Raw genomic sequence first — 105,630 nt, 5'->3', positions numbered from 1 at the left:
ATTAAAGGGTGTTGGTGTTAGGTTGTTAGAACATGTGGAAAAGGCATCCATAGTGCCGCTTGTATTTGCACCGGGCATACTCTCTAGCTCATTGAATGAATCGAATGCCGCAATATTGGTACTATACGACCAACGGCTCATAATATATTTATATCTCCGTTTCCAAAAATACATTACACCTTCATTGGTAGGGTCACTAACATTAGAAGAAATAAATAGCTCTTTACTATTATAAGGACCATCGAAGTAATCTATTCCATTAATATTTTGGTTAAAAGTTCCAGTAGGATACAAATATTTGCGGGCATAACAGTTATCACCCCAATGCATCATCTGATACGCTCCCCCATTATTAGCATATTCTAAAGTAAGGTGTAAGTAAATTTTGGTATCCTTTGCTTTGTCTAACATTTTGTCAAGTATCCAGGCACTATATTGCCTGTTTCCATTTCTATTGTGATCCCAACCAGCTGAGATACAATATGGCGCACACTCTGGTACTGTATTGATAAATTTATCATAGACTCCAAGATGTTCATACTCGGGCAAAAATAAGGACTTGAGAAATATCATTCGGAAGAAGTTGCCTCCTGCTGCAGCGGACTGGTTAAATGCTTGCAAAAAATTATTATAATCAACTTTTAAAAATCTATTCCAATGTAAGGCAGGATTATAATTATGTCGCTGATCACACAAATTGGCACCTATTCCAAAAAAACTTGTACCATCTTCAAATTGCAGATATCTGTTATTGTTTTGATTTACCGTTAAGTATCCGTGATTATCAGGTAAAGGAGGGTCGCAAATAAATGTTAAGCTATTGAATGTAAGTGGAGGGAAAGTGATTTGGCTACTCTTGGGTGCCGCTAATTCCATAATTGCGGTCCAGGGTATATTTGCATCATCTTTATCAGGAGCGAATCGTACTCTCCAAAAGTAATCATAAAAAACATGTGTTAAATCTTCTTCAGGTTCGCTGTTGAGATTTACACCCCATTTTGACTCACGCATAAAGAAACCATATTTAATAATGGAAGTACCATCAGGCCTTTTAAAAGTAGCCTTAAACAAAAGGCTATCATCCGCATAAGGATTTAAATCATCTGCGGGAACCGATTGCCCGTTGTAATAATGGAAAAAAAATGCATCAACCCCAGCTTTATAGGCATCAGGCAATTTAAATCCCAACTCAAGTTTCTCCCACTTATTCACATGTACCATACCATCATTTGGGTTAACAGCTTTGTGAGGGTAACAAATAATTGCTTCAGGGTTCCCCATAGGTTCTATATGTGCCCAAAAAAAATGTTCGGTGTTTTGATTAAGGGCACTTACTTCGAATCCAGGTAATAAAGTTATTTCCCCTTCAGCCTTGTACTCCACTTGAGCATTACCGGTAATTACAACTGGTTGGGATTCCAAATTCGTACAAATTAAATCATCAATTGCGGTAATCAACTTAGGTGAACTAAGCGTGATGTTACTAATTATAAGTGGCGCAGGCTGCTTAACTTGTGCATCAAGTTTATCCACTAGTGCTAAAATAAGCAACACAAAAATTATTTTTTTCATGGTAGCAAATTATTTTGTTTGTTGAATATTACTAACCTCAATTATTTTTTTTTCTAATAAATCAATCCTTTTGTTTTGTTCTATAAGGTACAAAGTCAACTCTTCAATTTTTTGCAAAAGCAATCTATTGGTTTCACCAAGTTCAATTCCCTCTTCCTCAACTGTATCAGCATTTGGTATCAAAGGCAAGTGTTTGTTTTCTTCAATAAATTTTTCTAAGCATTGCAAAGACATTAACTGGTAATTAGTGTCAAAAACAAAATCTGGCCAGGGACCAGTACGTACTTTAATTTCACGGGCGCCTATTTTGCCTTCTACTATAAGTTTATAATTATTATTAGCAGTTGGTATGGTACCAATACCAACATCTCCTGTGGTATTAATGGAAACTACAGGAAGAGTATTATTTATATTCGAATAGATGTGACTATTACTGTGTTATCAACCCCTAGACCAACTGAATATAAGCTATTTTTTGCCCAAATAGTTGACTTGTTATTTGTGGTATTCCAAAGGCAGATATCTGCATCCCCTGTATTTTCTTGAACAAACAGGTTACTAAGTGAATAATTAGCATTGCTGAACATATCCACACTTCCAATAGAAACTTTTCCATTATCATCGATATAGAAATTCTTCTTACCTTTTGATTCGTTCCAAACAAAAAAAATTGTTGTTGCCATCTGAGTTAGCATCGACTCCTATAGCCCATTTATCATTTCCCTGATGTTGAAATTTGATTTGACTTTTAAAAATGGAGTTATTATTTCTATTTAGTATCAATCCGCTATGATTTTGGTCATGTCTAATTTCGAGAGGCGCATTAGGCGCATTTGTTCCTATTCCAACATGCCCTTCCACAATAAGTCCATTGGATGGCGCACTATTATTTGATGCAAAGTTCATTCCTATACTTAAATTGCCTGCTATTCCGGTCAAACTTTGAGGAGTTGTCGTACCGATACCTACCTTAACAGGTAAGCAAGTAAAAAGCGTAAGTGGGTTTGTAAGATTTAGCCATATAGGACTTGGAAATCCGCATGGAGATAATTTGTTATCCACATTCGCAGAATTAATTTCACCATTATTGTCAACAAATAAGCCTCCGGGAATACCTGATAACGATGATAATTTTATACCTCCATTATTAATCAATCTAAGTCTTTCGGTACTGTTCGTTTTAAATACCAAATCAACATTATCAGTGGTGCCAATAAAATTTGCATTGGGACTCGAATTTACATTCCCGTACATAGTCCAATCGCTTCGCTCCGGTTGGCTAATATCAGTCCGAGCTATATTTATCTGACATCCATTTTGATCGGTAAGCTCAGCTTCAATAGCACCAGCACCAAGGCTTGTTCGGTTAATGTTAGTATTGCCATCATCCCATAAAGCTGTATAGGGAGCGGTGCCTCCGTATATGGTTACCGTTACACTACCGTTGTAACAATTGTAGCAACTAACATTATATCCATTCGGAAATTCATACACCTGCAATTCATAGTTAAGTTGTTCTGGTTCGATTAATGTAATTTCTTTAACAACAGAATTTAGTGCCGCATCTCGCACAGTAAGGCGATAATATCCTGCCGGAAGTTCAATTGCATTGGGACTAGTAAACCCATTACTCCAATTATACGTGTAAGGTGGAATACCTCCACTAACAGTTACATTAATACTTCCATCCTGTGCCCAAGCAACTGATGTTATTACCATTATAATTACTTGGGGTTAGCGTTACATTCATTTGTGCAAAAGTGCAGCGCGCGGTAATAATCAAGAATGCAATTAATAGTACTGATTTAGCAAGTCTTAGTTTGAACTTTGAACTTTGAAGTTTGAAGTTTGAAGTTTGAAGTTTGAAGTTTGAACTTTGAGTTGTGTGGCATGACTTTCTGTTTTTAAAATTTAAGGATACGTAAAGTTATTGAATAATCTTATTACATTTTGCAATAAGATAAAAATATTTTCTCAGTAAAAAAATTAGTATACTTAAGCTTCTCAATCAAAGTAATAAATGAAGAGATAAAAGTGATGAGTTGAAATGAAAAATTTGCTTTCCGATATAGCATCTCTCGATAATTAATACAAAACTCAATGCCCCCTGCTCAATCAACTTGACACAAGGGGCTTGCAGCGCATGGCTATGCTTAATTTAATTTTTAACAATAAAGAGGAAGTTAATGTTTTACTATTCGCACAAGCAGATAATGGAATTTCCGCATAAGACTTTTGTTGTTTTTTGCACAATTAATCATTTTCTATTTATACTATAAACAACACCTGATGAAACTTGTATAAAATGATTAATTGACTTGCCCTGGCAAGTGCCAATATTTTCACTTATCGCAAAATTAACCCCCAAATTTTTAAAAGCAAAGAATGTATATGTAAATTTTATTCCACCATAAATTTGAAACCTTGGTTTGTTTGTTACACTCAGATTGTATTCTTTATTGTCAGGAATGGTTTTAATAGTTTTTATTGAAGATAGCGATGTTATTCCTAAAATATTAATCCCTAAGGAGAATTGGCTATTTGGCCCATAATAAAAAACACGGTCAATTGAGCTCGAAAAATTAATCCATGTGAATTTATATTTATAGTAATATGACGATTCAGTGTTCGGAAGTAGGGGGTTAGAATGTAATTTATTTGCTGATCTATACCAGGAGTAATCAACTAAAAAGCTTAAAGATATTTTTTTTAAATTTTTTTCTATACCCAAAGAAATTCCTTTAGGTTTAAGTTGAGGTTTTGTATAGCATGTTTGCATGCCATATGTAAAAGCAATTTTGTAGGTATAATATTTGTCTTTCGCATTGCAAACAAAACAGAAAAAAACAAACAAAACAGTACAGTTTATTTTACTCATTCGTAATAATGATTTTTTTTGAATCAAAGAGCCCTGATCCGAATACTACTTTACAGATGTAATTCCCATTAGCTATGTTATTTTTATGAACAGCGACCTTATTTATACCTATACTAAATGAACAATTTTGCTCTAATAATTTTTTACCAGTACAGTCAAATATTTCAACTAACCCAGAACTAACCTTACTTGAAAAAATACTAATATTGATATGGTTGTCATATGAACTATTAACAAACAGAATACTATCAGTCGAATAAACTGAAGCAAAGTTATATTGCTTTTGAACAGTACTATTTGAATTTACTTTATGAGAAGATCCACAATAGCCAATCCAAGCTCTGAATAAAGCTCCTGATTGTACTTTGAATCCTGGCTCCAAATAAATATTATTTCCTGCTACAAAAGTAACATCAGACCCATTAGAAACAATTACGTCACCTTGAGGGCCAGTCGTAACATTTTCACCAGCCCATATATCATTTACTACATCTGTTCTATAAGTTACACCTCAGTTAAAAATATAGTCTTGATAATATTTATCATACTCACAACATGAAAAGCCAGAATTAAAGGGTATATCAGTTACAGGTGGTATATGAACAGGTTGCCCATTAAATCCATTACTATAAATGTGAAAATTAATCATTGTACCACCAGCATTACAATTCCACATTTCAAGTGTAGCTGCGTAAAGATCGCTTTGAACCCCATTGCCGTAATCATCTTCACCATTCCAATTAACAAACCATGGATATGGAAATCCGTTTGGGTTAAACTCGTAAAAATTATATAATGGCGCACCGAATGAATTATAAATAGTTAATCTGTATGCTATTGCATTATCAATCTGAATACTCATCGGATGAACATTTGGAATACATGCCATTGATTGAATTTGTTGATTAGGGTCTGGATCCAATACAATTGCTGGTAAGTTTATTTTACAAGAGTGTAAACAATAAGGCTCCTCGGTAATTGAAACATCATCAATATAGTAATATGCTTCAGGTAACCAAGTTGTATCACCTATAACTGGTACATGAACTTTCTGTCCATTTATTCGATCGAAAACACCAATGGTAAGATATTGCTCACCACCTTGCGCTATAAAAGTATTTTCTATTAAATCCCACCCGTTATCATTAGTAAAAAGATTATATGTACTACCAAACTTGCCACCAATTACTTGGGGAGTATAAGGCACATTTAAAATTCCCCAGTAATTAGCTTGAGAAGTTTGCAAGGGAAAATGTGTTAATATCGCAGAAATACAATTATTGTAGTATAGGCTATAATCTGCATGTGAAACATAAAATTTAATCCTATACTGCATCTATGCAATAGAGGTTTTTTAGCTGAACTTGTAAGTATTTTTGGGCGTAGGGCCATCTATTAAACTCAGGATGTCCAGGAATAGGCGGCTTAAAATGGAACAATTGCTACATATGCATCACTTGTGCGAGGAGATTGTCCAAATTCATTATTTGGTATATTCACATAAGTATTATTATTATTTGCATTTTTATGTAAATAATCCGTCAGATCCAATATGATTTTTCGGGATATACCAACTATATACACAAGGAATTGTTGAAGATGTGACATAGGTCTGCGTAGGAATACATGAACAATCTTCAAAACTTGGATTTGGAACAAGATTTTCAAAACACTTGGCTGATACATTTGACAAAAATACAATTTTTGAAATGCTCAGAAGAAATAGTGTTATAAACAATTTTACTCATTTTTAATAATTTTTTAGAATTAAATTGAAATCAGGTTATTTGAGTTTTTTTAATAAATCTATCTCCTTATTAAGAGCAATAATATATAAGGTTAATTCTTCGATCTTTTTTAATAGCTGAACATTGTTTGTGTGTAAATTATAACCTGAATTTGAATCAATGTCCTTTGCCGATGATATATCCGGTAAATGTCCATTTTTAGCTATAAATAATTCCAAATCATTCAATGACATTAATTTATAACTTGAATCAAAGACATAATCAGGCCATCCACTACCATTTGTTATGATAATTTCTCGAAACCCTCCTTTGCCATGAACTACTAGCTGATATCCTGCCCGGAGGGCATCCAATACCAACTTCGCCATCAAGACAAGTATCGCTATTTACATGAAGATTTACATTTAATCCACTGTTAGCATTAATATCTAATCTTTCTAATTGGGTATAGCCCGCAATAATTTATATGCGCCAATTCCTGTGACTCCAATGCTTACCTGCGCATTTAAATCAGCTTGTATAATATTTCCATTTTCGCGTCCAACCGTTTACATTACTTGAAAAAAAAAAAAACACCTTCCGCATTTAAAAAATTTATTTGGATCATTAGTAATTTGCGGACCTACATCCAAGGTGCCATCATACCTTGCAATAACGATTGCATCTTTTGATTATTTGACTTTAATTCTTCGGAACGTATAAACCATTTACAGATAACTTATGGTAACTATTTAGACTTGGTGAGCCTCCAATGCCAACATTTCCTTCGTTGTCGACAATAATGCCATCAAGCCAAACAATATTATTGTTATTTATGTTGCTCGAAGTTTTAATTTTTATTCCTCCGTTATCATCGAAATAAATTCCACTCGAAGGTAACGAATTGTTTATCCTTTTATCACCAGAATCCCAATGATAGTTATATCCAATTACTTTATTACCCCCATCATGAAATGTCCATAAATCACCAATTTGCATTTTTTCAAGTGGATTGGTTAATCCAACACCTATTTTTCCTGAATTAACTATCATGTTTCCATCAAAAAATTATGTCAGCATGACTTAAGGAATTTATACTAAGAGTTTTCGTTGAATTTAGTTGGGTAGTTGAAGAATTAACTTCAATATCGAATAGATTTTGCATATTAGCATCAATCACTCTTAATTCTGAGGCAACTTCAATTTTTTCGATGGAGTTGTTGTTCCAACTCCAATTTTATTTTGAGTAATATACATGTGAGTATTAGCATTTATGCCAATTGCAAGATCATGATTAGTACAAGTTCCAAAAAACAATGGATTAGAAACGCCTTGAGCAGGAAACCAATTTCCACCAACAAACCAAGTTTCAATTGATGAAGTTTGGCAAGGTTTTGAATAAGACCCAAGTGGAATAATATTTCCCAAATAATCAACTGACAATACTCTATTACCAATGCCTGCCAAGTTGTTAATGGCAATCATTCCATTAGATTTTATCCTTAGTGCTTCTAAATTATTTGTCTGGAAAAATCAAATCCTGATTATCTTTGGTTCCAATAAAATTATTAGTAGGATTGGAATTTGTGTTCCCATTCATCGTCCAGTCACTACGCTCTGGCTGGCTAATTTCAGTTCTTTCGATGAAGGCTTTACAGCCATTTAGGTCAATAATTTCAGCTGCAATAATCCCCGCACCAAGGCTTGTTCGGTTAATATTAGTATTGCCATCATCCCATAAAGGTGTATAGGGAGCGGTGCCTCCATATATGGTTACCGTTACGCTACCGTTGTAACAATTATAGCAGCTAACATTATATCCATTCGGAAATTCATACACCTGCAATTCATAGTTGTTGTTCTGGTTCGATTAATGTAATTTCTTTAACAACAGAATTTAGTGCCGCATCTCGCACAGTAAGGCGATAATATCCTGCCGGAAGTTCAATTGCATTGGGACTAGTAAACCCATTACTCCAATTATACGTGTAAGGTGGAATACCTCCACTAACAGTTACATTAATACTTCCATCCTGTGCACCAAAGCAACTGATGTTATTACCATTATAATTACTTGGGGTTAGCGTTACATTCATTTGTGCAAAAGTGCAGCGCGCGGTAATAATCAAGAATGCAATTAATAGTACTGATTTAGCAAGTCTTAGTTTGAACTTTGAACTTTGAAGTTTGAAGTTTGAACTTTGAACTTTGAGTTGTGTGGCATGACTTTCTGTTTTTTAAATTTAAGGATACGTAAAGTTATTGAATAATCTTATTACATTTTGCAATAAGATAAAAATATTTTCTCAGTAAAAAATTAGTATACTTAAGCTTCTCAATCAAAGTAATAAATGAAGAGATAAAAGTGATGAGTTGAAATGAAAAATTTACATTACGATACATCACTACGCTAATTAATACAAAACTAAATGCCCCCTGCTCAATCAACTTGACACAAGGGGCTTGCAGCGCATGGCTATGCTTAATTTAATTTTTGCTGTGACGCAGGAGATTTTTTTAAAGCATTTTTTGTAGACAATATTACTCTACTATTTGCAATCTAAATCCTTTACCAGGTATGTTGATGATATCAACTCCCGGATCATTTTTCAAATACTTACGTAGCTTAGTAATAAACACATCCATACTGCGTCCTGTGAAATAATTATCGTCTCCCCAAATCGCTTTCAGTGCTTTTTCGCGAGGCATTACATCATTCTTATGTATGCACAACATCTTCAACAAGTCTGCTTCCTTTGGCGATAACTGATGCTTTTCTTCCCCTAATTTTATTTCACGTGTTTTATAATCAAAATTATATTTCCCAATTGAAAAATCATTTTGATCATGCATGATAAAACTTTCGCTTGCACGCTTAAGCAATGCTTTTACTTTTAGCAAAAGCACATCTGAGTCAAATGGTTTGGTGATATAATCATCTGCACCATGCTGAAACCCATTAATCATATCTTCTTTCATGCTTTTGGCAGTAAGAAATACGATAGGTACATTGGCATTATGATGGCGAATTTCTTTCGCAAGTGTAAAACCATCTTTTTTTGGCATCATCACATCAAGCAGACATAACTCATATTTGTGTTTGTAAAATGCATCGAGACCCTCATTGCCATCACGCGCCAGGGTTACATTGTAGTCGTTTAGTTCCAGATAATTTTTTAGCACATTGCCAAAGTTGAAATCATCTTCTACCAATAAAATTTTTTGAGCTTTACTTCCCATGTTTTTATTTATTTTATGAAACTAGTGTTTCGTTAGTTATGTTTTTTTCTTCGGATACATTATTTGCACTTAGCGGCAATATTACTGTAAAGGTACTTCCTTTATCGGGTGCGCTTTCAACATTTATAAACCCCGACATATCATCCACAATGGCCTTTGCATAACTTAATCCCAAACCAAAACCTTTTACATCATGCAGGTTGCCGGTTGTGGCCCGGTAGAATTTATCGAATATTCTTTTTTGTATATCACTATTCATGCCCATACCATTGTCTTTAATGCTTATAAGAAGCGAGTCACCGGTGTTCCACATTTTAATCTTTATATCGGGCTTTACCGGAGCATATTTTATGGCATTATCAATTAAGTTATTTAGCGTATTGCCAAAGTGCGTAATATCTGCAGACAGAAAATAATTTTTAGCCTCATTGATGTATGTTATCTTGCCTTCTTTTTGTTCCACCTGCAATTGTACCGACTGTACAATGTGTTCAAGCAGGTCGTGCACATTTACCGTTTCGTAACTGTACTTAACTTCACCTTTGTCTATCTGAGCCATCTGCAATACTTTGCTTACCTGCTTATTCATACGTTCGTTTTCCTGTTTTATTATATCCGTGTAAAAGGACATTTTTTCGTGATCAGAATAAACACGTGGGTTTTTAAGTGTATCGGTAGCAATCCCTATGGTAGCAATCGGAGTTTTAAACTCGTGTGTCATGTTATTGATAAAGTCATTCTTTATATCAGCAAGTTTCTTTTGTCTGATAATGGTGTGTATGGTGTAAAATATGCCAAGTATTACAATCAAGGTAAGTACAAATGAGCATAGTACCAATGGCCACAATGTTGCAAAAATGTAATTTAGTTTACCATGAAAGTTTACCACCAGCATCTCAGGCGATGCAAAAAGTTTATTTGGAAAGAGATGAACGCGGTACTTTGAATTTTGCAACTCGGTAATTTCTTTTTTGCTTTTTGAATACGTAATCGTGTTGGAGTCTTCATTAACTACACCATAATTAAATTGCAGGTCAATGCCGTTTTCGATGAAGTCGGCAGCAAGTGTCTGTTGTAATTTATTAGTATCTATCCGCTGCCATATAGCTAACGTATCCTGACCAAACTTGCGATTCATTTCGATTAACACCTTACTAACTTTATCAATTTTATCGCGCATCTGGAACTTATATTCATCCTCAACAGAGCTTCATGATTTTACAGGTTCAGTGTGTGTAATGCTTTGTATACGCTTGTCATTTACCCGAAGCGATAAGGCCGGCCAAAACGTGGTGCTATCATACTCTTGTATGATTCGTTTAATTCGTTTGCCATCCTTTATTTCTTCCATTACCAGTTGCTTGCCTGTGCCTGAACTAAGTTTCGATTTACCATAATCCGTTCCTTGTTGTTCATAAAATTCGAGGTCATCATCTATGCCTATTTCGTTTACTATGGCCGTATCATGGAATAAATCAATCGTGTCTTCTTTTATTAATCCCACTTCTGACATCAGCTTATAGGTTTCGGCATAGTCAATTTTTTCTACCGTTTGGTTCATGGCTGAAGATACCATTTGGTCAAACTGCTGTTCTTTAAGTTGAAAATCGTGATTAATCCAATAAGCCTGCAATGCTATCAAACCAAGTAATGCCGAACACATAATGACAATAATGGCATTGAATACGGATTTGTTCATTAATGAGAAACTCTGGTTCATAGATTGATATTACAACGTAAAATTACATTCTTCATAATTGTTAAAATGTATATTAACCTAAGATTAACAGCACTTTGTAAGGAACTTAACACAGGGGTGTAACAATCAAAAATATTTTTGTGTCTAAGTTATTAAATTATCAAAACCTAAAGTTATGCGTAAATTTCTATTTTTAGTAGCGGGTGCAGTGTTGTCACTATCACCTTATATCAAGGCACAAGACGATGGCAATAAGCAAATTCATGTAAAAATTGAAAGAGAAGTAAACGGTAAGAAAACAAAGATTGACACTATCCTAAGCAGCGAGTCTGAATTTCAAAAGTTTATGAAGGAGCAGGAGCTTGAAAATGAGCATGCATCAAGTGTAGATGTAGATGTAAGCACCGAGGCGGTGCAAAGGAGATTAGAAGAAATGGAAGAGACCTTGCACGAATCATCTAAAGACCTAAAGAAATTTAGTCGCGAGCTGGAGGTTGAATTGAGCAAACTTAAAGATGGATTAGATATCGATATTAATGGTAGGCATTATGAGTTTGACTTCGATATTGATACCGAAAAAATGAAAAGGATAGAAGAGGAAGCTTTGCGGGCTTTTGATTTTAATATTGATACCACTGGCGAAGGCTTTAGAATAAATTTTGATTACAAAGGGTTGTCGCCTGAAGCGGAGCGAGACCTGAAAAGGAATATTGAGCAAGCTGAAAAGGAAATTGAAAAAGCGATGCGTGAGTTGGAACAAGGCAACATGCGTATACACATCGACATAAATGATAGTAAACCCAAGCAACATATTAAAGAGGAAAAAACCGTTGTTACAAAAAGCAACAAAAATTCAAAGTCAACAACAAGTAGCTTAATGATCAGCGTTTATCCCAATCCAAGCAAGGGAGATTTTACGATTGAAGCTACCTGTCAGAGTAAAAATGATTTGTCAATGGAAGTAGTAAATGCTCGTGGGCAAATGGTGTGGATGATACAACAGGACGGCTTTGAAGGAAAGATGAATCAAGACCTCAAGTTGGGAGCCATGGGCAAGGGAACATATACACTCACCGTTAAATTCGGTCGTAGCAAGCAAGTTCAAAAACTGGTAGTAGAATAATCTGCTACAAAGGTTTTGTTGCAAGAATGGCGTAAACTAAAGGCATTTTATCACCCACCGATGCAATTTGGTACCTGCCTTTTTCTGTTTCCATCATGTCGGGAAGTATATTGTAGGGCGAGTAATCGTATTCCTGCAACACCTCAATTTGAAGCCCGCATTTAATAAGGCTATTTATAACTTCGCTTAAGGGGTGATTCCAGGTAATACTTGTTGTTTCTATGGCAGCATTTTTATCAGCATAGGTACCGTGTTCGGTTTCAACAATCGCTTCTTTATTGAAGTAGCTGTATTGAATGTACTTGAAAGCATTATCGAAAATCCAAACCAGTGGATGAAATTCAACGAGTAGGAATTTGCCGCCTGGCAACAAGAAGTGGTTAATCACCTGCGCCCATTTAGTAAGATCGGGCAGCCATCCTATGGTGCCATAACTTGTAAATACAATATCGTATTGCTCATTGTGTTTAGCCGTAAGCGAGTAGATATCTGAAAGCAGAAACTGTGCATGGCTTTGAGTTTCAGCAGCCAATTTAGTTGCTTGCGAAATAGCAGCATCGCTGAGATCAACCCCGGTAACTTGCGCGCCAAGGCGCGCAAGCGAAATGGTATCCATACCAAAGTGGCATTGAAGGTGAAGTATTTTTTTATCTGCTATATTTCCTAATAACTCTAGCTCAATACTATTTAGCGAACTTTGTCCATTCTTAAATCCGGCAACATCATAAAATTTTGAATCGAAATGATGTGCCGTGCGCTCATTCCAAAGTTGTTTGTTTACAGTTAAATAGTTTTCTTTTTCTTCACTCATGTGTTCTTTTGCAGAAGCAAAATTTAATTGGTATCCATCATTTTAAATACCTCATCAAGTTTGGGAGTTAATATGACTTCTATCCTACGATTCTTTTTGCGGGCATCTGCACTTGAACCTATATCAATCGGATTATATTCCCCTTTGCCGGCAGGTGTAAGTCGCATAGCATCTACCTTACTATCCTTTAAAATGGCACGCACAACGGAGGTTGCACGAAGTACACTCAAGTCCCAGTTATCTTTAATAGCACCACCTTTAATAGGCACGTTATCGGTGTGCCCTTCTATCAATACATTAATGTCAGGATTTTCACCTAGCAATTTTGAAAGTTCTTTTAATGCAAGCAAGCCATTTTTATCTACCGTGGTGCTTCCAGATGCAAACAGCAGGCGTTCTTCCAGCGATACATATATTTTTCCATTTTTTTGATGAATGGTCAAGCCGTTATTATTATATCCGGCTAAGGCGGTGGTTACTTTGTTTTTTAGCGCTGCTACAGCACTATCTTTGCGTGCAAGTGCCGCTTGCAATTCATACACTTTTGCTTCTTTTTCTTTTAGTCGCGCGTCCGCTTCGTTAAGTGTTTTTTCGTTAGCATCCAACGATTTTTGTTTTACATTCAAATCACTTTCTAATTTTCGTAAAGCATCTTCTTTGCGCAGTAAATCCTCGCGCGTTAGGTCAAGAGCGGTTAATGCTTTGCGAGTTTCCTCGTCTTTACTGCGCGATAGTTTTTCTTCGTTTTGTACAAGCTTGTCATAGCTCTTAGTAAGTTCTGAGTACAGATTGTTTATGCGCGACATGGCTAGGGCCTGATCGCTCGTATCTTTTTTTAATCGTGTAATAGCCAAATCTTTTTCTGCCACCTGTTGCTTCAACTCCTTAGTTTGTGTTTCATATTCAGCATATTGGGCTTTGAGTCTCGAATTTTCTTCTTCGCAGCGGTCGCGCCTCGATTGTAAATCTTCAAATTGTCGCTGTGGTACGCAACCACAAAGTATTGCCAATAAGGCCACCAGCGTGAGTTGTTTTATCTTTTGCATTTGTTTGTTACCAATCATTTTTACTGATTTTTTGTTTTTTTATTTATTTCAAAGGTACCATTTGCTTTAGGTCGTGCATATACCGCTTGCCTTAATTTGTGAACATTCAACGTTTAAAAGAAATTTGACCAATACTTTTAGTATCCAATCATTCGTTTGATATATTTACAAAAAAGTTGAGTATGGAATCGCTTAGTTCAAACTGGATAACCGAAAAGCATATTGATTTTGAATATAAAAAATATATGTTGCTGGCTTACCTGCAATATGTTGGCGAGCGTTTTAACGATACCGAGTTATTCCCACACCTAAGTAGCCTCATAGAGCATTATCGAAATGTGCAAATGATAAAAAACAATAAATTGCAATTTCAAAAACAAACACCCGAACAATTAACTGGCTTCGATTTATCAACTTTTAAAGCGCTATATGAAAAAATTAGTTTCGATAATGAAGTTATGAATGAAATTGAATTGATAATTAATTTTTCAATACCACAGTTTGAGCAGTACATGGCCGAAGGCAAAAAAATATATGAAATCATAGAAAGCAAATTGCAAATAGGACCGGTGGGTGTACTGCCTATCAATACATTCGAAGGATATATGTTTTTGAGTAATGGTGACACACGCGAAACGCGTGTGTATTCGTATCAGGTTTCTATTTTTGAACATCATCAGGAAAAATATCGTGGTATACACACCACTTACGTATGCAGTTATGAACGAACCCTTACTAATTCGTTTGAAAATATAAAACTTGATTTGTTGCGGCAGTTTAAGCAACTTCCTAATCCAGCTACTTTTTTAGTTTCAAGTAAATTGTGCATTCCTATCGATGCAACTTTGTTGCCCATGGCCAAGCGAATGCTTATTCGTTGTGTATCATCAACCTAGGGTGTAAAAATTCATGATTTTTGAGGTTTTGTCTATGTTTTCTTCCTGAAAAAGTGATAATTATCATACACTAATGTAGTTTAATAAATTAGGTAAAACAGTTTTTTTTTTCTCTCTTTGCACCCTCATTTTAATTAAATTATTCTAATGTCGTTAGCGTTATTGATTTTCTTTTTTTCACATTGGTTTCTGTCCTTATTTTTCCATACTGCCTTTTTGCACCGTTATGGCTCGCATGGCATGTATAAAATGGGACCGCGCACCGAGAGGGTATTTTATTTTTTAACATGGTTTTTTCAGGGCTCTTCGTATTTGATTCCGCGTGCCTATGCAGTAATGCACCGCATGCATCACGAGTATAGCGATACCAAACAAGATCCCCATTCACCACATTTTTTTAAGGACGTTTTTGGTATGATGATTCATACCAAAAAGATTTATAATGATTTTGTAACAGGCAAGCGCTCACCCGATTCGCAATTTGCTGCCAACCTCCCGGTTTGGGCTAAGTTAGACGCCTTCGGAGACCACCGCTTCACAAGAGTTGCTTGGGGCGTGATATATAGTCTTGTTTACTTTTATTTTATCATTTATCATGGAGCATCGCCTTTCTGGTTATTATTACTTCCTATTCATTTTTTAATGGGCCCAATACAGGGAGCTACCGTTAATTGGTGTGGTCATAAGTATGGTTATAGTAATTACGAAAATCATGACCATAGCAAGAACTCAGAGCCATGGGGAATTATTCTGATGGGCGAGTTGCATCAAAACAATCATCACATGTATCCGCAAAGTTTAAACTTTGCGCAAAAATGGTGGGAGTTTGATATTACCTATCCGGTTTTAAAAGTTTTGTCCTGGTTAGGGATTATACAAATAGTGAAAGTAGAAAAGTAACAAGTCATTCAATATAAGGGTAGTCGCTTCAAACGAAGCGGCTTTTTCATATCATCGGTAGTCATTACCAAGTAAATTTTGTTTAAAAGGAAAATTGCAGAGAATTGAGGAAGGCCCTGAAAAAGGGCAGATTAATTTTAATTTTTAAAAGAAGGCGAATAATAACAAATACTTACTCCTTTGTTTGTATCCTTGAGATTGAAAAAGCTATAAAAGCTGTTGGTATTACATTTTTGGTTGAAAATAATTATTTGACCATAGTAAATTAAGTAAAAATTTATTCTATACTTTTACCATAACAGATTCTTAATTATAACATCTAATTAATTTATGAAATGAAAAAAATTAATCAACTTGCTGAATTTAATTTAGCACACAGCACACAGCACCAGTAAACTAAAATCACACAAGTACTACAAATATTATATTGTTTTGGTAATTATGTGTTTAACTAAAATAGGTATTGGGCAAACATGGACGCAGTTGGGGCTTGGTGCAGGTGGGCAATGCCGATCTGCATATGCCGAGTATTTTGCAGCAACGGCACACTACGAAGTTTACCTTGGTAGCGATGTTGCAGGGGTTTGGAAGGCCGACAATATAGCTGCAGCCGGGATTCATGATGTAAATAATTACCAGTATAATTATATCAGCAATCATGAAATAATGAGACACACTAACAAATTTCTTAATCCATCCTATACATCAACTAATAATGTTAATTACTTGTTTGTGTGTAATATTAGTGGCATTCATCGCATTACCATGGATAATACAAATCCTAATATCCAACAGATTTTATCACTTGAAAATAGTTGGGTGAGCGATATTTTTTTTGGAGAGAAAAACGTTGATGACAGATTAGTTTATTTTACTACTGGCAACACGCGGGTATTTGATGATCAAGGTGGAAATTTTAAGGATAATACTATTCACGATATTTATTGGGGCAATTTAAATGATACAGAAGACGATATTGCAATTACAGGTTCCCTTGAATTAGGTGGTTTTCTTATTGGTGACGAAGAGCATGCTTATTGCTTGCAAGTACTAGAAGGTGCTGCAACTTATATAAATACTGACGATAGAATTTTAGTAGGGTCGCAATATGGACTGCATGATTTTAAACCTACTACTGGAGCAAACGGACCAATACTTGGGCCTAGCGGAATAAGTCCATATCAAGTGACATCAATCTTACCTATTACAGGAACTACAACAGCTTTAGTTACAATTTACAATAGCGGTGTGTTTGTATATGACTACACAAATCCAATTGGGGTATGGGGAGCTAATTTGATAATTAAAGTAGATTATCATCGTAAAAACAGTTACGCAGCCACTCCTCTAACTTCTACAAATTTTATTGCTCCATTATTCACTCAGTTGAGACAAATACATGATGCTAACGGAGGCATTACCGGATATCTATTATTTAACGAAAGAGATGATTTTGAACAAAATAGTAACGTATATAATTATGGAATTTTATATTCACCTGCTGGAGCTAATAAGTTACCAACTGGTAATTGGGAAAGCGTAAATACTGATAACAACCAAGGTGCAGGTGCAAATGAACATGATTGGGGATGGAATAAATCTTCAAGGCCATGCAGCAATATAAACAGTAATTTTATTGTTGATGATGTAAATAATAACAGTACCTTATTAGTAGGTAAGCAAGGTAACATTTTTGTTTCAAAGGCTGATGTAACTGGCAGCGACACCCACTTCCAGCAAATTTACACACATACCAATGCTGCCAACACAAACCAATGCAACAATACTGCAACCTCGTATCAACATCTTGGCTATGTAAATACTGCCGCACAAAGCATATTTCCCGACAATAATTCTCTATTATGGATTAGTGAGCGCGATAGGTTATTTTCATATTCAAAAGATAATGGAGATAATTTTAATCAAGTTACGCAAGCTGCAACTTGCGTTAATATAGATCCATCAATGGCTGTACCAACTAATTGCGCTAATCCTTCTAATTGGGATTTATTAGATTGCTTTGTAATTGCTCAAAATCCTTTTTCAAATAATAATGATGTATACGCCACAGTAAATGAAGACAATACTAATTCTGAAAGGTCACGTGTGCTAATAGCTACAAATATTACGCCTAACAATCCGATTCAATTTAATGCAGACAATACTGTTGGATTATGCACGGGTACTATAGAAAAAATACTTTTTACATCAGCTACAACCTATATCATATTAGTAGATGAAGCCACTGTAAGGCGATTAAGATACTATGATGGTGCAGATTGGGTTGACTTTGTCATTGCTGGAGGTGGATTACAAAACATAACAGATGCTATACTAAGTCCCGATGCTACTAGATTGTTTATTATTAGAAGTGGAGGGGCAAATAGCGAAATTGTAATGGCAAACATTTTGCCTAATAATCCAAACTTAACTCCTATTGGCCCGAGTATTTCCTCAACAGATTTATTTTATAAAAACTTGGTTGTTTATCCATATAACAACGGCACAAACTACAGGGTAATTGCGAGTGCAGAACATGGGTCATCAAATAATGCTGATTGCTTGTTTCATGTATATAATAGCAATGCAACAACTTTGTCGGCTATCAGTATTGGGAATACGTGTGCAGGTAGTAATCCCACGCCATCAAATATATTTAGTAGCTTGATAGATGTAGCACATGCTGATAATCAAGATGGTGGTGTAACCTCGTTAGATGTAAATACTAATTTGCATACGTTATATGTTGCAACAGGAGGATTGATTGGTACTCAGTATAGAACTCATTTGTATAAAGGCAATTATGATGAGGCTACTGGTGATATTGATGCCTGTTGGGCTGAGATTACCGGCAACTTGCCAAACAAAGCTATACAATGTTTTAGCACAAGCCAAGCTACTATTAATAATGAACAACTTTACGCTTGTGTTCGTGGGTTAGGTGAATGGCGCAATACGATAAGCACCGTTATTGGTAGCTCAACAGTTAATAGTAATGCAGGATGCATAGGTGGTTCGGCAGGAAATGTAACTATAACTCCATTGCAAGGTGAAGCACCATATTCAATAATATGGTCAACCTCAGCAATTAGCTGGAATATTAATAATTTATCAGCCGGTACTTATACTTATACAATTACTGATGCAACTGGTTTTTCTTTTCATGGTGAAGTTGAAATAACTGCTGATCAAAATTGCTGTGGGACGGGCACTAATGATATCACTTCGCAAAATGATTTTGATTCTTATAGTGGCAATTTTGTTTCAACTTCCTTTAATTTGAATACTGATATAATATTATCTAATAACGCAACTTTTGATGCTGCAACATTTTACATTGCACAGGGGCGCTCTATCACTATACCATCGGGCATTATATTAACCATAACTAACAGCACTACGCTAAGTGCTTGCGGCAATATGTGGCAAGGCATAATTGTAGAAGATGGTGGCACGCTCAATATTGAAGATGGCAGCTCTATACAAGATGCACAATATGGGGCGAGAGTAATAAATAATGGCAATGTTACTTGCAACAGTGCGGTATTTGATAGAAATTATGTTGGCTTACGATTTGAAGATACACAAACAGGAACAATACTCATAAGTGGAACTACTTTTAGTTGTAATAATTGCGCCACTACTACGCCCTTAGCTTCACTATACACTGGGCAAACACCTGTGCCACTAGAGGTATCTTTTGCTGGTGTTCAAGCTGAAAACTCGGTATTTAATGTTGGAATAGCAAATGAAGATCATAACCATATTATTGAAATGAATTGTGGTATTAGCTTGGATAATTGCGTTACCAGGGTATTAGAAAGCGATTTTACAAATATTAAATCACATACACTTGCACCCTATGGTCCTAGTGATGGGATTGGCGTTTATGCTGATTTAATGATTGGGGGGGTATTAAACCAGACTGGATTAGGTATTGATGCTGCTTCACCGCCAACATTTAATGATTGCACAATAGGCATCAATGCACTTGGTGGTTCTGTTTCAGTCTTACAAAATATAATGGAGAGCATGGAAACAGGAGTTATAGTTGAAAATGTAATTAGTCAAAATATATTTGTTTATGACAATGACATAAGTGCCACCTCTATTGGAATTGACTTAAGAAATAATGACTTGGCTAAATACGTGAGAGTCTTTCACAACAATGTTACTATGAACGGAGCCAATGCTATAGGTATTTCTGTTAACGAAACTAACGCTCCTGCTATTAAGCGCAGTTTTGGTATCCACTGCAACAATATTGATATGCAAGAAGGTATATTGGGTATGCAATTTAATGCTTGCTCAAAGCTAGCGGCAAGCTATAATCAAATACAATTAAATTCTGCAACCACAAGTATAACTGGCATAGATGTAACCTCAGGTATGAGTTGTAGCTTTTTAGAAAATACTGTTAATGGCAATACAATTAATAGACACACTGCACTTAAACTATCGCTTTCGCCAAGTTGTTATGTAACAAATAACCATGTGGACAATACAGATAGAGGCATTGAGTTTTCTGGAGCTTGCCCTACTTTTTTTAGAGGCAATACCATGTATAGTCATAATGTAGGGTTGCGATTAGATAATACAGCCATTATAGGGCTACAAGGTCATAATGGCAATAAATGGCTTAGATACACTGGTGGGGCAAATCCGCTTTGGGTGGGAGCTGTGAATGAGAATACTCAACTTGGTAATAATGGATGGAACGGCTCCATTTTCAATGTGCATGTTACATCTCCCGCTACAATTTATCATCCCAATCAATTGGTAGGAACGAATCCAATGAATGGTGTAGGATGGTTTTCTTGGCAAGGCGGAACACCATTCATAGGTACCTTTATTAATGAGTGCCAAGATATACAAGCAAAAATGGCGGGTGATGATGACCCCAATCCATTTGATTACGATGTAGTAAATGGCAATATTAATGCGGTAATTTTTGACCCCGAAGTAGAGTATATGGCCGAGCGGATGGAACTAATAAAAGTAAATGACAATGCTGCTATGCTTAATGATGGAGGCGTATTTGAAAACTTTGCCGATTCTATTAATTCCACTTCGGCAGGCCAATTAAATCAAGTGTATGATAATTTTCAATCTACCACCGCAGCCGAAATTTTACTAGCTTATTTAGATAGTGTAATTACTGTTAAGTCCGATAGCCTCCAGTATTTTGATAGCCTAGTTGTGCAAAATCCAACAATAGCCAATAAGCAAGCAAGAGAAAATTGTTTGGTTATGATAGTACAGTACAAAGACCAAATTGAAATAGCAAATAGCAACTTACAAACCGAGCTCGATGCAATGGCAAATAATTCTATGCAAATAAATGCCTCTGTAATTGCCGCAAATGACATAGAGGCTGTTGAGAAGAAAGTAAACGAATACTTGCTTAACTACAACAGTCAAAATAGTACAAGTATACCAAGCGCAGATGTAGAGGTCATACAAGCTATAAGTTTATTATGCCCATTGGCTTTTGGCCCATCGGTTTATAAAGCACGTAGCATTATGCATAGCTTTGGCATGGCTCAGGCAAACTACAATGATGCGGCCAATTGCTTGCAACTTGGTTACTATCGTCAAAGTAAAAATAATACCATCAATAGCTTACCAACTTTATTCATAAATCCTAATCCTGCTTATAATCAAATTGTGGTTGAATTACCATATGCTTATGATGTTGCTTCATCAATACAGCTATACAATGAAACAGGTATGTTGGTATTTTCTGATGAAATCGCAAAAAGGAATAAATTTATAGCCATAACTATTGAGGCATTGTCAGCAGGGGTATATACCATCAAGCTAATCAATTCGCTATGTATGGCAACTTCAAAGTTTGTTAAACTAAAGTAAATTTCATTTTTAAAGCGCATAGCATTAATTGTTATGCTCATAATTTATATTCTTACTATGAGAACAAAATTGTTCTTCCTTGTTTCTTTCCAATTATTTTCAAATTGCTGTTCCGCACAACTAAGCAACAAATGGCTGTTAGGATATGGGAGCACGTGGGGGTATCCAGGTGGCAATGTTAATATGGACTTTAGCAACGGGCAATTAGATTCCATTTATTTTTATTATCGTGATATGAATTTCCAATTTGCCAATGCAAGTATATGTGATAGTAATGGAACACTTTTGTTTTATACCAATGGGGTGTATATAGCTAATGCCTTAGATGATACAATGAAAAATGGTAGCGGACTAAACCCAAGTTGGTACACTACGCAATGGAAGGATTATGGATTGAGGATACAACAAGGTGCAGTAATTATCCCGAAGCCAAGTAATGATAGCCTATACTATTTGTTCCATCAAACTGTGGATATTCCTAATACAAACATATATTCTGCTGATAAACTTTATTTTAGCATTGTAAATATGAAAGGGGATTCTAGTAAAGGAGAAGTGGTACAGAAAAATATTGTATTAATTAATGATACATTGACAGGAGGGGGGGCAATTGGAGTATGTAAACATGCAAATGGAAGAGATTGGTGGATTATTTCTGCATTATATGGTTTTCAAATTACATTAAACATTTATCTTCTTAATCCGGACTCAATTTCACTTTGGGGCACACAATCAATATTATTAAATGGTTTCCAAGGAGGCACCACAAGCTTTTCTCCAGATGGAACTAAATATGTATTAAGCAATTGTTTTGGATTGGCATTTTTTGATTTTAATAGATGTACAGGAGTATTGTCTTATATTAATAAAGTGGATACGTTTGCGGATAGCCTATGTTGGATAGGGTCTTCAATTTCTCCTAATTTGAGATATTATTATTTATCACATGGTCAGTACATTTTTCAGTTCGATTTACAATCATCAAACATACCGGCATCGCTTGACACGGTTGCTATAAACGATGGATTCTATGACCCCAATCCACCCTTTCAAACAGCATTTGTATTACATCAGCTTGCACCAGATGGCAAAATTTACATAAGCCATGGTAATAGCACTTTGTCGCTGCATGTAATAGATGACCCTGATAGTGCAGGCATGGCATGCGATGTGCAGCAACATGCAGTGCCACTTGGTCGCTTCAATGTCACTATCCCCAATTTCCCCAACTACGATTTAGGCCGTTTAATTGGTAGCCCTTGCGATACATTGCAGTGGACTTTTCTCCCCTCTCCATTTGGAGAGGGGTTGGGGGTGAGGTTGCATCCCAACCCTTCCAACAGTTCCTTCTACATCAAATACGATGTTCCAACAAATGAGAATTTACTTTTTGTGTTGTACGATAGTTATGGCAAAGAAGTACTGCGCAAAAATTTGTATGGCAGTTTCAAAAATTTGATGGTGCATACGGAGCAACTAAATAATGGGATATATTTTTGGAGGGCGGTAGCAGACTATAACACCAAAACCCAGCCGAGCATAGGTAAGCCTCTTCAGGGGTTTGGAGTGAATTGTGCAACCGGCAAAGTTGTTATTGTACATTAAGGTTTTCAAACTCTCATCCTTATGGCTTGAGAATAGTACAATCAAATGAAATGAAGATTGGACTATATTGATAACATAATCGGTATTAATTGCGCTGACAAATTTTGATTTTTTTGTCTAAGGGTATTAAGCAGTATGCACTTAATATCTCCCTATATCAAATTGCATTTAAAACAAGCAAAACGATTTTGGAGTATTTTTGTCTTCTGCTGTTCTTAATTTCGTTATCATTGGAGCGTAAATTGTAAGGCAAGTGCATAATAAAGGCACCAGCAATTTCAGTAGTTAAAAAAACATAAAATTAAAACCAAAATAGACTATGGGTCCGATTTCAAAATTTATGGAGAGGAATTATCTCCACTTTAACGCAGCTGCACTAATGGATGCAGCCAAAGGTTATGTAACACACATGGATGAGGGAGGCAAGATGATGATAACGCTTGCAGGAGCTATGAGTACAGCTGAGCTTGGTATTTCGCTTGCCGAAATGATTCGTCAGGATAAAGTTCAGATAATCAGTTGCACGGGTGCAAACCTCGAAGAGGATTTGATGAATCTTGTTGCGCATAATTCTTATAAGCGTGTACCTAATTATCGCGACCTTACTCCTCAAGATGAGTGGGATCTTTTAGAAAATCATTTTAATCGTGTAACAGATACCTGTATTCCCGAAGAAGAAGCTTTTCGCAGATTGCAAAAGCATATTTATGGAGTATGGAAAAAAGCAGAGGATGATGGCGAGCGATATTTTCCACATGAGTATATGTATAAGCTATTGTTGAGTGGAGCCCTGGAACAGTATTATGAAATAGATCCAAAAAATTCATGGATGCTTGCTGCTGCACAAAAAAATATTCCAATAGTAGTACCAGGTTGGGAAGACAGTACCATGGGAAATATTTTTGCAAGTTATGTTATCAAGAGTCAACTCAAAGCCTCCACCATGAAAAGCGGAATAGAATATATGGTATGGCTGGCAGATTGGTATCGCAATAATAGCGGTGGTAAAGGCGTAGGATTTTTTCAGATTGGCGGAGGTATAGCCGGTGATTTTCCTATTTGCGTAGTACCAATGATGTATCAGGATTTAGAATGGCACGATGTGCCTTTCTGGAGTTACTTCTGTCAGATTAGTGATAGTACCACCAGCTTTGGTTCATATAGTGGCGCAGTGCCAAATGAAAAAATTACCTGGGGAAAACTTGATATTCATACTCCCAAATTTATAATCGAAAGCGATGCTTCCATTGTTGCACCTTTAGTATTTGCGTGGGTACTTGGTCAATAATAAGTTTTATTCTGTTATTCTTTAATCGTTCCTTTTATAATTCCGTGTGCTGGAGCATAGTCGCCTTTAAAACGTACCTGAAAGTAATATTCTATTTCACCATCCTTGTCTTTGGTTGGTAATTGTGTCACAATATTACTTCTGCTTTTTGGTAAGATAAGTGATTTTGGATATTGAATTTTTAAACAATCGCAACTTGCATTTACAGTATCAATTTGCAAGGTATCATTCGTGTTATTGATAAGGTAATACGTATGCGCAATAATTTTTTTATTAATGGCAATGCCGAAATTATAAAGTGAGTCGGCAATGTATAATTCATTTTTCCTCACACTGGAAGCGCCTCCTTGAGCGCTACAAAAATCAACAGCTACTATCAGAAAAAGAAATAAAACAAGGTGTCGCATTCGAAGCTAATCTTATTCGAAATTTACAAGGCGAATAAAAATTACATCTTCTCCTACAACTAATTGAGCTGTATAATAGCCCGGTGTTTCGGGAGAAAAAGTATAGGCATATTTTCCTTCTTCTATTATTTCATTAGCAAGTACTTTTATCAATTGCCCGCTCGAAGAGTATATTGATAGCTTAACAAATTCAGGATTTTCAATTTCAAAGTTAAGTATGGTGTTTTTTTCAAATGGATTTGGCTGTGCCGAAAAACCAAAGTTGTTATCACCAAGTATTGCATCGCGCACAACCGAGTTCATACTTTCACCATTCAAATCAACTTGCCTTACCTGATAATAGTAGCGCTGTCCTTTTTTTACAAGTTTATCATTATAAAAATACTGATGATTTACACTGGAAAAAAGTGTGGGAAGGATATTCGCAATTTTTTCAAAATTTGAATTATCGGTTGAGCGCAAGAGATCAAAGTGATGATTGTCCTTTTCTGCAGCGGTTATCCAATCAAGAGCAATGAAATCTGTTTTAGCATGCGCATCGAAACTTAAAAACTGCACAGGAAGTGGAGCACCAGCCTGAGCTACACCAAAGTCTGAAAATCCATTCATATTTAAGCGGGAAACACTTCCTACAGGGCAAACCATGCATGTGCCATTCCATAAACCCCAGCCAGCGCCTGAGTTTTTCATTACCGTCCAAGCAGTAGTAGCATTGGTATAGTTCTGATTGTTGAGGCACATATCATAATTTCCGCTTGTTGGATTATTACTAGCATTAATAGTCCAATAACCATTATTTAGCGCAGGGCTAGTATAGGTGTTGCCACACTCATTGCCTCCAATGCCTCCCGGTACGGTAGCATAGTTGTTGAATGATGCTGTTAAGTGATCTATTGAAGTAGGATTGCCCGGATAAGCAAAATTTACGTTAGCTCTTTGAAATCCTTTGGCCGTATTACCAACCGGAAAATCGTAAGAGCCCGTTGGATTGAGATACCTGCGTATGGTGCCATTAACAAAACTGGCATTATGCCCTGGTGTACATGCTGCAATATTGCGATTGTTAACTATAACCATATATGCAGGGTTTGTTATTACTACACCATTGTTTAGAGATAGATTGCCATTGGTGCCCAGTGTAAGATTCGAAAGCTGGTTTACATTGCCTCCTGTTTTGGTAACGTTGCAATGATTAATGGTACCTGCATTTTGATAATCCTGATTTGCTGCACCATTTAGTTCAAGGTATCCATTCACTCCGGATGTATAAGTTCCACCGGTATTCAAAAAATGTCCGGCCAGTAAATGATTTTTTGCATTTGCATCAAAGGTGCTGCTGGCATTGCTAACCGTAAAATTACCTTTCATGGTAATATTATCCAGTGTTGTAACCAGCCCTCCTGTTTTTGTAACAGTAACATTGCCGAAACTACTAGTACCAACCATGTTTCCATCCATGGTCTGATTTACGCTTCCATTATTTAATAATACAGTAGAAGTTGCAGCAGCATTTAATGTTCCAGTATTAATGTAATTGCCACATACTTGAAGTTGAAATCCGCCATTTATTCCAAGCGATGAACCGGCATTAATGGTGATGTTTTTGCAGGCTGCTCCTGGTGCCGAAATAATTGGTTGATTGGCTGATGAAGGCGGAATAATTGCATCAATGGTGCATGAAGGAATTGCACAGCCGCCCCAGTTGCCGGTATTAAACCAATCGGTATTAACACCACCCGACCATACCACATAGCCCGGGTTAGGAGTGTAATTAATGGGCGATGCTCCGCCAAATGTCATAGCAAAACCTGAAGTACTATTGCTGTAATTACTTAAAACCAGCCAATAAACTTCGCCATTAACAACGTTAATCTGCGCTTCGTAAGCGCCATCAAAATTCGGATAAGCCGGAGGAGCAACATTTGCGGTTGCGGAGTATAAACCTGTAACTCCAAGTGCTGAATAATTGCACCTGAGAGGCGCAGCGCCTGAAGCTATGTCTGCACATGTTACCGCACCTGAGCCAGTCTTTTTCCAAATAGCAAAGTCATAATCTGTACCAACTGTGCTGGGAGCCCCGGGCCAGTCATTAGGTACTATATTAAAGGTTAGTATACCATTACCGTTAATCTGTATTTCGTACCAGGCCGAACCGCGTTCGCCACTAAGCAAACAATTTGTTCCGCCTCCGGGAAAATCGCAGGTAGTACCAAAAAGCTGATACCCCGGATCGCCAACTGATATAGTTTGGTTACAAACAGGATTGGGAACCTGGCACTCCTGTCCAAATATGGGCGGAAATACCTGGGCTCCGTCAATGGCCATAATGCTAAATGTTCCATATTGATCACCATAGCCATCAACCACAACAAAGTAGGTTGCACCTGGTGTTAGTCCCGTTAATGATAATTCTGAAATAGTTGCGACAGTGCTGCCACAAGGTGCAGCATCATCATTGCAGTTAACCAAAGTCATACCTGGTCCACAAGCGCCAGTGTAAACTGCAATCTGCGTATTTCGCAAAGTACCCGGTGTAGTTCTTATTTTAAGAGTAGTGCCCGTTGGCACAACCGCATACCATACCGTGTTTCTAACATTTGGGGCAATCCAGCAACCGGGAGCTGCAGGTTCATTGGTTGCATTAGTGCAACCATTATCGCCATTTAAATTTACACCTAATGGGAGTGGTATAGCATTGCATGGCAAATCGTTTACTGCACTTGCTCCGGTAGGAGCTGAAATGGTAAGATTCGAATAATCATTATAGGTAGGTGAAGGCCAGCTATCAAGCACCAGATAATAGGTAACACCTGCCGTTACACATACCGTTAAGGTTTTATTTCCTATGCTGCTTTGCGCATACGCTATACAATTTCCCGTTGCAGCTACACATGCCGTACTAATGGGGCAATCATCATATAACATCAAACCGGTATAGGACCCGGCACAGGTTAAATTGATAGTTACTGATCCTGAAACGGTAGGTGTAAATACCACACTCTATCCATACCTCCAAAATAGTAGGAGGCACCACAAGTAGCAGTGTTAGTACTTGTAAGATCATCGCCCATGCCATTGGTACTACCTGCACCCGATGCATATGGTAATGATACTATATTAGTAACTCCGGCACCTAACAAACTGCTGCAAGTGCCAGGGCCGGTAGGGCAAGGATCATAAGCACACAATTGAAATGAGCCTGACTGTGCGGCACCAAAAGCCCAGAATCTTATATAAACCACACTGCCCGGTATTTGTCCCGAAATATTAATGGCAGGCATCGCACCATTTAAACTTGCATCATCATCACAGCTAATCAAAGTAAGAGCACTGCACGGTCCTGAATATACTGCCATTCCACCATCAGTGATGGTTCCAATATTTGAATCAAAATTTATTTTTCCCGAAGCGGGCACTGTTGCCTTATACCACACATCTGCTCCATTGTAGCTGGCACATCCCGGTGAACCCGGAGTGGTTGTATTTGTTGCACAACTATTAGTAAAAGCTCCATAGGAACATGAATTATTTACATTTATTGTTGTGGCATTGCACGGGTCATCGTTAGGGGCTCCGTTTGAACTTGTAATTGATATATTATCTATTGCTGCCGGAGGTTGATAGCCTACACTTCCATCATTTCGCCAGGTAAAAACTAAACGTTGTGTTGTGCCTGCATAGGCTGCAGGCAAAGCGATGGAAGCCGATTGCCATGTGGTTTGAAAAACAAAGTCGCCTCCTATTTGCCCTCCGGGAACGCTTCCCGCTGTAAACTGTCGTTGCTGTTGAAACAACATGAACAGAAAGAAAATCATAATTGCCAAAAAAACCATCCTCACCATCACAAACCCATGAGAAAGAAAGGTTAATGCAATTTTGTGCTGCAGGAAATGTTACATCACGATAGACATGTGTTACAGAAGCATTCCCCGTTGCATAGTTATGCGTATTGCCGCTTGCATGATTAGAAATATAACCGCAACGTAAGCCTGTTAAACCTGCAGGTATATTACCACACCACCATTTATTGGTCTGTGTCCCATTTACCATGGTCCAGCCATTGGCCGCAAATGTATTTCCGGTTTCAAAGCCACCATCTCCTGTAGGACTTACAATAACTGTTTGCCCAATCGCAACTGTCTTTAAAAATATAAATAAAATTGAGAGTAATCTTTTTTTCATAGGCTGTATAAAATTTATTTATGCGTAAGTCTTCCTTCGCCATCAATATAGATCTCCATATTTGTTTTTCTATCCACGTAGGCATAATTTAAACCGAACATTCTAAACATCTGAAGTAAGTCTATCGATTGTAAATCCGGATTGTGAAATACCTTTATATATCCATTTCGTGAGGGCTCAACTTTGTATATTTTGGGGGATAAAGAAGGTAAGTCAGCACGTACTTTTTTATACGATACATTGTCAAGTGAGTTAGTAAAAAACTCAGAAATGGTGGCATTTATCTCATTGCCATTAATTCTTAATATTGAAGTTGTCTCAAATCCGTCCTTTTTAACGCTTTTTTGCTGAGCAAAAGTTACAGAGTAAGAACAAATTATTAATAATGTACAAGTAAACATTTTAATCATGTGATTCTGTTTAAAAAGAAAAATTCGATTACAAAGTGGCACCAATGATATATTCCGTGCGTAATATTAGTAAAATATTTAATCTGCAAAATGATTTTGTTAGTTATTTTTCAAAAAGGCTGCCATATTTATTAAACAAGGTGGAAAGTTCTGCTTTGCAAAGTGACAGTTTCAATTAGTCTAAGATAGGTTTCTTATTTGTAGAACTATAAGAATCGCTATTAAATAAATGAAAAATGGGGTTTGTTTAACTGACCGAATAACTTATAGAACTTATGCCATCTGATAATAGCTATTCAATATTAAATGACAAGTTTATAATTAAGCTATTTGTTGAGCCAAATGAAATAGCAAGGCCTAACAGTGAAAAGCAATAAGCTAATATTAGTATAAATCTAAACTGAAAGGGGGCAAGAGATTAGCCTACTTAATGATCTTTATTTTGGTACCCTCCACTTCTAATCGGGCAAGGGAATTTTCTGCATAAAATTCGGTTTTCAGATCTAGGCGATTGCCCGAAATTTTACGTAAGGCCCAGGCAAACCATCCATACATCTTTTGTTTGGCAGGCATTGCTTCAAAAGCAATATCATTATCGGCACCCATGGCAGCAGATGTATTATCATTCACTATTTTCTGTAAATAGCTCCTAGGGGTAAGCAATTCGTAATTTTCAAAATTGGTTTGATTTGAATAAGAAATATAAGGTAGTTGGGTATCTGCATTAGTCGCGTTTACAGCATCAGCAGTTTCGATACTATCTAAAGCAATAAGCTTGTCTGCCAATTGCACAGCAGTTGCAGGGAGCTCAACCTTCAAAGTATCCTCTTTGTTATCTTCAGGCAATTCTACTGCCAAATTCGAAGGCGTTTGTTTTTGCTTTCTAATCCGTGGCTCCTTCACACCTGTTTCGTGTTTATCTGCAACCTTATCCTCTGATTTTTTTAATTCTATTTCATTAGCGGTAGATGGTATATGGCTACTGTTAACTAAATTTGAATTTGCCAACGAATTGCTTTCAGTCGAAGTATTGTTATTTTTTTCTTGAATAGTCTTATTTGCAATTGGTGTGGTTTTTTCTGTATTAAAATAATATAAACCCAAAGCCAGAAATACACATGCAGCAGCAGCATAGCGAATAAAAGTTACGGGGAATAAAGTTATTCTCCGTTTTAGCTTTTCTTTGTTTGGGAAAACTTCGTTGGTAGGAGCAAGTTTTGTTAAGGCATAATTTTTTTTTTGTTCGTCATAAGAGGGATTTTGTAGAATACTTTCATTCAATAAAATCCGATCACTTTCCGATAGGGTTCCTTCAATTTCCTGAATCAACAATTCGTCAATCGTTTTTTCAGTGGCAAGCGTCTTACATAACAAATCTTTATTTTGAAATACTTCGTGGTTCGAAGGCAGCACGGTTGAAGCATACAACCGCTGCATAGGTTCATATTCGGGATGCTCATATAAAAATTTACTAAGCGCATTTTTTTCTGCACCATTCAGCATGTTTTCTATAGAAGCAATAATAAACTCTTCAATATTGTGTTCATTAATATCCAGATGGTAAAGATTTTCTTTGCTTTCAAATTCTTCATTAACAGAAATAAGTCGGGGCTCATTAACTTCACCAACTGAGGATTTATTTTCTTCTGCATCTTCAGATTTTCGTAATAATGCTTTTTTGTTAAACGATACTTTTTCGGGATTAAGCTTTGTAATCCCGCTTTGCGGTAGTAAGGATTTTAAATGTGGGTGCTCATTCAAAAAGGCAAACAACGAATTACACTGCACCTCGTTTAAAGTGCCTTCAGCATAGTCTAGCATCCATGCTTCGTAATTTTCTATGTTTATGTAATCCACTGTTTTTATTGTCTGCTTTCTTAAACCACATTTTGCATACTGCCAATAAATTCTTTCAGCGTTTGCCTTCCTCGAAATATGTAAACTTTTACTTGCGATTCGCTCAAGTTGGTAATACTGCCAATTTCTTTGTAATCATACCCTTCATAATCGCGCAGCATTATAACGGTGCGCTGTATTTCGGGCAGTCGCTTAAGGCCTTCCTGCAATACCTCTTTCAAATCACTGTATTGTTTTGAAGTGCTATGCTTATTAAAATCAACCTCTTCAAAACTTGCCTTAAATTTATTTCTCCTAATCTTGTTTATCATTGTATGGTAAGCAGTAGTGAAAATGTAGGATTTCACCTTTTCCGGGTTAACATTATCCTTGTTAATCCAGAGTTTTTCATACGTGTCCTGTACTATATCTTGCGCATCCTCTTTATCTCGTATGGTATGCAAGATAAAGCGATACACATTATCCGAATACATATCAACGCATCGATTATAGTCAACGGTGGTCATCAGGTGGTTTTGTTCAATTCGTAAATGTAATACGCTTTACGTTATTTGAAAGTTACAGTTCTTTTTTTTTTATTAGCGGACGGGCTAAAACTTCGCTAATGTCAATTTTTCGAAGGGCTATTCCAGTAGTTAGAAAATTTCCGATTGCTGAATTCTGGTTGTAAGGTTGACTAAAATGATGCAGACTGTTTTTTTCAATCATTCGCCCTGCACCTAAAATGAAATAGTTAACCTGATTGCGCTTTCATTTATATGACCTGTTTTTTATTCGTTGAATTAGCAGGAATGAATAAATAATTGAATGATTACATTTGCCAATATTTTCAAAAAACGAGGTATGAAAATTTCATATAAATGGCTGAGTAAATTAATAGATAGTGGGTGTAGTGCAGCGTCAATTTCTAAAATGCTAACTGAGTGCGGGCTAGAGGTAGAGAGTATGGAAACGCACGAGTCGATAAAAGGAGGACTAGCAGGATTGGTAATTGGCAGAGTAGAGACATGCGAAAAACATCCGAATGCAGATAAGCTAAGTTTGACTGCAGTAAACGTGGGCGATAAAATTTTGAAAATTGTATGTGGTGCACCCAATGTGGCCGCAGGACAAACAGTAGTGGTGGCCACCGAAGGTGCCACCTTATACCCAAGCACAGGAGAGCCATTTGTAATTAAAAAATCAAAGATAAGGGGCGAAGTAAGTGAGGGGATGATTTGTGCAGAAGATGAAATCGGTTTAGGAACTTCACATCAGGGTATTATTGTTATTGATGAAGCAATTGCTCCGGGCATGAACGCGGCAGATTATTTTAAGGTTGAAACTGATGTGATATTCGAAATCGGATTAACACCCAATAGGGCAGATGCAGCTTCGCATTATGGTGTGGCTCGCGATATTCAGGCATTGCTATCTAATTCTTCACAAGCAAAGGTAAAATTGCCTGAAGTAATTAATTTTTTTCCTGATGATCGTAGCTTGCCTATTGAGGTTGAAGTTGTTCATACAGATGATTGCCTTAGGTATAGTGGCATTTCTATTTCGAATGTAAAAATAGGGACATCTCCGGCATGGCTACAGCAAACTTTGCAAAGTATAGGTGTAAAGAGTATTAATAATATAGTTGATGTTACTAACTATATTCTTCACGAAGTAGGTCAACCGCTACATGCATTTGATGCTGCGGCCATCAAAGGCAACAAGGTTATAGTTAAACGATTAAATACACCAACCAAATTCATCACACTTGATGGTATTGAGCGAACATTATCCGGAAACGAGCTTATGATTTGCAATCAAACTGAGCCTATGTGTATTGCAGGAATTTTTGGCGGCATCAACTCGGGAGTTTCTGAAAGCACTACTTCTATATTTTTGGAGTCAGCTTGTTTTAATCCGGTTACCATACGCAAAGGAGCAAAAACGCATGGCTTAAAAACAGATGCATCGTTTCGATTTGAGCGTGGTACCGACCCTGAAATTACCTTATATGCATTACAGCGCGCTGCAATGATGATAAAGGATATTGCCGGAGGCAATATCAGCAGCGATATTATTGATATCTATCCCACACCGGTTGAGCCTGTGGTTATGCATTTTTCATTTGCCCAACTTGAAAAAATGGCCGGCTATAAAATTGAGAATACCACTGTAAAGAATATTCTCATAGGGTTAGGCATTAGCATTATTGATGATTATCACGAAAGCTTAAAAATTTCGATACCGGCTTATAAAGTGGATGTGCGTAGGGAGATTGATGTTATTGAAGAAGTGCTGCGGATAACAGGTTACAATGCCATTCCTTTGCCTAAGCAGTTTTCGTTTGCATTGGATAGTGGCAATAGACAGTCGCCATATGTAAATGCGATAGCAACTGCACAAGTGTTGGCATCTTCAGGATTTAATGAAACACTTAGTAATTCGCTTAGCAAGGAATCTTATTTCGAAACGTATACGGATACCGTTAAGTTGATAAATCCCCTAAGTAGCGAACTCAATACCTTACGTGCCGAAATTATATTTTCATTGCTTGAGTGTGCACAATATAACACCAACCGGCAGCAAGGTGACCTTAAATTATTTGAATTTGGTTATACCTATCGTAAATCTGAAAAGCAATATTCCGAATCGTCAGTGCTAGGCATCTTGTGCACGGGCAACCGTATTCCAGAAAATCGCAAAGGACATTACATCAATCACGATTTATTTTATTTGAAGGCCCTGGCCGAGAATATTTTCAACATTTACAAAGTATCAAGTTATAAGGAAACAGAGTATAAAGGTGACTACCTTACCGGAGATGGCATTGCTTATATTCTGAAGGATAGGAAAACTAAAAGCGAAACCACAATAGCCTTTGGAGGTAAAGTAAACAAGGCGATTGCAAAGAAGTTTGATTTGGTGGCGGATACGTATTACCTGCAAATTAATCTTGATGCACTTAATAGTATACAAGTAAGCGAAGATTTCAGAATTGCGCCAATACCAAGATTTCCGGAAGTAAGACGCGACCTGAGCATGATACTTGACACAGGTGTTACCTATGGGCAGATACAACAACTGGCTTTCGAAACAGAACGAACATTCCTCAAGCGAGTAAATTTATTCGATGTATACAAAGGCGACAAAATTCCGGAAGGCAAAAAATCGTATGCAATGAGTTTCTTTTTGGCCGATGTAGAAAAAAACCATGCGCGATCAGGACATTGAGAAAACCATGAATAAGCTGATGGAAACATTTGAAAAGAAACTACGTATAGAAGTACGTAAATCATAAGTTTATGCGCTGTGTATTGCAACGGGTGTCACAGGCTTCGGTTACCATAGAAGAAAGGTTACATGCGAATATTGGTATGGGCCTGCTAATTCTTATTGGCATTGAGGAGGCTGACACGATGGAAGACATCGAGTGGCTTTGCGGAAAAATTATCCGTCTAAGAATATTCAATGATGAGGCTGGAGTAATGAATCTTTCGGTAGCCGATATTCAAGGTGAAATATTGGTAATAAGTCAGTTTACCTTGCATGCTTTAACCAAAAAAGGAAATCGCCCAAGCTACATTAAGGCTGCCCGCCCTGAGATTGCAATACCGCTGTATGAGCAGTTTGTTAATGCACTTGCTGCTAGCCACCGTGCAAAAATTGCTACCGGTAAGTTCGGTGCCAATATGAAAGTAATGCTGATAAATGACGGCCCGGTTACCATTCTAATAGATTCTAAAAACAAGGAGTAGCTCCTTGTTTTATTGCTGCAACTTGTAATTTTTTTCTTCCCTTTTTTTCAAATTCTTCGAAAACTGTAATGGTTAACCATTACTATATATGTTTTGCTGAAAATTTGACATTTTAATTTCACCCAAAGCAGAAAAAATGTCCTGAATATTTATTACGAATGTAAAATTTGTCACTAAAAACCTGCTGGAATAGGTTTTGATGCATGCCAGGTATTATTGCAGGAGAAAGCAGATTAAGTTTAAAAAATATCCTGTTGCATTCAAAAGTTAAACAATTAATAAAAAATAAAAACAAAATGACACTAGTAAAATTAAACCAAAAGGCAGTAGCCAACGCATTAGATCGTGTACCGTATTTTAACGGATTCTTCAATGACTTAATGGAAGATTTCATCTCTACAAATTATGCACGCAACACGGTTCCGGCAGTCAACATTTCTGAAACGGATAATGGATTCAGAATTGAATTGGCAGCACCCGGCTTAAAAAAGGAAGATTTTAAAATCAATGTTGACAACAATGTACTAAGCATCAGTGCAGAGGTAAAAAGGGAATCAGAGCAGAAGGGAACTTCGTATTCGCGTAAGGAGTTTGTTTATAACTCATTCAAGCGCAGTTTCAATTTGCCTGAGCAAGTAACACAAAATGACATAACAGCTTCTTATGAGAATGGCTTGTTAACAATCAGTTTGCCCAAGGTGGAAGCAGCAAAACCAAAGCCTGCAACTGAGATTAAGGTAGCTTAATAAAAATTAAAGATTTGTTTTAGGGGTAGTTTTTTTGAAAGCAAGGGGCACTGACAGGTGCCCCTCTTTCGTTACGCATACTGTATCGAGTAAATATAATTTTCTTCAGTAGTCAATTTATGCACTTTAAGCAGGTTAAGATTTAACCCGTTACGTTTAGCTTGAGCAGCAATAAAGTTTAAGTCACAAGCATCGTTCAGTATCATTATACATTGTGAATGCTTAAGGTTGACCTTAAGCTGAACAAAAAGTTGCTGAAAATATTCAAGAAGCATTCCCGCATACCATGCAAAGCTTTCATCAGTGGTTTGGTTCCCTTTGTAGTAAGGAGGATTAATGACTATGAAGTCAAATTCCTGATTGCCTATGTTGCTAAACAAGTCGCTATATTTTGCTTCAATAACAACATGATTGCGTTGCGCATTTTCAATGGTATTGGCTAACGCAGTTTTGCTAATGTCGGTCGCGGTTACAATGCCACCTTTTTTAGCTAGCACACACGAAATTAACCCACTGCCACAACCTAACTCCAAAATTCTTTTTTGAAAAAGGTCGAGGCCTTCCAAATGTTTTAAAAGTAATTTGGTTGAATAAAAAAAACCCGGATGAAAAACACCGGGACGCACGATTATTTCTAAGCCACGATAGGTGTAAAGCCGGGGCTTTTGCAAATACCACTTTACAATAGGTTTGTAAAAAGTTGTCAGAATTTTTTTGCAAGATTGCCCATTCATTTTTATAAGAGCGCAAATATGGTAAAACGGGGCAAATGACTGTGAGTTCTTAACTAAAAAGGAATGCAGGCATTTTCTGTTATAAAAATACCTGCATGTATATAGAAAACAAATAAATGATGATTAGCTTTTCTTAAAACTAAGTGATGTGCCGCTTACTATTAAAAAGAAGACCACATTAATTGCCGCCAGGATTATGGCTCGTACTGGCAGTTGCGATTCCTCGGCAGAGGTAGAAGCATTCATATTAAACATCGCTAGTGCAAGAGTTGTGCATAGAATGATGATTGCTACTAGTGAAACGAAGGAGATTGATTTTAGCTTTTTCATAGTGTGATGGTTTTTAAATTTGCTATTTACTATTCCTGATTTAGTGATGTAAAGATGCAGCGTTATCTTTCAGTCATAAGATAGCAATTTATGAATGCTAAATTTGGATTGATAAGTGTCATGATTCAGCAATAAGTGCAGGCCGAAGTTGTTTTAACAATGAATTAGCTTTTTGGCGGGGCTTAGTTTATTGTATGAGTAGCTTAACCACCTCTTTGTCAATAGGAAAAGTAACATCATTCGTATTCAGCAAACGCAGACTTTTCCATTGAATCTGCACATCATCTACCAAAGCAGCAGTAGGACAGGGTTGTGCCATTGGTTGTAATAAATAGTAAATGCTGATTATCTGTTGTTGGGCATCGAAAGCACTTGGTTGAAAAAAATCAGTTGTATAAAAATGTGATTTTACGCTTATAGCAATTCCAAATTCCTCTTTAAATTCTCTAACCACACACTCAATGGTACCTTCGCCAAATTCAAGACCTCCACCAGGGAATTTGGTAAACCTGCGCCCTGCGTAGGATTCTTGTACCAACATGATTTCGTTTTGCTCGTTAATAAGTAGACCATATACCCGAATGTTGAACATCTTACTTTTTTCTTTCCTCTTGCAGCTGATAGTAATAGTCCCTTTGCAATTGTTTGGATGTTTTGCTACTGCCATCATGGCTCCAGCCCGGGGCAGCAAAAAGATAACCTAGCTTATCTTTCAACGTCATCCCTTTTTGCATCACATCTTTTGCTATTTGTATCCACTCATGAAAAATTAGCGTAAGAGCATTTTGATGTTCTACTTTTTTAGTAAGACCATATTCTATGGGTTTATTGGTTTCTTCGTCTTTGTAGGTTCCAAACAGCCTGTCCCAAATTATAAATACCATACCCATATTTTTGTCAAGATATTGAACATTGCTTGCATGATGCACCCGGTGATTGCTTGGTGTACAAAACACGTATTCCAACCATCCTAGTTTTCCAATAAGCTGTGTGTGTACTAATATGCCATAAATTTGTGTAGCTGCATAAATAAAAAAATATCGAGTGGCTGAAAGCCCACTAGTGCAAGGGGAATAAAAAGATAAAACGGTACAAAGGCTGCAACACACTAGCACGAAAACCAACGGTAAGATTATACTCGTCACTGCTGTGGTGGGTAACATGTACTGCCCAAAAAAAGCGGGAATGATGATCCAGGTAATGAAGCAGGTAGTAGGCAAAATCTTCAACAATTAATAAAACAATCCAATATAGAATGACATTGGATATCGAAAAAAAATGAAACTCATAAAAGTAGGTAAGAATAGCCAGGCTGATCCTCTCGTAATAATATCAAGTCCCATGTTAAGCAACATCAGGTAGAGGTTTGTGAAAGTTCCTTTTATTGTATAAAATTTTTTTATGTTGGAAATAACTTAATAAAATCTCACTGCCAATAACCACAATATAAATGGGCGTGGTGATGAGTATTAAAAGTGTTTCGCGAAATTGTTCGGTCATTAGTTTTTCAAAGAATAGGACGCAAAATTAAAAATCAGAGAAAAGAATGAAAGGGATTTTTGAATTCAATTTATATAGCACCCTTTTTTATTTGTTCCACTACGGCAGGGTCAAGCAGGGTAGAGGTATCTCCCAGATTGCTTGTATCACCTTCGGCTATTTTGCGAAGAATTCTGCGCATAATTTTACCACTTCGTGTTTTTGGTAAGCCACTAACAATTTGTATTTTATCGGGCTTGGCAAGCTTGCCTATTATGTTGCTAACCACCTCGTTTACATCACTAAGTATAAGGTCTGGGTTAACATTGGCTTGTTGCAAAATGACAAAGGCATAAATGCCTTGTCCTTTAATATCATGTGGGTAACCTACCACAGCCGATTCTACAATATATATACTTTCGTTAATGGCATTTTCAACTTCGGCAGTACCTATGCGGTGGCCCGATACATTAATTACATCATCCACCCTGCCAATTATGCGATACAAGCCATGCGCATCTCTGCGCGCGCCATCACCAGTAAAGTAATATCCGGCATAGTTTGCAAAGTAGGTTTGACGGCACCGTTCATGATCACCATATGTGCTTCGCAATATGGATGGCCACGGAAATTTTACACACAGATATCCTTCAACATTATTCCCGATAATTTCTTTTCCATCATTATCCAATAGTACAGGTTGAATGCCGGGTAATGGAAAACCTGCATGCGCAGGTTTTTGTTCATTGATATTGGGTAAGGAGGTTATCATTATTCCCCCGGTTTCAGTTTGCCACCAGGTATCCACTATGGGGCAACGGTCTTTACCTATTAGTTGGTGATACCATTGCCATGCTTCTTCGTTAATTGGTTCACCTACAGTTCCAAGAATTTTTAAGGAAGATAAATTGTATGGAGCCACCCACGCATCGCCACAAGCCATTAGCGAGCGAATAGCAGTAGGTGCAGTGTAGAATTGTGTTACTTTATATTTATCTATCACATGCCAAAATCTTCCGGCATCCGGAAAATTAGGAACACCTTCAAACATGACCATGGTAGCTGCATTTAGCAAAGGGCCATAAACAAAATAGGTATGCCCTGTTATCCAGCCTATATCAGCAGTACACCAGTAAACATCGTTGGTAGCGTATTGAAAAACATTTTTAAAACTATACCCTGCATAAACCATGTATCCACCGCAGGTATGAACCACTCCCTTGGGCTTGCCTGTGCTGCCACTGGTGTATAAAATAAACAGGAGGTCTTCGCTATCCATAGGTTCGGGCGCACATACTGTTGATTGCATGGGCATTACATCATGCAACCATAAATCGCGATTGGCTTGCATAGCTACTTCGGTTGTGCTGCATTTGGCCACAAGCACAGTTGCAACACCCGGGCAATTAATCAATGCCTGATCAACTACTGCCTTGGCAGGAATTTCCTTAGCTCCTCTGCGTATAAAATCACTGGTAACTACCAATTTGCATTGGGCATCATTGATGCGGTCGGCAAGCGACTGTGCCGAAAATCCACCAAACACAATAGAGTGCACAGCACCAATGCGGGCGCAGGCTAATACTGCGATTGCCAGATCGGGTATCATGGGCATGTACAAACATATACGGTCACCTTTAACAACACCATGTTGTTTAAAAACGTTTGACATGCGACACACTTCATCGCTCAACTGCTGATAGGTGAGTGATTTTCCATTTTCATTAATATCATTTGGCTCCCAGTGTATGGCAATTTTATCAGCGTGTTTAGGTAGATGGCGGTCAATACAGTTTTCAGTAATGTTCAACTTCCCATTAAGAAACCATTTTACACTCGGCTCAGTAAAATTCCATTCAAGTGTTTTATCCCATCTTTCGCTCCAGGCGAAATTGTCAGCTATACTATCCCAAAATTTTTCGGGATTTTCTATACTTTCTTTGTAAGAAAGGTCATATTCTGATGCAGTTTCAATATGAAATTTAGCCATTGTTCAATAGTAATTTGAGTTGTCTAAAGTAAAAATTTAATTGTTAATGCAGTAGTGCTAATAAATTTACTTGCAATTGATTTTTAGCTTTGCGCAAATATTTACTGTTAAGAAGTATGAAGTGGATTGTTAGAATTTTTATAGTCGCATTGTTATTGGCAGGTGCAGGGGTTGCCTATTTTGCCATGAATTATGTGTATAATAAAAACACTGGTTTTAGCGAAGCTCAAAAAATGTTGTACATAAAAACAGGCAGCAGTTTTGAGGACGTAGTGCGAGCTGCAAGTGAGCAAAACATAATAAAGGACTTAGATGCTTTTAAGTGGCTGGCTAATAAAAAGAAGTATATTGGTAAGGTTAGGCCAGGATGCTACAAAATAAAAAAGGACATGACCAATGAGCAAATTGTTAATCTACTGCGTGCAGGCGTTCAGGAACCATTGAAGGTAACCTTTAATAATATACGCACAGTAGAATTACTTGCCGGACGCATAGCAGCACAATTAGAGGCTGATAGTACTTCGCTTTTCAGCTATTTAGCTGATAGTGCTACTGCTTCCCAATATGGATTTAATAGCCAGAATTTTATTTCGATGTTTATACCCAATACCTACGAGATGTATTGGAATACCACTACCGAAGGGTTTGTAAAACGCATGGCACGTGAATATAAATCATTTTGGAATGATAAGCGAAAAGCCAGGCCGAAGAATTAAATTTATCGTATTCAGAAATCACTACCATTGCTTCCATTGTGCAGGAAGAAACTCACATGGCAACTGATAAGCCCATCATAGCAGGCGTTTATATTAACCGAATAAAAAAGGGAATTCCCCTGGAAGCAGATCCAACACTAAAGTTTGCATTAAAGAATTTCGAAATTCGCAGAGTACTCAATGCAGATAAACTGGTGGAGTCGCCTTACAATACATATAAGTATGCAGGTATTCCTCCGGGGCCAATATGTATTCCTGATATAAGTACCATTGATGCGGTGCTTAATTACTCCAGGCATGATTATATTTTCTTTTGTGCTAAAGAAGATTTGTCGGGTTACTCTAATTTTGCCATTACCAATAGCGAACATGAAGCCAATGCCAGACGCTATCAGCAAGCACTAGATAAAATGAACATCAAACGATGATAATACATTACAAAATAGGCGCTATTAAGCCTCACACACACTTTGTAGATATTGAAATGTATGTTAAAGAAATTAATGCAGACGCTCTGGAAATCTGCATTCCCGTTTGGCGGCCAGGCCGCTATGAAAAGGGGATGTTTGCAAAAAACGTAAAATCTTTGTCGATTAAAAATTCTCATGGAGCACCTATAACATACAAAAAGACAGATCACTCTTCGTGGTATATAGATACCAGTAACACAGAATCAATTACCATAACCTATAAATATTTTGCTTTTCAACCGGATGCCGGTGCTTGCTATAGCGGTACTGATATTTTGTATGTGAACCCTATACATTGTTGTATGTATATAAATGGTTTTTTGCATTTGCCTGTTACACTATCATTAGCTATAAATCCTGATTGGAAAGTTGTCACCTCTCTTAATCAACAAGGAAAAAACTATTGCGCAGATAATTATGATGAGTTAGTAGACAGCCCGGTTCTTTGTGCTCCGCAAATTGCTACATGGAAATATGAATGCAATAACATTGCCTTCTACATTCACTCTTGGGGCACGCATACGTTAAACGAGAGTCAGGTTATCAAGGATTTCAAATTATTCACACAACTACAGTTGGATGTGATGCAACATTTCCCTGTAAGCGCATATCATTTTATACTACTGGCATTACCACATACTTTTTATCATGGTGTGGAGCATACCAAATCAACCGTGCTGGCTCTTGGGCCGGCACAAAATATTCACTTGCCTGAGTTGTATAATGAACTGGTTGGTGTGGCATCTCATGAGTTGTTTCACGTTTGGAACATAAAAACATTGCGCCCAGCGCAAATGTTGCCATATAAATATGATCAAGAAAATTTTGCTGACACCGGATATGTATATGAAGGTTTCACCACTTATTATGGCGATTTATTTTTGCTGCGCTGCGGCTATTTTAACCTTGAACAATATTTTAGAGAAGTAAGTGACCGCCTTAACAAGCACATGCTCAATCCAGGAAGAATTAATTATTCGGTACGCGAAAGCTCATATGATACTTGGCTCGATGGATATGTTGCAGGTGTTCCAGGGCGCAAAACATCAATATATGACGAAGGTTCTTTAATAGCGTTGTTAATTGATTTATTGATTATAAAAAACACGAAGGCAACCAAATCGCTTGATGATGTAATGCGAATACTCTATAATGATTTTGCATTGAAGGGCGTGGGTTACAAACATCAGGATATTTTGCATGTATGCAGAAGTTTGGGAGGTGAGGATATAAATTATCTTTTTAAAGAAATAATTGACAAACCTGTTTCTTATTACGAATACTTACTTAAAGTTTTGACAGATTTTGAAATCACTATAGTTGAATATCCAGCTTCAAACATGATTGAAGCATGCTATGGAGCAAAACTTGTTGCACATCCGGTTGGGTATAAGGTGGTGCAGGTAATAGAAGATTCTCCGGCCGATAAGGCCGGTTTAGCAGCAGAAGATATAATTAGTTCTATAACTAATAAAGCAACTGCAGTTGTCCATCCATTTGAAAAAATTTCGGATCGCGCACAGGCAGAAACGTTGGTGATGCAAGTTGCTAATCTCATGCAAGGGCCGGTTACCAAAGAGCTAATTCCTGATAGTAATTTTTATTTCTCGCGATATGAGCTCAAGGCAGGATCAAATATGAATGATAATAAGTTAACTAACTTTTTATTCAGCACTCGCTCTGCAAGTTAGATGTTGCAATGGAATCTGCTCTCCTCGGAATTTTGGATTAACACCAATCCAAAAATCAATTAGTGCTTTTGATTTTGCAAGATACTCTCTTAGGTTGATATTAAAATCTGAATTATGCGAAATATCTTCAGCATTATATCCGATTACATGCATGGATAATTTATTTGCAATAAACACAGCAAGTTGGTTGTGGAATTCTTGTGAAACAACAATAGCGCTGTCAATTCCAAAAATTTCTTTTAAACGTACCATTGAATCAAAAGTTCTTAATCCGGCATAGTCAAGAAATATGGCACTGTCAGGAATACCTGCTGCTATTAACGCTTGTTGCATAGCAACGGGTTCATTGTATAACTTACTGCTGTTGTCACCACTTACAATTAGCAAGTCCACCTTTTTGTTTTTTATAAAGTGTGTAGGCTGCTTGCATGCGAAATGTAAAATAAGGATTTGGCAAACCATTACTTAAGTTGGGATTGGTGCCAAGCACAATGGCTGTGTGAAAATGCGGTGTTAATTCAATATTACTTGTAAGCTGATTACGTGTTGATTTTATTATATAAATGTTTGAACCAAGAAGAAAGAAAAAAACAGCAATTGAAAAGATAAGTGTATAACGTAATAAACGGGAAAACCAAAGTTTCATATTACTGCTTCACAAGATGTGTAACGCAGTTATTCCATGTTTGTGCGTTTGATAATCGTTCTTTGTAATTAATTATCATTCCGGTTGAAGTAATTTTTCCTTGACCTTCAAAAATATGCGTTTCTAGTTGCACTCCTATATTGAATGCCAATTGATTAGGAATATATATATCATCATCAACGATATCTGCATAAATCTGCGTGTTATTGTAAAAGTTGGCAAACTTGCTGAACACTATGCGTTTGTTTTTATAACTATCTGCTGTTATAGTTTGCTGATAATTGGCATAAAAAGAGCCATTGCAACTATCTGTTACGCTGTATGTGCCTTCCAGGTTTTCAACTTCGTTCACCACATTCACTCTACGAGCAGCATTGTTCGAATTGCCGGCCGCATCTTCTACGCTGTAGTTAACAAAATAAGTTCCTCGCACATTAAAATTAACAGAGGAGTTTGTATTTATTTGGCTGCTGAGGTCTCCATCTTTATTATCGCTGGCAGTTGCTCCCGGGTCATAGAATGCACTATTTAACTGTTGATTGTAAGGGTTGTCACCTTTAATGGTGATAACGGGTTCCGTAGTATCTTTTTTTATACAACCAAAACACATGGCTATGCATAAAATGGTTATTAACATAAGGCTCTTTTGCGTAAGGTTTTCCATGTTTGAATTTTTTTGAGGCGTAAAAATATTTAGAAAAATTAAAAATGGAGTAAAAAAAAATGCTGCTCGATAAAGCAGCATTTTTTTTTAGCAGGTATCTTCTAAAAATTACTTGGTGTAATGTGCTACACATGTAGTAGAAGCACCACCTTGAGATACATTGATATCTGTATAGGTTAATACAAAGCCATTAGAAGTTTTAAAGCCAGAACCTTGGAAGGTATGTGTTTCGCCCATACTGCCGATGGCAGTAGCAGTTTGAGATGGTAAATCTATAGCGTTACCACTTATGTTGGCATAAATGCCAGTGTTACCTGAATAGTCAGCAAATTTGTTAAACTTAACGCGGTTATTAACCACTGTAGAAGTTGTTACCGTTTGTGCATAATTAAAAACAAGTGCATCAACACCGCAAGTATCCTTTACCGTGTAGCTTCCAGCCCAAGGTTCCGCATCATTTACTACGTTTACTGCACGTATGGCATCACCCACATTACCTGCAGCATCACTTACAGAATAGTTAACATTATAAGCACCAACCTGATCTTCATCAATTGCATCGGCACCTGTGATAACTATACTTGAGGTCAAATCACCATCTTTATCGTCCGTTGCAGTAGCTCCTTCTTCCTGATAGCTATCACCAAGGCTTAATGATAAAGGATTATCACCAACCAAAGTAATTACCGGAGGAGTAGTATCATCTTCACCACAACCGGTTAGAATAATTGTGCCAACCGTTAACATAAGGGCTGACACTAAAAATGCAAAATTTTTCTTCATTTTTTGTTTTAAGTTTATTATAAATATATTTTTTTCGGGGGGCAAAGATAATACCATTTTTCTCATGACATTATTTTTCACAAAAAAAATTCATCTTCGTTCGCTTTTATATATAAATAATGTATTACTTTTGCACCCATTAATTTTTAAAATCGAAAAAACAAAAAATGAAGAAAATTTTAAGTTTATTGGCAATTGCAGGAACAATGTCAATAGTTGCTTGTGGACCTAGTGCTGAAGAGTTAGCAGCAGAAAAGAAGCGCATTGAAGATTCAATTGCGTCTTTCGAAAAAATGAGAGATGATTCTATTGCTTCGTATAACAAAGTAATTGAAGATTCTATCGCTGCATTTAATTCAAACAAAGCTGCTGCCGATTCATTAGCCGCTAAAATGGCTGCTGATTCTCTGGTTGCGTATGCTTTAAAGAATAAAGTGGCTCCAAAACCAAAGCCAAAAACCATTCCTGAAAAAATAAAGGAAGAAACTAAGAAGGCAACTCAAGGCAGAGGTTAATTTTAATTTTAAACAGTTTAATGAAAAAAGCTATTTCAATTGCATTTTTGGCTGCCATCATTTTTCAAGCATGTGGTCCTAACGCTGACGAAATGAAAGCATCCGATGAGCAACGTAAACAAGATTCCATTGCAGAAGCAGATAGCATGCAAAAGGTAATGGATGAAATGATGAACGAGAGTTCTTCAGATAAGTCTGATACAATGACCATTGAATAGTATTTTTTCTTTAATGATATCAAGGCTGCCTACAGGCAGCCTTTTTTATTTCACAATCAATTCATCTACAAACAGCCATGCCTTGTTGCCTGCACCCTCAAAACCTGCAGGTATTTCACCAAAATTGGTTATACTTGCTTTTATATACCTTGCTTTAACTGATTTGTTTGCCTTATAGGAATGTATCCTTTTGGTTATTGGTGAGATAGTAACCTCATTGTATGGAGACAAATCTGCGGTGTCAACCCCGGTTGAAAAAGAAACTTTGGCGGGCAAATGAATCCACGAATCTTTTTTGTCAATGGAGTTTATCGAAATTTGATTAATGGACTTTTCGCTGCCAAGATCAATCAAAATGGAGCAATCGTTACCCCAGTAGCCAAACCATTGTCCATCGCCATAGTTAGAACTGCCTGAGATGGCATTAACAATAAAATTTTTATCACCGGGATTGTAATTTCCACTGCATTCCGTCATGCTTAATACCTCTGCACCTGTGGCTATATGTGAAGTAAAAGTTTGAGTAAACAGGTTGCTAAGTCTTTTATCATTTTTATAAGTAGCAGCATTAATAGTAAAGGAATTAGAAATTGGAATAGCTTTGGTATACAATGGTGATTGGGCAGTTAGTTTTCCGTTTGTTGTGTATCGTATTTGTGCGTTTTTATTTTTTGTTTCTAAAACGTAATAGAGTTTCTGATTTGCCATTTTCTCCATTTTACCATAAACGCCTAATACATGCTTAGCATAATTTACTCCAAACGCATCAAGCAACGTAAAGTTGCCGGAAAGCCGGGTCAGAAAACTTTCGTAATTTTTATTTTCAGGCATACTCCATAGTACTTCGCTTAGGGCACAAGCGCGCGGATACACCATATATTCCACATGCGAAGATGTATCTATATATTCAGTCCAAACATTACATTGTGCACCTAGTATATGCTTGTGGTAAGATGATTCTAGCTCAGTTGGTATAGGGTTATAGTTGTATACTTTTTCCACCGAGGTAAATCCTCCAATAGCATAAGGCTCATTGTCGCGCAAATACTGATAATGATCGAAATAGCAATGTGAGCCTGGGGTCATAACCACATCATGTCCTTGCGATGCTGCTTCAATACCACCGCTAACCCCACGCCAACTCATTACCGTGGCATTTGGCGATAGTCCTCCTTCCAGAATTTCGTCCCATCCTATTAACTTGCGATTATTGGCGCTCAGGAATTTTTCGATTCGCTTAATAAAATAACTCTGCAATTCCATTTCATCCTTTAAGTTTTCTTTTTTCATTAGAACTTGACAGAATTCACTGTTTTTCCACGCTTCCTTTGGACATTCATCGCCACCAATATGAATATAGGTAGAAGGAAATAGTTGCATTACCTCAGTTAGTACATCTTGCAAAAAAGTAAAGGTGGTGTCATAAGGGCAATACACATCGCTAAAAACACCCCAACGAGTTCCAACTTCTATTTCCCCTCCTGTACAGCTATATTCTGGATAGGCAGCCAGCGCTGCAAGCGAATGACCTGGCATTTCTATTTCAGGTATAATGGTGATGTTTTTCATTTGCGCATACTGCACCACTTCTTTTATCTGTTCTTGTGTATAAAAGCCACTATAAGGTCCCGGTATAACAATCGAATCTTTGTCGCGCGAAACAAAGGTGGTGGTTTCTTTACGCACCGAGCCCACCGAAGTTAGTTTTGGATATTTCTTGATTTCTATGCGCCAACCCTGATCATCAGTAAGGTGCCAGTGAAAAGTGTTGTATTTATAGAACGCCATTAAATCAATGTATCGCTTTATAAACTCAATTGGAAAAAAATGCCTGCATACATCCAAATGCATTCCACGATATACAAAGCGTGGATAATCTTTTATTACACATCCGGGAATATTTATTTTTTCTAATGCCGTTTTGCTTGTATAGGTTTTGGCAGGAAGCAATTGAGCAATAGTTTGAATCGCATAAAAAAATCCTTGCTTGCCTTTTGCTTTTACAAGCACACTTGAGTTTCGTATGTATAATTCGTAACCTTCATTATTTTCTATCGTATTATCCCGAAAAAACACAATGCTATTGTCAGCTATAGATGCGGTGTCAATATTTTGAATTTGTATATTAAGGCCAAAATGAGGTGCAACTATAAGTGTAAATTGTTTTATGGTTTGCAACGAGCCAAATTCATTAGCATCTAATATGACACTTGTATTTTTATTCAACTCAAAATGATGTGGCATTTTTTCAAGCTGAACCGGCATAGGGATAATGTTATAAATATTATTCGTGTTTGCTTTAACGGTGCTGCATTGTAAGTTTATCAATAAAAACAGATAGATAATCGTTTTTCTCATTCGTATTTATTTTTTATGCAAATGAAAAGATTATTGAGATTAGATGTTGCATAATTTTTATCATGATGGATAGTTTACGAACAACCTAACAGGAGGCATTCATTGCTATTTGGAACGTTATGGTTCATCATTGCTATTTGCTTACAGCTATTTCTTCTTCTAAATACTATAATGCCATATTTATGATCTTTTAAAATTTTATGCCGAATTTAAATAGGTTCTGTGAATATGCTATAATAAGTTATGTTTGGGCTTTCATTTTGGTTATGATTAATAGGGTAATTATTATCGTTATGTGCTTGGCAGGATTAGCTGCAAGAGCACAAAATATTTATAAGGGTATTGGTAATGTAAAAAGTGCTACTTCCAAAGCAGGTGCATTGGATATAGTTACCGACCATGCATTTGTAAAATGCGCTTACTATTCACCAAACATAGTTCAGGTGCGAATAAGCAATAAACCGTTAGAGAAATATTTTAGCTATGCGGTAGTTGCAAATCCAAGGCAAGTTGAGCCCCGGTTTGTCGATGGTACTAGTATTCAGTTTAATACCGACTCATTAAAAATTTCTATTTCGAAAGCACCGTTTCGAATTTCGTTTGCCAACCGAAATGATGAACTATTAAATGAAGATGATACTGAACTTGGCATACAGTTTTGGAATGATGAGATTACTATATTTAAAAAACTATTTCCTACCGAGCGGTTTGTTGGACTGGGAGAAAAAACAGGCCCTATTGATAAACGTGGCCTTTCATTTACCAACTGGAATACCGATGACTTTGCCTATACTACCGAGGCAGATCCGTTATATAAGACCATCCCATTTTACATTGGAATAGCCAACGGCAAGTGTTACGGAATTTTTGTTGATAACAGCTACCGTACTAATTTCAATTTTGGCGCGTCCACAAACCACCAATACATGCATTTTAGTTGCGAAAGCGGGGAGATGACTTATTATTTTATCAATGGAAATTCGATTGCCGAAATAATAGAATATTATACAGACTTAACAGGCCGTATGCCCATACCTCCCTTATGGTCGCTAGGGTATCAGCAATGCCGGTGGAGTTATTATCCCGACAAAGAAGTTTATACAGTAGCCAAAAATTTTAGAGACAAGCAAATACCCTGCGATGTCATTTATAATGACATTGATTATATGGATAGGTATCGTGTTTTTACTTTTAGCGAAACTAAATTTCCGGATTTTAAAAAGTACACCGACTCATTAGGCAAGATGGGTTTCAGGGTGGCTGTAATAATTGATCCTGGTATTTCAGTTGCTAAGGATTACAACGTATACAGTGATGGTATAAAGCAAAATGTATTTCTAAAATATCCATCGGGAAAATTATATACTGGCGATGTATGGCCTGGCGCATGTCATTTTCCTGACTTTACCAAAGCCACTACCCGAGGGTGGTGGGGAACTCATTGCAAAACCTTAACGGATGCAGGTATACGTGGTTTCTGGAACGACATGAACGAACCCGCGGCATGGGGACAATCTATTCCAAACATACTCATGTTTGATTATGATGGGCATCGCACTACCATGAAACAGGCGCACAATGTTTATGGAATGCAAATGACAAGATCGACTTATGATGGTGTACGAAAGGCGCACCCTGATGAGCGTCCATTTGTTCTAACCCGTGCTACCTTTGCAGGAGGGCAGCGATATAGTGCCGTATGGACCGGTGATAATGATGCATCGGATGACCACATGCTTATGAGTGCGCGCATGATACAGAGCCTGGGTATAAGCGGATTTGCTTTTGCCGGTGCTGATATTGGTGGATTTGCCAATGATCCTGATAAGGACTTATACACCCGTTGGCTATCAATAGCAGCTTATACACCCTTCTTCAGATGCCATAGCATGATTAATACCCGCGACCGTGAACCTTGGGCGCTGGGCGAAGAGACCGAAGCCATTGCACGAAACATAATAAATAAACGATACCGTTTATTACCGTATTTATATTCGGCATTTCATAAAGCTTCGCAAACGGGCATGCCTGTAGTGCGTAGCTTATGCCTCGATTATATGAACGATGGCAACGTATATGGTTATGGTTACGAAAACCAGTTTTTGTGTGGGCAGTCGTTGTTGGTATGTCCGGTGCGAAGCAAAGACAGCTATGCCTCCATCTATTTACCTGCTGGAAAATGGTATCGGGTTTCTACCAACAATGTTTATGAAGGAGGCAAAGCACATCTTGTTGATGCCCCGTTGAATGATTTACCCGTATTTGCAAAAGCTGGAGAAATGATAATCAGGCAAAGCCTTATTCAGCACACCATGCAGCAACCATCCGATACATTGGAAATAACCATATATGGCGGTGATAGTATTTCTACATTTGAATATTACGAAGATGATGGCATCAGTTACAATTACCTGGATAAGGAATTTTATAAGCGCAACATTGTTACTGATTGCCGCAAGCGGGAATTAGTTTTTCAGCAGCCTGAGGGAACCTTCGTCTCAAAGTTTAACTATCTGAAAGTTGAATTTATTGGTACGCTGGCCGAGGTTTTAAATTTGGTAGAGGATGGCAAAAGAATTACGTATTATGATGATAAGGTTGTCAAAGGTGTTTGTGTACTTCCGTTTTCTAATAAGCTGTTTAAATTAGAATGGAGAAATCTGGAATAAGAGGCTTGTTGTTTGTTATACCAATTCTAATTATAAAATAGTCCAAACTATTTTATAATTTTAGAATGGTTAATGCCGATATAGCTTGAAAATAGTGCAATCAAATAAAATGAAGATTGGACTATATTGAAAGCATAATCGGTGCTACATCCAATTTTTTTTGCAAAAAAAATCAAAGCCATTTTGTAAAATAAAAAAGCCCTCGCATTTGCAAGGGCTTGTAGTTTATTCGATATACGTTTTCAGGTTACTTTACTTCTTCAAAAGGTACGTCTTTAACATCATCGGTACTAGCTGATTGGTCACCTGATGCAGATTGCCCTTTATCAGCAGTGGAGCTACTGTTTGCATTTTGTTGTGCAGCATATACATCTTGCGCAGCTGCTTCCCATGCTTTATTCATTTCGGCCATTGCTGTTTCTATAGCTGCAACATTGCGCGCAGTGTGTGCTTCTTTCAATTGAGCCAATGCCGTTTCAATGCTCGTTTTCTTATCTGCAGGAATTTTATCGCCAATCTCTTTCAACTGTTTTTCTGTTTGGAAAATCATAGTATCAGCCTGATTTATTTTTTCTGTTTCTTCTTTCAAACGCTTATCGGCATCTGCATTGGCTTCGGCTTCTTGTTTCATGCGTTTAATTTCTTCTTCGCTTAGGCCGCTGCTTGCTTCTATGCGTATGTTTTGCGATTTGCCAGTGCCCTGATCTTTTGCAGTTACATGTAATATACCGTTGGCATCAATATCAAATGTTACTTCAATTTTCGGAATGCCGCGTTGTGCTGGCAGTATTCCATCTAAGTGAAATCTGCCAATGGTGCGATTTGCATTTGCCATTGGTCGCTCACCTTGCAATACATGCAATTCTACCGAAGGCTGATTATCGCTTGCCGTACTGAATGTTTCACTTTTCTTGGTTGGTATTGTTGTGTTAGATTCAATTAGTTTGGTAAATACTCCACCCATTGTTTCTATACCTAACGAAAGTGGTGTAACATCAAGCAGTAACACATCTTTTACTTCACCTGTAAGTACCGCGCCTTGTATGGCTGCACCCACGGCTACTACTTCATCCGGATTTACTCCTTTGGATGGCTTCTTGCCAAAAAACTTTTCTACCAGTTCCTGTATGGCAGGTATGCGTGTGCTACCGCCTACAAGAATAACTTCGTCAATTTGACTTGCATTAAGTTTAGCATCTGTCAACGCTTTTTTGCAAGGCTCCAGTGTTGCCTGAATTAGTTTATCGGCAAGTTGTTCAAACTTAGCGCGGGTAAGAGTTTTTACCAAGTGCTTAGGAACACCATCAACCGGCATAATGTACGGCAGGTTAATTTCTGTTTGCGCACTGCTCGATAGTTCTATTTTTGCTTTTTCAGATGCTTCTTTTAAGCGTTGCAATGCCATGGGGTCTTTGCGTAAGTCTATGCCTTCGTCCGACTTAAACTCATCGGCCAACCAGTCAATTATTACCTGATCAAAATCGTCTCCACCTAAGTGAGTATCGCCATTAGTTGATTTTACTTCAAACACACCATCACCTAATTCCAGGATAGAAACATCAAACGTTCCGCCACCCAAATCAAATACTGCTACCTTTGAATCTGTATGTTTTTTATCTAACCCATAAGCAAGGGCTGCCGCTGTAGGTTCGTTTATTATTCGCAATACTTTTAAACCCGCTATTTCTCCGGCTTCTTTGGTTGCCTGACGCTGCGAGTCATTAAAATATGCAGGCACAGTAACTACGGCTTCATGCACCTCGGTTCCAAGGTAATCTTCAGCGGTCTTTTTTCATTTTTTGCAACACCATTGCCGATATTTCTTGTGGAGTGTAAGTCCGGTCATCTATTTTCACGCGTGGCGTATTGTTTTCGCCTTTGGTTACTTCATAAGGTACACGTGCAATTTCTTTAGAAACCTTGTCATACGTTTCGCCCATAAAACGCTTTATCGAATAAATGGTTTTCTTGGGATTTGTAATTGCTTGTCGTTTTGCAGGGTCGCCAACTTTGCGTTCGCCATCTTTTATAAACGCAACAATGGAGGGCGTGGTTCTGCGGCCTTCACTATTTGGTATTACCACCGGTTCGTTGCCTTCCATTACAGCTACACAAGAGTTGGTGGTGCCCAGGTCTATTCCTATTACTTTTCTCATTTTTTTATGTATAATTAATTTTTTGATAAGGTCTTTTTCAATCATTATGCCAACCATAAAGTTGTGACAAAAAGACATTTTAACCTCTACGCCATTTCTTGGTAACGTACTAATTTACATGTAGTCGCTATTTTTTAATGACAACTAGGAGGTTTTTAAAAGATTTATTCAATACCTTTGTCGCATAAATGATTGTAAATGGCAGAAAGTACTGAGTTTGAAACCTGGGAAGTATTCACTCAAAAAAAACAGGCAGCACCTATGGAACATGCAGGTAGTGTAAAAGCGCCCGACAAAGAAATGGCTTTGTTAAATGCCCGCGATGTGTATAGTCGCAGAAATGAGGCTATTAATATTTGGGTGATAAAGAGTGAACATATTGTGGCTTCTACTCCGGAAGATGTTGGCTCATTTTTCGATCCTGCAAACGATAAAATCTATCGATCGTCCAATTTTTATAAAACCCCCGAAGGAATAAAGCAGATTTCTTAAACGGTCTCCCTGTTCACTTTACAACCGTAATAGCTGGGCTGCTTACCGTGTTGCTTTGATTGCCTGCTCTATCTTTTACATATACATTATAGGTAAATTGCTCGCTGCTATTTCCGTTAGTTATGGGAATATTTTTACGAACTAATCTTAACGTACCTTTTATATGAATGCTTGCACCTGAAGGTGCAAGTTCACTTATTCTGAATGACTCTGTAACTCCAATTCGACTATCGGTAATAAACAAATTTTTTGCGGTGGTAGAATTTTCTCCTAAATCTCCATCGCCATCCTCATAAGCAATAATGAGGGTAACCGAATCGGTAAATTCTTTAATATTACCTGCAGGACTAACACTTTGAATACTAATAATGGGTATGTTGCTAATTTCAGGCTTATCTTTTTTGCATGAAACAAGGAAGGCACTCATCCAAATCATGATAGCTAGTAAATACCAAATTTTTGCAAGTTTCATTTTACTGATATTTTATAATCTAACAAATGTATGTAATAACTAACGAAAGTTACAATTAATAATTTTGGGTTTATTAATTTTTTATGACAGCCAAAATCTCGCTATCTTGCCCATCCATTTTTATCAAAAAAGTATCACAGCTAAATATATGCTTGTAAAGACATACGGCAGCGCAGTACATGGAGTAAATGCAACCACCATTACCGTAGAAGTAAATGTGAGCGAGGGAATTAAGTTTTATATGGTTGGTTTGCCTGATAATGCAGTAAAGGAGAGTCAACAACGCATAGAAGCAGCCCTCAAAAACATTGGCTACAAAATGCCAGGCAAAAAGGTGGTTGTAAATATGGCACCTGCTGATATTCGTAAAGAGGGCAGTGCCTATGACCTTACCATAGCCATGGGAATACTTGCCGCCTCCGAACAAATTTGGGCAGAGGATATAAGCGAGTACATCATTATGGGCGAATTAAGCCTGGATGGTAGTGTGATGCCCATTAAAGGCTCATTGCCAATAGCCATAGAGGCACGAAAGCAAGGCTTTAAAGGGTTTATATTGCCGAAAGAAAATGCCCGCGAAGCTGCTATTGTAAGCGACTTAAAAGTTTATGGGGTAGAAAACCTTAGTCAGGTAATACATCATTTTACAGGAGACCAAGCCTTGGAGCAAGTAATAGTTAATACCCGCGAAGAGTTTTATAACAAGCAAACCCAAAGCGAGTTTGATTTTAGCGATGTAAAAGGGCAGGAGAATATAAAGCGTGCCTTAGAAATAGCAGCAGCCGGAGGCCACAATGTAATATTGATTGGTCCACCGGGAGCCGGCAAAACCATGCTTGCAAAACGCTTACCAACCATACTGCCACCGCTTACGTTACAAGAAGCGCTGGAGGTTACCAAAATACATTCGGTTGCCGGCAAAATGGGTAAGGAAATGGGGTTGATTTCGGTTCGCCCTTTCCGGTCGCCACACCACACCATTAGCGATGTGGCTTTAGTTGGAGGTGGCGGCATTCCGCAACCCGGAGAAATTTCACTTGCACATAATGGCGTTTTATTTTTGGATGAGTTGCCAGAGTTTAAGCGTACCGTATTGGAAGTAATGAGGCAACCATTAGAAGAACGAAAAATTACAATATCACGTGCTCGATTTGCTGTTGAATATCCTGCCTCTTTCATGCTGGTTGCTAGTATGAATCCATGCCCTTGTGGTTTTTACAATCATCCCGAAAAGGATTGTGTTTGCGGGCCGGGCATTGTACAGAAGTACCTAAATAAAATATCGGGTCCTTTATTAGATAGAATTGATTTGCATGTAGAGGTTACACCGGTACCTTTTAGCGAATTAACCAAAGAGCGTATTTCGGAAAAAAGCAATGATGTACGCGAAAGAGTTGTAACAGCCCGCAATATTCAAGCAGAGCGATATGAGGCTACGCCCACCGTATTTTGCAATGCTCAAATGAATACCAAGCAATTACGCAGCCTGTGCAAGCTAACCGATGAAGGCACCGCTTTATTAAAAGTTGCAATGGATAGACTTGGCCTTTCGGCTCGTGCCTATGACCGCATATTAAAAGTATCGCGCACCATTGCCGATTTGGCTGCAAGCACAGATATAAAAACAGAACATCTTGCCGAAGCTATAAACTTTAGGAGTTTGGATAGAGATGGTTGGGCAGGGTAATAAATGCTTGCAGTATTTTTTCTCATCTAATCCCCCAACACATTACCTAGTTGATAAAAAGGGTAATTGTCCCGGAATTATTTATGATTTTGGTCATAATCCGTATTTTTTTTAAACAAAAATTGGTTGACTTGTTAGTGTAAGCCTGTTTTTTTAGGTTTAGTTAGATCCAGTTTTGAATTAACAAAATAAGGCACAAGTAGCTCAAATTCAAATAATTATGTTTTTTTGACAGTAAAATAATAAGCCATGCTATAATTAAAGACCAAAATAATAGCAGTACGGTTATTTAAGGTGGTAATTTTTCAACAGGCAAAGGCTCATGCCATAAATCACCTGCTGGCTTTGGAGAAAAAAAAGTTTTTCATTTGCACCACATTAACCGCTTTTAAAATTATTTATTAGACAATAAAATCTCTTTAAATCAAAATAATATGAAAAAAATCTTCGTAACAATTCTGTTTGCCGGTGTGGCGCTTTCAGGATTTGGACAATTATCCACACGCAGTAACGATAATACTGTTGAACCATTGGGAGCTCGCCCTCAAAAAGGCGATATGGCCCTTACTTTTGGTGCCGACTTAACCTCATTATTCAGCAACGATAGCGTTGATAAGGGTTTTAACAACGTTAACTCACTTGGAAGTGGGGCACCGATAAGTATCCGTTATTACTTAAGTGATAATGTGGCTTTTCGAGGTGCTATCCGTTTATATAAAGAAAATAATAAATTTAACGGAAGCAGTGACTCAACTACTCAGGTTGATGGAGGGTCACAAAATTTTGCACTAACAGACCGCGAGTTTCAAGATTTGAAACGCGAGTATGTGTTGATTCCCGGTATCCAAAAACACTTTAGCCCAGCTAATATGTTTGATGTATATGCCGGTGCCGACTTGCACTTAGGTTTCAGGAAAGAGCTCAACGTTGACAATTCTGAATTTGCTAATGGCGATTATAATCGTCTAACCAGAACAACTAACAAGGCAGTTATAGGTTTAGGTGGTGTGATAGGCTTTAACGTATTTATTGCTCACCTGCCGGTATCGTTAGGTATGGAGTATGGCTGGACGGCTAAGTGGACTAAAGGCGGTAAGACAGAAAATGAAAAGGATGTAAAAAGTGGTACCGATGTAACCACGCTTACTTACTTTACTCAAAGTGATGATGAAAATTCATACAAAGATTTAAAACGTAGCAGTTTTGATATGGACACCAATCAGGATGTTCGTTTGATATTAAGCATTTACTTTAGCCGCAATTAATTTCATTGTAGAAAATAATAAACATTTAAAACAATGAATAAAATAAAAATTATACTCGGAATACTTACCATGGCCTTCATAACTTCGTGTACTATTAATCGTAGCGCACGTTTATCGGCACCGGTAAATGTTCAGGTTATTGTAAACTATGATAACCTAGATTATGTTGGCGAAGTAACCGGTACAGCTTCTCAGAATTTTGTACTTGGTCTGCCAATTGGCGGAAAACGTTGGCGTTATGTAAACACTGCAGTTGCAGGATCTACAGGATTCTTGCCTAACAACCGTGGTGTTAATAATGCCCTATATGATGCACTTTCACAAAAACCCGATGCAGATTTTGTTATACCTTTTAATGTAGATGAAAAACGAAACCTCATGTTTTTAGGAAGTAAGCGCACGTACACAGTAAAAGCAAAAGCTTTTAAATTAAAAGCAAAGTAATTAATTGAAACAATTTGTATTGTATGCAGGGATATGCCTCTTTCTTTTTGCCTCGTGCAAAAAAAAGGAAGAGGCAGTTCCATTGTTTGAAGTTACACCTACCGATTTTAGAGTAAGTGCCAAAGCCGGTGATATAATTTCAAAGGGGATTAAAGTAACCTCCGAAAAAGCTATCACACGATTTATAATTAAAGTGCAGATTCAAAATGATTTTCAAACTATTTTTTTAGATTCTAATAATATTGGAACTAAAACATTGAGTTATACTTTTCAGTATAAAGTTCCTGAAACAGCAGTAGGCAAATTAATTTATCTAAGTTTTGCAGCCATAGACGAAGATGGAACCGAAGGTAAAGACTTAAAGCAAATTTATGTAAGCGACCAGAGCCTTACTGAGTCGCAAGGACATCAGTTTAATTCGGGGTTTAATATTAACAACAACGCTTTTAATCTTGAACTGCTTGAGCCCAATAGCGCAGTTTTTACCGATAGCAGTAGCCGCGACTTGCAAGAGTATATACCCGACAGCAGTATTCAAAGCCTTACCTATAAGTGGTTTGCGCCAACGTATGCAAAGTTCGTAAAGTCAAACAATTTTAATTACGCACAGGCAACCGTATCGTCTGTTGAGTCTCAATACCTTAACAGCATTCAGATAAATGTTACCGATTCAATTCAAATTGGTGATATTTACATTACACGATTAAATTTAGCAGCCATACCTAAATACGTGGTAATAAAAATAACAGGAATAACCGATCAACCCGGATACATAAACGATAGCTATATCTTTAATGTAAAAAAGTAAGTACTTTTTTTCTTGCTTTTTTAATTTATTTTCTGTTTAATTTGTATCGCAAAAATTTTGCATCCGTTCTTTCATACAGAGCGGCTAGGTTCGTACATTAAGTTATGCTGGTAGTCCCTGGTTCGCGTCCCCGCGAAACAGGAAAAAAAGAAGTGGAAATTAAATACAGGATGTTTCGTTGGGACGTGAACTTTGAACAAAAAAAATGATATGGATAAAATAGGAATTTATAATACACTTGGACAATCAGTTGAATCAAATTTTGCTTTCAAGCAACTAGATGATGCTTTATTAAGAGTTGAGTGTACTCCTGAAATTACAGGGCAATTTATTTTGCGAATTGCAGGATCTGATATTCAAATCCCTTTTACTGTAATTAAATAACCGAGTAGCATGAAATTAATAAAGTTTAATGCAAGGCAAGTCCAATTGCTGCTGTTACTTTTTTTTACTAATATAATCTGGGTGAATTGTAAATCACAGAATCTATATACTAAAATCTATGAAAGTAATGGTGAATTTTATGTATGGTCATTAGCAGAACTTAAAGATAGTAGTATTATTTTACATACAAAGCAAGTAGGTGCTGCAGAAACAGGTTTGTACCATATCAATGTGTATGGGGATACTATAAGTAAGTTTAATGCGTGGCCACCAATATTGGGTGCATAGCATCACATCACATATTCCGATTCGCTAATATGTGTAGCCGTGCAGTCTCAAAATGGAATAATTGGCATACAGTCAGCCCTTATCAATCCCTATACTTGGAATATTCCAAATATAACTACCTACGCTGTACTTGGTTTTGCGTATCCTGTATGTGTATATCGTACCAAAAATGGTGATATGTTAATAGGAAGTACCGGTCCAAATGCCGGTGTCTATGGCCTTATTCGCACCGATAGTTTGTTTAATGTAAAATGGACACAATATTGCCCAGGCGGAGCAGAGCATATTTTAGAAGATAGCTTGGGTAATATTCTTGTTTCGGGCAGTAATGTTTCCCAAGCTTTAAAACCTTTTATACTTAACTATTTTGATTCGGCAGGCAATTTAATTTGGAATCGCTACTATGGCGATAATGTCAACTTTACCGGCAATATACTTGCTGCTAACATTCTATTGCTTCCCGATAGTAATTTTCTACTTGTAGGTGAAGGTAGCTTAGGGGCGGCATACCATTTTGCTAAAATTGAAAGAGCTACGGGCGATACAATTTATACACGGAATTTAAGTTACTACTATCCTCGTATGGCATTGCAAATAAGCGGAGATAATATTTTCACCTGCAGCAATAAGGATTTTAATTTTTATAATACAAATGGAGACCTTCTTTATTCAAAGCCTTTTCCCATGCCATTTCCAAAATTTCAAGCATCGCATGCCATAAATACTATAGATGGCGGAATAGTGGTAGCAGGAGTTACTGTGCCAGGAAATAATAATAATGTTCGTTTACCTACCTTAATTAAAATAGACACTCTTGGCAACAGCATGCCTCTAAGTATTTCAGATTTTGAAAAAATAAATTCGCAGTTCACCGTATATCCCAATCCTGTTTCGGGTGAGTTGCATTTTTATTTACCCGCATTGCTCGCACAACAGGATGTAATTATGAGTGTATATGATGCCACGGGTAGGTTAGTAATCAGCGCCAATCAGATAAACAGATGCGAAAACGAAACCTGCACCCTCGATTGTTCCGCACTCAACAATGGATTTTACAGCATGGTAATACAAGGCAAGGAGGGGTAGGTATTGGCAAAAATTTGTGGTGGAGCGATGATAGTTTAAGGGGAATAGTTTGAAGTTTGAAGTTGAAAGTTTGAAGAGGGATGAGGATGAGCTTTAGTCTAAGTTGGTTTCATTTCTTTTGCTAGTGAAAACCAACCCAATACCAACTAAAAGCATAAAGTGATATTAAATCGGATGATTGGTATTATGAAGCACCAAGTTCATGTAACAGCAAAGTTTACCTTAACTCGATTTTAATTTTTTTGTATGCAAAGTATAGTACACCATCACTGCACTTATTCCTAATAGAAAGGTAGCAGCCACAAAGGGCATAGATGGAAAGTAGATTGTTGATTTGCCCGAAGTGAAGAAGAAGAAAATATTAGTCATGAGTAATGGACCAAAAATATTGCACACTCATTACCGAAGCTAGGGCACCCTGTAATTCGCCTTGCGCATTTGCAGGCACTTGTTTACTCATTATACTTTGTAAAGCAGGCATTGTTATTCCACTAAGACAATATACGATGGTCACTACAAATACCATCCATGATTGCCATGAAAATGCCCACATCAGCATGCCTGCACATGCAATGGTAAGTCCGATATAGGCACTGCGTTCGTTTCCTAATTTAGGATTGATGTGCTTAATAAGCAAACCTTGCACTATAGCAACACAAATTCCAACAACACCAAGCGAGTATCCGATCATTGATGTGCTCCAATCAAATTTTTTGATCATGATAAAAGTCCATGTGCTTTGTAAAGCATGAGCTGCAATATAAATTAAAAGCATAGCTCCCAACAGATATACGATGATTGGACATTTTGAAACCTGTTTTACAGTACCGAATGGATTGGCACGTTTCCAACTAAAAGGTCTGCGATGAGCTTTGTCTAACGATTCTGGGAGGACAAAATATCCGTAGACTGCATTGAGCAAAGCAATTGCAGCACTCACATAAAATGGAACTCGGGGGCCAATGTCGCCAAGTATGCCGCCAAGTGTTGGGCCAATAATAAAACCGATGCCAAAAGCAGCTCCAACCATTCCGAAATTTTGTGCGCGGTTTTCATCCGTGCTTATATCAGCTATATATGCTTGCGCAGTGCTAAAGCTTGCGCCCGTTATGCCGGCAATAATGCGGCCAATAAATAACCAGCCAATAGTTGGGGCTAATGCAAGTAGTAAGTAATCTAAACCAAATGCAACTAAAGAAGCAAGCAAAACAGGTCTGCGTCCCAGTTTATCACTAAGCCCTCCAATAATAGGGGCAAATACCAGTTGCATCAGGCTATAGGATATTGTTAGCCACCCGCTATACTGCGCAGCATGGCTGATGTCATCGTTTATCAATTGTTCAATTAATTCCGGCATTACCGGAATTATTATTCCCAGGCCTATCACATCTATGAGCAAGGTGATAAAGATAAATCGTATGGCTGCTTTTTTATTTTGGTGCAACATCTTTAATCATGTTATTATTTTTTGTCATCATCTGCAAGTACATCTTTTAAGTCGATGTATTTCATGTAGACCATTACTCGTTTTATTTTTCTTGCAACACGTGCATTTGGTTTTAACGGTGACCATACACGTGGGTTGGGAAGTATTGATGCAATAGCAGCACACTCGTATTTTGATAATTGGGCGGCCTTCTTTTTATAGTAATGTTGCGCTGCAGCTTCGGTGCCGTAAATTCCTTCACCCATTTCTATCACATTCAGATATACTTCAAGTATTCGCTCTTTGCTCCATATAATTTCGATAAGGAAAGTAAAATAAACTTCGAGTGCTTTGCGCAGGTAAGTTCTATCAGGAAAAAGAAAAACATTTTTTGCAACTTGTTGCGAAATGGTGCTGGCACCTCTAACTTTGCCTTTATGTGTTTGGTTGTATTGTAACGCTTTTTCCATAGCATCTATATCAAACCCTATATGCTCTGAAAATTTCTGGTCTTCGGCAGCCACAACTGCCAAAGGCATTTGTGGCGATATTTCAGATAATGGGACCCAATCCTTTGTTAGTTTAACTTCTTTATCGCTATCAAAAAGTTGTTCGCATACGCGCCATATCATAAGTGGTGTTATTGGTGGATTAATCCATCTATAAATAATGGTTGTTGCAATACTCAATACAACAAACCAAATAAAGACTTTACGTAAAATGATCAGAAACTTAAAGAATATTTTTTTGAGCATAAGGCAAGCTGCTTATTCTTTAATAAACTGATATCCGGCTTTTACAGCACCCCACACTTGCTTATCTTCAGCATTCCAGCCACGGTCCCACGATACCATTTTGCTTTTGTAAATAACCACTTCGCTTGTTGCATAGGCAGCACCTCTTAAAGTGCTCAGGCATTCCTTTGCTTTTGTACTGCCAACAAAATTACCATCTTCATTTTTTCGTAAGTAAATAGCGCAGCCTTGTCTTGATATTAATGAGTCGCTAGTCAATTGTTCCAACACGTGAGGTAGTTTCCAGGCATTGATAAATGTTGAAGCGCTGCTTATTTCAAAAACGGTGGAAGTTATGGTGCTGTCATCAGCAAGTTGTAAATGATATACACGTTGTCGGTAAGGCTTATCCATTTGTGTGGCCATTGCTTGTTCTACATAAAGATATTTGCCATTCTTTTCATTGGGCCAAATGGGCACCATATGCAACACAATGTTATAATAGCTTGTATCTTTTTCCGATTGCTTTGCACTGTTATAACTGCCAGCCATCGATTCGGCAAGTTTGCCTACATCTGCCTGTGTTAATAGACGTTGCGATTTTATTGGCTGCAATAATCCAAGGCAAAGAAGTAGCATAAGGTAGTAACGTTGATGTTTCATCGTATTAGGATTTAAGTATTATTTACTTTTTTTTGGGGGAGTCAGGTCTTTACTATTGATAAGGTATATTTCGTCTTGAATTTTTACTGAAGCTTTTTTACTTTGTGTTTTTAATGTTTGCCATTTAGTGGTTGGTTGCAGCCTTATGTTGGTTTCATCCACTATCACCTTCTGGGTAAATTAAAATTTTTTCATCGGCATTCCAACGATACAAAAGTTTTTGTTTTCAAGTATATACTCAAACACAGGCAAATTTTTTGTGATACAGATATTGATGGAATACAGGAGTCCAATCTACTCCGGTTTCATCATAAAAAAATTTGATAACCATGCTTGCATCCATTATGCTATGGCGATTAAGTAAATTAAACTCTAAGAGAATTTTCAACCACAAATCATCATTGTCTATTGAATTGCGAATTGTGTGCAGCATTAAAGCGCCTTTATTGTACATGTCGCCACTACCTTCATTGTTAACTCCTGGTTTGCCAGCAATAGGCCGGTCGTTATCTATTCCTTTTTTTAGTCCATTAAGGTATTTGTAAGCAGCCTCTTTTCCTTGTTTACATTCTACAAATATGGCTTCGGCATACATGCCAAAGCCTTCGTGTATCCACATATCACATATGTCGCTAGAGGTAATGCTATTGCCAAACCACTCATGTGCCGCTTCGTGCACAATAATGTAGTCGAAACTCATGCCCACACCGGTACCCGAAAGATCGGTTCCACGGTAACCCATTTTGTAACCATTACCATATGCTATGCAGCTTTGATGCTCCATACCCAGGTATGGAGTTTCTACCAATTTAAAACCATCGTTGCGAAAGGTAGTCACCAAAATAAGTTTGAAAACAATTCAACATATCTTCTACTTGTTTAAAATGTTCTTTGGCTTTATTAAAATTCTGAGGCATAACATAAAAGTCGCAATCTAGTTCGCTGTACTTTTCATAATAATGCACGTACTTACCAATATTGAAAGTTACATTGTACGTGTTTATAGGATTGTTCACTTTCCATTTGAATGTTTCGGTTCGGTTGATGGAGTCAGCAGTATTTTCAATTAGTCGCCCATTTGATATGCAGCTATAACCTTGCGGCACTGTAAAAGACATCGTCATATAAGCGGGTTCGTCACTTTGATGATCTTTGCAAGGCCACCAACAACTTGCACCAGTACCCTGACATGCTACAGCTATCCACTGATTGCCATTGGCATCTTTTTTCCACACAAAACCACCATCCCATGGGGGAGTTTTTGCTGCTTGCGGTATGCCTTTGTAATGTATAGTTATTTCAAATGTATCATTTTTTTGTAATGTTTTCTGGAACTCTATAAATGTAGCATTTCCTGATTTGTGAATTTGTAAGTTGGATTTTTCAAAATCAATTTTTACAATTTCAAGATTTTCAAAAAGATCAATCTGTATCCAACTTGCGGTGTCCAATAAGTAGAAACGTATCTTATTAGATCCGGTTATACTCTTTTTTAGCGTATCAATAGTTACTTGCAAATCATAAGATTGCACATCGTAACAGCTACGTTCATGATGCAAGCCACCGCGCAACGAATCGGCACGGGAAAAATTTTCTTTTACCACACCTAATTGTCCAAAAGCATTTGCACTTATAAAAAGTAAAAATACAACAACCACATTTTTCATTACCATAATTCTTATAGATGGATGCAAATTAATTCAAATTATTCAATTGCGGTTTGTTAAGCAGGTAAATACTATCTTAAATTTTCCCCAAAAAAAAGCCGGCTTAAAAAAGCCGGCTTCCTTTGCGTTAATTATCTTTTAAAAGTTATACGAAAATCCTACGCCAAGAGCCTGCTTTATTTGAGCTCCTTTGCCTAGGTACTTTACATTGTCTTTTTCTTTTGGTACCAACGAGTTGTCGTCATAAATAAGTTGCGTGGTGTACGTAGCCGAAATGTACTTGTTAATCTTTATACCAAGAATAATATCCCATAAAACATCAATGTTTTGTGGATTCTCAAGATAATTAGAAAATAAATCGAGGCGGGTTTGAAGTTTAATATTGCTACTAAAATCATGCGTGTACCCAACTATTAAACGTGCAGCCATAAATCTTGACGTAAGATCATAAAAATCTTTACCATCAATTCTTGAAACTACTTTATCAAAATTATATCCATTGGCAAACTGCGAACGGAAGTTAAACAAGTAAGCAACATTTAGTTTGGGATTGAGCGCATACCCAAGCTTAGAGTTAATATCAATACGGTCATCGTTTTTACGGAAATCTTGCTTTCCGGCTTTTAAAACACCATAAGCAAAAAGACCATTGTTTTCCCAGCTCCACTTGCCTTTTTTATAATTGGCAAAAGGTGATACCATGGCATTTACCGATGTAGCATCATCGCCACCGGCTGCCCATTGGGTAAACGATACCTGGTTAAACATTACACTGAATATTCCACCTGTTTTCCAGGCAGTGTCAGCTTGCGAGAAGGCAACGATGCTGCACATCATTGCAATTGATAAAGAGATAATTTGTTTTTTCATATTTGTTATTTGAGTTTTTATTTTTAATAAATGATTATAAAAAGCCTGCAAAGAAAATTTCGATGCAGGCTTTAGATACTCCTTAGTGGATTACTTTTTTAATAAATCGCGGATTTCTCCAAGAAGCGACTCAGATGCTGAAGGTCCGTCAGGCGCAGGGGCAGGTTCTGCTTTTTTCATGTTATTAATAGCTCTTACTATCAAAAACATAACAAAGGCCACAACAATAAAATTGATGGTAGAAGAAAGAAACGCACCGTACTTAATTGCAATCTCCGGCACTGCAGCAGCTAGTTCCTTGCCATTCTCCATAACTGCATCCACACCTTTTTTTAAAACTATTGACCCTTCTAAGTCTCCACCGGTCAAGAGCGAGATAGGAGGCATTACAATACCGTCAATAAAGCTTGACGACACTTTGTTAAAGGCAGCACCCATTACAAAGGCTACTGACATGTCAACTAGATTGCCTTTCATGGCAAAATCTTTAAATTCGCTAAACATTCCCATTTTTTAATTAATTTTTAATTGATTATTGAGTTTCGCCATTACCAAGAAGTATGCCATTGTGTCAAAATTACAATATTGTTTATAAAAGTGTTAAGGGGCGGTTTTTTTTTATTCACAATTTATTTTGTCAGTAAAATAACAAAGTTTACATTTGCAATCCTTTTTTGAAAATTAAAAAAAAACGATATAAAATGAAGCCAGACATCCATCCAAAGGGCTATCGCCCAGTAGTATTTAAGGATATTTCATGCGATTATGCATTCTTAACTCAATCATGTGTTGAAACTAAAGACTCCATCAAGTGGGAAGATGGTAATGAGTATCCCTTAGTGAAACTAGAAATCTCGCATATGTCGCACCCTTTTTATACCGGAAAAATGAAATTGGTTGACACTGCAGGACGTGTAGATAAATTTAACAGTCGTTATAAGAAAGCAACTAAGTAACGCGTACATTTTTATAATAAAATGATTAAGCCCTCTTTAGTAGGGCTTTTTCTGTTTATTATTGGGCTTAGTATTTAATCTTGCACCATGAATATAATTTTAAAAGATTGTAACCACAGCGATTTGTATCCTTTTACATTATCGAGGCCTGCAGCTGCATTGCGTTGTGGTATTTTTACCATGTGGGAGAAATGGCAATTTTACTTTCCATCAGCATCCATTTCATTTTTGTCGCAAGATTATCTTTCCGAAAAATTCCCCACACGTCTAACGGCCGATAATTATTTTATAGATGGATCTATTTTTCCAACGCATACATTAGAAAAAGCAATCTTGCATTTAGAATCTGATGCTTGTCTGGTAAAAGGGGCGCAATTTATTGCAGCGCGATGCTCCCACGCTGAAGACTTATCAACATTAAAAAAGATACAATTCAATGGGGAGTTGGACTTTATAGCTAGCCCTCCAGATATTTTTTTAAAAAACGATGCTCAGATAAGAGCAGATTTTGCCTTAGCAAACAGCGGTAAACAGTCAATCCAGATTGATGGTACCAATCAACTAATTGGAGCCGAAGCTATTTTTGTTGAGGAAGGTGCTAGAGTTAGCTGCTCAATAATTAACGCCACCACTGGACCTGTTTACATTTCAAAGAATGCCGAAGTTATGGAAGGCTGTATGATTCGCGGGCCATTTGCGCTTGGCGAAAATGCAGTATTAAAAATGGGAGCTAAAATTTACGGTGCTACCACCATTGGTCCAGGCTGCAAGGTGGGAGGCGAAGTGAGTAATGCTGTTTTTCTAAGCAATAGCAATAAAGCACATGATGGATTTATTGGAAATGCGGTAATTGGAGAATGGTGTAATTTGGGGGCCGATACGAATTGTTCGAATTTAAAAAATAATTATGGAGAGGTAAAAATTTATCACCCACAATCAAAAAGTTATGTAAGCACCGGGTTGCAATTTTGTGGGCTCTTGATGGCCGATCATTGTAAAAGCGCTATTAATACACAGTTTAATACCGGCACTGTAACAGGCTTTAGTGCAAATATTTTTAGTGGCGATTTCCCAAGGAAGTATGTACCTAATTTTGCTTGGGGCGATGGTACAGGCAATAATAAGTTTGATTTGGCAAAGGCTATTCAATTGGCAAAAACAGTAATGCAACGCAGAGGAATAGCTTTTTCATCAGGTGATGAAAAAATTTTTAATCATTTGTACAATCTTGATTAATCAATGCGCATAGATGTAATTACCGTTCTGCCTGAACTATTGCAGGGTCCATTCGATCATAGTATATTAAAACGTGGACGCGAGCGTGGATTAATTGAAGTTAATCTGGTTCATTTGCGTGAATATGCAGTACACAAGCATCGCACCCTTGATGATTATGCCTATGGTGGTGGGGCCGGAATGGTGATGCAATGCGAGCCCATTGTAAATTGCCTGCAACATCTTAAAAGTCAGCGAACCTATGATGAGGTCATATACCTAAGCCCCGATGGTGAGCTTTTTAATCAAGCTATTGCTAATCAATTATCGCTTTTGGGCAACGTGATTTTACTTTGTGGCCATTACAAAGGGATTGATGAACGTGTGCGGCAACATTTTATTACTCGCGAAGTATCGATAGGTGACTACGTATTATCGGGTGGAGAATTGGCAGCAGGAGTCATGGTTGATGCCATATTTAGATTAATACCCGGTGTAATGAACGATGAAACAAGTGCCTTGTCTGATTCATTTCAGGATGGGTTATTGGCGCCCCCCGTGTACACAAGACCTGCTGATTATAACGGTTATCGTGTTCCCGATGTGTTATTATCAGGAAATGAAAAGCTAATAAACGACTGGAAACACGAACAAAGTTTAGAACGGACTAAAGCACGAAGACCTGATTTATATCGTAAGTGGAATAAAGAATAGTGAGTAAGTTAATGCCAACTTTTTTATACTCGGTTTGGTATAAAAAAATCTACAAAATGGATATGTATTTTAATCAAAAATTGCAACAAAAATTTTCTATTATTTTTCAAAAAATTGTGAATAAAATTTAACCAAAAAAAATGCATTTGGTTAACCTCAAATACCTTTTAAATCTGTATATTTGAGCGATATTCAAGATTTTAGAAATAATCAGTCAATCAAATGATTTTTTTGCTGTAAAAGCGAATTTCCCCCATTAGTTTAGCATAATAGTCTAAGTAAAGAATAAAATAAATATGGAATTGAACGAAGAATTAGCTGTAGAGCAACCAAAAGCAAATTATGGTGCCGACAGTATTCAGGTACTCGAAGGATTAGAGGCCGTGCGCAAGCGACCCGCTATGTACATTGGTGACATCGGTGTAAAAGGATTGCATCACCTCGTATATGAGGTAGTTGATAACAGCATTGATGAAGCACTTGCCGGATATTGCAAAAATATTCTGGTGCACATTAATGAGAATAACAGCATTACTGTGCAGGATGATGGTCGTGGTATACCAACCGATATGCACCAAAAAGAAAAAAAATCGGCACTCGAAGTGGTAATGACCGTGTTGCATGCCGGTGGTAAGTTTGATAAAGATTCATATAAAGTTTCAGGCGGTTTGCATGGGGTGGGTGTATCTTGTGTAAATGCTTTGTCTAGTTTGTTGCGTGCCGAAGTTCATCGTCAGGGAAAAATATACATGCAGGAGTATCATCGTGGCAAGCCACAAGCTGATGTTGCTGTAATAGGCGAGACCAACCGCACTGGCACTACTGTTACGTTTCAACCCGATCATGAAATTTTTATAACCACCACGTATATATATGATACGCTTGCAGCGCGTATGCGCGAGCTATCGTACCTTAATAAAGGCATACGTATTACATTAACCGATCTTCGCGAAAAGGACGATAATGGCAATGTTCGCACCGAAGAATTTTATAGTGAACGTGGCCTTGTAGAGTTTGTAGAGTATCTGGATGCCAACCGCGAAAAATTGATTGACATACCTATCTATATTGAAAACCTAAAAGGCCAATTCCTGTGGAAATGGCAATGCAATACAATACCTCATTTACTGAGAACCTGCATTCGTATGTTAACAACATTAATACACACGAAGGTGGAACACACTTAGCCGGTTTTCGCAGAGCCTTAACACGTACCTTAAAATCATATGCTGATAAATCAGGATTACTCGAAAAATTGAAATTAGAAATTACCGGTGATGATTTTCGCGAAGGGCTAACAGCAGTAATATCAGTAAAAGTGCAAGAACCGCAGTTTGAAGGTCAAACCAAAACCAAACTTGGAAACAATGAAGCCATAGGAGCCGTAGATCAGGCGGTGGGTGAGGCCCTTAATGCATTTTTAGAAGAACATCCGCGCGATGCAAAAAACATAGTTAATAAAGTAATACTTGCTGCCCAGGCTCGATATGCCGCACGCAGAGCGCGCGAACTTGTTCAACGTAAAACTGTGCTTACAGGTGGAGGACTACCAGGCAAACTGAGCGATTGCAGTGATAGCGACCCGGGCCGATGCGAAATATTTTTAGTTGAGGGTGATAGTGCGGGTGGCACTGCCAAGCAAGGTCGTAACCGAAATTACCAAGCTATACTTCCACTGCGTGGAAAAATATTGAATGTGGAAAAGGCCATGCAACATCGAATTTTTGATAACGAAGAAATACGTAATATTTTTACCGCACTTGGTGTTACTATTGGCACTGCCGAAGATAGCAAAGCACTTAATCTTGAAAAGTTGCGCTATCATAAAGTAGTAATCATGACCGATGCCGATGTGGATGGAAGTCATATCAGCACATTAATCTTGACTTTCTTTTTCCGTTATATGAAGGAGTTAATTGAACAGGGGCATTGCTATATTGCTTCTCCACCATTATATCTTGTGAAAAAAGGGAAAGAAGAAGAATATTGCTGGAACGAAGAACAAAGGCAGCTTGCAGTAAAACGCATAGCCGGTAATGGTAACGAAAGCAATGTAAACGTACAGCGATACAAGGGATTGGGAGAAATGAATGCGGAGCAACTTTGGACAACAACCATGAATCCGGATGCACGTACATTAAAACAGGTAACCATTGAAAGCGCTGCAGAAGCAGATCACATTTTCAGTATGCTAATGGGTGATGATGTACCGCCTCGCAGAGAATTTATTGAGAAGAATGCTAAGTATGCAAAAATTGACGCATAATTTTTTCATAAGGAAACATATTGAAACGGGGCTTTAGCCCCGTTTTCTTTTTCATTCAAAAAAGAAAATAATCAATTGTATTGATAGAAAAATCTAAGTGGGCATTATTTTTTTTTGTGGGTTACACATTTAATAACTTGCCACATAGCTTGCGCTTTTATTTTTTTCTTTTTATTTTGCATCTACTTCCCGTTTCGCTTTTTCAGCTAGATTAAAAATAGCATAGCTCCTTAGGAGCGAATGCTTTATAGAATAAATCCATATCGTTGTTCTTTAGTTCCCAAGGCATGACAATGTTTTCATAGTAACTGAATTCAGTTCTTTTACCAATTCTAATTATAAAATAGTCCAGACTATTTTATAATTTTAGAATGGATAATGCCGATATAGTTTGAAAATAGTACAATCGAATGAAATGAAGATTGGACTATATTAAAAACATAATCGGTATTGAATTAATTTGATAGAATCTATTTGGTGCTAAAATTCTCAAGCAATTATCAAGGGCAAGTTGCTCATTGATGGTGTTGAAAATCAGTATAAAGTTGGTTGTATCAAGCAATTTGATTCTTGCCTTTTTTGATAAATTTTAAGTCTGAAAAGTCATCTGTAGTTTTTTTGTTTAAATCTATCAATAAACTAAACCTAGCATTGTCTGCTTTATTTCTAACATTGCGCCTTGATTTAAATTATGGATTCATTAACTCAAATTGTACTCGGAGCTGGGGTGGGCGAACTTGTTATGGGTCGCAAAATTGAAAACAAAACCATTCTAATGGGTGCTATTGCCGGAATGGTTCCCGATCTTGATGTCATAATTACTTCAAAAATTGACGACCCTATTGCCAATTTAGAAATTCACCGAGGGTATTCGCATGCTTTATTCACACATGTTTTTTTGGCTATCCCATTTGCATATCTATGTTTTATAATATTTAAAGAAAAGAACAGTTTTATAAGTTTTTAATGGCTGTGGTTTTTAGGTTTTGTTACTCACGCAATGCTTGATGGCTTAACAACCTATAGCACGCAGCTATTTTTACCTTTTTCTAATTTCCTTTTTGGACTAAATAATATTTCAATTATTGACCCACCCTATACATTGCCCTTCATGGGTTTGATAATCTGGGCCATGTTTTATAAAAAAGAAAACCCAAAGAGATCTAAAATTGCTTTATGGAGTTTCTATGTGTCGACTGCTTATATGCTGTTGACTTTTGGATTTAAGTATATAGCGCATCATAACTTTGAGGCAAATTTAAAGTCACGAAATAAACTATGATCATTTATCAACCACGCCTACATTGTTTAATTCTATTTTATGGACTGGGATAGCAGTATCAGATAGTGCTGTTAATATTTCTGAGTATTCCATTTTTCAGCGGAAGAAAGAAATTGTCTTTAGTAAATACGATAGAAATCTCAAAGAAATGAAGGGGTTTGAGTGCAAAGAATTAAATACATTGAAATGGTTTGCACAAGACAAATATATCGTTACCAGACAATCAGAAGATTCTTTATTCTTTTTTGTAGTAAAATGAGGAAAAGCTGATTTTACAAAAACAGAATCTAAAGAAAGTTTTATGTTTTATACTATTTTGGTTAAAGATGGAGATGAAGTAAAAGCAGATATGTTTGAGCCAAATTTTGAAAAGGGAAAGTTTAATGACTTGATGTTAATGTTGTGGAACAGAATGTGGGAGTGATAGGAATTGATATTCTCAATTTGTTGAGTCTTTTTATTATAACCTATCATTAATCTATTCACATTCTTTCAACCTGTTCAGAGTCAAATGATTTTGAGTAAAAGGGAAATTGATATTTATTTTTCCCAGGGGCCCCCGGCATTGAAAAGCTATTGCTTCAAGCATAAACACTTGCAAATTATATGGTTGGTCGTTTAAATCACTTTCAGTTCAAAAATCACAACGGTGCTTTTATCATTACTTCTGTACAAAAAAATGAACCCGTATATCGGTCTAATGATACTATAATTGAAGGTTAATTTTGGCCGTTTCACCTTTAAACTTTCTATATATTTGCCCTGATGCTAAACACTATCAATATCATAGCTTGTATTGTAGCATACCTGTTGGGTGCTATTCCTTCGGCTGTATGGGTAGGCAAATTGTTTTACAATATTGATGTACGCGAATATGGCAGTGGCAATGCCGGTGCTACAAATACTTTTCGAGTATTAGGCCACACCGCAGGTATTCCGGTTTTGTTAATGGACATTGGCAAAGGATATCTTGCTGTGCAGCTTGCTACTATAATCGGCAATTATTTACCGGGCACGCAGCAGTTTGTAAACTTCAAACTCGCCTTGGGTATTTGCGCCTTACTTGGACATATATTCCCTGTTTATGTTGGATTTCGCGGTGGCAAGGGTGTGGCAACTATGCTTGGCATACTTGCAGGGGTTAATCCCAGGGCCGCCTTAATCTGCGCATGTATATTTATTGTTGTATGGATTATTACCAATTACATTTCGTTAGCCTCCATTCTGGCCGGTTTTGCTTTTCCATTCATTGTTATGTTATTATTCAAAGAATCCATTGTGACCATGAACATTTTTGCCATGGCTGCTGCCATCATAATAATGATTACGCATCAAAAAAATATTGAACGACTGATTCGGGGTACGGAGTCAAAAATTTATCCTTTCAAAAAGCCGACTAAACCTAAGGAATAAAAAAAGGCCATCAATAATTGATGGCCTGGTATTTTTTATTATCCAATAATATCTTATTGCTTTTTCTTTTCACGATTGGCATTATCTTTTGTAATGCGATCCATCAATTCAAGCGCTTCTTTATTCTCAGCATCTATAGCAAGAGCCTTGGTCAAAAATTCTTTAGCTTGGGCATTGTCGTCTTTTAAGATATTGTATTTGCCTTTGAACAAATACGCTTCAACCATTTCTTTTTTAGAAGCCTTAGATGGATCCGGAGAGATGATTTCTATATATTTTTCAAACATAGGGTTGGCTTCGTCAATATTGTTTTCTTTTTTGTACAACAAGGCACGGGCGCTCCAAAAATATCCTACACTTGAAGCAGGCTTAATTTCAATCACTTTTTTAAAGCAGGAGTCTGCAGTTTCAAACTGATCATTAAAGTAGAATGATTTGCCTAACTGGAAATAATCAACTGCCGATTGAGAACCAGCACAGGTCATTTTCTTTTGGTAAGCACCTTGTGCCACCTCATATCGCTTAAGGCGCATATTAACATCGCCCAAGTCATTATACAAATCGCACTCGGTGGTATCCATGGCAATTGCTTTTTGAATATTAAGTTCGGCAAGGCTGTCTTGTTTATTTTCCATCAATGCTTTTCCATAATATTTATAATCGAGGAAGATAATTTTGGCAGGATCTGTTTTGGCAAAAAACTTTTCCATGGCAGCCACGGCCTCAGGCCAGGCTTTCTTTTCACATAAGGTGTATCCCTCCAAACGGTTAAGCGTATTGTTGGTAGAATCTATTTGCTTTAACTGATTAAACACCGCAATTCCATTGTCATAATCTTTAGACTGATACAACATATATGCATACCGTGTCAGGTTTTCTACGGTAGTATCAGCTGCTGCAAGATATTTTTGATACGTATCTCTGGCCTGTGTATATTTCTTAAACAGATAATACATTTCGGCCATATCGCGATATGCAGCTACGTAGGTAGGGTCTTCGTTTATACATGCTTCAAATGCATTAATGGCTGTTTCCATATTACGCGATTCAGTCCACAATATACCAAGGCGGTGATTTCCTTTTACTTTAGAATTTAATTCAACAGCTTTCTCATACGCGGTAGCTGCTGTGCCTCCACCGTTTACATCACGTTTAGATGCATCGCCATATAACAAATATAAGTCGCTGGCTGCTTTATCTCCTATTATTCCTTTTTGTAAGTATTCTACTGCTGTTTTATATTCAGGCATTGGGCTATTTAAATATGCATCTCCAATCAACTGATATACTAATGGGCCTTTACCTTTTGTTATGGTAACTGCATTGTCAAAATTTGCTTTAGCTTCAACGGGATTTTTAGCAAATAGTGCCTCACGACCTAAAGCAATTTTTGTAATTGGATTTTCAGGTTGCAAACTGTTTAGTTTGTTAGCCATTATAGATGCACTATCTATTTTACCAGTTTTGTAATAAGCACTACCCAAATAGTAATATGCTTGTGCTGATGTGATTGCATCGCTGTTTAACAATCGCATAAAAGTGCTCTTTGCTAGGTTAAATTGGTCATTCTCAAGAGCGTGTAAGCCTTCGGCTAATGTGGGGTTTTGAGCCTGTGCCGAATGCAACAGGCCAAACATACATACCAGAATGGTTAAATTCTTTTTCATATTATTCTTTCTTTTTTTCTTTTTACAATTTTATTTCCAATTTAGTCCATGGTAGTGAAGCCATCATGAACCGTTTATTTTTTGGGAGGCGCAAAATTATAAATACTATTTAATAATAAAACCTATTAGTTATTAGGTTCATACCTATAATGGATTCCATAAACGCCTGTTTTGTTTTAGTACAATTATTACAATTGGCTGACAGATCTTTTACCCCAAAAAAAGAGGCTGCCCCTTTTGAGACAGCCTCTTCCTTTACTTTATTAAAAAGCTTATTTTTCAATCGTTATTTGCTTGGTTTCAACTTTGCCATTGTTTGAAATCTGCACCATGTAATTGCCTTTTACTAAGTTGATATCGTTAACCGAAATTACATTCATCCCGCTATTAACCTGTATCTTTTGTTCACTTACTTTATTTCCTGTCAATGTGTAAACCGAAATAGTAACCTGTCCGGCATTTTTAGTGTTGTACACTACATTAAAGTTGCCACTTGATGGGTTTGGATAAATATCATTGAAATTCGCATTGCTGTTTTCTGATATTCCAATTGGATTGCTTCCAACAAACAATTGAATGGTATGATCAGTAATAAATTTGTAAATACTGTGATACTGTGCTACACGTAAAGCTAATACATATGGTTTAACGCGTGCTTCGTTGGTAGTAGGTGTCCAACTTAACGCTGCGCTGGCAGTTGTAAATCCATTTGTATAGGCACCCACAAGCGGATTAGAAAGTATCATTGCTTCGCCAACACCGGATATTTCAAGGTAACGATTGTCTATGTCACTAGCTGTCATGGTAAATGTAAAACCAGTACCTGGAGTAATATAAAACTGCTTTCCTGAATATGGGAATGAATTAGATGTTGTTGAAATATTTGGCGGAGGTGCTAAGGTTGGTATAACCAAAATCTGATAATCTCTGCGTGTAGTTCCTATTTCAACTCCTGCACGGTATTCCTTTACTAACACAGAAACCACAAAATTACCAACCGTATTAGGCATAAAAGAAATTTCGCCATTTGTTTGATTCATGGTAAAAGGCATGCTTGTGTCAGAAGGTGGCAATGTGAATCCTACAACTTGAAGTCCACCCATTGATAATGGAATATCCAACGTCCAATAAAGCGAATCGCCATCAGCATCAAAAGGCAGGGGATTATAGATGTATGGTTGCATTAACTGAGCAATCGGAATGGGAGGGTTTAAGAATACCGGAGATGAGTTAGAACTATCAGCCCATAACTCATTAGTTAAATAAAAGGACTCTCCACAAGGATTGGTTAGATTTAAAATGGCGCAATTGCGACAACAATCTTCCCAGATAATGGTATAATCTCCCGATGATGGAAATGTAATTGTATCTAAAAATACATACTCTTCAACACCATTTCCAAAATTAGACATACCGGCCTGTGGCACTGTATTAGTGCCAATAGGGTTACTTAAGTTATCGTAATAATTCAAGATTTGCACAGGTGACATAGGGATACCGTTAGTATCACGATACACCGTAAGTGTGATGGCATATGTTAATCCACCAATGTTTTGCGAGGTAATTTGACCCCCCATAAGATGTGTGGCATTTGTTTGCACAATCAAACCGAAAGCACAAATTACTAGAAGAAGTTTTTTCATAGGATTTAAAGTTTTTTAAGAGTACACGAATGTAAGTATAATATGAACTCCTCCAACTTTTAGCTGAAAATTTCTTTTTTGGAAGAAAAACTATAAAATGTAAACAACCCGAAAAGAAAATGAATAGTAAGATGGTTACAAAGAGACTGTTTCAGCTTTCTTTATACGGAAGCAGCATAAAGCAGCCAACAGCAACAAGGCGCCTCCTATCATTACAGCTGCAATCCGATCATTATGAAGTACATTTTTCATAAAATACCCAAAAAATAAAGATGCAAGTATTTCAGGAATAACGATAAAGAAATTAAAAATACCCATGTAAAGTCCCATTTTTTCGGCAGGGATTATACCACCCAACATGGTGTAAGGCATACTTAAGATGGAGGCCCACGCGATTCCTACGCAACCCATTAGCAGATAGAGCATGGAAGGATTATCGATTAAATGAATACTTAACAGCGCAATTCCACCAATAGAAAGGCATAGGGCGTGTGTATTGCGTGCCGATATTTTACTTACAATAAATGGCAGGCAAAAGGAGAACAAGAACGTGATGAGGTTTTCTATGCTATAGGTTTTTCCGGCAAGCTCGTTGCCTAAGGCATAGTTGGGGTCATCAGTTCCTGTTGAATTGAATATATCATTGGCTACAGCTGGGCTGTAATAAAACCACATTAGAAATAAGCCTGGCCAGGTAAGAAATTGCACAAGTGCAATTCGTTTCATTTGTTCAGGCATGTGTATAATGCACGAAATTATTTCTGACACTCCTGCACTAATTCCTTTTTTACTTTCGCTCAAAGCTGATTTATTAGATGCTGCGACAGGTGGATACTCTTTACTTGTAATAACAGTATATAAAACTGCCGCAAAAATACAGCACCACCAATGTAAAAGGTGAATTCAAGATTTTGCGGAATTTTTCCATTTACTTTTTCACGAGAAAAATTAAAAACATCAACTAATAAGGTTGGAATGTATCCGGCAATAAATGAGCCCAGGCCAATAAACATGCTCTGCATGGCATACCCGGTGCTGCGTTGCTTATCATTTAGTTTGTCAGCAACAAATGCACGAAAAGGCTCCATACTGATATTGATACTGCTATCTAGTATCCACAAACTTCCCGCTGCCATCCATACCGCTGACGATTGAGGCATAACGAAAAGCATAATTGAACTGAGTATTGCCCCAATTAAAAAGTAAGGCCTTCTGCGCCCAAGAGTTGGATGCCATGTGCGATCGCTAAGATAACCTACTATGGGCTGTACAATTAATCCGGTCATTGGCGCGGCAAGCCATAATCCTGGAATTGCATCGGGAGCAGCGCCCAGGTATTCATAAATAACACTCATGTTATTCATTTGCAATGCCCAGCCAAACTGTATGCCTAGAAAACCAAAGCACATATTCCATATGCTCAAAAGGTTGATATTAGGCTTTGAGACGCTCAAGGTGTTTTGCATAGGCTCTGTTATTTTTTTATTTTCTGCAATAATACCAGCACTTTTTGATCGCTGCCAAGTAATTGACAGGTTGTTTCGGTAGCAGTATATGTTTTAGCTTCGCGTAGCGCTTGCAATAATGCATATTCTGCATCCATTAGTCCGGCACAAAACATTTCGGTACTCGAAATCTTATCAAAGGTTAGTGAATTTTTGTCAAGAAGATAATCGCCAAGAATGTTGTTGCATCCGCTTGTGCCCGAAAAATTTTTTCCATCTTTATGAAAAATCAAAATCGGTATTTTTCGAGGTTCCAGTTTGGAGAAATCAACAGTATCGGCTCTTAAAATCATCCAATTCAAATCTTCAATTGCCGCTTGCGGCAATGATGTAACCGGCTTATTAATGGTTGCATTTTGTTTAGACATATTACATTGGCTAACAAATATGGCTGCACACCATAGCAGAAGCATCTGAATTTTTACCATCGCGTATTTTTATAAAAACGCGAACGTATGTAAATAATCGGGCTTATAAAAATAAAAATCACATCAAAAAGAGGAAGCATCCATGCAAGGTTTTGTTCTTTTAATTTATAAAGACTAGCAGTGATAATTGACCAGCGTAACAATAAATATCCCGCAAGGCAGCAGGCTATAACAAGTGGTTGCAATTTTAATACGATAAGAATGGGCGCCATCAATAGTATAAGTGCCTGGGTTACATGGTAGATACTTATTAACCGCTGATCGCGGGCTTTATAATGTCTGGCAACACTCACGTGTCTTGTTTTTTGTTGAATCCAGCTTGCCCATGTTTTTTTTGGAACCGAGTAGGTAAATGATTCTTCATTTATGGCAACACTTGTATTGTTGTGCGTAGCTGCTTGGTTTACAAAAAGGTCATCATCGCCCGAGAGTAAATGTTGATGCGATGCAAAACCTTTGTTTTCAAAAAAGATGGTTTTGGTATATCCCAGATTTCGTCCAACGCCCATAAAAGCCTTGCCCGCTATAGCGCGCGACAGATAAAGGATGGCATTATGTGCAGTATCAAAACGTATGATGCTATTAAGAAATCCGCCTTCGTTTTTATAGGGTGCGTAGCCTATTATTAGTTGCGAATGTGATTGATAATTGCGCATCAAATTTTGTAACCATGTATTTCCGGATGGCTCGCAATCGGCATCGGTAAATATAAGATGTTCATGACTTGCACCTTTGATGCCAAGCGTTAAAGCAAACTTTTTTCCTGTTTTGTATTTTTCCTGCTCTTTAATGGTCACAATTTTTAAATTCGAAAACTGGGCTTCTATGCTTTGCAAGTACTCTCCGGTGCCATCCCACGAGCCATCATTAACCACAATAACCTGATAGTCGGGATAATCTTGTTTTAAAAAATAAGGAAGAAAACTTTTTAAGTTTTGCAATTCGTTTTTTGCGCAGATAATGATACTTACCGGAAGAAAAACTTTTGCATCGGTTGGGCGATAGCCAAGTAATTTTGTAAAAACCAGTAATAAATAGTAAAGCTGTATGATAATTAAAATGGAAATTAGTAAAATAGGTCCCCAAATAATAATTATATCAAAATAAGGAAGTTGCTTTATCGAATTCATAAGGTGTATTGAAGTGTGCAAATGTAATCCTTATGACTGCCAAGTATTTCGTTTTTTGAATTAAATATTAACAACAAAATAGCAGCGTTTACTTTAGTGAATCAGCTTTAAAAAAGGAATCGTTATACATTCTGAAGGTTTTGGCTTCTTTTAAAATCTTTACCTGATATACTTTTTTTTCAACGTTAGTAAGCGAATTGTTTCGCAACCAGGGATTTAATAATTTTAACTTTTTGTAATTTACTCCCTGATTAATTGCAAATTGAGCCAAATCGGTTATGCTACTATCTACTGTAATCATTTGAAAAGTGTAGGGATCATATAAGTCATAAGGTTGCAAATTGTAGCCCATTTGGCGTTGATTTTCGTAAATGTATTTTATAGCAGCAATGCGAAACAAGTAGCGCGAAGTTTCTTCGTTAAGCAGCAAGTCATCATAGTTAGTTACTTTTTGCGTAGTTAATGCTTTTTGCACACCATCAACTCCCATATTATAAGATGCAGCGGCCAGCATCCACGAACCGAAGGTTTGTTTTGATTGTTTAAGGTAATTGCATGCAGCCATGGTTGCTTTTTCAAGATGATAGCGCTCATCTACTTCAGTATTAATAGTGAGATTATACTCACGGGCAGCAGCAGGCATAAATTGCCAAAACCCTGCTGCACCACTTGGCGAAACAGCATTCGATAAATTACTTTCTGCCACAGCAAGGTATTTAAAATCATCGGGCAGGCTATTTTCTTTTAATATTGGTTCAATTACCGGAAACCAGCGATGTATTTTTTTTAATGTAATAAGGGTTTGCGATTGCCAATAGGTATTTACCATTACTTCACGGTCAAATCGCTCTGCAACTTCAGCATCTTTGAAATTAAATTTTTCACCGGCAAATGAAAAATTTTCAGGCAGATGCAATGCATGAACATGATAGTTTTTACGAAAGTCAGATTCTTGTTTTATTGCATCTTCGTTGGTGAAATTAAAAAACAAGCAGCCGGCTATAAATATATTAATGGCCAGGAGCGATGATAAAATTTTATTTTTTAGCATTGTTCAAAATATCGATGGGTAAATATCATTAAAAAGAAGTTTAATAAAAATATTCACCGTAATTACTTTCATTGCACCATGCAAAACATGGATAATAAGCTGGCAGTTATTGATTGTGGTACTAACACCTTTAACTTGATTATTGCTTGCAAGAGCGGCAGTTCGTTTAACGTACTGTTTGAAGAAAAACGTGCAGTTAAGCTTGGCGAGGGAGGAATTGCTGCTGGCTTTATAAGCAATGAAGCTATCGCGCGTGCCATAGCTGTTTTGGTTTATTCTAAAGAAAGGGCAAACGAGTATGCATGCACCGCCATACATGCCATTGGTACAGCTGCTTTGCGATCAGCAAAAAACTCAAGTGAGGTAATCAGCCAAATCGAAATAGCAACCGGCATTCATATTGATTTAATTGATGGAGCAATTGAAGCCGAATGGATTCACAAGGGTGTGTTGCTCGACCAGTTTTATCGCGATAGGCATATTATGATTATGGATATAGGAGGTGGAAGTACGGAGTTTATCATTTCACAAAGCAATACGATTGAGTGGAAGCAGAGTTTTGCTCTTGGGGCAGCTTTGTTGTTGGATAAGTTTAAGCCAGAATCAAAAATAAACAACGAGCAAATTTTAGAGCTTAATCAATATCTTGAATCATTATTAATTCCACTTTTCGAAAATTTGAATAAATATAAACCGAACATATTGGTTGGCAGTGCAGGCTCGTTCGAAACATTTGCAAGCATGATTGAATACAGTAAAGGTGTTACAGATAGCAGTGATAGTGCTATGCGCTATCGGTTTGATACAGGCGAGTTAAACCGTTTGCATGAACAATTAGTAAACAGCACCCTGGAGCAACGTTTAGCCATGCAAGGCTTATGGGCACCACGTGCCGATATGATTGTACTTGCCTCTGTTTTATTTAATTATGTAAGAAACAATTATTTTTTCAACGAATATTACATGACCCATTATTCGCTGCGCGAAGGTATACTGTCTATGTTATTTCAGCTTAAGTAAAGGTAACAAATCAGTTGGCGCCTCCGGCTCTGGGGTGATAGCGCATCAGATTTTCGCGCAGGTAGTCGCGTGTAAGGTGCGTATAAATTTCTGTGGTGGTAATACTTTCGTGTCCCAGCATTTCCTGAACAGCACGCAGATCGGCACCTCCTTCAACCAGGTGCGTTGCAAACGAATGTCTAAATGAGTGTGGCGAAATTTGCTTTCGCAAATTTATTTTTTGTGCCAGCGATTTAATAATCATAAATATCATTTCGCGGGTCAACTTGTTGCCACGCCTGTTGAGAAACAAAATATCTTCGGCTTCTTTTTTTACCGCAAGATGATTGCGGTAATGCAGCTTATAATTTTCTATCTGCTTAAGAGCGGTCTTGCCTATGGTTACCAAGCGTTCTTTATTTCCCTTTCCTATAATTTAAAAAACCTACAGACTCAGCAATATTGCTTATACGCAGATTAACTAATTCGCTCACGCGTAACCCACTACTATATAGTGTTTCGAGCATTGCTTTGTTTCGCTCGCCTTCGGGTTTGCTCAAGTCAATGGCATTTATGATGGCATCTATTTCTTCTACGCTCAATACGTCAGGTAATTTGCGCCCAAGTTTTGGACCTTCGAGCATCTCGGTTGGGTCTTGTCGAATACCTCCTTCAAGTATCAGGTATTTATAAAATGATTTTATTCCCGAAATAATGCGAGCCTGTGTGCGAGCGCTTACGCCAAGTTCGCTTACCCAAGTAATAAATTCGGCAAGTTGCACTGAGGTTACATCGTTAGGTTGTGTTTGCAGTTCTTTATATTCTAAAAAATGAAATAACTTTATTACATCATCCTTATATCCTTCTATGGTATTTGAGCTTAAACTTTTTTCAAGTTTAAGCCACGATTCAAACCCCTTAATATGACTGTTCCAGTTCATTGCAACAAAGTTAGCTTTATGGCCACGTACTTACATGCAATGCAGCCGCTATTATGCACAAAGAGATGTTGATGAAGGTATTTGTATATTTGCTGCAAATACATAGTATGAGTAAGCGGATACTTATTATTAATGGCCCCAACTTAAATTTAGTAGGTACAAGGCAACCTGAAATTTATGGCAACCTATCCATGGATACATTCATTAAAGAGTTGAGAGAAAAAAATAAGCCACATGAAATAGCCTATTATCAAAGCAACATCGAAGGTGAGTTGATAAACAAAATTCAGCTTTGCTCAACTAATTACCATGGCCTTGTTATTAATGCCGGTGCATATACACATACCTCCATTGCTATTGGCGATGCGCTTGCATCAGCAGGCTTACCTTGCATCGAAGTTCACATTTCCAATATTGCCGCGCGCGAATCATTCCGCCATACATCTTTTCTCACACCACATTGTAAGGGCTTAATTATGGGTTTTGGTTTGGCAGGATATCAAATGGCAGTTCATTTTTTGATTAGTCAATAGCGGGGTTCAACTTTTCTCTTAGAAAATTTAAAAAGAAATCTTTGTCAATGCTTTCTAAAGGGTGCTGCATGCCGGGTATCGTTAGGTAGGATGTAGTTGCAATTACATGGCTTATTTTTTGGGACTCCTGCTCAGTAACAAACTTGTCGCGCTCGCCATGCGTTATATAGATTGGTATAGTATTGTTTGTAGCATTTGAGATACTTGCAATTTGCAAATCTTGCATTTGAATTAAAAATTTTTGTGCCCGTGCGAGCATTTCCTTTGCGTTTGCATTGGTATGTATTGCATTCCAATGTTGAATAAGTTTTGGCGCTTTTAATTGAATTGACTCATATCCAAGTTTTTTAAGCTCTACTTCAACAACTTCACAAGGCCATTCCCATTTGGTATTGATAGTAATGACAAATGCAGGAAAAATGATCTTTTGTAAAAGCGCATAAGCTGCCACATATCCTCCAAGCGAATAACCAATTATATGGTAGTCTTTCAAATTGTTATGGTCAATAAAATTAGCAAGTTGAGTTGCAAAATTTGTTATGCTCCATTCGGGAATATATTTTGTTTCACCGTGACCATCAAAATTGAAGCTAAAGAATTGAAACTCACTTTTTAAGGGTAGGGCAAGAAAATCAAATTCATTTTTTGTACCGAGTAATCCATGGCAATAAATAATGCATGGTAGCTCAAACCCTTGTGCAATTTGTGGTGTAGACATTATTCGATGTTAGTTAATGTTGATAAGTTTTTCACCCAAATTTAAAATTCAAAATTGGTAAAACAACAAGGACTATAAAAAAATATATTTTTTTTTGAGCCTCGAAAGTCCTTTAATATCCTTCACCATATTTATTGGAATAATTTAAGCGAATTTGAAAACAACAGATTCGAAATTTTGTTGACTAAATCTAAATGAATTAATTAATAATGCAAATCAAAATCAGAGCAGTTCAAATAACGAACGATTTCTCAAACCTTTTTTTGGTAATTTCAACAATTGCCATCTTTTTCTTTTTCAATGAGTTTAAACAAAACCAGTTGGCGCCAATAAGTTTTGATGAAGAAGAATTAGTTAGTCAATCAAAGCTATTGCCAAGTCCGGTGAATTACGATGTGGTATTTGCAAGTCGCAAAATTCGTAAGCTCGGAGCCGATAATCTAGACTCCATGCCAAGCATGCCGGGGGTAGGTTCGCACAGCCGTTTTAGGGCCAGCAATCCGGGTAGCTTAATTATTTATAGAAAGAATGGAACCCTTAAAACACTCATAAATGGATCGAGTCCAACGCTCGCATCCCTCAACTTAATAGATGTAAATGCCCCGGATGTTAGTTACGATGGTACCAAGATAGTTTTTGCAGGGCTTTCAAAAGCACCACAAGGGCAAATACGCGATACCATGCCTAATAAAGTGCAGGGGGCATGGCGCATATATGTTATCAATGTAAATGGAACAGGCCTTACACAACTTACCAATGATAATTTGGTAATAAATAGTGCTCAATTTAATCCGCAGGGATATTCGTATAATAATTTTAGTTTATACGATGATATAGATCCAATATGGTTACCTGATGGAAGAATATGTTTCTCTTCTACAAGGCACCCAAGCAATGGTGAGTATTTTGCATCGCGCACCACAAATCTTTTTGTGATGAATGCAAATGGTACCAACCTACACCGCATTACCAGCGAACGTAATGGTGCCGAGCGCCCGGTAGTGGATCCGCAAACCGGCCGTATCGTATATTCACGTTGGTGGCGTACGGGACGTTTCCCGCTTAACGATACTACGACACTTGCCAATCAGGCGGGCGATGGATTTATCAGAAAAAAGGACTAAGTTCTAATCAGGCCGTGCAAACAAATGGTGCTTATTTTTTAAATTTTAATGGATGGGTAACCGGAGTAATTAATCCGGATGGAACTGACCTTACCGGTTTTCATGGTGGAATAGGCGACAATCAACAATACATGATGTATGGGGCTTCGTTTACACCAACTTTTGATCCTGTTATTAATTATTTTCCTGAAAATATATTGTTGCACGAAGGTGGTTTTGGCGGCATCATAAAGCATCCGCGTGGGTTAGGCAAGGGTACACATCTTGCAGGATACACTATTTATAAAGACAGTCTACTCAACTATCCTTCAAATACACCAGAAGAATATCGGCACTATTATTCGAAAGTTGGATATGCTTGCGACCCCGATGTTTTGCCCGATGGAAAAATTATTTTTAGCTGGGCACCTAACTATAAACAAGATTATGGAGTTTATGTAATGAATGCCGATGGCACCAACCGCAAATTGATATATAACACCGGAGGGGCGCAGTTGCGCGCCAAAGCAATTCGGTCACGCCCTGTTCCTCCCAAAATTGCAGATAAAGTTACAAGCTACCCAAGTATGTACCCACCATTAGAAAGTGCGCCTTATAATATTGATGGCAACTTTACATTTAATTGCCTCAACGTATACACTAATGGTAACGTAGATGAGGAAATCACAACCGGGGTACCATTTGGCGATGCAGGTAGTATTAAGTTTTTTATTAATCATCAGCGAACACGAAAAAATTCGAACCCTGAGCAAGATTTTCCAATTCAGCTTGCGGAGGTTACGATACCGGCTTCAGGAAAAATAGTTAAAACCAACTTACCTGCCGACCAACCACTGTTTGAACAACTACGTACCCCATCCAGCAAAGGATACGTTGTGCCATCAACCGGTGCTCCTTATCCTAATTCAACAGCTCACGTAGCAGGAATGAATTACGGAAGGCCAGGAGAAACGGTTACTTGTGTAGGTTGTCACAGAGGGCATAGCATGTTGCCAATTCCTTCGGCTGCCGATGCACCTTATACCAATATTGCACCTGGTGCAGCAGTAACAGTTAGCAACACAGCAAACGCGTATTTTATTAATTTTATTAATGATCGTAAAGCACAGAAGGCTTTTGCCGAAGGCGATTATTGGATTACTCAGCTTAACCTGATTACAAGCGAATGGGTAAGGTTTGGCTACGACATCCCTGCCAAAATAAGAAGTGTTAGAATATTTAATATCCCTGCAGGTGGAGTAGGAAATTCTTCTTTACAAATTACTAAGGTTCAGGTTAGAGTGTATGCTAATAAAAATGCTACCGGCTCGTATACACAAGTTATTTTCAATCAGGTTATTTCTCCTAATGGTACCAATTTATTGATGGGCAATAATGCCATCGGAAAATGTGTAGAGGTTAAAATATTAGCAATTAGCGGTACTTATAATGGTTTTCCACGCACAGGCTTGGCAGAAATTGAAGTAATAGGAAGTGGCGATCTTTCAGCACCGCGCCAGGCAGAGGTAGATCAACCAATATCTATGCAGGTATTCCCAAATCCTGTTAAGGATTTTGTAACTGTTACAGTAAACGAGGCTGAGCCAAACACTTCTTGTATTATTTTCAATAGCAAAGGCGAAGTAGTGTTGTCAAAAATAATGAATGGTGAGCAGTCGATAAACGAAAATATAGATATGCGTGAGTTTGCCAATGGAATCTACTTTATTCAAATTGCTTCGGCATCGGGTAAGACAGTAACCAAGATTGTAAAAACAGGATTTTAATAAACGCTCTTTACCATTGCTTACCAAGCATGAAAGTAAGGTAGAACGAAACGTATGCCCTTTGCGCAGGGTTATAAGCCATGATAGGCACTTTCTTAATAAACAAATTGGTCATCACACCTAATTCTAATTCGCGAATAGCATCATCATAGTTGCCCCACTCAAAGGTAGCACCACATTTGGCATATATGCCCGGATAAAATTTCAATTTAGTAGCACCATAACTAAAGCTGGCTTTTCCTATTATATCATTTAATACTACTTCTCCGGGTTTGTATTGCTTTACTACCACATCTTCGCTTTCAGTAGTTTGATTATTGTACACCACCAAATAAATAGGTTTGGCAAAACCAAAAGCCAGCCCACCTGAATAATGTAGTTTCATTGCTACCCCACTTTGTTCAGCTTTTTGAAATAGAATGCGTTGTTCACCAACACCGGCATCAAGTACATATAACGAATTTAATTTTCCATAAACGAAGGCTTTGGCTTGCGGAAAATCAATATTTTGAAGTTTAACTTCTTTTGGGTGCTTTATGGTGGCATAGCTAAAGTCGAGAAGTTGGGTGCGTGTTGCTGTTTTATGTATTCCTCTTCGATAGTTCAATCCCCAACCCGCAGTATGTATGGTTATTCCGTACGTTTTTTCATGATAAGTTAGTACCGGTTTTTGCTCTTCGAAACGTAAGTCAATAGAATGTGGAGCTTGTTGCGCCATCAATTGGCCGCAAACCAAGAGTAAAAAAAATAGTGACTGGTTACTTTTTAACATGCTGATGGCAAAAATAACATTATTAACGTACATAATTTATCTGATGTATATATTTACAAAATTATTGCAGTAGAAATCTATGACTATCAAAACAGTATACGAGGGCGAATTGCGCACCAAGGCAATGCATCTTAAGTCGGGCGAAATAATTATTACCGATGCACCACCTGACAATCATGGTAAGGGCGAAGCCTTTTCGCCAACCGATTTGCTTTGCGCATCATTGGGTAGTTGCATGCTTACTATTGCTGGCATTGCAGCCCGTACCCATGGCTTTAATATAGACAATACACAACTTAACATAACCAAGATAATGGCAAACGATCCGCGCAGAGTTGCCGAAGTCATTTGTGAGTTTCGCTTTCCTCACAATCAGTATAGCTTGAAGGAGAAATTAATAATTGAACGGAGCATACATAGCTGTCCGGTGAGCAAAAGCTTGCATGCTGACTTGAAGCAAACCGTTATCATACATTTTACAGAATAGTGTTTTAATGAAGAAGGAAATAAAGAAAGTGCAGAAACCCAAGGTTGCTGCAACTACTGCTAAAAATTCAGCATCATCGGTTACCTGGCTATTAGGCATATTATTGGTGTGCACTTTTATTGCTTTTATGCCTTCGCTCAAAAATGAACTGACCAATTGGGACGACCCTACCTATATTAATGATAATCCGCTCATACGTGAATTAAGTGCAGAAAATATCAAGACCATTTTTTCGAAACCCTATTTTGCAAACTATCAACCACTTCATATTCTATCGTATGCAATTGAATATAGTATGTTTGGCCTTAGCCCAAAGGGATACCATTTGGTTAGTATGCTCATGCACTTGATTGCTGTGGTTTTGGTTTTTTATTTTATTAAAAAACTTAACATACACGATTATGTAGCACTTGCCGTAGCTGCAGCTTTTGCTTTGTCGCCCATGCGCACCGAGTCAGTATGCTGGGCCAGTGAACGCAAAGATCTGCTATATGCAATTTTCTTTTTTGCAGCGTGTATATCGTATATCAATTATTTAAATGCCGGAAGCATAGCCAGGCAATACCTGCTAACCTGCATATTCTTTTTATTAGCAGTAATGAGCAAAGCAATGGCAGTATCATTTGTGCCGATAATGGTTTTGCTTGACATTTACTACACGCGCAAGCCCGATATTAAGATGATTCTAGACAAAGTTTTTTTTGTTGCACTTTCCATTGTTTTTGGTTTGATATCGGTACAGGCCTCTGCCAGCGAAGGTAGCATTGATACTACCAATAAATACAGTTTTGTTGATCGTATATTTTTTGCCTCGCACAACTTAATGATGTACGCTGTTAAAAGTATTATTCCCTTTATGCAATCTAGCTTTTATCCTTATCCTGTAAAAGATGAAGGAGGTATTGCCGCATACTATTACATAGCAGCTTTGTTCCCGGTGGTGTTGGCGTTTTTGTTTTTTTATTTTTATAAAAAGGAAAAACTAATTTCTTTCAGCATTGGCTTCTTTGTAGCTACCTTGGCTTTGGTGTTGATGTTAATACCGGTAGGGCCTACCATATTCAGCGAGCGATACACCTACATTTCATCTGTTGCTGTTTATCTGGTGCTCTTTTATTTGCTGCATAAGTATTTATCAAAACAACTATTTGTTGCAACCACCATGTTGGCTGCAATAGTATTTGCGGTGCTTACCTACAATCGTTGTGCAGTTTGGAAAGATAGTATTACACTATGGACAGATGCTACGCAAAAATATCCAACAGCAGGACTTGCGCTAAATAATCTGGGCGATGCTTGCTACAAGTTGGGCATGATTGAAGAGGCCGAAAAGCATTTTACTTCTTCAATTAATGCAAATGGAGAATATGCGCAGGCATGGTTTAACCGCGGTAATTGTCGTGGACAGCTTAACCGCATACAAGATGCATACACTGATTTGAACCGTTCTATTGCATTAAAGAAAGATTATGCAGAGGCCTACAACAAGCGTGGACAGGCATTGAGCATTATGGGCAAACCACAAGAGGCGCTAAAGGACTATACCAAGTCGCTTGAACTAAAACCAAACAATCCGGAGGTGTACTATAACCTAAGCTTATATTGGCATGGGCAACAAAATACTGCCGAAGCATGCCGGTATTTAAGAATGAGTCTGGAGCTACACTATACGCAGGCACAAAAATTATTCGATGACTTATGCAGGTAAATTTAGCTAAAGGACGTTAGCGTATTAGCTATAGCCGGTGCTGCAAACATGGGTTTTACGGCAGTCCACACTTTTTTAAAGAAGGGCGAATTACGATAAGCTTCAAGATGGTTTACATGCTCCCACTTACTTATGGTAAAAAGTATATTTGGTTTTTCATAGTCATGAAAAACATTTAACTCCACACACCCTTCAAAGTGTTTAATATTTTCTTGCGACTGAAGATAAATATCCAGAAACTGTGTAAGCAACTGTGGCTGTATGGTTAATTTAACTACACGTACAATCATTTGAATACGATACGAATGGTAGAGTCTTTTTTAAGGCCAATCAGTTTATCCATTCTTCCGGTGTTTAAAGCTAGTTCAAGCACTCCGGAACTATTCCACATTGCTACAACCTCGCCCGTTTCCTCCTCATCATAATACTGCGAAAATTTATTGATCGAAATTTTCGAATTAATAAATAATTCGAATTCCCTTTCGTTACAGTTCTCCTCAAAAAAACGTTGCGAAATATTGGTTATCGCATTTCCAAAGCGGTCAATAAATTCTACATGACCGGCAATACCATCACCAGTGCGACTTGGAGTGCGAGGATAAGAAATCATCAGGCTATCAGTGATATTGCCTATTTCGATTAATTTTTCGCCTCGCAATAGTTTATAACAGCATGATATGAAAAATTCGTTTAGCTTAAGTCGGTTTAACTCACGGTACGATATCATTTCATAAGCATAATCATATCCGTCAGTAAATAAATTATTAAAAAGGCCACTATCGGGGCCAATAAAAATTTGATTATTTTTTTCTACCGCAACAATTCTCCGAGGAAAATTTCCTGCAGCATCCACCGTTTTTACTCGTATACAATCTACACCAATCAGGTGAATGGTATTGTCTGCAAAGAACTTATACGAGTTTCGAAGAATATATGCAGCATGCATTATATCAAACGGATTGATATGATGCGAAATATCGATTACCGTGGCTGAGGGTACAAAACGCAACAACTGTCCTTTGAAGGCAGCCACAAAATAATCATCGGTACCCCAGTCGGAAGTTAATGTGATAATGGATGACATTATTTAAAAGCAATGCCGCCAAAGATAAATGACCCATTCAGTTTTTTGTTTTACTCCCTCCTAATTTTTTAGTATTGTTGTTAACAGGATTCAATTTTTTGTTAGTCATTTTAATTTATATCCATTTCCATTTTGATTCTATCTTTATTCCTTTGCGGACATTGGTTCTTAAATGAAGAAGTAATACGATAGGCTAAAAATAAAATGCCTGAAAATGAAAAACCGATATATACTTTAAAAAACAAAAGCAATTATCCATTAAACGCACTAAATGGCCGAACATACACTTACCATTGACCTTGACAACCCTGTAGACTTTTATGGCAGCAACGATAGCAACCTAACGCTGTTGCGAAACAAATTTCCAGCATTAAAAATTATAGCCCGTGGAAATGAATTGCGCATTTTGGGAGAAGATGCCCTTGCCGAGGCATGCATCAAGGAAATTGAAGGGTGGCTTAAATTGTACCAACAAACCGGCAGTGTGGTGCTTGAGCCGAACGATGGCGACTGGGTTGGCGATGATGCAAAAGCTGGCACGGCAAAGCAGATGACCAACGGTAGTCATGTGCTGGTATATGGACCCAATGGTTTGGTTGTAAAGGCGCGAACGGCAAACCAAATGCGTATGGTAGAAAGCAATGAGGTTAATGATATTGTGTTTGCCATAGGCCCTGCAGGTACAGGAAAAACATATACCGCTGTTGCATTAGCCGTACGTGCATTAAAGAATAAGGAAATACGCAGAATTGTTCTTTGCCGGCCGGCAGTAGAGGCGGGCGAAAACCTTGGTTTTTTACCTGGCGATTTAAAAGAAAAAATTGACCCTTACCTGCGTCCACTTTACGATGCTTTGTTTGATATGATTCCGGGCGAAAAACTGAAGTCCATGATCGAAAATGGAATTATAGAAGTAGCACCGCTGGCTTTTATGCGGGGTCGCACCCTCGATAATGCTTTTGTTATACTTGACGAAGCACAAAATGCTACCCAGTCGCAACTCAAAATGTTTTTAACACGCATGGGGCCATCTGCTAAGTTTATAGTCACTGGCGACACTACCCAAATTGATTTGCCCCGCAACCAGCCAAGTGGTCTTGTACAAGCATTGCAATTGCTGCAAGGAATAAAAGGCATAGATGTAATTTATTTGAATGAACAGGATGTTGTGCGGCATCGTCTGGTTAAACAAATAATAATGGCGTACGGAAAAACTAATAACGAAAAGTAGGATGGAACTAATTACCAAGACCAATTTTATATTTGATAAAGATCAAACGGTGTATCACGGCAAAGTGCGTGACGTATATAGTATAGGTGACATGTTAATTATGATAGCAAGCGACCGCATTAGTGCATTTGATGTGATATTGCCGCGAGCTATTGCCTACAAAGGTCAAGTATTAAATCAAACGGCCACTTATTTTTTAAATGCAAGCAAGCCACTAGTGCCTAACTGGTTAATAGAAAGCCCTGACCCTAATGTGGCCATTGGATACAAGTGCAAACCATTTAAAATAGAAATGGTGGTGCGCGGTTATCTGGCAGGTCATGCATGGCGCACCTATCAAAGTGGCTTACGCACTTTGTGTGGAGTGGCTTTGCCCGAAGGGTTAAGAGAAAACGATAGATTGCCAAGGCCCATTATTACTCCTACAACTAAAAGCAATCATGGTCACGATCAGGATATTTCGGCAGATGAAATAATCAGGAAGCAGTTAGCAACCAAACAACAATACGAGCAATTGGAAGCCTATGCGTTAAATTTATTTGAGCTTGGAAGCCGTATGGCACAGCAACAGGGATTATTGTTGGTTGATACCAAATATGAGTTTGGCATTCTCAATAATCAGATATTATTAATGGATGAAATTCATACACCCGACTCATCGCGTTATTTTTATAAAGCCGGATATGAAGACCGACAAAGCAAAGGCGAAATTCAAGAGCAATTGTCTAAGGAATTTTTACGCCAATGGTTAATTGCAAATGAGTTTCAGGGCCTGCAAGGCCAAACCATACCAACAATGACAGATGCTGTATGCAACGAAGTATCGGCTCGTTATATAAAACTATACCAAACCATTACCGGGCAGTTACTTCAGCCAAGGGATTATACCCAGTGGCATACAGCCATAGAAGCCAATGTTATGGATGCATTAAAGCGATTATCCTAAAAATGATAAAAAAATATCAAAAGGAATTGACAGATAGTTGTTGGAGTAATATATTTCACTTTATATTTGGACGCAACTAATAACCTAAGTGTTTATGATAGCAGCACTTACAAGAGGAATTAAAGTAAGCGTAGAGACATTTTTTCAACCGGCACAAAGCAATGCCCGCATACATCAGTTTGTATTTGCTTACCGCATTACTATTGAGAATATAAGCGAAGATACTGTGTGCTTGCGCAGGAGGCATTGGAGTATTATTGATGCCGATGGCCGCAAGCGCGAGGTTGAAGGCGAAGGTGTAGTAGGGGAGCAGCCGGTTATTTATCCCGGAAAAAAATATCAGTACACCAGTGGCTGCAATTTATTTTACGAAATCGGAAAAATGTATGGTAACTATCGTATGGAAAATTTAAACACCTCCGATTTTTTTGATGTAAAAATTCCTGAATTTATAATGGTCGCGCCATTTAAACTGAATTGATTTTTACGTTACACTTAATTATATATGATTAGCTACAACCCACGCGATTGGTTCACCTTTATTTTTCGTTTTCATAAATCTGATACATTAAGGCAATTATTTCCTTTAATTATAACGATAGCTATTTTCAGTACCCTAATTGCCGTGCTTGAGATGGAAGTATGGGAACTTTCAGATGCTAGTCGGTTAAAAAACCTTCCTTTGTTGCACACCCTTACCAGTTTTGTAATAGGTATGCTGCTGGTATTTCGCACAAACACGGCATACGATAGGTGGTGGGAGGGGCGCAAACTTTGGGGCTCGTTGGTAAATAACGCGCGAAACCTTGCAATGAAACTTGGTGCATTTTTGAGTAAAGAAGACTACGTCAATCGCAATTATTTTAAAATACTAATTCCGGCATTTGCTACCGTGCTTGCCAGGCACTTAAATAAGGAAAGTACCCGCCTCGAGTTATTCGAAGATGAAATTTTTCGTAACCGGATAAAATTTGATAAACATGTGCCAAATCAGGTAGCTGCCATGCTCATTCGCAGAGTAAACCGCTTATACACCGATAACAAAATTTCGGGCAATCAATTAATACTTCTCAATAATGAGTTGCAATCGTTTGCCGATATATGTGGTGCCTGCGAGCGTATAAAGAATACCCCCATTCCTTATTCCTATAGTGTCTTTATAAAGAAATTTATTTTCTTTTATGTAATGACTATGCCTTTTGGATTTGTATTCACATTAGGCTATTTGATGGTGCCGTTAGTTTGTTTCATTTTTTACATTTTGTCCAGCCTGGAGCTGATGGCCGAAAAAATTGAAGACCCGTTTGGAGGCGACCCAAACGACCTGCCAACCATGCTTATAGCCAGCAATATACAAAAGCATGTAGATGAGATATTAACTATACCTAAGCAAGTATAGCCGGAATAATATTTTCAACAAAACCAACTTGCATTTTTACTTTCGTTATAATTGCAACAAAAATCAAAATAGCAATGTCAAAGATAACTCAGTCTACCATAAATAAACTCGAAGAAGTACTGGTAGAAGGCGGCTATGCGGTTCGATACGAAAAGGGTAATTTCAAAACTGGCTTTTGCTTGCTTGAGCATAAAAAGGTTGTGGTGGTAAATAAATTTGTCCCCATAGAAAGTAAAGCTGCTTCGCTAACTGAAATTATTAACCTGTTGGGTTTAGGCAGAAACGAAGGCGAATTGCTGCCCCTCGAATAAATGTTTATTTTACTCCCTTAAAATTTTATCAACTCTTGAAAGTAACTTTGCTTGGTACGGGAACATCGCAGGGAGTACCTGTAATAGCATGCGACTGTGTGGTATGCACATCGGCCGATGCGCGTGATAAGCGTTTGCGCACTGCTGCCCTGCTACAACAAGATGATACGACTGTTGTCATAGATGCCGGCCCCGACTTCAGGCAACAAATGCTTAGGGCACAAGTAAAAAAAATAGATGCCATTCTTATTACGCATGAACACAAAGACCACCTTGCCGGATTAGATGATGTGCGCGCTTTTAATTTTATAAATAAAACTACTGTAAAGGTGTATGCACACGAGCGCGTGCAAGAAGAAATTAAACGTGAGTTTCGATATGCATTTGATGGTAATAATTATCCCGGCTTACCTCAAATCGAATTGCATGACCTTAATTCGTTTGTAAGCATACAAATTGGTTCAATACGTATAACCCCAATTGAAGTATTGCATCATCAATTACCGGTGATGGGTTTTGTTTGTGATAATTTTGCATATGTTACCGATGCCAATTTTATAGGGCAAAAGGCAATGGATATATTAAAGAACAAAAAGCACCTTGTGTTAAACGCCTTACGAAAAGAAAAACATATATCACATTTTAACTTAGCTGAGGCGTTGGATGTTATTTCAATTTTACATCCTGAAAGTGCTTATCTTACTCACCTAAGTCACCAAATGGGTTTACATACTGACTTGGAAAATATTTTGCCTTCCGGAGTGTTAGCTGCCTATGATGGTATGATTATTGAAAATGCCTGAATCCAAATTAAAGTTTAACCAATTAATAAAATTAAAAAAATGTTTGACAGTTTATTGAATTTAGTAAAAGAACACGCTGGTGATGCCATTGTAAACAACCCTGCTATACCCAATGAGCATAATGACTCGGCAATTGAGACAGCTACCAGCGGCATTATGGAAGGTCTAAAAGGAGCTATCGGTGGTGGCGATTTATCTTCTATTACCAGTTTATTCTCAGGCGGTGGCAGCAGCGCAGGCTCTAACCCAATTGTAAATGCGATAAGTGGCACGGTTGCCAATAACCTGATGCAAAAGTTTGGAATTAATAACAGCGCAGCTTCAGGAATTGTAACCGCACTAATTCCTACCGTAATGAGTAAGTTGGTTGATAAGACTAACGACCCCAAAGACAATAGCTTTGATATTGGTGGCATTGTAAGTTCATTAGGTGGCAATGCTTCGGGCCTATCAGGCATGTTGGGAAACATTACTAGCTTGTTCGGTAAATAATTTACAGAATTAGAACTTATAAAAAGCCGGAATTATTTCCGGCTTTTTTATTTATAGCTACTACTTATCTCAACTGATATGTAGGAGGCAGTAACGGCAACTATATATGTTTGCTTAAAATGTTGCGTTACTCACGAGGCACCGGCCCTTGGCGCAGTCTTCACTATGACTCGCCAGAAATTGTAATTGTTTGATAATGGAATAGGTTTTTATGGTTTTATTTTTTTAACACCATTGCAACATAGATGAAATCTTGCTGAATGTGATTATGCCAATAAAACAATTGGCACTGGCCTTGCGTTAGTATGGTATATCATTCAGCAAATGATTCTAAACCAAAGTACGTTAGCTGAAGCTTTTTAAAAAGATAAAACTAAATAAGGGTAGTTTTATATAAAGCGGTGGATGTTGCCCCAAACAACTCCACCGCTTCTCGTTTGTGCTATTATCTGGTTACAACAAATTTTGAAGTTCGTTGCTCTGTGTTGTTACTAATAGTTACAATGTAAATTCCGTTTGATAATAATGCATTTACAGAAATTAAATTAACTCCGCTATCAGTAGATATACCATCTTGCCGGTAAATTAACTGACCCATCTCATTAATAATTTTAATAGCAATAGGTTCAAGGTTGCTATAGGCAAACTCTACGTGCAGTTGATTGTCAACTAAACTATACATAGCATAATTTATACTGAATAAGCCGCCTGATAATTCTATGGGTACAATTTTACTGTACTGGCTTTCGCCACTCATTTTATTCACTTTTAATTTGTAGTACTGCAACCCAGCTTCAGGATGATAATCCCATGCGGTATATTCATTCATCCATTTACGATAAGGGGCTTGGGTAGTAAGTACTTCGTATTCCTTACCCGGGCGTGCTTTTAATACATCGTAATGACTTACATCTTTATCATCCGTTGCAATCCAATCAATTTTTACTTTTTGATTATTGATTAATCGTGCATCAAAACTTAGTAATTGCACCCCAAGAGGGTCAGGTCCTTTGAACACAATCCATGGACTAAAAGTATATACATTCTGAACTTGAACAGCATTGACAGCATTGGTACAACCAAAGCAGTTAACACTAGCAGTATACGTTTGTGGGCTTCCCGAAGCGCTAGCACTTTGCCATGCACCGGTACCGCATAGTCCGGCAGCTAACTTATTATATCTGCGTGCTTCCAGGGCAGGTGTTAGGCCATTGGTTAACTCCGAAGGCTGGTACATAAATTCAAGCGATTGGCGCGAGGTGTTGACAGAACTTACATCCAATTGCCAAAAGCGATCGGCAGCATTCAATGCATCATTGGAGGCGTTAATTACACACATATTGCCAACCACATCAGGCGTGCTGGGGTAGGGCAAATTGGCTATGTTAGTTCCATACGTAGACACCGTAAGGTCGCCAATATATCCACTATCTATTTGTACCGTTAGCGGAATTCGCAATCCGGTAAGTGTGCCAAAGGGGATTTTGTATTTCTGTGCACTTAATACAGGAGTTGTTCCTGTTTTCCATTTTACCCTGCTTCGGTTAAGCGTATTTTCGCTCAATATATACCCTCTCGATAATCCAATATCGTTAGTATCGCGAATAGCCGTGGTTAATTTATTATCGATATCGATGGTATAGGCATTTAGGTCAAATCGTCCTCTGCGCAAGTATAACAAACTATCTACTATACCTGCTGTAAGACCGGGTGTAATGGTCCAAACAGCAAGTCTAACTCCTGAAGTATCATCAATAACCAATTGATCAAAGCGGGTAGCTTGCGTGCCCGCAATGCTGTCTATATTTTGAATTCCGTTAGGATGTTGCGTAAAGGTAACAGTGCTTAAGCCTTGTGTAAATGCAGGAGGACCTGCCACAGGGTTATAATTGTACCATGTGCCTCCAACTGTAATTGGGAAACGACTATAGCGATTGGATATTAAAAACTTTATAGCAGGCTGATAATCGGAAGTGACACCAAGAACCGTGTAAGCAAGCACAGTTCCTAACGCAACATTGGTTTCAAGAAAAACATTATTGCCGGCAACTATTCCGGCAAATACATTTCCATTAGGTGTACCGGCTACGCCCAAAGCAGTTATAATGCCCACGCGCTTGGTGCCTAATCCAGAATAAAAAAGAGGCACATAGTCTGGCTGTGCAATCGAAGAACCACTAGGGTATACATTACCCAGATTATTAAAACTAATATCAAGAATAATGTCAGAAATGCCATCCCAAATAAAGGGAGCAAATTGATTTGGAAAAACATGGTCGGTCCAGGTTACATTATTTCCTGTGGTACTATATGCCGCAGACTGGAAAAAATTAAATGGTCCATTTGCAACTGCTGTAAGGCCCAGAGGTAATGTGGTTGCTGCTGTATTCACTAAAAACTCGGTGCCTGCTGTATAGGTTATAGGAAAGGCATACGATCCCGCTGGAATAGTGTAATACCTGATTTTGAAATTGCTATAAGGCGCAATCGAATTTTTTCGAACGGGTATAATTATTTGATTGATATAATCCCCATTCTTCATTCCATAGAGGGTTGATAATTGTAAGGCTGTTAAGTGTAATTGATAACGTGCATCTGTTTTGTTTCCCGGGAATATGGTGTTTAATCCATTCGCAAAGGTATAACTAGCTGATGTTACATTTGGAATTTTAACCGTATCCTGATAGCTGCTTTTTACTATTATTTTTCCATTATCGTTTGTGTATGTCCCCAAGTAAACATCACTTGCCACCGTGAGACTGCCTAAACTTTGAGCATTAAATTTATCTGGTGCATTGCAGGTAACCGAGGCATTGGTATAAATCTTTAACACCTTGCACACCGCCAATGAGTCGGTATGAATGATGGGATAAAATCCAAATGGATTAGTAATAACCCATGCTTGATCTACAATAGTTGGTATACGTGGACACCAGTTTTCGGCTATGTGCCAATTAGTAGGATCAACAAGCGATGCGCCCAGCCATTTACAAATTTGCAAGGATGTGTCAGGGCAATCATCTGCTAATATTCTAATATCATAATCCTCGCATTCACCATGAAACACGTTGTTAATTGCTGTAAGAATCTGAGTCCCGCTTGAGCATTTATTACGCACCCTCAAACGAACATACCCGGGCTTGGTTTTGGCACAAGTAGGACAACCGTTGGGAGCAATGCCGGTATCAGGAACCGTGAACGACCAGTTAAACCAACCAACACCTGCAGGCAATACACCGCCCAACGAAGTATCACCTTGAAAAAGCTGATATTGAACATTTATTTCTTCTGAAATTGTTCCGTAAACATCTGTGAAATCTCCGTCCGCATTATAGTCTATCCATACTCCCATGTTATTAAGTTCTAAAAAAAGCCCCGTGTTATTAGGCCCAATCCACGGGCCGGGTGCAATTTTTACCTGATAGGAATTGCCTCGCAATAAATCGCAAGTCCTTCTTTTACGATTGCCTAAATTTTGAGGCTTAAACAAGGTATACGAATTGCCGTGCGGTGCAAATTGTGTGGTTGAAGTGTTTGGATATCCAAATGGAGGGTTTGATACCGGATCGTGAAAGGCGTTGTCTAATGTTGAGTTTAAACCAGCAATGTTTACACGTCCAACAAAATTTCTGCGTGCATAAGGATTTCCGGGCACGCCAAGATTTGTGCCATAGGTATATACTGGAATGAAGTAGTTTACTCCAATTTCACGATTGCCAAGCATATTGCCGGGTGTCCCTTGCATAGCACTGCTGCAATTTGTTTTTACGCCCTCAAACTCAGCATCTACTAAATTTCCAAGCACGGCAGTATTTCTAATATCATAGGCAAGCCACAAATAATTATATCCGGGTTGCATTTTTAAACTAGTAACCGTATTGCAAGCACCACTGCCAAAAAACTTCATTTGATTAAGTAGTGTATTTGTCCAAGCTACTCCAAATTGTGTGGTACTTGTAAAATTTGAATCGCCTCCTGTGTAAAAAACTTTTGCCTGCAATACATCCTGACTAAAATTAGTACAACCAATAGAATTAAAGAATATCGAATCAAGATATAAATTACCAATAGATCCGCGCTGGTATAATCGAACACCAATTATATCTTGATTGGTAGAAGATACACTTACCTTAAAAGTATTTTGAGAAAAAATAGAAGCGGATACAAGAGCTGCAGGAGTTGGGTACTCATCTATGCTTACATTATCCATAAATATATTGGTGTAAGAATTGAGCGTATAACTCACGAAAAACACAAACAGAGAAGAGGTGGTGTCAAATGGCACTACGTATGGTATTTGAAAAGCATTGTACACCCATCCTGCAGTGCCTGCATTAAGATTGCGACTACCAATGCGTGTAGCTCCTAATATGTTTTTAGTGTTGTTAATATAAACTACAACACTATCGCTTAAACTACCTGCGTAATTACTACAGTATAAACGGAAACGCACGCTGTCGGTAGGACCGGTTCTGCCCGATAAGTCAATAGCAGGGGTAACCAGATAAGCAGAAGAAGAATCAACCGCGCCACCGGGTGCTGATACTCCCGAGCGAGCATTATAGCGAATCATGCCACCTGCACTAAATGGAGGGCATACAGGGTAGAACCCGGTATTTACCCAATACCAGTTATTTCCAGCTGCAATATCATCGCCACTCAACTCATTGCTAGCCCATGGCCGTAGGCCGGTAAAAGGGGTTGTGCTAAATAGTTCAGTATACAATGCGGCATCAACTCGGTTAGGAAGCGCCAACATTAAGCAAATACCCAAAAAATAAAATTTGTGTACAGGTAATTTTGATTTCATTTTATGGTTCGAATTAAAATTTTGAAGTAGTTTGTGTGTCTCGCAAAACACTTTAGGCTTCAAAAATATGATTTTTTTAATACCAATTGCCTTTTTTATTACTAACTGCAACTTCAAGGAGAGTAAAATCACCACGCTTTTTTAGGTGATATTTTTAAATTTTGAAGGTAATTCTATTGCATCTACTACTTTCTTATGCAATAATTTGCTGAAATGTTGGGGTCTATCAAAAAAATAACAACTTTCTACTTTTTATAACTATTTTAAATCCAATTGATTAGCTATTTGTTGAAAAATAGTGTCTAATAAAATGCAAATTAAATTCAACAAAATGTTGCGGGTAAATAAATTAGGCCTACTTTTGTCTAACAAAATTTAAAAAAAGATAAACAATGAACACTTTAAGTTTCACTTCTAAATTAGAAAAAGAGCAAAAATCGTTGTACAATTTCGCTTTAAAACTTACCGAAAACTCTGATGATGCACAGGATTTATTGCACGATACGCTTTACAAGGCAATGATTAACGAAGATAAATTTATGGTAGGTACCAATTTGAAGGGTTGGTTATTTACCATTATGAAAAATATTTTTATCAATAATTATCGCAGAAATAAAAATAGTAGCGTACAATCTGACAATACCGAAAATCAGTACTACATAAATAACTACTCGTATTCAGAAACCAATCAGGCATTATCAAGGTTAGAGTTTAAAGATGTGCATAATGCGGTACAACTTTTAACTGACAATCTTAAAATTCCATTTATGATGAGTTTCAAAGGATATAAGTATGAGGAGATTGCAGCGTATTTGCATATTCCACTCGGTACTGTTAAAATCAGAATACACAGTGCTCGCAAGAAACTCAAAGAAAGTTTGCATTCATATGGTGCTGCTTATGGTTATAACTTGTCTTAAGTTTTTCAAAAATACTTTATTCATTGTAATTGCGCTAGGTCGTGTTTCTTAGCTTTGCAAATTAGAAAAGGTTCATTATGCAAATTGAAATTATTTCCTCGAGTATGCGACTGCAAAGTTTAAGTTACCGTGTAGCGCTTCATCTTCAACAACAAGGGTCAAAACTTTATCCTTCTATAAATTTTGGGCTGATAGATTTAAGACATCATGTGTTTCCATTGATTGATACTGTTTATAAGGAGCAATCGCAAGCGCCTGTGTCGTTGCAACCTGTTGCTGCCAGAATATTTGATGCATCAGGATTTATTATTGTAACTCCTGAATACAATGGGTCGTATGCTCCCGCTGTAAAAAATATGTTTGACCATTTCCCCAAGCAATCGCGCAAAGCCTTTGGTATTGTTACTGCTTCAGAAGGGGCTATGGGTGGCATGCGTGCGGCTATGCAACTTCAACAATTAATTCCGGCTTTGTTTGGAATTGCCTCGCCTCAAATGTTAGTTGTTCCGCAGATGACCAATAAGTTTGATGAAAATGGAAATTTAGTTGATACAACATTCGAAAAATCAGTAAAAACTTTTATGGATGAATATGTGTGGCTAGCCACACAGTTGAAGAAACGTTAAGAATAACCACCATTAGGTTAAAATGATGCCACCTTTTTGAAGTTGACCTTCGCGCTTTACCACCTCTAATATCGAAACTTTGTTTAATATCTTATTATTTGCTTCGCGCACCTGTGCCATTACATGTCGTAACCCGCAGGTAGCCTCATCTTCGCATTCGGCACATGGCTCATAAAACTTGTAAGATACGCAAGGCAATAGTGCAATTGGACCATCTATTAACCTGATAACATGACCTATGGTTACATCTTTTGGATCTTTGAGTAAATAGTAGCCTCCATTTTTTCCCATTTTGCTTTGCAAAATGCCATCTCGCTTCATTTCGAGTAAAATCACCTCCAGAAATTTTTTTGGAATACGTTGTTTCTGGCTTATCTCGCTAATCAGGTGCGGGCCTTTATCATTATTTTTGGTAATATATTCAAGCGCCTTTAACGCGTATTTGGCTTTTTTCGAAATCATAAAAAATAAAAAAATTTGAATGAGGAATGACGGGCAAATGTAGGCTAATGTTTGAGCTACCCGGTTTTTTTATTGGAAAAGAAAAGCAGTTTTTTAGGTAAATAACTTATTGACAATTAACTTCAAAGGTGTGCATATTTTTATCCTTACGAGTTTTGCGCTGTGGCTGGCTGATGGAGCATGATTTTAGAAGGGGTATTAGAAGGGCAAAAATAAATCTGATTATTATGTTGCGGTTGTACAAATTAAATTTACTTTTGCGACCTCAAAAAAATTCAAGGGTCCGTTCGTCTAGGGGTTAGGACGTATCCCTTTCACGGATAAAACACGGGTTCGATTCCCGTACGGACTACAAAAAAAACAATAACCAGGGATTATTCCCTCAAAAGTTTAGAAAAATGGCAAATCACAAGAGTTCAGTAAAAGGATTCGCAACAGTGAAACAAAGAAATTGCGTAATCGTTATCAGGCAAAAACCATGCGTAATGCTCTAAAGGAGTTACGCACAAGCAAGAACAAATCAGCCGCTGCCAAGATGGTGCCTGAACTGTCATCTATGCTGACCGTTTAGCCAAGAAAAACGTAATTCACAAGAGCAAAGCTGCTAATCTTAAAAGCAGTATTACCAAGCTTGTGAATGCAATGAAGTAGAAAGTAATACCTTTATTATATAGTATATGAAGCTGTCACATTGTGGCAGCTTTTTTATTGCACATAATTTTACTGTAAATAAAGTTCCTGTTTATATTTTTTTACTTTTGCCTTCCCTCAAATCAAATAACTATACAGTATGAGCAAGAATTTACTCGACTTTGAGAAACCTATTGGAGAGTTGATAGAACAATTGGAAAAGGCCAAGCAAATTTCGGATAAAGGGAAAGTTGATACAAGTCAATTGATACGTGAACTTGAACAGAAAATAAACAGCACCCGTAAACAGATTTACCAACACCTTACTCCGTGGCAACGCGTTCAAGTATCAAGGCATCCTGACAGACCATATGCTTTGTCATACATAGAAGCAATAACCGATAATAACTTTACTGAATACTTTGGTGACCGCACCGTTAAGGATGATAAAGCTATGATAGGCGGGTTTGGTTCACTTAGTGGAAGGACAGTCATGTTTATAGGCCAACAAAAGGGTAATAACACCAAGCTAAGGCAGTTTCGAAATTTTGGAATGCCTAATCCTGAAGGATATCGTAAAGCCTTACGTCTAATGAAATTGGCCGAGAAGTTTAATAAGCCTATTGTTACTTTTATTGATACACCTGGTGCATTTCCTGGGTTAGAGGCTGAGGAGCGCGGTCAAGGAGAAGCCATTGCACGCAACCTTTATGAAATGTCTATTTTAAATGTTCCGGTTATTTGCATAATAATAGGTGAAGGGGCTTCGGGTGGTGCATTAGGTATAGGTGTGGGCGACCGTGTATTTATGCTCGAAAATACTTGGTATTCTGTAATTTCGCCTGAGTCATGTTCTTCTATCTTATGGCGCAATTGGGATAACAAAGAAAAGGCTGCTGAGGCTCTTAAACTCACTGCTGACGATATGTATCACAACAAATTGATAGACGGTATAATTGGCGAGCCAACCGGTGGCGCTCATACGAATCCCTCTGAAATGTTTATGATTATTAAAGCTAAAATACTCGACACATTAGCTGAACTTGACAGTATTTCTGCTCAACAACGGGTTCAACAACGAATCAATAAATTTTGCTCTATGGGAGTGGTTGTGGATGGGGAATAATTTAGCTATCAGCTAATGCTTTTTTCCATTCCATAATGTTGGATTTCTCCAAATAATAAATACGAATTTTTGGTGATGCGATATCCGCAACTTCTATAAAACTCAACTGCATTTTCGCGTGCATCAAGATAAATTCTACGCGCACCCAAATGTCGGGCCTTATTTTCTAAGTAGTGTAATATTTTGCGACCGAGGCCTTGGCCACGGCATTCTTCGCTCACTGCCATGTAACGAATTTGCGCAGTTACTATGTCACGCATTTCTATGCGACACACTGCAATCGCCTTTTTGTTTGAATTTAAAATAAGACCATGCCGTGAGGTTGACTCATTAAAATCAATTTCGCTGCCAACAGGTTGATTCCAGGGTTTGCGTAAAATACTCCAACGAAGAATATAGTATTCGTCAAACTCCTCTTCGGTTAGAGGCTCGATAACTTTATATTTTTCTGATAATGGCAGCATAGGGTGAACCGCAAAAATTTCCGCTAAAAATACAGTTTAGATTAATAGCACAAAAAAAAAATGCTGTTTTACTATTATTTTTTGAGCAAGAATGATGATGGCGCAAGTAGGTACTAATTCTACATAATTTAATAATGTGTTGATTTTCAAATAATTAACATTTTTTCAGTGATTAATCTTCCTAAGAATAATTTTTCCGGTTTGATGTCAAATAATCACTTTCCATTAACAACCTGTTTAAGATTTTAATTTTGACCTCATAAATTGAGTGTTTTTTAATTCATAAGGCATGTTTTCATTTCATTTAACTC

97 protein-coding genes, 1 tRNA gene and 8 pseudogenes are annotated in these 105,630 nt (G+C 37.6%); 48 read left to right on the top strand and 58 right to left on the bottom strand.

All coding sequences use genetic code 11. The features are described from left to right. The 15 genes from IPO27_12395 to IPO27_12325 all read right to left on the bottom strand — a co-directional run. Positions 1–1,572: hypothetical protein (locus IPO27_12395; protein MBK8847290.1), on the bottom strand; the 1,572-nt coding region annotated here is incomplete at its 3' end. A 9-nt stretch (positions 1,573–1,581) separates the two neighbouring features. After that, on the bottom strand, positions 1,582–1,800 hold the full coding sequence (locus IPO27_12390) for a hypothetical protein (protein ID MBK8847289.1): 219 nt from the start codon (positions 1,798–1,800) through the stop codon (positions 1,582–1,584). A gap of 179 nt (positions 1,801–1,979) precedes the next feature. Further along, positions 1,980–2,255 (bottom strand): hypothetical protein, encoded by a 276-nt coding sequence (locus tag IPO27_12385; GenBank protein MBK8847288.1) that lies wholly within the window; start codon positions 2,253–2,255, stop codon positions 1,980–1,982. Next, entirely contained in the window at positions 2,212–3,291 is a 1,080-nt protein-coding gene (locus IPO27_12380) for a SprB repeat-containing protein (GenBank protein ID MBK8847287.1), read from the bottom strand. Before IPO27_12380 ends, IPO27_12385 begins: the two co-directional genes overlap by 44 nt. A 538-nt stretch (positions 3,292–3,829) precedes the next feature. After that, the gene (locus IPO27_12375; protein MBK8847286.1) at positions 3,830–4,477 is read right to left on the bottom strand and encodes a hypothetical protein; all 648 of its coding nucleotides are present in this window, start codon (positions 4,475–4,477) and stop codon (positions 3,830–3,832) included. Then, positions 4,443–4,832, bottom strand: a complete 390-nt coding sequence (locus IPO27_12370; GenBank protein ID MBK8847285.1) for a T9SS type A sorting domain-containing protein — start codon at positions 4,830–4,832, stop codon at positions 4,443–4,445. Before IPO27_12370 ends, IPO27_12375 begins: the two co-directional genes overlap by 35 nt. 129 nt (positions 4,833–4,961) lie before the next feature. Continuing rightward, entirely contained in the window at positions 4,962–5,696 is a 735-nt protein-coding gene (locus IPO27_12365; protein ID MBK8847284.1) for a hypothetical protein, read from the bottom strand. Positions 5,697–6,233: 537 nt separating this feature from the next. Next, positions 6,234–6,566 carry a hypothetical protein gene (locus IPO27_12360; protein ID MBK8847283.1) on the bottom strand — a complete coding sequence of 111 codons (333 nt, stop codon included), beginning with the start codon at positions 6,564–6,566 and terminating at the stop codon, positions 6,234–6,236. Positions 6,567–6,879: 313 nt separating this feature from the next. After that, positions 6,880–7,230: a hypothetical protein gene (locus IPO27_12355; protein ID MBK8847282.1), complete on the bottom strand. Its 351-nt coding sequence runs from the start codon at positions 7,228–7,230 to the stop codon at positions 6,880–6,882. Between the two features lie 129 nt (positions 7,231–7,359). Further along, positions 7,360–7,662: a hypothetical protein gene (locus IPO27_12350; protein ID MBK8847281.1), complete on the bottom strand. Its 303-nt coding sequence runs from the start codon at positions 7,660–7,662 to the stop codon at positions 7,360–7,362. Positions 7,663–7,693: 31 nt separating this feature from the next. Next, positions 7,694–8,023: a SprB repeat-containing protein gene (locus IPO27_12345; GenBank protein MBK8847280.1), complete on the bottom strand. Its 330-nt coding sequence runs from the start codon at positions 8,021–8,023 to the stop codon at positions 7,694–7,696. Between the two features lies 1 nt (position 8,024). Continuing rightward, the gene (locus tag IPO27_12340) at positions 8,025–8,273 is read right to left on the bottom strand and encodes a SprB repeat-containing protein (GenBank protein MBK8847279.1); all 249 of its coding nucleotides are present in this window, start codon (positions 8,271–8,273) and stop codon (positions 8,025–8,027) included. A 445-nt stretch (positions 8,274–8,718) separates the two neighbouring features. Then, on the bottom strand, positions 8,719–9,417 hold the full coding sequence (locus IPO27_12335) for a response regulator transcription factor (protein ID MBK8847278.1): 699 nt from the start codon (positions 9,415–9,417) through the stop codon (positions 8,719–8,721). A 13-nt stretch (positions 9,418–9,430) separates the two neighbouring features. Further along, on the bottom strand, positions 9,431–10,597 hold the full coding sequence (locus IPO27_12330) for a HAMP domain-containing histidine kinase (protein MBK8847277.1): 1,167 nt from the start codon (positions 10,595–10,597) through the stop codon (positions 9,431–9,433). 30 nt (positions 10,598–10,627) lie between these two features. After that, positions 10,628–11,116, bottom strand: a complete 489-nt coding sequence (locus IPO27_12325; protein ID MBK8847276.1) for a hypothetical protein — start codon at positions 11,114–11,116, stop codon at positions 10,628–10,630. Positions 11,117–11,291: 175 nt separating this feature from the next. Here IPO27_12325 and IPO27_12320 point away from each other — a divergent pair, with 175 nt between their 5' ends. Beyond that, positions 11,292–12,239: a T9SS type A sorting domain-containing protein gene (locus IPO27_12320; GenBank protein ID MBK8847275.1), complete on the top strand. Its 948-nt coding sequence runs from the start codon at positions 11,292–11,294 to the stop codon at positions 12,237–12,239. Between the two features lie 4 nt (positions 12,240–12,243). Here IPO27_12320 and IPO27_12315 read toward each other — a convergent pair whose 3' ends face one another. Both IPO27_12315 and IPO27_12310 read right to left on the bottom strand, forming a co-directional pair. Continuing rightward, positions 12,244–13,050: a class I SAM-dependent methyltransferase gene (locus IPO27_12315; protein MBK8847274.1), complete on the bottom strand. Its 807-nt coding sequence runs from the start codon at positions 13,048–13,050 to the stop codon at positions 12,244–12,246. A gap of 23 nt (positions 13,051–13,073) precedes the next feature. Beyond that, entirely contained in the window at positions 13,074–14,114 is a 1,041-nt protein-coding gene (locus IPO27_12310) for an OmpA family protein (GenBank protein ID MBK8847273.1), read from the bottom strand. 164 nt (positions 14,115–14,278) lie between these two features. Between IPO27_12310 and IPO27_12305 the strand changes: the two genes are divergently transcribed. The 5 genes from IPO27_12305 (at position 14,279) to IPO27_12285 (ending at position 24,656) form a co-directional block, all read left to right on the top strand. Continuing rightward, entirely contained in the window at positions 14,279–14,992 is a 714-nt protein-coding gene (locus IPO27_12305) for a hypothetical protein (GenBank protein ID MBK8847272.1), read from the top strand. A gap of 147 nt (positions 14,993–15,139) precedes the next feature. Continuing rightward, a complete protein-coding gene (locus IPO27_12300) occupies positions 15,140–15,892 on the top strand; it encodes an acyl-CoA desaturase (protein ID MBK8847271.1) in 753 nt (250 codons plus the stop codon). Positions 15,893–16,333: 441 nt separating this feature from the next. Next, positions 16,334–21,763, top strand: coding sequence for a T9SS type A sorting domain-containing protein (locus tag IPO27_12295; GenBank protein ID MBK8847270.1), 5,430 nt, complete (start codon positions 16,334–16,336; stop codon positions 21,761–21,763). A gap of 57 nt (positions 21,764–21,820) precedes the next feature. Next, entirely contained in the window at positions 21,821–23,368 is a 1,548-nt protein-coding gene (locus tag IPO27_12290) for a T9SS type A sorting domain-containing protein (protein MBK8847269.1), read from the top strand. A gap of 340 nt (positions 23,369–23,708) precedes the next feature. Further along, positions 23,709–24,656, top strand: coding sequence for a deoxyhypusine synthase family protein (locus IPO27_12285; GenBank protein MBK8847268.1), 948 nt, complete (start codon positions 23,709–23,711; stop codon positions 24,654–24,656). Between the two features lie 14 nt (positions 24,657–24,670). Here the strand turns inward: IPO27_12285 and IPO27_12280 are convergent, their stop codons facing one another. The 8 genes from IPO27_12280 to IPO27_12245 all read right to left on the bottom strand — a co-directional run bounded on the left by IPO27_12280 (position 24,671) and on the right by IPO27_12245 (position 32,220). Beyond that, positions 24,671–25,063 (bottom strand): DUF1573 domain-containing protein, encoded by a 393-nt coding sequence (locus IPO27_12280; protein MBK8847267.1) that lies wholly within the window; start codon positions 25,061–25,063, stop codon positions 24,671–24,673. A 12-nt stretch (positions 25,064–25,075) separates the two neighbouring features. Further along, complete coding sequence (locus tag IPO27_12275; protein MBK8847266.1) at positions 25,076–28,060, bottom strand: T9SS type A sorting domain-containing protein; 2,985 nt, start codon at positions 28,058–28,060, stop codon at positions 25,076–25,078. Next, on the bottom strand, positions 28,027–28,755 hold the full coding sequence (locus tag IPO27_12270) for a hypothetical protein (protein ID MBK8847265.1): 729 nt from the start codon (positions 28,753–28,755) through the stop codon (positions 28,027–28,029). Before IPO27_12270 ends, IPO27_12275 begins: the two co-directional genes overlap by 34 nt. Further along, positions 28,700–29,245 carry a hypothetical protein gene (locus IPO27_12265; GenBank protein ID MBK8847264.1) on the bottom strand — a complete coding sequence of 182 codons (546 nt, stop codon included), beginning with the start codon at positions 29,243–29,245 and terminating at the stop codon, positions 28,700–28,702. The genes IPO27_12270 and IPO27_12265 overlap by 56 nt, the downstream gene beginning before the upstream one ends. Before the next feature lie 14 nt (positions 29,246–29,259). Then, on the bottom strand, positions 29,260–29,655 hold the full coding sequence (locus IPO27_12260; protein ID MBK8847263.1) for a hypothetical protein: 396 nt from the start codon (positions 29,653–29,655) through the stop codon (positions 29,260–29,262). A 423-nt stretch (positions 29,656–30,078) separates the two neighbouring features. Then, positions 30,079–31,512 carry a hypothetical protein gene (locus IPO27_12255; protein ID MBK8847262.1) on the bottom strand — a complete coding sequence of 478 codons (1,434 nt, stop codon included), beginning with the start codon at positions 31,510–31,512 and terminating at the stop codon, positions 30,079–30,081. A 20-nt stretch (positions 31,513–31,532) separates the two neighbouring features. Then, on the bottom strand, positions 31,533–32,018 hold the full coding sequence (locus tag IPO27_12250; protein MBK8847261.1) for an RNA polymerase sigma factor: 486 nt from the start codon (positions 32,016–32,018) through the stop codon (positions 31,533–31,535). Positions 32,019–32,070: 52 nt separating this feature from the next. After that, positions 32,071–32,220 (bottom strand): hypothetical protein, encoded by a 150-nt coding sequence (locus IPO27_12245; GenBank protein MBK8847260.1) that lies wholly within the window; start codon positions 32,218–32,220, stop codon positions 32,071–32,073. A gap of 135 nt (positions 32,221–32,355) precedes the next feature. Between IPO27_12245 and IPO27_12240 the strand changes: the two are divergent. The 3 genes and pseudogenes from IPO27_12240 (at position 32,356) to IPO27_12230 (ending at position 35,992) form a co-directional block, all read left to right on the top strand. Further along, a pseudogene (locus IPO27_12240) lies at positions 32,356–34,789 on the top strand (phenylalanine--tRNA ligase subunit beta). Between the two features lie 4 nt (positions 34,790–34,793). Continuing rightward, positions 34,794–35,246, top strand: coding sequence for a D-tyrosyl-tRNA(Tyr) deacylase (locus IPO27_12235; GenBank protein MBK8847259.1), 453 nt, complete (start codon positions 34,794–34,796; stop codon positions 35,244–35,246). A gap of 296 nt (positions 35,247–35,542) precedes the next feature. Then, on the top strand, positions 35,543–35,992 hold the full coding sequence (locus tag IPO27_12230) for an Hsp20/alpha crystallin family protein (GenBank protein ID MBK8847258.1): 450 nt from the start codon (positions 35,543–35,545) through the stop codon (positions 35,990–35,992). A 71-nt stretch (positions 35,993–36,063) separates the two neighbouring features. On the opposite strand, the gene IPO27_12225 is transcribed toward IPO27_12230, so the two are convergent. The 5 genes and pseudogenes from IPO27_12225 to acs form a co-directional block, all read right to left on the bottom strand. Beyond that, on the bottom strand, positions 36,064–36,726 hold the full coding sequence (locus IPO27_12225) for a methyltransferase (GenBank protein MBK8847257.1): 663 nt from the start codon (positions 36,724–36,726) through the stop codon (positions 36,064–36,066). A 123-nt stretch (positions 36,727–36,849) separates the two neighbouring features. Further along, on the bottom strand, positions 36,850–37,056 hold the full coding sequence (locus IPO27_12220; protein MBK8847256.1) for a hypothetical protein: 207 nt from the start codon (positions 37,054–37,056) through the stop codon (positions 36,850–36,852). 187 nt (positions 37,057–37,243) lie between these two features. Then, the gene (locus IPO27_12215; GenBank protein ID MBK8847255.1) at positions 37,244–37,648 is read right to left on the bottom strand and encodes an NUDIX hydrolase; all 405 of its coding nucleotides are present in this window, start codon (positions 37,646–37,648) and stop codon (positions 37,244–37,246) included. Position 37,649: 1 nt separating this feature from the next. Beyond that, positions 37,650–38,556 (bottom strand): annotated as a pseudogene (locus IPO27_12210) (sterol desaturase family protein). Between the two features lie 70 nt (positions 38,557–38,626). Continuing rightward, positions 38,627–40,525 (bottom strand): acetate--CoA ligase, encoded by a 1,899-nt coding sequence (gene acs / locus IPO27_12205; protein ID MBK8847254.1) that lies wholly within the window; start codon positions 40,523–40,525, stop codon positions 38,627–38,629. A 116-nt stretch (positions 40,526–40,641) separates the two neighbouring features. Here acs and IPO27_12200 point away from each other — a divergent pair, with 116 nt between their 5' ends. The 3 genes from IPO27_12200 to IPO27_12190 are packed head-to-tail and all read left to right on the top strand — an operon-like array spanning position 40,642 to position 43,402. Next, a complete protein-coding gene (locus IPO27_12200) occupies positions 40,642–41,241 on the top strand; it encodes an endolytic transglycosylase MltG (protein MBK8847253.1) in 600 nt (199 codons plus the stop codon). 17 nt (positions 41,242–41,258) lie between these two features. Further along, positions 41,259–41,669: an endolytic transglycosylase MltG gene (mltG, locus tag IPO27_12195; GenBank protein MBK8847252.1), complete on the top strand. Its 411-nt coding sequence runs from the start codon at positions 41,259–41,261 to the stop codon at positions 41,667–41,669. After that, positions 41,666–43,402 carry a M61 family metallopeptidase gene (locus IPO27_12190; GenBank protein ID MBK8847251.1) on the top strand — a complete coding sequence of 579 codons (1,737 nt, stop codon included), beginning with the start codon at positions 41,666–41,668 and terminating at the stop codon, positions 43,400–43,402. The genes mltG and IPO27_12190 overlap by 4 nt, the downstream gene beginning before the upstream one ends. On the opposite strand, the gene IPO27_12185 is transcribed toward IPO27_12190, so the two are convergent. The 4 genes from IPO27_12185 to IPO27_12170 all read right to left on the bottom strand — a co-directional run bounded on the left by IPO27_12185 (position 43,376) and on the right by IPO27_12170 (position 45,495). Next, complete coding sequence (locus tag IPO27_12185) at positions 43,376–43,795, bottom strand: YdcF family protein (protein ID MBK8847250.1); 420 nt, start codon at positions 43,793–43,795, stop codon at positions 43,376–43,378. The genes IPO27_12190 and IPO27_12185 overlap by 27 nt on opposite strands. Continuing rightward, a complete protein-coding gene (locus tag IPO27_12180; GenBank protein MBK8847249.1) occupies positions 43,770–44,048 on the bottom strand; it encodes a hypothetical protein in 279 nt (92 codons plus the stop codon). Before IPO27_12180 ends, IPO27_12185 begins: the two co-directional genes overlap by 26 nt. 1 nt (position 44,049) lies before the next feature. Next, positions 44,050–44,712: a DUF5011 domain-containing protein gene (locus tag IPO27_12175; protein MBK8847248.1), complete on the bottom strand. Its 663-nt coding sequence runs from the start codon at positions 44,710–44,712 to the stop codon at positions 44,050–44,052. Positions 44,713–44,820: 108 nt separating this feature from the next. Beyond that, a complete protein-coding gene (locus IPO27_12170; protein MBK8847247.1) occupies positions 44,821–45,495 on the bottom strand; it encodes a DUF5011 domain-containing protein in 675 nt (224 codons plus the stop codon). Positions 45,496–45,662: 167 nt separating this feature from the next. On the opposite strand from IPO27_12170, the gene IPO27_12165 reads away from it, so the two are divergent. Beyond that, positions 45,663–46,010 (top strand): hypothetical protein, encoded by a 348-nt coding sequence (locus IPO27_12165; protein ID MBK8847246.1) that lies wholly within the window; start codon positions 45,663–45,665, stop codon positions 46,008–46,010. Positions 46,011–46,030: 20 nt separating this feature from the next. Next, entirely contained in the window at positions 46,031–46,228 is a 198-nt protein-coding gene (locus IPO27_12160; protein ID MBK8847245.1) for a hypothetical protein, read from the top strand. A 45-nt stretch (positions 46,229–46,273) separates the two neighbouring features. Here IPO27_12160 and IPO27_12155 read toward each other — a convergent pair whose 3' ends face one another. Continuing rightward, entirely contained in the window at positions 46,274–48,586 is a 2,313-nt protein-coding gene (locus IPO27_12155) for a family 20 glycosylhydrolase (protein ID MBK8847244.1), read from the bottom strand. A gap of 266 nt (positions 48,587–48,852) precedes the next feature. Here IPO27_12155 and IPO27_12150 point away from each other — a divergent pair, with 266 nt between their 5' ends. Continuing rightward, a complete protein-coding gene (locus IPO27_12150) occupies positions 48,853–51,255 on the top strand; it encodes a DUF4968 domain-containing protein (GenBank protein ID MBK8847243.1) in 2,403 nt (800 codons plus the stop codon). A gap of 247 nt (positions 51,256–51,502) precedes the next feature. Here IPO27_12150 and dnaK read toward each other — a convergent pair. Beyond that, positions 51,503–53,411 (bottom strand): annotated as a pseudogene (gene dnaK / locus IPO27_12145) (molecular chaperone DnaK). Positions 53,412–53,609: 198 nt separating this feature from the next. Between dnaK and paaB the strand changes: the two are divergent. Next, on the top strand, positions 53,610–53,903 hold the full coding sequence (gene paaB, locus IPO27_12140; protein ID MBK8847242.1) for a 1,2-phenylacetyl-CoA epoxidase subunit B: 294 nt from the start codon (positions 53,610–53,612) through the stop codon (positions 53,901–53,903). A gap of 13 nt (positions 53,904–53,916) precedes the next feature. Here paaB and IPO27_12135 read toward each other — a convergent pair whose 3' ends face one another. After that, positions 53,917–54,375: a hypothetical protein gene (locus IPO27_12135; protein ID MBK8847241.1), complete on the bottom strand. Its 459-nt coding sequence runs from the start codon at positions 54,373–54,375 to the stop codon at positions 53,917–53,919. Positions 54,376–54,523: 148 nt separating this feature from the next. On the opposite strand from IPO27_12135, the gene IPO27_12130 reads away from it, so the two are divergent. The 7 genes from IPO27_12130 (at position 54,524) to IPO27_12100 (ending at position 60,337) form a co-directional block, all read left to right on the top strand. Continuing rightward, the gene (locus IPO27_12130; GenBank protein MBK8847240.1) at positions 54,524–56,062 is read left to right on the top strand and encodes a YifB family Mg chelatase-like AAA ATPase; all 1,539 of its coding nucleotides are present in this window, start codon (positions 54,524–54,526) and stop codon (positions 56,060–56,062) included. Between the two features lie 434 nt (positions 56,063–56,496). After that, a complete protein-coding gene (locus IPO27_12125; GenBank protein ID MBK8847239.1) occupies positions 56,497–57,327 on the top strand; it encodes a hypothetical protein in 831 nt (276 codons plus the stop codon). 33 nt (positions 57,328–57,360) lie between these two features. Next, on the top strand, positions 57,361–57,771 hold the full coding sequence (locus tag IPO27_12120) for a hypothetical protein (GenBank protein MBK8847238.1): 411 nt from the start codon (positions 57,361–57,363) through the stop codon (positions 57,769–57,771). A gap of 4 nt (positions 57,772–57,775) precedes the next feature. Then, positions 57,776–58,579 (top strand): hypothetical protein, encoded by an 804-nt coding sequence (locus IPO27_12115; GenBank protein MBK8847237.1) that lies wholly within the window; start codon positions 57,776–57,778, stop codon positions 58,577–58,579. 210 nt (positions 58,580–58,789) lie between these two features. Next, on the top strand, positions 58,790–58,963 hold the full coding sequence (locus IPO27_12110; protein ID MBK8847236.1) for a hypothetical protein: 174 nt from the start codon (positions 58,790–58,792) through the stop codon (positions 58,961–58,963). Between the two features lie 81 nt (positions 58,964–59,044). Then, positions 59,045–59,251 (top strand): hypothetical protein, encoded by a 207-nt coding sequence (locus tag IPO27_12105; protein MBK8847235.1) that lies wholly within the window; start codon positions 59,045–59,047, stop codon positions 59,249–59,251. A 39-nt stretch (positions 59,252–59,290) separates the two neighbouring features. Further along, the gene (locus IPO27_12100) at positions 59,291–60,337 is read left to right on the top strand and encodes a T9SS type A sorting domain-containing protein (GenBank protein ID MBK8847234.1); all 1,047 of its coding nucleotides are present in this window, start codon (positions 59,291–59,293) and stop codon (positions 60,335–60,337) included. Positions 60,338–60,559: 222 nt separating this feature from the next. Here IPO27_12100 and IPO27_12095 read toward each other — a convergent pair. The 7 genes and pseudogenes from IPO27_12095 to mscL form a co-directional block, all read right to left on the bottom strand. Beyond that, positions 60,560–61,784, bottom strand: a pseudogene (locus IPO27_12095) (TCR/Tet family MFS transporter). Between the two features lie 14 nt (positions 61,785–61,798). Beyond that, on the bottom strand, positions 61,799–62,518 hold the full coding sequence (mtgA, locus tag IPO27_12090) for a monofunctional biosynthetic peptidoglycan transglycosylase (protein MBK8847233.1): 720 nt from the start codon (positions 62,516–62,518) through the stop codon (positions 61,799–61,801). Positions 62,519–62,530: 12 nt separating this feature from the next. Beyond that, the gene (locus tag IPO27_12085; GenBank protein MBK8847232.1) at positions 62,531–63,160 is read right to left on the bottom strand and encodes a chromophore lyase CpcT/CpeT; all 630 of its coding nucleotides are present in this window, start codon (positions 63,158–63,160) and stop codon (positions 62,531–62,533) included. 238 nt (positions 63,161–63,398) lie between these two features. Then, complete coding sequence (locus IPO27_12080) at positions 63,399–63,998, bottom strand: hypothetical protein (GenBank protein ID MBK8847231.1); 600 nt, start codon at positions 63,996–63,998, stop codon at positions 63,399–63,401. After that, positions 63,970–64,827: a hypothetical protein gene (locus IPO27_12075; protein MBK8847230.1), complete on the bottom strand. Its 858-nt coding sequence runs from the start codon at positions 64,825–64,827 to the stop codon at positions 63,970–63,972. The genes IPO27_12080 and IPO27_12075 overlap by 29 nt, the downstream gene beginning before the upstream one ends. Positions 64,828–64,965: 138 nt before the next feature. After that, entirely contained in the window at positions 64,966–65,697 is a 732-nt protein-coding gene (locus tag IPO27_12070) for a DUF3078 domain-containing protein (GenBank protein ID MBK8847229.1), read from the bottom strand. A 90-nt stretch (positions 65,698–65,787) separates the two neighbouring features. Then, on the bottom strand, positions 65,788–66,207 hold the full coding sequence (mscL, locus tag IPO27_12065; protein MBK8847228.1) for a large conductance mechanosensitive channel protein MscL: 420 nt from the start codon (positions 66,205–66,207) through the stop codon (positions 65,788–65,790). A gap of 191 nt (positions 66,208–66,398) precedes the next feature. Between mscL and IPO27_12060 the strand changes: the two genes are divergently transcribed. The 7 genes and pseudogenes from IPO27_12060 (at position 66,399) to plsY (ending at position 73,543) form a co-directional block, all read left to right on the top strand. Beyond that, positions 66,399–66,653, top strand: a complete 255-nt coding sequence (locus IPO27_12060; GenBank protein ID MBK8847227.1) for a type B 50S ribosomal protein L31 — start codon at positions 66,399–66,401, stop codon at positions 66,651–66,653. 87 nt (positions 66,654–66,740) lie between these two features. Continuing rightward, positions 66,741–67,889, top strand: a complete 1,149-nt coding sequence (locus tag IPO27_12055; protein MBK8847226.1) for a glucose-1-phosphate thymidylyltransferase — start codon at positions 66,741–66,743, stop codon at positions 67,887–67,889. Positions 67,890–67,892: 3 nt separating this feature from the next. Continuing rightward, positions 67,893–68,582, top strand: coding sequence for a tRNA (guanosine(37)-N1)-methyltransferase TrmD (gene trmD, locus IPO27_12050; GenBank protein ID MBK8847225.1), 690 nt, complete (start codon positions 67,893–67,895; stop codon positions 68,580–68,582). Between the two features lie 296 nt (positions 68,583–68,878). Continuing rightward, positions 68,879–70,848, top strand: a pseudogene (gene gyrB, locus IPO27_12045) (DNA topoisomerase (ATP-hydrolyzing) subunit B). A 691-nt stretch (positions 70,849–71,539) separates the two neighbouring features. After that, entirely contained in the window at positions 71,540–71,815 is a 276-nt protein-coding gene (locus IPO27_12040; GenBank protein MBK8847224.1) for a metal-dependent hydrolase, read from the top strand. A 33-nt stretch (positions 71,816–71,848) separates the two neighbouring features. Further along, positions 71,849–72,130, top strand: coding sequence for a hypothetical protein (locus IPO27_12035; GenBank protein ID MBK8847223.1), 282 nt, complete (start codon positions 71,849–71,851; stop codon positions 72,128–72,130). A 765-nt stretch (positions 72,131–72,895) separates the two neighbouring features. Continuing rightward, on the top strand, positions 72,896–73,543 hold the full coding sequence (gene plsY, locus IPO27_12030) for a glycerol-3-phosphate 1-O-acyltransferase PlsY (GenBank protein MBK8847222.1): 648 nt from the start codon (positions 72,896–72,898) through the stop codon (positions 73,541–73,543). A 53-nt stretch (positions 73,544–73,596) separates the two neighbouring features. On the opposite strand, the gene IPO27_12025 is transcribed toward plsY, so the two are convergent. The 6 genes and pseudogenes from IPO27_12025 to IPO27_12000 form a co-directional block, all read right to left on the bottom strand. Further along, a complete protein-coding gene (locus IPO27_12025) occupies positions 73,597–75,210 on the bottom strand; it encodes a hypothetical protein (protein MBK8847221.1) in 1,614 nt (537 codons plus the stop codon). A 272-nt stretch (positions 75,211–75,482) separates the two neighbouring features. Beyond that, positions 75,483–76,853, bottom strand: coding sequence for a T9SS type A sorting domain-containing protein (locus IPO27_12020; protein ID MBK8847220.1), 1,371 nt, complete (start codon positions 76,851–76,853; stop codon positions 75,483–75,485). A gap of 135 nt (positions 76,854–76,988) precedes the next feature. After that, positions 76,989–78,319 (bottom strand): annotated as a pseudogene (locus IPO27_12015) (MFS transporter). Between the two features lie 8 nt (positions 78,320–78,327). Continuing rightward, positions 78,328–78,786, bottom strand: coding sequence for an META domain-containing protein (locus IPO27_12010; GenBank protein ID MBK8847219.1), 459 nt, complete (start codon positions 78,784–78,786; stop codon positions 78,328–78,330). Beyond that, on the bottom strand, positions 78,780–79,916 hold the full coding sequence (locus IPO27_12005; GenBank protein MBK8847218.1) for a glycosyltransferase: 1,137 nt from the start codon (positions 79,914–79,916) through the stop codon (positions 78,780–78,782). The genes IPO27_12010 and IPO27_12005 overlap by 7 nt, the downstream gene beginning before the upstream one ends. 88 nt (positions 79,917–80,004) lie before the next feature. After that, positions 80,005–80,967: a lytic transglycosylase domain-containing protein gene (locus IPO27_12000; protein ID MBK8847217.1), complete on the bottom strand. Its 963-nt coding sequence runs from the start codon at positions 80,965–80,967 to the stop codon at positions 80,005–80,007. A 78-nt stretch (positions 80,968–81,045) separates the two neighbouring features. On the opposite strand from IPO27_12000, the gene IPO27_11995 reads away from it, so the two are divergent. Then, entirely contained in the window at positions 81,046–81,987 is a 942-nt protein-coding gene (locus IPO27_11995; GenBank protein MBK8847216.1) for an exopolyphosphatase, read from the top strand. 10 nt (positions 81,988–81,997) lie between these two features. On the opposite strand, the pseudogene xerD reads toward IPO27_11995, so the two are convergent. Continuing rightward, positions 81,998–82,907: pseudogene (gene xerD, locus IPO27_11990) on the bottom strand (site-specific tyrosine recombinase XerD). A 107-nt stretch (positions 82,908–83,014) separates the two neighbouring features. On the opposite strand from xerD, the gene aroQ reads away from it, so the two are divergent. Further along, a complete protein-coding gene (gene aroQ / locus IPO27_11985; GenBank protein ID MBK8847215.1) occupies positions 83,015–83,440 on the top strand; it encodes a type II 3-dehydroquinate dehydratase in 426 nt (141 codons plus the stop codon). On the opposite strand, the gene IPO27_11980 is transcribed toward aroQ, so the two are convergent. Beyond that, a complete protein-coding gene (locus IPO27_11980; protein MBK8847214.1) occupies positions 83,430–84,158 on the bottom strand; it encodes an alpha/beta fold hydrolase in 729 nt (242 codons plus the stop codon). The genes aroQ and IPO27_11980 overlap by 11 nt on opposite strands. Positions 84,159–84,478: 320 nt before the next feature. On the opposite strand from IPO27_11980, the gene IPO27_11975 reads away from it, so the two are divergent. Both IPO27_11975 and IPO27_11970 read left to right on the top strand, forming a co-directional pair. Next, complete coding sequence (locus IPO27_11975; protein MBK8847213.1) at positions 84,479–85,282, top strand: PD40 domain-containing protein; 804 nt, start codon at positions 84,479–84,481, stop codon at positions 85,280–85,282. Positions 85,283–85,296: 14 nt separating this feature from the next. Continuing rightward, on the top strand, positions 85,297–87,048 hold the full coding sequence (locus tag IPO27_11970; protein MBK8847212.1) for a T9SS type A sorting domain-containing protein: 1,752 nt from the start codon (positions 85,297–85,299) through the stop codon (positions 87,046–87,048). A gap of 10 nt (positions 87,049–87,058) precedes the next feature. On the opposite strand, the gene IPO27_11965 is transcribed toward IPO27_11970, so the two are convergent. Beyond that, a complete protein-coding gene (locus IPO27_11965) occupies positions 87,059–87,853 on the bottom strand; it encodes a hypothetical protein (GenBank protein MBK8847211.1) in 795 nt (264 codons plus the stop codon). A 46-nt stretch (positions 87,854–87,899) separates the two neighbouring features. Here IPO27_11965 and IPO27_11960 point away from each other — a divergent pair, with 46 nt between their 5' ends. Beyond that, positions 87,900–88,307: an OsmC family protein gene (locus IPO27_11960; protein MBK8847210.1), complete on the top strand. Its 408-nt coding sequence runs from the start codon at positions 87,900–87,902 to the stop codon at positions 88,305–88,307. Positions 88,308–88,314: 7 nt separating this feature from the next. Continuing rightward, positions 88,315–90,015, top strand: coding sequence for a tetratricopeptide repeat protein (locus IPO27_11955; GenBank protein MBK8847209.1), 1,701 nt, complete (start codon positions 88,315–88,317; stop codon positions 90,013–90,015). Between the two features lie 2 nt (positions 90,016–90,017). Here the strand turns inward: IPO27_11955 and IPO27_11950 are convergent, their stop codons facing one another. Both IPO27_11950 and IPO27_11945 read right to left on the bottom strand, forming a co-directional pair. After that, positions 90,018–90,305 carry an antibiotic biosynthesis monooxygenase gene (locus IPO27_11950; protein ID MBK8847208.1) on the bottom strand — a complete coding sequence of 96 codons (288 nt, stop codon included), beginning with the start codon at positions 90,303–90,305 and terminating at the stop codon, positions 90,018–90,020. After that, positions 90,302–91,099, bottom strand: a complete 798-nt coding sequence (locus tag IPO27_11945; protein MBK8847207.1) for an SAM-dependent chlorinase/fluorinase — start codon at positions 91,097–91,099, stop codon at positions 90,302–90,304. The genes IPO27_11950 and IPO27_11945 overlap by 4 nt, the downstream gene beginning before the upstream one ends. Before the next feature lie 271 nt (positions 91,100–91,370). On the opposite strand from IPO27_11945, the gene IPO27_11940 reads away from it, so the two are divergent. From IPO27_11940 to IPO27_11910, 7 genes are all read left to right on the top strand, one after another. Next, the gene (locus IPO27_11940) at positions 91,371–92,330 is read left to right on the top strand and encodes a PhoH family protein (protein MBK8847206.1); all 960 of its coding nucleotides are present in this window, start codon (positions 91,371–91,373) and stop codon (positions 92,328–92,330) included. 1 nt (position 92,331) lies between these two features. Beyond that, on the top strand, positions 92,332–93,276 hold the full coding sequence (locus tag IPO27_11935; GenBank protein ID MBK8847205.1) for a phosphoribosylaminoimidazolesuccinocarboxamide synthase: 945 nt from the start codon (positions 92,332–92,334) through the stop codon (positions 93,274–93,276). 94 nt (positions 93,277–93,370) lie between these two features. Continuing rightward, positions 93,371–93,757, top strand: coding sequence for a Co2+/Mg2+ efflux protein ApaG (apaG, locus tag IPO27_11930; GenBank protein ID MBK8847204.1), 387 nt, complete (start codon positions 93,371–93,373; stop codon positions 93,755–93,757). 24 nt (positions 93,758–93,781) lie between these two features. Further along, entirely contained in the window at positions 93,782–94,675 is an 894-nt protein-coding gene (locus IPO27_11925) for a hypothetical protein (GenBank protein MBK8847203.1), read from the top strand. Between the two features lie 74 nt (positions 94,676–94,749). Further along, on the top strand, positions 94,750–94,986 hold the full coding sequence (locus IPO27_11920; GenBank protein ID MBK8847202.1) for a hypothetical protein: 237 nt from the start codon (positions 94,750–94,752) through the stop codon (positions 94,984–94,986). 35 nt (positions 94,987–95,021) lie between these two features. After that, entirely contained in the window at positions 95,022–95,789 is a 768-nt protein-coding gene (locus tag IPO27_11915; protein MBK8847201.1) for an MBL fold metallo-hydrolase, read from the top strand. A 39-nt stretch (positions 95,790–95,828) separates the two neighbouring features. Further along, positions 95,829–96,281: a hypothetical protein gene (locus IPO27_11910; GenBank protein MBK8847200.1), complete on the top strand. Its 453-nt coding sequence runs from the start codon at positions 95,829–95,831 to the stop codon at positions 96,279–96,281. A gap of 445 nt (positions 96,282–96,726) precedes the next feature. Here the strand turns inward: IPO27_11910 and IPO27_11905 are convergent, their stop codons facing one another. Then, positions 96,727–101,091: a T9SS type A sorting domain-containing protein gene (locus IPO27_11905; GenBank protein MBK8847199.1), complete on the bottom strand. Its 4,365-nt coding sequence runs from the start codon at positions 101,089–101,091 to the stop codon at positions 96,727–96,729. 392 nt (positions 101,092–101,483) lie between these two features. Between IPO27_11905 and IPO27_11900 the strand changes: the two genes are divergently transcribed. Then, on the top strand, positions 101,484–102,011 hold the full coding sequence (locus IPO27_11900) for an RNA polymerase sigma factor (GenBank protein MBK8847198.1): 528 nt from the start codon (positions 101,484–101,486) through the stop codon (positions 102,009–102,011). A gap of 77 nt (positions 102,012–102,088) precedes the next feature. Then, the gene (locus tag IPO27_11895; protein ID MBK8847197.1) at positions 102,089–102,637 is read left to right on the top strand and encodes an NAD(P)H-dependent oxidoreductase; all 549 of its coding nucleotides are present in this window, start codon (positions 102,089–102,091) and stop codon (positions 102,635–102,637) included. A gap of 12 nt (positions 102,638–102,649) precedes the next feature. On the opposite strand, the gene IPO27_11890 is transcribed toward IPO27_11895, so the two are convergent. Beyond that, entirely contained in the window at positions 102,650–103,099 is a 450-nt protein-coding gene (locus IPO27_11890; GenBank protein ID MBK8847196.1) for an Rrf2 family transcriptional regulator, read from the bottom strand. A gap of 280 nt (positions 103,100–103,379) precedes the next feature. Here IPO27_11890 and IPO27_11885 point away from each other — a divergent pair. From IPO27_11885 to IPO27_11875, 3 genes and pseudogenes are all read left to right on the top strand, one after another. Further along, a tRNA-Glu gene (locus IPO27_11885) sits at positions 103,380–103,451 on the top strand. 46 nt (positions 103,452–103,497) lie between these two features. Then, positions 103,498–103,750, top strand: a pseudogene (locus IPO27_11880) (30S ribosomal protein S20). A 139-nt stretch (positions 103,751–103,889) separates the two neighbouring features. Then, positions 103,890–104,855 (top strand): acetyl-CoA carboxylase carboxyltransferase subunit alpha, encoded by a 966-nt coding sequence (locus IPO27_11875; GenBank protein MBK8847195.1) that lies wholly within the window; start codon positions 103,890–103,892, stop codon positions 104,853–104,855. An 8-nt stretch (positions 104,856–104,863) separates the two neighbouring features. Here IPO27_11875 and IPO27_11870 read toward each other — a convergent pair whose 3' ends face one another. Beyond that, positions 104,864–105,319, bottom strand: coding sequence for a GNAT family N-acetyltransferase (locus IPO27_11870; protein ID MBK8847194.1), 456 nt, complete (start codon positions 105,317–105,319; stop codon positions 104,864–104,866). Positions 105,320–105,630: the final 311 nt, after the last annotated feature.

The sequence above is a fragment of the Bacteroidota bacterium genome, assembly GCA_016714535.1.
In the GTDB taxonomy this organism is placed as follows: Bacteria; Bacteroidota; Bacteroidia; order AKYH767-A; family OLB10; genus JADKFV01.
This window is presented reverse-complemented; position numbering and strand designations above follow the sequence as displayed.

Bases quoted from the DNA above. Each gene is read 5' to 3' on its own strand.
- IPO27_12385 (MBK8847288.1), bottom strand. From the start codon at position 2,255: ATGGCAACAACAATTTTTTTTGTTTGGAACGAATCAAAAGGTAAGAAG.
- IPO27_12380 (MBK8847287.1), bottom strand. From the start codon at position 3,291: ATGGTAATAACATCAGTTGCTTGGGCACAGGATGGAAGTATTAATGTA.
- IPO27_12360 (MBK8847283.1), bottom strand. From the start codon at position 6,566: ATGGCGAAGTTGGTATTGGATGCCCTCCGGGCAGGATATCAGCTAGTA.
- IPO27_12355 (MBK8847282.1), bottom strand. From the start codon at position 7,230: ATGATAGTTAATTCAGGAAAAATAGGTGTTGGATTAACCAATCCACTT.
- IPO27_12350 (MBK8847281.1), bottom strand. From the start codon at position 7,662: ATGATTGCCATTAACAACTTGGCAGGCATTGGTAATAGAGTATTGTCA.
- IPO27_12340 (MBK8847279.1), bottom strand. From the start codon at position 8,273: ATGAATGTAACGCTAACCCCAAGTAATTATAATGGTAATAACATCAGT.
- IPO27_12335 (MBK8847278.1), bottom strand. From the start codon at position 9,417: ATGGGAAGTAAAGCTCAAAAAATTTTATTGGTAGAAGATGATTTCAAC.
- IPO27_12330 (MBK8847277.1), bottom strand. From the start codon at position 10,597: ATGCGCGATAAAATTGATAAAGTTAGTAAGGTGTTAATCGAAATGAAT.
- IPO27_12325 (MBK8847276.1), bottom strand. From the start codon at position 11,116: ATGAACAAATCCGTATTCAATGCCATTATTGTCATTATGTGTTCGGCA.
- IPO27_12320 (MBK8847275.1), top strand. From the start codon at position 11,292: ATGCGTAAATTTCTATTTTTAGTAGCGGGTGCAGTGTTGTCACTATCA.
- IPO27_12315 (MBK8847274.1), bottom strand. From the start codon at position 13,050: ATGAGTGAAGAAAAAGAAAACTATTTAACTGTAAACAAACAACTTTGG.
- IPO27_12310 (MBK8847273.1), bottom strand. From the start codon at position 14,114: ATGATTGGTAACAAACAAATGCAAAAGATAAAACAACTCACGCTGGTG.
- IPO27_12305 (MBK8847272.1), top strand. From the start codon at position 14,279: ATGGAATCGCTTAGTTCAAACTGGATAACCGAAAAGCATATTGATTTT.
- IPO27_12300 (MBK8847271.1), top strand. From the start codon at position 15,140: ATGTCGTTAGCGTTATTGATTTTCTTTTTTTCACATTGGTTTCTGTCC.
- IPO27_12295 (MBK8847270.1), top strand. From the start codon at position 16,334: ATGTGTTTAACTAAAATAGGTATTGGGCAAACATGGACGCAGTTGGGG.
- IPO27_12290 (MBK8847269.1), top strand. From the start codon at position 21,821: ATGAGAACAAAATTGTTCTTCCTTGTTTCTTTCCAATTATTTTCAAAT.
- IPO27_12285 (MBK8847268.1), top strand. From the start codon at position 23,709: ATGGAGAGGAATTATCTCCACTTTAACGCAGCTGCACTAATGGATGCA.
- IPO27_12280 (MBK8847267.1), bottom strand. From the start codon at position 25,063: ATGCGACACCTTGTTTTATTTCTTTTTCTGATAGTAGCTGTTGATTTT.
- IPO27_12265 (MBK8847264.1), bottom strand. From the start codon at position 29,245: ATGAAAAAAAGATTACTCTCAATTTTATTTATATTTTTAAAGACAGTT.
- IPO27_12260 (MBK8847263.1), bottom strand. From the start codon at position 29,655: ATGATTAAAATGTTTACTTGTACATTATTAATAATTTGTTCTTACTCT.
- IPO27_12250 (MBK8847261.1), bottom strand. From the start codon at position 32,018: ATGACCACCGTTGACTATAATCGATGCGTTGATATGTATTCGGATAAT.
- IPO27_12245 (MBK8847260.1), bottom strand. From the start codon at position 32,220: ATGATTGAAAAAAACAGTCTGCATCATTTTAGTCAACCTTACAACCAG.
- IPO27_12235 (MBK8847259.1), top strand. From the start codon at position 34,794: ATGCGCTGTGTATTGCAACGGGTGTCACAGGCTTCGGTTACCATAGAA.
- IPO27_12230 (MBK8847258.1), top strand. From the start codon at position 35,543: ATGACACTAGTAAAATTAAACCAAAAGGCAGTAGCCAACGCATTAGAT.
- IPO27_12225 (MBK8847257.1), bottom strand. From the start codon at position 36,726: ATGAATGGGCAATCTTGCAAAAAAATTCTGACAACTTTTTACAAACCT.
- IPO27_12220 (MBK8847256.1), bottom strand. From the start codon at position 37,056: ATGAAAAAGCTAAAATCAATCTCCTTCGTTTCACTAGTAGCAATCATC.
- IPO27_12215 (MBK8847255.1), bottom strand. From the start codon at position 37,648: ATGTTCAACATTCGGGTATATGGTCTACTTATTAACGAGCAAAACGAA.
- acs (MBK8847254.1), bottom strand. From the start codon at position 40,525: ATGGCTAAATTTCATATTGAAACTGCATCAGAATATGACCTTTCTTAC.
- IPO27_12200 (MBK8847253.1), top strand. From the start codon at position 40,642: ATGAAGTGGATTGTTAGAATTTTTATAGTCGCATTGTTATTGGCAGGT.
- IPO27_12190 (MBK8847251.1), top strand. From the start codon at position 41,666: ATGATAATACATTACAAAATAGGCGCTATTAAGCCTCACACACACTTT.
- IPO27_12180 (MBK8847249.1), bottom strand. From the start codon at position 44,048: ATGAAACTTTGGTTTTCCCGTTTATTACGTTATACACTTATCTTTTCA.
- IPO27_12175 (MBK8847248.1), bottom strand. From the start codon at position 44,712: ATGGAAAACCTTACGCAAAAGAGCCTTATGTTAATAACCATTTTATGC.
- IPO27_12170 (MBK8847247.1), bottom strand. From the start codon at position 45,495: ATGAAGAAAAATTTTGCATTTTTAGTGTCAGCCCTTATGTTAACGGTT.
- IPO27_12165 (MBK8847246.1), top strand. From the start codon at position 45,663: ATGAAGAAAATTTTAAGTTTATTGGCAATTGCAGGAACAATGTCAATA.
- IPO27_12160 (MBK8847245.1), top strand. From the start codon at position 46,031: ATGAAAAAAGCTATTTCAATTGCATTTTTGGCTGCCATCATTTTTCAA.
- IPO27_12155 (MBK8847244.1), bottom strand. From the start codon at position 48,586: ATGAGAAAAACGATTATCTATCTGTTTTTATTGATAAACTTACAATGC.
- IPO27_12150 (MBK8847243.1), top strand. From the start codon at position 48,853: ATGATTAATAGGGTAATTATTATCGTTATGTGCTTGGCAGGATTAGCT.
- paaB (MBK8847242.1), top strand. From the start codon at position 53,610: ATGGCAGAAAGTACTGAGTTTGAAACCTGGGAAGTATTCACTCAAAAA.
- IPO27_12135 (MBK8847241.1), bottom strand. From the start codon at position 54,375: ATGAAACTTGCAAAAATTTGGTATTTACTAGCTATCATGATTTGGATG.
- IPO27_12130 (MBK8847240.1), top strand. From the start codon at position 54,524: ATGCTTGTAAAGACATACGGCAGCGCAGTACATGGAGTAAATGCAACC.
- IPO27_12125 (MBK8847239.1), top strand. From the start codon at position 56,497: ATGAAAAAAATCTTCGTAACAATTCTGTTTGCCGGTGTGGCGCTTTCA.
- IPO27_12120 (MBK8847238.1), top strand. From the start codon at position 57,361: ATGAATAAAATAAAAATTATACTCGGAATACTTACCATGGCCTTCATA.
- IPO27_12110 (MBK8847236.1), top strand. From the start codon at position 58,790: ATGGATAAAATAGGAATTTATAATACACTTGGACAATCAGTTGAATCA.
- mtgA (MBK8847233.1), bottom strand. From the start codon at position 62,518: ATGCTCAAAAAAATATTCTTTAAGTTTCTGATCATTTTACGTAAAGTC.
- IPO27_12085 (MBK8847232.1), bottom strand. From the start codon at position 63,160: ATGAAACATCAACGTTACTACCTTATGCTACTTCTTTGCCTTGGATTA.
- IPO27_12075 (MBK8847230.1), bottom strand. From the start codon at position 64,827: ATGAAAAATGTGGTTGTTGTATTTTTACTTTTTATAAGTGCAAATGCT.
- IPO27_12070 (MBK8847229.1), bottom strand. From the start codon at position 65,697: ATGAAAAAACAAATTATCTCTTTATCAATTGCAATGATGTGCAGCATC.
- mscL (MBK8847228.1), bottom strand. From the start codon at position 66,207: ATGGGAATGTTTAGCGAATTTAAAGATTTTGCCATGAAAGGCAATCTA.
- IPO27_12060 (MBK8847227.1), top strand. From the start codon at position 66,399: ATGAAGCCAGACATCCATCCAAAGGGCTATCGCCCAGTAGTATTTAAG.
- IPO27_12055 (MBK8847226.1), top strand. From the start codon at position 66,741: ATGAATATAATTTTAAAAGATTGTAACCACAGCGATTTGTATCCTTTT.
- trmD (MBK8847225.1), top strand. From the start codon at position 67,893: ATGCGCATAGATGTAATTACCGTTCTGCCTGAACTATTGCAGGGTCCA.
- IPO27_12040 (MBK8847224.1), top strand. From the start codon at position 71,540: ATGGATTCATTAACTCAAATTGTACTCGGAGCTGGGGTGGGCGAACTT.
- IPO27_12035 (MBK8847223.1), top strand. From the start codon at position 71,849: ATGCTTGATGGCTTAACAACCTATAGCACGCAGCTATTTTTACCTTTT.
- plsY (MBK8847222.1), top strand. From the start codon at position 72,896: ATGCTAAACACTATCAATATCATAGCTTGTATTGTAGCATACCTGTTG.
- IPO27_12025 (MBK8847221.1), bottom strand. From the start codon at position 75,210: ATGAAAAAGAATTTAACCATTCTGGTATGTATGTTTGGCCTGTTGCAT.
- IPO27_12020 (MBK8847220.1), bottom strand. From the start codon at position 76,853: ATGAAAAAACTTCTTCTAGTAATTTGTGCTTTCGGTTTGATTGTGCAA.
- IPO27_12010 (MBK8847219.1), bottom strand. From the start codon at position 78,786: ATGGTAAAAATTCAGATGCTTCTGCTATGGTGTGCAGCCATATTTGTT.
- IPO27_12005 (MBK8847218.1), bottom strand. From the start codon at position 79,916: ATGAATTCGATAAAGCAACTTCCTTATTTTGATATAATTATTATTTGG.
- IPO27_12000 (MBK8847217.1), bottom strand. From the start codon at position 80,967: ATGCTAAAAAATAAAATTTTATCATCGCTCCTGGCCATTAATATATTT.
- IPO27_11995 (MBK8847216.1), top strand. From the start codon at position 81,046: ATGCAAAACATGGATAATAAGCTGGCAGTTATTGATTGTGGTACTAAC.
- aroQ (MBK8847215.1), top strand. From the start codon at position 83,015: ATGAGTAAGCGGATACTTATTATTAATGGCCCCAACTTAAATTTAGTA.
- IPO27_11980 (MBK8847214.1), bottom strand. From the start codon at position 84,158: ATGTCTACACCACAAATTGCACAAGGGTTTGAGCTACCATGCATTATT.
- IPO27_11965 (MBK8847211.1), bottom strand. From the start codon at position 87,853: ATGTACGTTAATAATGTTATTTTTGCCATCAGCATGTTAAAAAGTAAC.
- IPO27_11960 (MBK8847210.1), top strand. From the start codon at position 87,900: ATGACTATCAAAACAGTATACGAGGGCGAATTGCGCACCAAGGCAATG.
- IPO27_11955 (MBK8847209.1), top strand. From the start codon at position 88,315: ATGAAGAAGGAAATAAAGAAAGTGCAGAAACCCAAGGTTGCTGCAACT.
- IPO27_11950 (MBK8847208.1), bottom strand. From the start codon at position 90,305: ATGATTGTACGTGTAGTTAAATTAACCATACAGCCACAGTTGCTTACA.
- IPO27_11945 (MBK8847207.1), bottom strand. From the start codon at position 91,099: ATGTCATCCATTATCACATTAACTTCCGACTGGGGTACCGATGATTAT.
- IPO27_11940 (MBK8847206.1), top strand. From the start codon at position 91,371: ATGGCCGAACATACACTTACCATTGACCTTGACAACCCTGTAGACTTT.
- IPO27_11935 (MBK8847205.1), top strand. From the start codon at position 92,332: ATGGAACTAATTACCAAGACCAATTTTATATTTGATAAAGATCAAACG.
- apaG (MBK8847204.1), top strand. From the start codon at position 93,371: ATGATAGCAGCACTTACAAGAGGAATTAAAGTAAGCGTAGAGACATTT.
- IPO27_11925 (MBK8847203.1), top strand. From the start codon at position 93,782: ATGATTAGCTACAACCCACGCGATTGGTTCACCTTTATTTTTCGTTTT.
- IPO27_11920 (MBK8847202.1), top strand. From the start codon at position 94,750: ATGTCAAAGATAACTCAGTCTACCATAAATAAACTCGAAGAAGTACTG.
- IPO27_11910 (MBK8847200.1), top strand. From the start codon at position 95,829: ATGTTTGACAGTTTATTGAATTTAGTAAAAGAACACGCTGGTGATGCC.
- IPO27_11905 (MBK8847199.1), bottom strand. From the start codon at position 101,091: ATGAAATCAAAATTACCTGTACACAAATTTTATTTTTTGGGTATTTGC.
- IPO27_11900 (MBK8847198.1), top strand. From the start codon at position 101,484: ATGAACACTTTAAGTTTCACTTCTAAATTAGAAAAAGAGCAAAAATCG.
- IPO27_11895 (MBK8847197.1), top strand. From the start codon at position 102,089: ATGCAAATTGAAATTATTTCCTCGAGTATGCGACTGCAAAGTTTAAGT.
- IPO27_11890 (MBK8847196.1), bottom strand. From the start codon at position 103,099: ATGATTTCGAAAAAAGCCAAATACGCGTTAAAGGCGCTTGAATATATT.
- IPO27_11875 (MBK8847195.1), top strand. From the start codon at position 103,890: ATGAGCAAGAATTTACTCGACTTTGAGAAACCTATTGGAGAGTTGATA.
- IPO27_11870 (MBK8847194.1), bottom strand. From the start codon at position 105,319: ATGCTGCCATTATCAGAAAAATATAAAGTTATCGAGCCTCTAACCGAA.